The organism is Vibrio sp. YYF0003 (genome assembly GCF_036350715.1).
Lineage (GTDB): Bacteria > Pseudomonadota > Gammaproteobacteria > Enterobacterales > Vibrionaceae > Vibrio > Vibrio natriegens.
Window position 1 is genome coordinate 202,218 of record NZ_JAZDWA010000003.1, and the last position, 115,343, is coordinate 317,560.

116 protein-coding genes (1 of these 116 only partly in view) are annotated in these 115,343 nt (G+C 45.2%); 47 read left to right on the forward strand and 69 right to left on the reverse strand.

Annotation, left to right across the window (positions count from 1 at the left end; translation table 11 throughout):
* Positions 1–152: 152 nt before the first annotated feature.
* A complete protein-coding gene (locus V1U08_RS11185) occupies positions 153–896 on the forward strand; it encodes a hypothetical protein (protein WP_276454302.1) in 744 nt (247 codons plus the stop codon).
* 855 nt (positions 897–1,751) lie between these two features.
* On the opposite strand, the gene V1U08_RS11190 is transcribed toward V1U08_RS11185, so the two are convergent.
* Together V1U08_RS11190 and V1U08_RS11195 are read right to left on the reverse strand one after the other, a co-directional pair.
* Entirely contained in the window at positions 1,752–2,306 is a 555-nt protein-coding gene (locus V1U08_RS11190; RefSeq protein WP_065296320.1) for a porin family protein, read from the reverse strand.
* A 539-nt stretch (positions 2,307–2,845) separates the two neighbouring features.
* The gene (locus tag V1U08_RS11195) at positions 2,846–3,976 is read right to left on the reverse strand and encodes a flagellin (RefSeq protein WP_330470605.1); all 1,131 of its coding nucleotides are present in this window, start codon (positions 3,974–3,976) and stop codon (positions 2,846–2,848) included.
* Positions 3,977–4,291: 315 nt separating this feature from the next.
* On the opposite strand from V1U08_RS11195, the gene V1U08_RS11200 reads away from it, so the two are divergent.
* Entirely contained in the window at positions 4,292–5,095 is an 804-nt protein-coding gene (locus V1U08_RS11200; protein WP_329347082.1) for a MetQ/NlpA family ABC transporter substrate-binding protein, read from the forward strand.
* Between the two features lie 142 nt (positions 5,096–5,237).
* On the opposite strand, the gene V1U08_RS11205 is transcribed toward V1U08_RS11200, so the two are convergent.
* From V1U08_RS11205 to V1U08_RS11215, 3 genes are all read right to left on the reverse strand, one after another.
* Entirely contained in the window at positions 5,238–5,528 is a 291-nt protein-coding gene (locus V1U08_RS11205; RefSeq protein ID WP_014230748.1) for a hypothetical protein, read from the reverse strand.
* Positions 5,529–5,934: 406 nt separating this feature from the next.
* Positions 5,935–6,642 (reverse strand): helix-turn-helix transcriptional regulator, encoded by a 708-nt coding sequence (locus V1U08_RS11210; protein WP_330470606.1) that lies wholly within the window; start codon positions 6,640–6,642, stop codon positions 5,935–5,937.
* A gap of 236 nt (positions 6,643–6,878) precedes the next feature.
* A complete protein-coding gene (locus tag V1U08_RS11215; RefSeq protein ID WP_330470607.1) occupies positions 6,879–7,652 on the reverse strand; it encodes an EAL domain-containing protein in 774 nt (257 codons plus the stop codon).
* Between the two features lie 379 nt (positions 7,653–8,031).
* Between V1U08_RS11215 and V1U08_RS11220 the strand changes: the two genes are divergently transcribed.
* On the forward strand, positions 8,032–9,081 hold the full coding sequence (locus V1U08_RS11220; protein WP_330470608.1) for a DUF4382 domain-containing protein: 1,050 nt from the start codon (positions 8,032–8,034) through the stop codon (positions 9,079–9,081).
* Positions 9,082–9,152: 71 nt separating this feature from the next.
* On the opposite strand, the gene V1U08_RS11225 is transcribed toward V1U08_RS11220, so the two are convergent.
* Complete coding sequence (locus tag V1U08_RS11225; RefSeq protein ID WP_330470609.1) at positions 9,153–10,511, reverse strand: 8-oxoguanine deaminase; 1,359 nt, start codon at positions 10,509–10,511, stop codon at positions 9,153–9,155.
* A gap of 316 nt (positions 10,512–10,827) precedes the next feature.
* Here V1U08_RS11225 and V1U08_RS11230 point away from each other — a divergent pair, with 316 nt between their 5' ends.
* The 7 genes from V1U08_RS11230 (at position 10,828) to V1U08_RS11260 (ending at position 20,448) form a co-directional block, all read left to right on the forward strand.
* Positions 10,828–12,582, forward strand: coding sequence for a lysophospholipid acyltransferase family protein (locus V1U08_RS11230; protein WP_330470610.1), 1,755 nt, complete (start codon positions 10,828–10,830; stop codon positions 12,580–12,582).
* Positions 12,583–13,161: 579 nt separating this feature from the next.
* Positions 13,162–15,111 (forward strand): PTS mannitol transporter subunit IICBA, encoded by a 1,950-nt coding sequence (locus V1U08_RS11235; RefSeq protein ID WP_330470611.1) that lies wholly within the window; start codon positions 13,162–13,164, stop codon positions 15,109–15,111.
* 112 nt (positions 15,112–15,223) lie between these two features.
* Positions 15,224–16,372, forward strand: a complete 1,149-nt coding sequence (locus V1U08_RS11240; protein ID WP_014230741.1) for a mannitol-1-phosphate 5-dehydrogenase — start codon at positions 15,224–15,226, stop codon at positions 16,370–16,372.
* Between the two features lie 58 nt (positions 16,373–16,430).
* Entirely contained in the window at positions 16,431–16,961 is a 531-nt protein-coding gene (locus V1U08_RS11245) for an MltR family transcriptional regulator (RefSeq protein WP_014230740.1), read from the forward strand.
* 305 nt (positions 16,962–17,266) lie between these two features.
* A complete protein-coding gene (gene murQ / locus V1U08_RS11250) occupies positions 17,267–18,169 on the forward strand; it encodes an N-acetylmuramic acid 6-phosphate etherase (protein ID WP_329347088.1) in 903 nt (300 codons plus the stop codon).
* 1 nt (position 18,170) lies between these two features.
* The gene (locus tag V1U08_RS11255) at positions 18,171–19,547 is read left to right on the forward strand and encodes a PTS transporter subunit EIIC (protein WP_014230738.1); all 1,377 of its coding nucleotides are present in this window, start codon (positions 18,171–18,173) and stop codon (positions 19,545–19,547) included.
* Between the two features lie 55 nt (positions 19,548–19,602).
* Positions 19,603–20,448, forward strand: a complete 846-nt coding sequence (locus tag V1U08_RS11260) for a MurR/RpiR family transcriptional regulator (RefSeq protein WP_014230737.1) — start codon at positions 19,603–19,605, stop codon at positions 20,446–20,448.
* A gap of 168 nt (positions 20,449–20,616) precedes the next feature.
* Here V1U08_RS11260 and glmS read toward each other — a convergent pair whose 3' ends face one another.
* Positions 20,617–22,449: a glutamine--fructose-6-phosphate transaminase (isomerizing) gene (gene glmS, locus V1U08_RS11265; RefSeq protein WP_330470612.1), complete on the reverse strand. Its 1,833-nt coding sequence runs from the start codon at positions 22,447–22,449 to the stop codon at positions 20,617–20,619.
* A gap of 118 nt (positions 22,450–22,567) precedes the next feature.
* Positions 22,568–23,329, reverse strand: coding sequence for a DeoR/GlpR family DNA-binding transcription regulator (locus tag V1U08_RS11270; RefSeq protein WP_330470613.1), 762 nt, complete (start codon positions 23,327–23,329; stop codon positions 22,568–22,570).
* Between the two features lie 432 nt (positions 23,330–23,761).
* On the opposite strand from V1U08_RS11270, the gene pykF reads away from it, so the two are divergent.
* Positions 23,762–25,174 carry a pyruvate kinase PykF gene (gene pykF, locus V1U08_RS11275; RefSeq protein WP_014230734.1) on the forward strand — a complete coding sequence of 471 codons (1,413 nt, stop codon included), beginning with the start codon at positions 23,762–23,764 and terminating at the stop codon, positions 25,172–25,174.
* A gap of 154 nt (positions 25,175–25,328) precedes the next feature.
* On the opposite strand, the gene ilvN is transcribed toward pykF, so the two are convergent.
* The 7 genes from ilvN to V1U08_RS11310 form a co-directional block, all read right to left on the reverse strand.
* Positions 25,329–25,823 (reverse strand): acetolactate synthase small subunit, encoded by a 495-nt coding sequence (gene ilvN, locus V1U08_RS11280; RefSeq protein WP_014230733.1) that lies wholly within the window; start codon positions 25,821–25,823, stop codon positions 25,329–25,331.
* 1 nt (position 25,824) lies between these two features.
* Positions 25,825–27,549: an acetolactate synthase 3 large subunit gene (locus V1U08_RS11285; protein ID WP_020335849.1), complete on the reverse strand. Its 1,725-nt coding sequence runs from the start codon at positions 27,547–27,549 to the stop codon at positions 25,825–25,827.
* A 460-nt stretch (positions 27,550–28,009) separates the two neighbouring features.
* Complete coding sequence (locus V1U08_RS11290; RefSeq protein WP_243975883.1) at positions 28,010–29,809, reverse strand: AMP-dependent synthetase/ligase; 1,800 nt, start codon at positions 29,807–29,809, stop codon at positions 28,010–28,012.
* 326 nt (positions 29,810–30,135) lie between these two features.
* Positions 30,136–31,095 carry a LysR family transcriptional regulator CalR gene (gene calR / locus V1U08_RS11295; protein WP_020335847.1) on the reverse strand — a complete coding sequence of 320 codons (960 nt, stop codon included), beginning with the start codon at positions 31,093–31,095 and terminating at the stop codon, positions 30,136–30,138.
* Between the two features lie 527 nt (positions 31,096–31,622).
* Positions 31,623–32,669, reverse strand: coding sequence for an MJ1255/VC2487 family glycosyltransferase (locus V1U08_RS11300; RefSeq protein WP_330470614.1), 1,047 nt, complete (start codon positions 32,667–32,669; stop codon positions 31,623–31,625).
* Between the two features lie 3 nt (positions 32,670–32,672).
* Positions 32,673–33,221 (reverse strand): phosphatase PAP2 family protein, encoded by a 549-nt coding sequence (locus V1U08_RS11305; RefSeq protein ID WP_020335846.1) that lies wholly within the window; start codon positions 33,219–33,221, stop codon positions 32,673–32,675.
* A 185-nt stretch (positions 33,222–33,406) separates the two neighbouring features.
* The gene (locus tag V1U08_RS11310) at positions 33,407–34,183 is read right to left on the reverse strand and encodes an SH3 domain-containing protein (RefSeq protein WP_330470615.1); all 777 of its coding nucleotides are present in this window, start codon (positions 34,181–34,183) and stop codon (positions 33,407–33,409) included.
* A 600-nt stretch (positions 34,184–34,783) separates the two neighbouring features.
* On the opposite strand from V1U08_RS11310, the gene leuA reads away from it, so the two are divergent.
* From leuA to V1U08_RS11335, 5 genes are all read left to right on the forward strand, one after another.
* Positions 34,784–36,331, forward strand: coding sequence for a 2-isopropylmalate synthase (gene leuA / locus V1U08_RS11315; RefSeq protein WP_014230726.1), 1,548 nt, complete (start codon positions 34,784–34,786; stop codon positions 36,329–36,331).
* Between the two features lie 81 nt (positions 36,332–36,412).
* A complete protein-coding gene (leuB, locus tag V1U08_RS11320) occupies positions 36,413–37,504 on the forward strand; it encodes a 3-isopropylmalate dehydrogenase (RefSeq protein ID WP_020335844.1) in 1,092 nt (363 codons plus the stop codon).
* Between the two features lie 73 nt (positions 37,505–37,577).
* Positions 37,578–38,978, forward strand: a complete 1,401-nt coding sequence (leuC, locus tag V1U08_RS11325; RefSeq protein ID WP_014230724.1) for a 3-isopropylmalate dehydratase large subunit — start codon at positions 37,578–37,580, stop codon at positions 38,976–38,978.
* A gap of 11 nt (positions 38,979–38,989) precedes the next feature.
* Positions 38,990–39,592 carry a 3-isopropylmalate dehydratase small subunit gene (gene leuD / locus V1U08_RS11330; RefSeq protein ID WP_065299092.1) on the forward strand — a complete coding sequence of 201 codons (603 nt, stop codon included), beginning with the start codon at positions 38,990–38,992 and terminating at the stop codon, positions 39,590–39,592.
* A gap of 133 nt (positions 39,593–39,725) precedes the next feature.
* Complete coding sequence (locus tag V1U08_RS11335) at positions 39,726–40,508, forward strand: DUF547 domain-containing protein (RefSeq protein ID WP_330470616.1); 783 nt, start codon at positions 39,726–39,728, stop codon at positions 40,506–40,508.
* A gap of 108 nt (positions 40,509–40,616) precedes the next feature.
* On the opposite strand, the gene djlA is transcribed toward V1U08_RS11335, so the two are convergent.
* Positions 40,617–41,477, reverse strand: coding sequence for a co-chaperone DjlA (gene djlA / locus V1U08_RS11340; RefSeq protein ID WP_330470617.1), 861 nt, complete (start codon positions 41,475–41,477; stop codon positions 40,617–40,619).
* A 317-nt stretch (positions 41,478–41,794) separates the two neighbouring features.
* On the opposite strand from djlA, the gene lptD reads away from it, so the two are divergent.
* The 6 genes from lptD to apaH all read left to right on the forward strand — a co-directional run bounded on the left by lptD (position 41,795) and on the right by apaH (position 48,546).
* The gene (gene lptD, locus V1U08_RS11345; protein WP_330470618.1) at positions 41,795–44,140 is read left to right on the forward strand and encodes an LPS assembly protein LptD; all 2,346 of its coding nucleotides are present in this window, start codon (positions 41,795–41,797) and stop codon (positions 44,138–44,140) included.
* Between the two features lie 59 nt (positions 44,141–44,199).
* Positions 44,200–45,483: a peptidylprolyl isomerase SurA gene (surA, locus tag V1U08_RS11350; RefSeq protein WP_014230719.1), complete on the forward strand. Its 1,284-nt coding sequence runs from the start codon at positions 44,200–44,202 to the stop codon at positions 45,481–45,483.
* Positions 45,473–46,471, forward strand: coding sequence for a 4-hydroxythreonine-4-phosphate dehydrogenase PdxA (gene pdxA / locus V1U08_RS11355; protein WP_065299089.1), 999 nt, complete (start codon positions 45,473–45,475; stop codon positions 46,469–46,471). The genes surA and pdxA overlap by 11 nt, the downstream gene beginning before the upstream one ends.
* The gene (gene rsmA / locus V1U08_RS11360; RefSeq protein WP_014230717.1) at positions 46,468–47,277 is read left to right on the forward strand and encodes a 16S rRNA (adenine(1518)-N(6)/adenine(1519)-N(6))-dimethyltransferase RsmA; all 810 of its coding nucleotides are present in this window, start codon (positions 46,468–46,470) and stop codon (positions 47,275–47,277) included. The genes pdxA and rsmA overlap by 4 nt, the downstream gene beginning before the upstream one ends.
* 65 nt (positions 47,278–47,342) lie before the next feature.
* Positions 47,343–47,723 (forward strand): Co2+/Mg2+ efflux protein ApaG, encoded by a 381-nt coding sequence (gene apaG, locus V1U08_RS11365; RefSeq protein ID WP_014230716.1) that lies wholly within the window; start codon positions 47,343–47,345, stop codon positions 47,721–47,723.
* A 16-nt stretch (positions 47,724–47,739) separates the two neighbouring features.
* The gene (gene apaH, locus V1U08_RS11370) at positions 47,740–48,546 is read left to right on the forward strand and encodes a bis(5'-nucleosyl)-tetraphosphatase (symmetrical) ApaH (protein ID WP_014230715.1); all 807 of its coding nucleotides are present in this window, start codon (positions 47,740–47,742) and stop codon (positions 48,544–48,546) included.
* Positions 48,547–48,619: 73 nt separating this feature from the next.
* On the opposite strand, the gene folA is transcribed toward apaH, so the two are convergent.
* The 6 genes from folA to rplU all read right to left on the reverse strand — a co-directional run bounded on the left by folA (position 48,620) and on the right by rplU (position 52,665).
* Entirely contained in the window at positions 48,620–49,099 is a 480-nt protein-coding gene (folA, locus tag V1U08_RS11375) for a type 3 dihydrofolate reductase (RefSeq protein WP_014230714.1), read from the reverse strand.
* Positions 49,100–49,108: 9 nt separating this feature from the next.
* A complete protein-coding gene (locus tag V1U08_RS11380; RefSeq protein WP_014230713.1) occupies positions 49,109–49,582 on the reverse strand; it encodes a threonine/serine exporter family protein in 474 nt (157 codons plus the stop codon).
* Positions 49,579–50,382 carry a threonine/serine exporter family protein gene (locus tag V1U08_RS11385; protein ID WP_065296297.1) on the reverse strand — a complete coding sequence of 268 codons (804 nt, stop codon included), beginning with the start codon at positions 50,380–50,382 and terminating at the stop codon, positions 49,579–49,581. The genes V1U08_RS11380 and V1U08_RS11385 overlap by 4 nt, the downstream gene beginning before the upstream one ends.
* A gap of 307 nt (positions 50,383–50,689) precedes the next feature.
* Positions 50,690–51,865, reverse strand: a complete 1,176-nt coding sequence (gene cgtA, locus V1U08_RS11390) for an Obg family GTPase CgtA (RefSeq protein WP_020335833.1) — start codon at positions 51,863–51,865, stop codon at positions 50,690–50,692.
* Between the two features lie 210 nt (positions 51,866–52,075).
* Complete coding sequence (gene rpmA / locus V1U08_RS11395) at positions 52,076–52,333, reverse strand: 50S ribosomal protein L27 (RefSeq protein WP_005383095.1); 258 nt, start codon at positions 52,331–52,333, stop codon at positions 52,076–52,078.
* Between the two features lie 20 nt (positions 52,334–52,353).
* Positions 52,354–52,665, reverse strand: a complete 312-nt coding sequence (rplU, locus tag V1U08_RS11400) for a 50S ribosomal protein L21 (protein WP_005383096.1) — start codon at positions 52,663–52,665, stop codon at positions 52,354–52,356.
* Between the two features lie 256 nt (positions 52,666–52,921).
* On the opposite strand from rplU, the gene ispB reads away from it, so the two are divergent.
* Positions 52,922–53,893, forward strand: coding sequence for an octaprenyl diphosphate synthase (gene ispB, locus V1U08_RS11405; RefSeq protein WP_014230710.1), 972 nt, complete (start codon positions 52,922–52,924; stop codon positions 53,891–53,893).
* A gap of 123 nt (positions 53,894–54,016) precedes the next feature.
* Here the strand turns inward: ispB and V1U08_RS11410 are convergent, their stop codons facing one another.
* A complete protein-coding gene (locus tag V1U08_RS11410) occupies positions 54,017–54,208 on the reverse strand; it encodes a hypothetical protein (RefSeq protein WP_014230709.1) in 192 nt (63 codons plus the stop codon).
* A 113-nt stretch (positions 54,209–54,321) separates the two neighbouring features.
* Positions 54,322–55,257, reverse strand: a complete 936-nt coding sequence (gene mdh / locus V1U08_RS11415; protein ID WP_014230708.1) for a malate dehydrogenase — start codon at positions 55,255–55,257, stop codon at positions 54,322–54,324.
* Positions 55,258–55,615: 358 nt separating this feature from the next.
* Here mdh and argR point away from each other — a divergent pair, with 358 nt between their 5' ends.
* The 4 genes from argR to V1U08_RS11435 all read left to right on the forward strand — a co-directional run bounded on the left by argR (position 55,616) and on the right by V1U08_RS11435 (position 60,986).
* The gene (argR, locus tag V1U08_RS11420; protein WP_014230707.1) at positions 55,616–56,086 is read left to right on the forward strand and encodes a transcriptional regulator ArgR; all 471 of its coding nucleotides are present in this window, start codon (positions 55,616–55,618) and stop codon (positions 56,084–56,086) included.
* A 402-nt stretch (positions 56,087–56,488) separates the two neighbouring features.
* Entirely contained in the window at positions 56,489–57,457 is a 969-nt protein-coding gene (locus V1U08_RS11425) for a TAXI family TRAP transporter solute-binding subunit (protein WP_014230706.1), read from the forward strand.
* A 468-nt stretch (positions 57,458–57,925) separates the two neighbouring features.
* On the forward strand, positions 57,926–60,505 hold the full coding sequence (locus V1U08_RS11430) for a TRAP transporter permease (RefSeq protein ID WP_020335831.1): 2,580 nt from the start codon (positions 57,926–57,928) through the stop codon (positions 60,503–60,505).
* A gap of 43 nt (positions 60,506–60,548) precedes the next feature.
* The gene (locus V1U08_RS11435; protein ID WP_014230704.1) at positions 60,549–60,986 is read left to right on the forward strand and encodes a universal stress protein; all 438 of its coding nucleotides are present in this window, start codon (positions 60,549–60,551) and stop codon (positions 60,984–60,986) included.
* A 75-nt stretch (positions 60,987–61,061) separates the two neighbouring features.
* Here V1U08_RS11435 and thiQ read toward each other — a convergent pair whose 3' ends face one another.
* The 5 genes from thiQ to mpl form a co-directional block, all read right to left on the reverse strand.
* Complete coding sequence (thiQ, locus tag V1U08_RS11440) at positions 61,062–61,766, reverse strand: thiamine ABC transporter ATP-binding protein (protein ID WP_330470619.1); 705 nt, start codon at positions 61,764–61,766, stop codon at positions 61,062–61,064.
* Entirely contained in the window at positions 61,760–63,352 is a 1,593-nt protein-coding gene (gene thiP, locus V1U08_RS11445) for a thiamine/thiamine pyrophosphate ABC transporter permease ThiP (RefSeq protein ID WP_330470620.1), read from the reverse strand. The genes thiQ and thiP overlap by 7 nt, the downstream gene beginning before the upstream one ends.
* A 9-nt stretch (positions 63,353–63,361) precedes the next feature.
* Positions 63,362–64,354, reverse strand: coding sequence for a thiamine ABC transporter substrate binding subunit (gene thiB, locus V1U08_RS11450; protein WP_330470621.1), 993 nt, complete (start codon positions 64,352–64,354; stop codon positions 63,362–63,364).
* 312 nt (positions 64,355–64,666) lie between these two features.
* A complete protein-coding gene (locus V1U08_RS11455) occupies positions 64,667–65,302 on the reverse strand; it encodes a flavin prenyltransferase UbiX (protein ID WP_330470622.1) in 636 nt (211 codons plus the stop codon).
* 5 nt (positions 65,303–65,307) lie between these two features.
* Complete coding sequence (gene mpl, locus V1U08_RS11460; RefSeq protein ID WP_330470623.1) at positions 65,308–66,666, reverse strand: UDP-N-acetylmuramate:L-alanyl-gamma-D-glutamyl-meso-diaminopimelate ligase; 1,359 nt, start codon at positions 66,664–66,666, stop codon at positions 65,308–65,310.
* 311 nt (positions 66,667–66,977) lie between these two features.
* Here mpl and fbp point away from each other — a divergent pair, with 311 nt between their 5' ends.
* Complete coding sequence (gene fbp, locus V1U08_RS11465) at positions 66,978–67,991, forward strand: class 1 fructose-bisphosphatase (RefSeq protein ID WP_020335825.1); 1,014 nt, start codon at positions 66,978–66,980, stop codon at positions 67,989–67,991.
* 114 nt (positions 67,992–68,105) lie between these two features.
* Entirely contained in the window at positions 68,106–68,636 is a 531-nt protein-coding gene (ppa, locus tag V1U08_RS11470) for an inorganic diphosphatase (RefSeq protein WP_014230697.1), read from the forward strand.
* Positions 68,637–68,782: 146 nt separating this feature from the next.
* On the opposite strand, the gene V1U08_RS11475 is transcribed toward ppa, so the two are convergent.
* The 3 genes from V1U08_RS11475 to tamA are packed head-to-tail and all read right to left on the reverse strand — an operon-like array spanning position 68,783 to position 74,787.
* A complete protein-coding gene (locus tag V1U08_RS11475; RefSeq protein WP_014230696.1) occupies positions 68,783–69,130 on the reverse strand; it encodes a gamma-glutamylcyclotransferase family protein in 348 nt (115 codons plus the stop codon).
* 27 nt (positions 69,131–69,157) lie between these two features.
* Entirely contained in the window at positions 69,158–73,075 is a 3,918-nt protein-coding gene (gene tamB, locus V1U08_RS11480; protein WP_330470624.1) for an autotransporter assembly complex protein TamB, read from the reverse strand.
* Positions 73,072–74,787, reverse strand: coding sequence for an autotransporter assembly complex protein TamA (gene tamA / locus V1U08_RS11485; RefSeq protein ID WP_330470625.1), 1,716 nt, complete (start codon positions 74,785–74,787; stop codon positions 73,072–73,074). Before tamA ends, tamB begins: the two co-directional genes overlap by 4 nt.
* A 175-nt stretch (positions 74,788–74,962) precedes the next feature.
* Between tamA and msrA the strand changes: the two genes are divergently transcribed.
* Entirely contained in the window at positions 74,963–75,601 is a 639-nt protein-coding gene (msrA, locus tag V1U08_RS11490; protein ID WP_065296290.1) for a peptide-methionine (S)-S-oxide reductase MsrA, read from the forward strand.
* Between the two features lie 83 nt (positions 75,602–75,684).
* Here msrA and V1U08_RS11495 read toward each other — a convergent pair whose 3' ends face one another.
* Complete coding sequence (locus tag V1U08_RS11495; protein WP_014230692.1) at positions 75,685–75,888, reverse strand: DUF1107 domain-containing protein; 204 nt, start codon at positions 75,886–75,888, stop codon at positions 75,685–75,687.
* Positions 75,889–76,167: 279 nt separating this feature from the next.
* On the opposite strand from V1U08_RS11495, the gene V1U08_RS11500 reads away from it, so the two are divergent.
* The 7 genes from V1U08_RS11500 (at position 76,168) to V1U08_RS11530 (ending at position 81,904) form a co-directional block, all read left to right on the forward strand.
* Positions 76,168–76,719 (forward strand): YtfJ family protein, encoded by a 552-nt coding sequence (locus V1U08_RS11500; RefSeq protein ID WP_118117623.1) that lies wholly within the window; start codon positions 76,168–76,170, stop codon positions 76,717–76,719.
* Positions 76,720–76,865: 146 nt separating this feature from the next.
* On the forward strand, positions 76,866–77,189 hold the full coding sequence (locus tag V1U08_RS11505; RefSeq protein ID WP_014230690.1) for a DUF2607 family protein: 324 nt from the start codon (positions 76,866–76,868) through the stop codon (positions 77,187–77,189).
* Between the two features lie 107 nt (positions 77,190–77,296).
* Positions 77,297–77,977, forward strand: a complete 681-nt coding sequence (gene zrgA, locus V1U08_RS11510) for a zinc uptake protein ZrgA (RefSeq protein ID WP_330470626.1) — start codon at positions 77,297–77,299, stop codon at positions 77,975–77,977.
* 52 nt (positions 77,978–78,029) lie between these two features.
* Positions 78,030–78,758 carry an ABC transporter ATP-binding protein gene (locus tag V1U08_RS11515; RefSeq protein ID WP_329347131.1) on the forward strand — a complete coding sequence of 243 codons (729 nt, stop codon included), beginning with the start codon at positions 78,030–78,032 and terminating at the stop codon, positions 78,756–78,758.
* A complete protein-coding gene (locus V1U08_RS11520; RefSeq protein WP_330470627.1) occupies positions 78,755–80,014 on the forward strand; it encodes an ABC transporter permease in 1,260 nt (419 codons plus the stop codon). Before V1U08_RS11515 ends, V1U08_RS11520 begins: the two co-directional genes overlap by 4 nt.
* Positions 80,015–80,018: 4 nt before the next feature.
* The gene (locus V1U08_RS11525) at positions 80,019–80,516 is read left to right on the forward strand and encodes a DUF3299 domain-containing protein (protein WP_014230686.1); all 498 of its coding nucleotides are present in this window, start codon (positions 80,019–80,021) and stop codon (positions 80,514–80,516) included.
* A 482-nt stretch (positions 80,517–80,998) separates the two neighbouring features.
* Entirely contained in the window at positions 80,999–81,904 is a 906-nt protein-coding gene (locus V1U08_RS11530) for a TIGR03899 family protein (protein ID WP_330470628.1), read from the forward strand.
* A 90-nt stretch (positions 81,905–81,994) separates the two neighbouring features.
* Here the strand turns inward: V1U08_RS11530 and cysC are convergent, their stop codons facing one another.
* The 5 genes from cysC to cobA all read right to left on the reverse strand — a co-directional run bounded on the left by cysC (position 81,995) and on the right by cobA (position 87,895).
* Positions 81,995–82,612 carry an adenylyl-sulfate kinase gene (cysC, locus tag V1U08_RS11535; RefSeq protein ID WP_014230684.1) on the reverse strand — a complete coding sequence of 206 codons (618 nt, stop codon included), beginning with the start codon at positions 82,610–82,612 and terminating at the stop codon, positions 81,995–81,997.
* 24 nt (positions 82,613–82,636) lie between these two features.
* On the reverse strand, positions 82,637–84,361 hold the full coding sequence (locus V1U08_RS11540; RefSeq protein ID WP_118117613.1) for an SLC13 family permease: 1,725 nt from the start codon (positions 84,359–84,361) through the stop codon (positions 82,637–82,639).
* Between the two features lie 242 nt (positions 84,362–84,603).
* Positions 84,604–86,034, reverse strand: a complete 1,431-nt coding sequence (gene cysN, locus V1U08_RS11545; protein WP_014230682.1) for a sulfate adenylyltransferase subunit CysN — start codon at positions 86,032–86,034, stop codon at positions 84,604–84,606.
* Between the two features lie 18 nt (positions 86,035–86,052).
* Complete coding sequence (cysD, locus tag V1U08_RS11550) at positions 86,053–86,961, reverse strand: sulfate adenylyltransferase subunit CysD (RefSeq protein WP_014230681.1); 909 nt, start codon at positions 86,959–86,961, stop codon at positions 86,053–86,055.
* 58 nt (positions 86,962–87,019) lie between these two features.
* Positions 87,020–87,895: a uroporphyrinogen-III C-methyltransferase gene (cobA, locus tag V1U08_RS11555; protein ID WP_020335811.1), complete on the reverse strand. Its 876-nt coding sequence runs from the start codon at positions 87,893–87,895 to the stop codon at positions 87,020–87,022.
* Positions 87,896–88,158: 263 nt separating this feature from the next.
* On the opposite strand from cobA, the gene V1U08_RS11560 reads away from it, so the two are divergent.
* Positions 88,159–90,120, forward strand: coding sequence for a bifunctional 2',3'-cyclic-nucleotide 2'-phosphodiesterase/3'-nucleotidase (locus V1U08_RS11560; protein WP_243975846.1), 1,962 nt, complete (start codon positions 88,159–88,161; stop codon positions 90,118–90,120).
* Positions 90,121–90,237: 117 nt separating this feature from the next.
* A complete protein-coding gene (locus V1U08_RS11565; RefSeq protein WP_330470629.1) occupies positions 90,238–90,810 on the forward strand; it encodes a Crp/Fnr family transcriptional regulator in 573 nt (190 codons plus the stop codon).
* Positions 90,811–90,864: 54 nt separating this feature from the next.
* On the opposite strand, the gene dbpA is transcribed toward V1U08_RS11565, so the two are convergent.
* Positions 90,865–92,244: an ATP-dependent RNA helicase DbpA gene (gene dbpA, locus V1U08_RS11570; protein WP_014230677.1), complete on the reverse strand. Its 1,380-nt coding sequence runs from the start codon at positions 92,242–92,244 to the stop codon at positions 90,865–90,867.
* Between the two features lie 146 nt (positions 92,245–92,390).
* On the opposite strand from dbpA, the gene V1U08_RS11575 reads away from it, so the two are divergent.
* Positions 92,391–92,852: a GNAT family N-acetyltransferase gene (locus V1U08_RS11575; RefSeq protein ID WP_014230676.1), complete on the forward strand. Its 462-nt coding sequence runs from the start codon at positions 92,391–92,393 to the stop codon at positions 92,850–92,852.
* Positions 92,853–92,941: 89 nt separating this feature from the next.
* Here the strand turns inward: V1U08_RS11575 and V1U08_RS11580 are convergent, their stop codons facing one another.
* Positions 92,942–93,541 carry a LysM-like peptidoglycan-binding domain-containing protein gene (locus tag V1U08_RS11580; RefSeq protein WP_014230675.1) on the reverse strand — a complete coding sequence of 200 codons (600 nt, stop codon included), beginning with the start codon at positions 93,539–93,541 and terminating at the stop codon, positions 92,942–92,944.
* A gap of 230 nt (positions 93,542–93,771) precedes the next feature.
* Between V1U08_RS11580 and V1U08_RS11585 the strand changes: the two genes are divergently transcribed.
* Together V1U08_RS11585 and V1U08_RS11590 are read left to right on the forward strand one after the other, a co-directional pair.
* Positions 93,772–94,392 carry an FKBP-type peptidyl-prolyl cis-trans isomerase gene (locus V1U08_RS11585; RefSeq protein WP_014230674.1) on the forward strand — a complete coding sequence of 207 codons (621 nt, stop codon included), beginning with the start codon at positions 93,772–93,774 and terminating at the stop codon, positions 94,390–94,392.
* A gap of 144 nt (positions 94,393–94,536) precedes the next feature.
* Positions 94,537–95,013 carry a DUF2780 domain-containing protein gene (locus V1U08_RS11590; protein ID WP_014230673.1) on the forward strand — a complete coding sequence of 159 codons (477 nt, stop codon included), beginning with the start codon at positions 94,537–94,539 and terminating at the stop codon, positions 95,011–95,013.
* Positions 95,014–95,182: 169 nt separating this feature from the next.
* On the opposite strand, the gene rplQ is transcribed toward V1U08_RS11590, so the two are convergent.
* From rplQ to rpmE, 29 genes are all read right to left on the reverse strand, one after another.
* Positions 95,183–95,563: a 50S ribosomal protein L17 gene (rplQ, locus tag V1U08_RS11595; RefSeq protein WP_005383141.1), complete on the reverse strand. Its 381-nt coding sequence runs from the start codon at positions 95,561–95,563 to the stop codon at positions 95,183–95,185.
* 26 nt (positions 95,564–95,589) lie between these two features.
* Positions 95,590–96,582, reverse strand: coding sequence for a DNA-directed RNA polymerase subunit alpha (locus V1U08_RS11600; protein WP_014230672.1), 993 nt, complete (start codon positions 96,580–96,582; stop codon positions 95,590–95,592).
* A 24-nt stretch (positions 96,583–96,606) separates the two neighbouring features.
* A complete protein-coding gene (gene rpsD / locus V1U08_RS11605) occupies positions 96,607–97,227 on the reverse strand; it encodes a 30S ribosomal protein S4 (RefSeq protein ID WP_014230671.1) in 621 nt (206 codons plus the stop codon).
* 27 nt (positions 97,228–97,254) lie between these two features.
* Positions 97,255–97,644 carry a 30S ribosomal protein S11 gene (gene rpsK / locus V1U08_RS11610; RefSeq protein ID WP_001118870.1) on the reverse strand — a complete coding sequence of 130 codons (390 nt, stop codon included), beginning with the start codon at positions 97,642–97,644 and terminating at the stop codon, positions 97,255–97,257.
* 18 nt (positions 97,645–97,662) lie between these two features.
* Complete coding sequence (gene rpsM, locus V1U08_RS11615; protein WP_005383154.1) at positions 97,663–98,019, reverse strand: 30S ribosomal protein S13; 357 nt, start codon at positions 98,017–98,019, stop codon at positions 97,663–97,665.
* Between the two features lie 149 nt (positions 98,020–98,168).
* Entirely contained in the window at positions 98,169–98,282 is a 114-nt protein-coding gene (gene rpmJ / locus V1U08_RS11620) for a 50S ribosomal protein L36 (protein WP_000868186.1), read from the reverse strand.
* A 38-nt stretch (positions 98,283–98,320) separates the two neighbouring features.
* Positions 98,321–99,655 (reverse strand): preprotein translocase subunit SecY, encoded by a 1,335-nt coding sequence (secY, locus tag V1U08_RS11625; protein ID WP_014230670.1) that lies wholly within the window; start codon positions 99,653–99,655, stop codon positions 98,321–98,323.
* Positions 99,656–99,675: 20 nt separating this feature from the next.
* Positions 99,676–100,110 carry a 50S ribosomal protein L15 gene (rplO, locus tag V1U08_RS11630; RefSeq protein ID WP_005383155.1) on the reverse strand — a complete coding sequence of 145 codons (435 nt, stop codon included), beginning with the start codon at positions 100,108–100,110 and terminating at the stop codon, positions 99,676–99,678.
* Positions 100,111–100,115: 5 nt separating this feature from the next.
* Positions 100,116–100,292, reverse strand: a complete 177-nt coding sequence (gene rpmD / locus V1U08_RS11635; protein ID WP_000201159.1) for a 50S ribosomal protein L30 — start codon at positions 100,290–100,292, stop codon at positions 100,116–100,118.
* 7 nt (positions 100,293–100,299) lie between these two features.
* Positions 100,300–100,803, reverse strand: coding sequence for a 30S ribosomal protein S5 (rpsE, locus tag V1U08_RS11640; protein WP_004745894.1), 504 nt, complete (start codon positions 100,801–100,803; stop codon positions 100,300–100,302).
* Between the two features lie 14 nt (positions 100,804–100,817).
* Entirely contained in the window at positions 100,818–101,171 is a 354-nt protein-coding gene (gene rplR / locus V1U08_RS11645) for a 50S ribosomal protein L18 (RefSeq protein ID WP_005435088.1), read from the reverse strand.
* 9 nt (positions 101,172–101,180) lie between these two features.
* Positions 101,181–101,714, reverse strand: a complete 534-nt coding sequence (gene rplF / locus V1U08_RS11650) for a 50S ribosomal protein L6 (protein ID WP_014230669.1) — start codon at positions 101,712–101,714, stop codon at positions 101,181–101,183.
* Positions 101,715–101,727: 13 nt separating this feature from the next.
* Positions 101,728–102,120, reverse strand: a complete 393-nt coding sequence (gene rpsH / locus V1U08_RS11655; protein ID WP_005450567.1) for a 30S ribosomal protein S8 — start codon at positions 102,118–102,120, stop codon at positions 101,728–101,730.
* A 29-nt stretch (positions 102,121–102,149) separates the two neighbouring features.
* On the reverse strand, positions 102,150–102,455 hold the full coding sequence (gene rpsN / locus V1U08_RS11660; RefSeq protein WP_004745888.1) for a 30S ribosomal protein S14: 306 nt from the start codon (positions 102,453–102,455) through the stop codon (positions 102,150–102,152).
* Between the two features lie 17 nt (positions 102,456–102,472).
* Positions 102,473–103,012, reverse strand: coding sequence for a 50S ribosomal protein L5 (gene rplE / locus V1U08_RS11665; protein WP_005455660.1), 540 nt, complete (start codon positions 103,010–103,012; stop codon positions 102,473–102,475).
* A gap of 24 nt (positions 103,013–103,036) precedes the next feature.
* Positions 103,037–103,354, reverse strand: coding sequence for a 50S ribosomal protein L24 (gene rplX / locus V1U08_RS11670; RefSeq protein WP_014230668.1), 318 nt, complete (start codon positions 103,352–103,354; stop codon positions 103,037–103,039).
* A 13-nt stretch (positions 103,355–103,367) separates the two neighbouring features.
* Positions 103,368–103,739 (reverse strand): 50S ribosomal protein L14, encoded by a 372-nt coding sequence (gene rplN, locus V1U08_RS11675; RefSeq protein WP_004410450.1) that lies wholly within the window; start codon positions 103,737–103,739, stop codon positions 103,368–103,370.
* Positions 103,740–103,902: 163 nt separating this feature from the next.
* Positions 103,903–104,157, reverse strand: a complete 255-nt coding sequence (gene rpsQ, locus V1U08_RS11680) for a 30S ribosomal protein S17 (RefSeq protein ID WP_005379575.1) — start codon at positions 104,155–104,157, stop codon at positions 103,903–103,905.
* Positions 104,157–104,348 (reverse strand): 50S ribosomal protein L29, encoded by a 192-nt coding sequence (gene rpmC / locus V1U08_RS11685; protein WP_005379576.1) that lies wholly within the window; start codon positions 104,346–104,348, stop codon positions 104,157–104,159. Before rpmC ends, rpsQ begins: the two co-directional genes overlap by 1 nt.
* A complete protein-coding gene (rplP, locus tag V1U08_RS11690) occupies positions 104,348–104,758 on the reverse strand; it encodes a 50S ribosomal protein L16 (RefSeq protein ID WP_005379577.1) in 411 nt (136 codons plus the stop codon). The genes rpmC and rplP overlap by 1 nt, the downstream gene beginning before the upstream one ends.
* 11 nt (positions 104,759–104,769) lie before the next feature.
* On the reverse strand, positions 104,770–105,468 hold the full coding sequence (gene rpsC, locus V1U08_RS11695) for a 30S ribosomal protein S3 (RefSeq protein WP_014230667.1): 699 nt from the start codon (positions 105,466–105,468) through the stop codon (positions 104,770–104,772).
* An 18-nt stretch (positions 105,469–105,486) separates the two neighbouring features.
* Positions 105,487–105,819 (reverse strand): 50S ribosomal protein L22, encoded by a 333-nt coding sequence (gene rplV, locus V1U08_RS11700; protein WP_014230666.1) that lies wholly within the window; start codon positions 105,817–105,819, stop codon positions 105,487–105,489.
* A 10-nt stretch (positions 105,820–105,829) separates the two neighbouring features.
* Complete coding sequence (gene rpsS / locus V1U08_RS11705) at positions 105,830–106,108, reverse strand: 30S ribosomal protein S19 (RefSeq protein WP_004394525.1); 279 nt, start codon at positions 106,106–106,108, stop codon at positions 105,830–105,832.
* A gap of 21 nt (positions 106,109–106,129) precedes the next feature.
* Positions 106,130–106,954, reverse strand: a complete 825-nt coding sequence (gene rplB / locus V1U08_RS11710) for a 50S ribosomal protein L2 (RefSeq protein ID WP_014230665.1) — start codon at positions 106,952–106,954, stop codon at positions 106,130–106,132.
* Positions 106,955–106,969: 15 nt separating this feature from the next.
* Positions 106,970–107,272: a 50S ribosomal protein L23 gene (gene rplW, locus V1U08_RS11715; protein ID WP_004398471.1), complete on the reverse strand. Its 303-nt coding sequence runs from the start codon at positions 107,270–107,272 to the stop codon at positions 106,970–106,972.
* Positions 107,269–107,871: a 50S ribosomal protein L4 gene (rplD, locus tag V1U08_RS11720; protein WP_014230664.1), complete on the reverse strand. Its 603-nt coding sequence runs from the start codon at positions 107,869–107,871 to the stop codon at positions 107,269–107,271. The genes rplW and rplD overlap by 4 nt, the downstream gene beginning before the upstream one ends.
* 17 nt (positions 107,872–107,888) lie before the next feature.
* Complete coding sequence (rplC, locus tag V1U08_RS11725; protein WP_014230663.1) at positions 107,889–108,518, reverse strand: 50S ribosomal protein L3; 630 nt, start codon at positions 108,516–108,518, stop codon at positions 107,889–107,891.
* 14 nt (positions 108,519–108,532) lie between these two features.
* Positions 108,533–108,844, reverse strand: a complete 312-nt coding sequence (rpsJ, locus tag V1U08_RS11730) for a 30S ribosomal protein S10 (protein WP_004410492.1) — start codon at positions 108,842–108,844, stop codon at positions 108,533–108,535.
* A 458-nt stretch (positions 108,845–109,302) separates the two neighbouring features.
* On the reverse strand, positions 109,303–109,524 hold the full coding sequence (gene rpmE, locus V1U08_RS11735) for a 50S ribosomal protein L31 (RefSeq protein ID WP_014230662.1): 222 nt from the start codon (positions 109,522–109,524) through the stop codon (positions 109,303–109,305).
* A gap of 297 nt (positions 109,525–109,821) precedes the next feature.
* Here rpmE and priA point away from each other — a divergent pair, with 297 nt between their 5' ends.
* The 5 genes from priA to hslU all read left to right on the forward strand — a co-directional run.
* On the forward strand, positions 109,822–112,026 hold the full coding sequence (gene priA, locus V1U08_RS11740; RefSeq protein WP_330470630.1) for a primosomal protein N': 2,205 nt from the start codon (positions 109,822–109,824) through the stop codon (positions 112,024–112,026).
* A gap of 335 nt (positions 112,027–112,361) precedes the next feature.
* A complete protein-coding gene (gene cytR, locus V1U08_RS11745) occupies positions 112,362–113,369 on the forward strand; it encodes a DNA-binding transcriptional regulator CytR (protein WP_014230660.1) in 1,008 nt (335 codons plus the stop codon).
* 161 nt (positions 113,370–113,530) lie between these two features.
* On the forward strand, positions 113,531–114,076 hold the full coding sequence (locus V1U08_RS11750) for an SPOR domain-containing protein (protein ID WP_014230659.1): 546 nt from the start codon (positions 113,531–113,533) through the stop codon (positions 114,074–114,076).
* Positions 114,077–114,230: 154 nt separating this feature from the next.
* Positions 114,231–114,782 (forward strand): ATP-dependent protease subunit HslV, encoded by a 552-nt coding sequence (gene hslV, locus V1U08_RS11755; RefSeq protein WP_020335799.1) that lies wholly within the window; start codon positions 114,231–114,233, stop codon positions 114,780–114,782.
* Positions 114,783–114,805: 23 nt separating this feature from the next.
* Positions 114,806–115,343, forward strand: the beginning of a protein-coding gene (hslU, locus tag V1U08_RS11760; RefSeq protein ID WP_014230657.1) for an HslU--HslV peptidase ATPase subunit. It continues 794 nt past the right edge of the window; the window shows 538 of its 1,332 coding nt (coding positions 1–538); the start codon lies at positions 114,806–114,808; the stop codon falls past the right edge of the window.

A 115,343-nucleotide genomic window follows, 5' to 3' on the forward strand; every position in this document is an offset into this window, starting at 1 on the left:
CATTCTAAAGGTACACTACAAAACTAACGTTCGGTAGCTCCTCGAAGCTTTACATTCTAAAGGTACACTACAAAACTAACGTTCGGTAGCTCCTTGATACTGTGTATAATAGACAAAAAAATACTTAACGTAAAGTAGTTATGGAGCTTCGAATGCCTTTAGAGCAGTTGGTTAATGTGATCTCATCCCCTCGTCTATCTTTTTATGAGTCATTCCTGAGCTATACCAAATCGGAATCTAAAGTCGGCGCATATCTGGCTTTTCAATCGATTTCAAGTAGCTTTTTTCCAGTGGTGCAAATGGTTGAAGTTGGGTTGCGAAACTCAATTCATAACATTGCAAAAAAACACTTTAAAGATGATGAGTGGTTTCTAACAAAGCCGATTTCAGAGAAATCCAAAGAGCTAGTTAAATCGGCAGTTAAAAAAGCAAAAAGTGAATGCGGTGATAAATACAGTCCTGATGATGTCGTTTGTCGGCTTACTTTAGGTTTTTGGGTTTATATGTTAGACAGCGAGTACCGTAATACTGCTTCGGATAGTTTCTTATGGTCACCTGATAATAGAAAGGAGGTTTTTTCCAATGCGAAAAACCCTTGGGGTTCTGATTTGACAGTTGCAGCTTTATTTGATGAGTATCATAAGGTACTTCTACTGAGAAATCGATTATTTCACCATGAGCCGATTTGGAAGAAGCATAACTGTAATCATGTAAGTAAAGCTGTCGCCAATGTTAAAAAAGACCATGCATTTTTACTTAAAACACTGAACTATTTATCGCCCGCTAAAGCGGACATTTTGAAGTGTATTGATATTCCAAACAAATTTGACGCTACTTGTACCGTAGAACATGTGAACGGTGTTATAGCTAAAGTTGAAAAAGAACTGACAGCTTAAATGTGAATGAGCGGAAAATAATAGTTTAATGACTTTATTGCTTACAAGGGAACTGCTGAGGATTTAGGATGATATATAGGTTGAGATATTTCGGATAAGTGTTGTGTAAGGTAAATCCACACTAACATATATGGCCGAATGCTTACGCTAGCGCGTTTTGGGGCATAAATGTTTGAGAAATGGCATCGTTCGATTCTACGCTAGTATTTGAAAGAGGTTATTGCACATTTTGATTTAGATGTTCTATATCACTTCGCTTCGGTACAATCCGAAAAAAGGTACAATAGCGGTACAGTCACTAGTTTTGACTAATTTACGCAAACTACGCTAAACTACTGTTTAGTAATTACTTTAACCTATTTTAAATTACGCTAAACTTACCTCGGTTTACCTAGACTTCCTGTATTAGTGGCTAACTCATAATCGATTGGTCCGCAGTTCAAGTCTGCGAGGGGCCACCATATTCCAGAAGGCTCGTAGAGAAATCTACGGGCCTTTGTCTTTTCTGGTCCGGTCTATATCCTGTCCTAAGTCTTGTCCGGTAAGTTCTAACCTTTATAAGAGTCTGCATCAGTAAACACGCCTACTCTACTTTAACCTAAGGACAAAAAATACCAGTACCAAAACAGAATCAGCTTTTGTATGTAAGTTGCGCAAAAAATTGTCCTAGGAGTATTACGGGGACAGTTTCCGGGTTGAATACCATCTCCGTGTTGACGGGCATTTATCGACGTCGATGACGACAACTAGCATGAGAATTTATGTAGTGGGATCTTGGTGGTGTGAGGTCTGGGAAAAGTTTCTGGGCCAACCTAGTGCGGCCAACCCAGCGTTCTAGAGTTGGGGGTAGTTGAGTTAGAAGTAGTAACGAGCACCAGCATAAAAGCCACGTATCGCAATTTCTACGTCATCAATTTCAGTATTTGCGCTTCGATAACCAACATTTAAGCTAACGCTTTCATTGATGTTATATCCACCCTCTACACCAAATTGATAGCCTGTCTCAGATTCTTCAACTGCGTTTGTCTTATCTTTCAGAGTCATTTGACCTAGGCCAACTACACCCGCGATGTAAGTACCATTATTAAAAGTATATTTAGGCTTAAGGTTAGCAAAAATCGCATACCCATCTGCTTTCATCGTTCCTAAAAAATCCACCTCACCAAAATTTTGGTATTCCACTTCGCCAGCAAGTTTAAAAGACTCTTCTAGCTTTGACTCATACCCAACAACGGCATTAAAACCAACGTCATTTGATTCCTCGATTGATACACTACTATTTTCTAGTTCCGTATCATTCGCAAATGCCACGTCAGCTCCTAAGTAAAATCCAGTTTTTGTCCCAGCAACTGCTGCACTACTTATGAAAAAAGACAATACTGCAAAAGAAAATACATTTTTGGTTTTCATTTTTATCTCTAAAATTTGATGATTTTTTATAGCCACATCTAACCATGACATTTTAATTAATAATTACAATGAATTATCGTGCGCCATAATATTCAAAACAGAACTTACAAGCCATGACTCAAATCACACCGACTGAATGATATGCAAAAAGACTCTTAAGCAAATGTTTTTACTAAACGTATTAAACTGGCACAACAAAAAAAGTAACTTAAATCGTACTTATGAAAAAGAAAGTGGGCAAACACACAACCTATGCCTGACCTGAATCTTAAATTCAGTTCGACACATCAGAGAAAAGCGCACCAATAAAAGCTCGTAGAGAAATCTACGGGCCTTTGTCTTTTCTGGTTGTGAACTTTGCCAGGTAAATACCCCGCCCGTCGTATACCAATACCAGCCGTTTAGTAAGCATAAAATCGCACAAGAACAACTAATTCGTTGCTTAGTATTGGTATTCTAAGTTTTCTCATCAATAGATACCCATGTGTATTACAAACACATGAGCAGCCATTGAGATACAGATATCAAGTCACACACTATTAATTCAGCAGGTTCAAAGCTGCATTAGGAATTACTCTGGCTTGAGCTAACATAGATGATGAAGATTGTTGAAGAATTTTAGCTCGAGTCATTTCAGTTGTTTCTTTTGCGAAATCTGTATCAGTACGATTTCCTTTCGAAGCACTAATATTTTCATGCATATTAGTTAAATTAGAGAGCATGCGATCAAATCGATTATGTAGTGCTCCCATATCTGCTTGATGTCCATCCACATAATTCAATGCGGAATCAATGACAGCGACCGCTTCGTGGGCTCCTCCTGTACTGGTTACATCGATGTTCTCAACAATCGACTTGCGGCCATTGTCGAAGTTCAGCTCTTTAGCCAGACATCCAGAAAAACAAACCTCATCTTCTGCAACAGCTGAACCAACAAACATTTGCAGTTCACCACTACCCGATACCGATGCTGTAATAAACTCTTGCTGTCCGTTGATATAAGTTGCAAGCTCTTCAATATCATCTCCAATTTTAGCTTCGATGTTAAGGCTCACATCGTTCCCAGATTTGTCGATGAAATCAATGCTGAGCTTGTGGCCATCTTCCCCGACAACCCAGTCTGCACCTTTGGCTTCTTGTGCAACAAATATCTTTCCACCCATCGATGAAGCGCTAGAGCGCATATCCTTTAGCTCAAGGAGAATCGTTTCATTGTTGGAACCCACTTGAAGTGCTTTCTTACCATATGTGCCATCGAGCAAGTTAATGCCTGCAAAGTTGGCTGAACTCGCGATACTATGAAGCTCATCCTTTAAAGCTTGGACATTTTTTTGAATAGCTTGCCGATCTGCTATTGAGTACGCTCCGTTGGCTGCTTGTAATGATTGGTCTCTCATATCTTGTAGAATATGAGATATTTCTCTCATAGATCCTTCTGCAGTCTGAACTATGGCTACTCCGTCATTAACATTCTTAGCTGCTACATCTAACCCTCGAGTTTGTACATGTAATCGATTCGAAATTTGTAAACCAGCCGCATCATCTTTAGCACTGTTGATCTTTTTTCCCGAAGAAAGTTTAAGTATTGAAGAATTAAAATCTTCAGATGCATCAGCAACGTGACGTCGTGTTGCTAACGCAGCGGTGTTGTTGTGTAGGCTCAATGTCACGCATGGCCCTCCTTTCCATTATTACTGCTTGAAATTATGGAACTAAAGTCTCATTTTAAATATCGACCAAAACCATCTGCACTTTAGTGACTTTATGCATAATTAGTTGAATAATTTAACTTTATTACATTCGTCGCATAAATGATTAACCAACCTTTAAAGACAGATAGCCAACTGGTAGGGGATACGTTAACAGAAGCAAAATTCTCACTGACGGGAGACATTAGTAGGTGACCGAGCGATCAAACGTTGACGGGGTTTATAATTATGATAAATTAGCCGTATAGACGTCCAAAAAATATAAATGGAGTTATTATGGAAAGTTTTAGCCAAATTAAGCAGTTACCTTTTATTCTCATAGCAGCATTGAGCTTAGTGGCATGTGGGCAAAAAGAAGACTCTGTCATTAAGGTTGGAGCAACCGTTGGACCTCATGCACAAGTTGTAGAAGCGGTCGCCAAAGAAGCAGAAAAACAAGGACTTAAAGTAGAGGTGGTTGAGTTTTCCGATTACGTAACACCAAACGCAGCATTGAGTGATGGCAGTATCGACATCAACAGCTATCAGCATCAACCGTTTCTAGATAACTTCAACAACAGCCACAACGCTCACTTAGTCTCTATCGGCCAATCTATTCTGATGCGTATGGGAGTTTACTCAAACAAGTTCCGTTCTCTTGAAGACCTACCTGAGAATGCGCGCATTGCGATCCCGAATGATCCAACCAACGGTGGTCGCGGCCTACTCCTACTTGCTGATGCGGGCTTAATTACATTGAGACCGGGTGTCGGCCATAAAGCGGCGTTGACAGACATTACGGAGAATCCAAAAGCATTTCAGTTCGTTGAAGTTGATGCAGCCCAGTTGCCAAGAACATTAGACGATGTCGATGCGGCAACCATTACGATGAACTATGTGATGTCATCAGGGCTTGATCCTAAAAAACAAGGGATCTATTTAGAATCGAAAGAAGCACCTCTGGCTGTTATGGTTATCGCAACACGCGAAGCAGATAAGAATAAAGAAGAGTACAAGAAGTTTGTATCGATCTATCAGTCTCAGGAGATTCGTGACTTTTTAGATAAAACCTTTAAGGGCACGATTGAGCCTGCATTTTAAGGATTAGAAACAGCATAACGCTTGATAGTACTCTGCCATCACCTTTCGCATAGGTAATGGCAATATTGAAAAAGGCTCGTGGAAACATCCATGAGCCTTTGTGCTTTTTAGATACTGGCCTGAGGTCAATAGCCAACTGCTCTTAAAGATGATCAGCGTATTGACGGCGTTCTGCTTCAAGCTTCATCGCCAAGTAACTTTGCCTAGCGACGACTAGATCTGGGCGATTGATAAGTTTCCAGAGAAAATACGGCGGGATGAAGAAAATAACAAAGTATAAAGACTCATGGAAAAAGACATCAGCAATAGAGTTTTGATGCTCAAAATATGCTGTTAGAGCAAAAACATCCAGCAGTACACCCAATACTCCGAAAACAACACAGACCACAATGGCTAAACCCAATATCTCTCGAAGAAAATATTTGTATATCATGGCACTACTTCCTTTTAGCAGTATGTCTGACCAACATACTCCTCTATCCGAGCCCTTAACTTGATTATAGTCAATTTAGCCTTAATTTAGAGCCACAAGTAATCAACTCATAGCTCACCTTAAATATTAGAAGTGTCAGTAATAATGATGTGGGTGTACGTCAGTATATTGCTTTCCAAACTGATTCTCTGATAGGAACTTGAGCTTTTTTAATTATTGAAAAAAACTTACATTCAAAGTGCCATGATCTTGTTGACTGGTTTTACAATAATCACAAAGTGGTATTTTTGGAGGGTTATGAGGAGATATTTAGGCTAGCGCTCTAATCTAAATAAATCTCCATAAGATTATTAAATAATATGTGCTTTACATTGTTTAGCCAGGAAAAATTAATCACCTACTATTGTTATTTATTCATTGCTAGTATCTTTCGGAATTGCCTGGGACTAAACCCATGAGCTTCTTTAAACTTTTTACAAAAATAAGAAGTGCTATTAAATCCAGATTGCATAGAAATCTCATCGACGCTCAAACTCGTATTCGTTATAAGTACCGTTGCATACTCTAAGCGAGCGTTTGAAATTATCTGACCCATGCTTGTTTGGCTGTTTTTGAGTTTTCTAGTGAGAGTGGATTTAGAGGTGTATGTGAGATTGCAGATATCTTCTAGTGACCATTTCCTTTTTAGATCTTTGTTTATAATTTCATTAATCTTTTTTTCTAAAGGCTCATAGTTACATAGAACTTTATTATTCTTTATTTTATCTAACTTTAGGTTTATTAATTCTATTAGTGTGTTTTTATTCTTTAAATCTAGTATGTTGACCTCAATATAAGCATTGATCAAATTCATAGTCTTTTCTTGCCTACAAGACAAATTCATTCCATCAACATGATAAGTGGTTAAAATTAGATCACTTTTAGATATAGACTTTAATGAAAACCTCACTAAGGCATTAGGTGGAATAAAAATAGCCACATTAGGCTGTACTTTTTTTATCCCTCCATTATAGAAGATTATCCCTTCACCACTGATGCTTATAATATGGCTATTGCGAGTAAATAGAGAACCTTCAATTTTATGACTAAGATTTATTACTCTTTTCCTAATCATTTTTATTCCTGTATATCTTTAATTTATTCTTATTAAAATGATCTGCTGCTAAAGAATAGACTACAAAATGAGATAAAAAGGGTTTTAATTCATTAGCATACAGTAAATTAGAGTCTACAATTATTCGTGCGGTTAAACAATACTAACACACGAACACTCTTAGTTTGGAATCGGTTACACGAGGGGATTACCTAGATGACAAGTGCCAAATCTATCTGATTACACATTCTAAAATGTCAATGATAAGTGTTTGCTTTTGATTTTTTCTTCATTAACTCTGATTCTTGATGATCATCTCGTTCGTTAGTCACCTTTCTTGGTCTAGAGTAAAAATAACCTTGTGCTAAAATATTATATTTTTTAAGATATTCATTCTGGAAGTAAGTCTCGACCCCTTCAATTATTAAACCGTGTTTACAATAAGGCCTTAAAACAAAAATAAGAGACTTTAAACAATCATCATCACCAGAATTGTATAATAAGAATGACCTATCTATTTTAATATAGTCCCATTCAATTAACCCTAAAGATAAGTGAGCCGCTATATTTTCTTCATAATAATCGTCAAGAACGATAAACATACCTAACTTTTGAAGTCGTTTTATATTTTTTAGTATTTTACTATATTTAATAGAAGTGCTTATTTCATTTATTTCTATATGAAATTTATTGTAGATATTTTTATTTATAACTGTCTCTACAAATTCATCATCTTCTAATGCAGATAGATTTAAATTCAAAAAAATACCTTTAGACGTTTTTATATTACTAAAATATTCCATCTGTAGAAGAAAAACAGTTTTAATGAATTCATCGTCAATATTATCGAAGAAGGATTCACTATTTAATGTTTCTCCTGATTCATTAATTACTCTTGAGAGGCATTCGCAATAGATCGTTTCTCCAGATTTAGGGAGGTATATTGGCTGCAATAAAAACTCTAGGGTTACATAGCTATTTTTGTTGCTTATTGTAACGCCACCACACGTTGAATATTCAACAGTAAACATACGCACTCCTACTTTTGCACAGTTTGCAAATATAGTTGAGTTTTTGTTGCAATCCTATAGTTGCGTAATAAATTTAAAAAATATGAGTTTTTTCTTTTATTTAAATTTAATCCGTCAAAAAAATAACATTGTGACGAGAGTAGTAAAGCTATGGATGATTACCTTCAGACTAGTTAATAATGTTCAAAAAAAAAGAAAATTATGACTAAATATTATCGGGCGAGAGAAGATTCAAGACCCAATATAAACCCACCAAATCGCCTTGGTAATGACATTGATTACACTGATAATTTACTCGCTCATCACTCTTTGATGACATTCATTCTCGTTTTTAAGACTACGCTTTGCATTTATCAGCAATGTGAATGAAAGAGGAAATATGAAAAAATACACCTACCCTATCCTCGCGATTTCAGGTGGTCTTTTACTGACTGGCTGTAATGGCGGTGACTCTTCATCCGACACAGAAGCAGCAACTTTTTCTCTTGCGGTTTCAGATGCTCCTGTCGATGATGCAAATAAAGTCGTTTTAGCTTTTGAAGATGTGGTTTTAATCCCGTTTGACCCTGAAACAGGTGATAAGACTGGCGACGCTATCATTATGAACGTCAGCGAAGACGGTGCATTACGTCAAGTAGACCTAATGCAGTATCAAGGTAGTAATGCAGAAACCATCATTAGAGAGCAAACTATCGCACCTGGCGATTATGCGATGTGCTTGTACGCAAAAGATGGCAGACAGCTAAACGACACAACACTTTCTTACGTCGAAAAAACTGACGGCACAGTGAAAGGCCTTGTAGTGAACAGCAAAGGCAGCTGTTATGGAACGAAGCCTGATACCAGCGATCAAGGCCGCCTGAAGTTCTCGCAAAAAGGTCAGTACGTAAAAGTACATACAGGTCATAACAGCTACGTCGTTGAATTTGATCTACGTAAAGGCCTGGCAGATCCAACAGGTCAGGATCATATGAACATGAACTCGAATGCGGTGAGCTTGGTTAACGCATCAGAGGCTGGCCATATTGGCGGTGTAGTTAGCTCCGTACAGTACAACGCGTGTGAAGCAGACAGTGCAAGTTGGAACGCAATTAACGACGTGCCAGCTGTACACTCAGTTTATCTATATGCTGGTGAGATGGATCGCAGCACGATGGGTGACTTAGGTGCGCCAGCAGAATTTAACACACCAGTTGCGATTGCTGATGTAAATGAGACCGAAGATGAACTTGGCAATTTAACGTACGATTACGAGTTTGGTTTTATTGGTCCAGGAACTTACACCATTGGCTACACATGTACTTCATACATTGACAGCCCGGATACCCATGAAACTTCTGAAGACGGTTTCTTAATGTACCAACACTATACGCCTGTAGAAGTGGTTGAGGGTGAACACACAGAACAAGACATCTACCCGATTCTGTAGTTCTCACACTTAGAATAGAGAAAGCCGCTTACTGGTTTGTAAGCGGCTTTTTATTTTTGGTCTGTCAGACATTAACTGGCGGACAGCTCTGCCAGTCGCTTCGCGGCGCGGCTATGACGAACCATCAAGTCCTGTAAATCCACACCGATCACTTCACCATCATGGACCCGCCATTGGCCAGCTACCATCACTCGGTCAGCCTGTTGTGCGCCACATAGCAGTAAAGCCGCCAGCGGATCATGACTCCCTGAGAAGCGAATATCATCCAGCTTAAACATGGCAATGTCAGCCTGATAACCGATGTTTAGTTCTCCAATATCTTGTCGCCCCATCGCAAGAGCAGAACCTTTTGTCGCCCAGCGCAGAGCATCAAAATGCGTTACTTTTGCTGAGCCATACTGAAGGCGTTGCAGGTACATCGCCATGCGGACTTCAGCAATCATATTGGAGCCATCGTTTGAGGCAGAACCATCCACGCCAAGGCCAACTTTCACACCGGCCTGTTCAAGCTCCAAGTTTTTACACATACCAGAGGCCAGCATCATATTGGATGTCGGACAGTGACTGACTCCCACTCCTGCTTTACCTAAGCGCAGAATCTCTTCAGAGTTGAAATGAATACCGTGAGCCAGCCAGGTCCGCTCGTTTAACCAGCCAACATCTTCGAGGTAATCAACCGGACGTAATCCAAATTGCTTGATGCAAAAGTTCTCTTCATCAATGGTTTCACACAAGTGGGTATGCACCATGACATTCTCATCTTGCGCGATTCGTGCTGTCTCTTTCATCAGATCCGTCGTCACCGAAAATGGTGAGCACGGTGCCAGTGCAATTTGGGTCATCGCCCCATCGTGATGATGATGGTACTCGTTAATCAGTCGTTTGCTGTCGTCAATAATCGCTTGCTCGGTTTGAATCGTGTGCCTTGGTGGTAAGCCGCCCTGATCTTCCCCCAGGCTCATGGAGCCACGGGTGAAAATGGCACGCACACCAAGTTGCTGTGCGGCTTCAACCTGCAGATCGATGGCATGTTCCAGACCATTGGGTAATAGATAGTGATGATCCGAAGCGGTCGTGCACCCTGAGCGCATTAGCTCGACTAAAGCCAATTCAGTGGCAACACTCATCATGTCCTGGTCAAGGTTCGCCCACACCGGATAAAGGCTTTTCAGCCAGTGAAACAGCTCTTTATTGAGAGCATCGGGATAAGCGCGAGTCAAAGTTTGATAAAAGTGGTGGTGGGCATTGATTAGCCCTGGAGTGATAACGTGCTGTCTGGCGTTGACTACCGAATCGATTTTGCTGTCAGGCGTGGCATTTAAGGCCACCAGCTCAACAATTTTGTTTCCGCGAATCACCAGACCTCCGCGAGCGTCCTGCTCATTGCCAGTGTAAATCGCGAGTGGATTCTTAATCCAGATTGTTTCCATTCATAAATATCCTTAGCCGTTTCAACCATTGCAGGGGAATCGGACTTGTACCTACACCTTCACGTAGAAGATGTTGAGTGATTTTATTTGATTAATAATACCGATATAACGGCATGTAAATAGCCCAAATAATGAGCCGTAACTACCATAGCATAAGCCCAACTAAATCGGACAAAAATTCCTCACCGACCTCTGAATCTAACCTCAGCGTTCAATAAATCGTCACTCTTTTGTCACCAAAGACTCACTGTTTTGCCGCTGAACTGTCATCTGTAATTCCTACTATCCAGTTAGAAACTTGCACGCTGAGGTAAATATGGATAGCACTACCCCTTTTCGTCTCCCTCGTAAAACGCCATTTGGCATTGGTGAAAATGTCGCTGAGTGGGCAACCGGACTAAGCCGACTCGATAAGTTCTATGCGCAAAGACCCGTTAATGCAGATATTCAAACCTTTTTACGCTTCACGCTGTCGATTTTAGGTATCGATTACCGAATTGCTCATGGCTCACTCGACGCCGTTCCAAAACAAGGCCCTACCGTCATTGTTGCCAACCACCCTCTCGGCTGCGTCGAAGGCGTCATACTGGCAGAGTTACTGCTCATGGTTCGAGATGACATCCAAATCCTGGCGAATCAATACCTTAAAACCGTCCCGGAACTCGACCAGTTATTTATTGGTGTAGATGTGTTTGAAGGTAAGGATGCGGTCAAGTCCAACATGAAAGCACTGCGGGCGGCGAACAGACACCTAGCAAACGGCGGATTGTTGTTAGTTTTCCCTGCGGGTGAAGTATCGCAACTGGTTGACGCTAAGCAGCAGCGTTTAGAAGACAAAGAGTGGAGCCGCAGTGTCAGTAGCCTGATTCGTAAAAATAAGGCGACGACGGTACCCGTATTTATTAACGGACAAAACTCAAAACGCTTCTACATGGCGGGTAAAATTCATCCTTTGCTAAGAACCTTAATGCTGGGAAGAGAGCTGCTCAATAAGAATGCGCAGACGATTGAATTATCGTTTGGACAAGCGATTAAATTTAAAGAGCTGAATAACCTCAGTGATGATCAGGTGGTCAATTATTTGAGGCTCAATACCTACCTGCTTAACCGTGATCCCAGCACTCCTGGGCAAACCACATCGATGAATGCTTTGCTGCCTATTGCGGCAGGGTTACCGATAAGCCAATTACTCGATGAGCTGCACAGCTTACCTCCAGAAGCCAAACTTCTTGAAAGTGGTGAGTTTGAGGTCTACTGCACATCCGCTTATCAGATCCCATCTCTACTGCATGAGATCGGTCGTCTACGTGAATACAACTTTCGTCAGGTGGGCGAAGGCACAGGGCAAGCGATCGATATCGATCATTTCGATCATGATTACCTGCACCTATTTGTCTGGGATCGTGAAAATCAATGTATGGTAGGCGCTTATCGTCTGGGGTTAGTCGATAAATTAATGACAAAACATGGCGTTGAAGGGTTGTACTCCCGCACACTGTTTAACTATGACCAGCGCTTTATCGACAAGATGGGTAAATCGATTGAGATGGGACGCTCGGTGATTGCGGAGCAATACCAAAAGAGCATGAGTGCCCTGCTACTGCTTTGGAAAGGCATTGCAACATTCGTACATAGAAACCCAGAGTATACGCACCTGTTTGGTCCGGTCAGCATAAGTAACGATTACAGCCAAACCGCTCGTCAATTACTGGCTCAGTCCATGACACTGCATCACTACGACAATGCCTGTGCTGAACACGTTACCCCATCCAACCCGCTTCCCGAGACTAACCTGAACTGGAACACCAGCATGCTCACCGCGTTAGGCGATTTGCAGCTGCTGTCTCGTGTGATCGCTCGAATTGATGAAGGCAAAGGGGTTCCTGTTTTACTGCGTCAGTATTTGAGCTTAAACGGCAAACTGGTCTGCTTTAACGTTGATCCTGCCTTTAACAACGCGCTAGACGGATTAATTATGGTGGACTTACGCGACGTGCCAGAAAAGACACTGGCACGATACATGGGGCTGGAAAATACGCGAACATATTTAGCACAACACCTCGATAAATAACTTACCAGAGAAATAGTGCATTGCTGATACAAGTAATGCACTATCCTTTTAATTTGTAAGAAATATAACCGAAATTTTCAGATATTTCTGACATCACACTCATTTGCTCAGTCAATCAGTCACTATGTGCTGATATTGCGCAGCATATCTCGTTACAAAATTTCAAAAAAACCACAACCAGACGCAGGTCACATTTTTACCAACAACCAAACCAAGACAAAATGTGACATTGATCGATCTAAATATTTAATTCGATCCCAGAAATAAATCATAAGTGATTTTGATCACATTATATTTTTAATTCAAATTTGTAATAAGATCGATTTGATCACTAAGATTTTTATTGACAGATTTAAAACCTGCATTTTGTTATTAAGTTACATATCAATAAATTGATCGCCATCACTTAAAAAATGCTTTTTATCTGAAGAAGTGCGGGTGTAGATCACGAAAAGCCCGTTGTCAGTTCTAATTGGAAATTGTGTGATAAATTGATTGGGTACTAAGCAATCAAACAAGCGGTTTTGGCGAACCGTTTACGACAACAATATTCATCAGAACATCGAACGGGGAATTGTTATGATATCACCAGATGCTAAGATCAAGATACAAAATTTTGGTCGCTTTCTGTCTAACATGGTAATGCCTAACATTGGCGCATTTATCGCGTGGGGCTTTATCACTGCACTATTCATCCCAACCGGATGGTTGCCAAATGAGACTTTGGCTTCAATGGTTGGTCCTATGATCACTTACTTGCTGCCACTACTTATCGGTTACACCGGTGGTAAATTAGTCGGCGGCGATCGCGGTGCTGTAGTCGGCGCAATCACCACAATGGGCGTGATTGTCGGTACAGACATCCCTATGTTCATGGGAGCGATGATCGTCGGTCCAATGGGCGGCTTGGCGATTAAAAAATTCGACAACTACATCGATGGCAAAGTGAAAAGTGGCTTTGAGATGTTGGTAAACAACTTCTCTGCAGGCATCATCGGTATGCTGTGTGCCATTCTTGCTTTCTTCCTGATCGGTCCTTTTGTAAAAGTACTTTCTGGTGCTTTAGCAGCAGGCGTAAACTTCCTTGTATCAGCGCACCTTCTACCTCTGACTTCTATTTTTGTTGAGCCAGCGAAGATTCTGTTCCTGAACAACGCAATTAACCACGGCATCTTCTCACCACTGGGCATTCAACAGGCGTCAGAAACAGGTCAATCTATTTTCTTCCTGATTGAAGCAAACCCAGGTCCGGGTCTAGGTATTCTTCTGGCGTACATGGTGTTTGGCAAAGGTACTGCTCGTCAGACTGCTGGTGGTGCTTCTATCATCCACTTCTTTGGTGGTATCCATGAGATTTACTTCCCATACATTCTGATGAACCCACGCCTCATCCTAGCGGCTATCGCAGGTGGTATGACAGGTGTGTTCGTTCTCACTATGTTCAACGCAGGTATCGTTTCTCCAGCGTCTCCAGGTTCTATCTTCGCGGTACTATTGATGACGCAAAAAGGCTCGATCGTTGGTGTTCTAGCCTCTATCGCGGCGGCAGCGGGCGTGTCGTTCACCGTAGCATCTCTGTTAATGAAGACTCAAACATCGACAGAAGAAGACGGCGATAAAGCAGCGCTAGAAAAAGCAACGTCACAAATGAAAGACATGAAATCTGCATCAAAAAACAATGCAGCGGTAAACAGTGAAAGCAAAGGCGACGTAGACCTTGCGACAGTGCAAAGCATTATTGTCGCTTGTGACGCCGGCATGGGCTCCAGCGCGATGGGTGCGAGCATGCTACGCAAGAAAGTTCAGGACGCAGGTCTGAACATCCACGTCACTAACCTTGCTATTAACAATTTATCAGAGAGTGCAGATATCGTGATTACTCATAAAGATTTGACGGATCGTGCACGTAAGCATGCTCCTAACGCACACCACATTTCACTGACTAACTTCCTGGACAGCGAAATGTACAACCAACTCGTCACCAAACTGCTTGCGGCACAAACTTCATCTGCCAATGACGATCAGATGGTAAAAGTATCGGTTCTTGCAGCAAACGACGACAATTTTGAAGAACAGCAACCATCTGTATTCCAGATTCAACGTGAAAACATCCACTTAGGTTTAAGCGCGGCTAACAAAGAAGAAGCGATTCGCTTTGCGGGCAACAAGTTAGTTGAACTTGGCTACGTTGAACCAGAATACGTAGATGCGATGTTTGATCGTGAAGCACTGGTTCCGACTTACCTTGGCGAATCTATCGCGGTGCCACACGGCACGATTGAAGCGAAAGATCGCGTTAAAAAGACTGGCATTGTTATCTGCCAATACCCATCGGGTATCCAATTTACTGAAGACGAAGACGATGTAGCGAAACTGGTTATCGGCATTGCCGCTAAAAATGATGAGCACATCCAAGTTATTACCACCATTACGAACGCACTCGATGAGCCAGAGGCAATTGAGAAGCTAACCAGCACCACGGATGTAGAAGAGATCCTCAACATCCTTGGCCGCGAACAAGCCGCTTAATTACTTCACTTAATTTGCTCCTGAGCAAACAGAGGTCAGCTGTCACCCCCTATGCGGTTGGCCTCCCCCTAGATTCGTTAGTCAATATTTCAGACATTGGTAGGTAACAGTTATGAAAAATGCAGTTCATTTTGGCGCAGGTAACATTGGTCGTGGTTTCATCGGTAAACTTTTAGCAGACGCAGACGTCGAGGTCACTTTCGCTGACGTTGATGCCCCGTTGGTAGACCAACTCAGTCATAAACAAGAATACAAAGTTAAAGTGGTGGGCACGGAGTGCCAAATAGACACAGTCACGCATGTCACCGCAGTTAACTCAGCAAGTGAAGACGTGATTGACCGCATCGTAAAAACCGATTTAGTGACAACCGCCGTTGGTCCCAACGTGCTGGACATCATTGCGAAAACCATTGCAACCGGCATCACCAAACGTTTCGAAGCGGGGAATGAATCACCATTGAACATCATCGCCTGTGAGAACATGGTTCGCGGCACGACCCATTTAAAAGGCGAAGTGTACAAGCATCTTGATGCGTCACTGCACGCAAAAGCCGATGAGCTCGTTGGCTTCGTCGATTCTGCAGTAGACCGTATCGTGCCACCAGCAGAAGCTGCCAACGATGATCCACTGGAAGTAACGGTAGAAAGCTTCAGCGAGTGGATTGTTGACGAGCAACAATTCAAAGGGGAAATCCCGGACATCGCTGGGATGGAAAAGACCAACAACCTGATGGCGTTTGTGGAACGTAAACTGTTCACCCTAAATACCGGCCACTGTATTACGGCTTACTTGGGCTGCTTGAAAGGACACCGCACCATTAGAGAAGCGATTGAAGATCCTGAGATTCAGGCTGAAGTAAAGCAGGCCATGATCGAGAGTGGTGAAGTGCTGATTCGTCGTTATGGCTTCGACCGCGACATGCACAATGCCTACATCGAGAAGATTCTGGGCCGTTTTGCCAATCCATACTTAGTTGATGAAGTTGACCGCGTTGGACGTCAGCCAATTCGCAAATTAGGTGCAAATGATAGATTAGTGAAGCCATTACTCGGTACAATTGAATATGGCACTGAAAATCAAACACTTTTAAAAGGGATAGCGGCGGCGTTGAAGTACACTAACGACACCGATCCTCAAGCGGTTGAATTACAAACTTCATTAAAAGAAGTCGGCGTGAAGCCAACGCTCGCGAAATACACAGGTCTTGCAGAAGACAGCGCTGAGGTGGCTCATATTGAGGCACTCTACAACCAGCTGTAATTAACTCAGAGGGGGGCAATGCTCCCCTTATAATAACGACTTAACAACTACTCAGTATATGGCAGATAACATCAACGAAACCGAGATCATTGAACGACTCAACGGCGCACCCTCAGTGCGGGGCTTCTTTATTGCCACGGTCGACGTCTTTAACGAGTCGATCGACGGTCTGATACAAAGAATTTTCCGTAAAGATAACTTCGCTGTTCAATCGGTTGTCGGCCCGCTACTACAAGACTCAGGCCCACTGGGCGATCTGTCTGTTCGTCTAAAATTACTGTTTGGTTTGGGCGTACTACCTGACGATATTTACCACGATATTGAAGATATCATTAAGCTCAAAAATCAACTCAACAGCGACGCATCCGACTACGAGTTCACTGACCCAAACATTCTCGATCCGATCAAAAAGCTGCATTTGGTGAAGAAAATGGGCATGGTGCAACTGGAAGTCAATGAACCGGATGACGACATCGATCTGGAGTTCTATCAGCTTCAACTTCAGCGCCAACAACAAATCATCAAATCAGGGCTTTCCCTCGCCATTGTCGAAATCTGCAATGAACTTGGCAAGGAAAGTCCTTTTTAATAGTTAAACATTACTAACGCTATCTTTGTGCAGTACTGACTACTGCTTTGAATTATTACTACCTCTACTCACCGATTCCTCGACCTGATGTTTTGTTTAGAGAATGTCACCTCTCGACATTCTCACTCGTTAATACAACCATTCACTCCCCGTCAAGTCTCCTATCAATAAGTAGTCGAACCATAACAAAAATAAATGAAACATCGTTTTACATATGTGACTCCAATCTATAATCCGTACTATTTAAATTGTCGGAACTCGACGTTTAATTATTATCTATCCGTCGATTATCAACGGAGAGAGTTATGAGTGAGTTGTCGTCCACCATTAATAAAGAGCAAAACCCCGAGACAGAACAGCTGTCCGAGTTGCCATTAATGGAAGTGCTGGAATTACTCAATGCGCACGATGCCAGTGTTGCTGTGTCGATTAATAAAGTGCTGCCAGATGTCGCCAAAGCGGTTGAACTGATTGCCTCGCAGATGAGACAAGGCGGCCGTTTATTCTATGTTGGTGCAGGAACCAGCGGCCGACTTGGTGTTTTAGACTCAGCAGAATGCCCCCCTACTTTTGGTACCGATCCTGCTCTGGTCCAGTCTATTATCGCAGGCGGTCTTGACGCTATGCTCGCGGCTGTGGAAGACATTGAAGACTGCAAAGAGTCCGCTCCTGCCGAACTTCGCCAGCGCCAACTGACTTCGCAAGATGTAGTGGTTGGGATTGCCGCAAGTGGAAGAACGCCCTTCGTCATTTCAGCACTGGATTACGCCAGACAGATCGGCGCGAAAACCATTGCACTCAGTACCCGAGGACCTGGGCTTATTTCGCAACACGCGGATGTGTCTATTGCACCGGATGTCGGCGCAGAGGTACTGGCAGGCTCGACACGGATGAAAAGCGGCTCAGCACAAAAGATGTTACTGGGCATGCTGAGTACCTCGGTCATGCTGCAACTGGGTAAAGTGCACGGAAACCTGATGGTAGACGTCAAAGCGAATAACCAGAAGCTGCGCATTCGTGCCCAGCACATGGTGCAGCAAATTTGTGAAGTGGATGAGTTAACCGCCGCCAAGCTATTGGATTCGGTGGAATACAATGTTCGTGCTGCGGTATTGCTGCACACGTTGGACACTTCACCTTCTAAAGCGTTGGCTCTTGCGGCACAACCCTTCCAACCTCTGAAACAGCAGTTACTGCAAGGAAAATAGCATGGCAAATAAGATAGAACATCTGGAACTCATTGCCGATCACATTGAACGGCATATTGGCGGCTTTGATAACGTCGCGACCCTGACCAACTGCATGACACGCGTACGTATCGTGCTTAAAGACCGCTCCCAATTTAATATGGATGCACTACGAGAGGTTGAGGGTATTAAAGGTGTCGTTGATGCCGGAGAACAATATCAAATTATCGTCGGCATGGGCACTGCGGCAAAAGTCGCTGGCGTTCTTAATAAACGAATGAAAGGTGCAGGTATTGAGGAAGGTTCGGCGGAGGCCCCTGTTGCGCAACCATTTTCGATTCGTCGCGCTCTCAACACCTTAGCCGCAATTTTTGTACCTACCATTCCAGCTTTGATCGGATGTGGTTTAGTTCTGGGGATGGTGAACATCTTCAAACTCGTCGCTCCGGAATTTGTCGCAGCCAACCCAGATATCTTCTCGCTATTCACTGTCGTTGGTAAAGCCGTATTCGCCGTGCTTTCTGTCATGATCGGTATGAATACCGCCAAAGAACTTCAGGCGTCTCCTGCGATTGGTGCGGTGATGGCTGCAGTTTTGGCTGCGCCGGGCCTTGCCAATATCGAGTTATTTGGTAACGCATTAGTTCCGGGCGGCGGCGGCATGTTTGCTGTATTGTTGGTCTGTGTCTTTTCTTCTAAGTTTGAGCTTTGGTTCCGTAGCCACTGTAAAGAAAGTCTCGACCTTATCTTTACTCCAACCGTGACGATTTTGGTGTCGTCGGCAGTGGCTTTGTTCATCTTGCAGCCTATCGCCCACTCGGTAAACGTGTGGCTAGGTAACTTGGTTTCGGTTGCACTGCTTAATGAATCCGCAGGTTCCGTAGCGGTTGGCGGTGTCCTGGGTGGTGGCTTCCTGTTCCTACTATTAACAGGCTTACACCAAGGTCTTATCCCTATTCATGCGCAAATTCTTGAGACTTTTGGTCTTAACTACCTGTTCCCGATTTTAGCGATGGGTGGCATGGGGCAAGTCGGCGCTGCGGCGTACGTATACCTTAAGTCGAAGAATGAACGCCTGAAGAAGACCATCACTGGTGCTCTGCCTGTTGGTATTCTGGGTGTTGGCGAACCACTGTTGTTTGGTGTGTCACTACCGCTAGGTAAAACCTTTATTGCAGGCTGTATTGGCGGTTTTGCTGGTGGTGCCATGATGGCCGCGTTCAAGATTGGCATCATCATTCCATTTGGTACTGCTGGGCTTTCTCTGATTCCACTGGTTGGCGAGGGGCAGATTCCATCATTCCTTCTTGCGGTAGTGTGTGCATGGATTGTCGGTTTTATCGCGTCGATGCTCTTAGGGTTTACCGATCCAGTCGAAAAGACAGCGAAAAGTCGCTAATATCATCCCGTCGTACAATTCGTTGCGGCGGGACGAATTCACTGTAGAGGCATCAATGGAAAGCATCATCAATAAAGTCAAAGTACTCGCTCATTCCACTAACCTGAACGAGCAAAGAATTTCGCACTTTATTATTGAGCAACAGTTTGACCTCTCCAAGTTTAGCGCCACCAAAGTCGGCGCTAAACTGGGTATCAGCGACTCCTCGGTGATTCGCTATGCCAAGAGCATCGGCTGTAGCGGCTTTCCCGATTTAAAACTGAAGCTCGCGGCACTTGCTCCACAAACACAGAAGCTGCCCACTCAATCTCTGTATGCAGAAATCGAAAGCAGTGACTCAACCCAAACCATCATTGAGAAATCAAAAAACTTATTTACCAGTAAGATTGAACAATCTCTAAGCCTGATTGATACCGATACCATTGAGCGCAGTGCTGAGTTACTGCTCAAGGCAAACAAGATTCTGCTCTCAGGTATTGGGGCTTCTGCGGTGGTCGCCGCCGACATCAACCACAAGCTGATTCGCTCTGGTTTTAACGTTCAGTTCAACCTGGATTACCACATTCAAATCGTCCAGGCTTCACTGCTGAAAAAAGACGATGTATTGCTGGTGGTATCGGCGCGAGGCAATACACAAGAAGTGTTGGCCACGATTGAAAAAGCACGCGCCAACGGTGCCAAAGTGATCGCACTGACTCGTTACGGAAAAGGCAAAGTGGCTCAGCTATCGGATTTCGTCATTCCTTATAGCTACACCGAAGAGCACAACCAATTAGGTATGGTCACGCCACAACTGCTGCAGATGATTGCTTTCGACATCCTGTTTTTCAAACTCAATACACTGACTGACTCTGTCAGCATGAACACGGCGTTGGACTCACTTCGTCAAATTCAGCCTTAACGCACTCCATCGAACAATGTGAGCCCGCAACCTGGGTTTACCACCGCGGTTACATTCGCAACACTGTGAAGATGCTTCCCCTATTTTGTCTATGAGCATAAAAGAAAAAGCCACCTATCACGCGCGGCGTAATAGGTGGCTTTGTAATTCACTTGGTAATGAGTAGTGTTATTCCACGGTAACTGCTTTTGCCAGGTTACGTGGTTGGTCAACGTCAGTACCTTTGATCAGAGCAATGTAGTAAGACAGCAACTGCATTGGAATGGTGTAGTAAATCGCTGCAGTGATTTCGCTTACGTGTGGCATTGTGATGATCTTCATTGTGTCATCGCCTTCAAAGCCTGCATCAGCGTCAGCAAATACGTACAGTAGACCGCCACGTGCACGAACTTCTTCAACGTTTGATTTCAGCTTCTCAAGCAGGTCATTACTTGGCGCAACCACAACCACTGGCATGTCAGCATCAATAAGTGCTAACGGACCGTGTTTTAGTTCACCTGCTGCGTAAGCTTCAGCATGAATGTAAGAGATCTCTTTTAGTTTCAGAGAGGCTTCCATCGCGATTGGGTAGAACTCACCACGGCCAAGGAACAGAGTATGGTGCTTATCAGCAAAATCCGTTGCCAGTGCTTCGATCTCTTTTTCAAAAGACAACGCCTGATTGATTTGCTCTGGTAGGGCGTGCAGTGCTTCTACGATCTCTTTTTCTTTCTCTTTGCTGATACGGTTTTGTTGCTTACCAAGCGCAGTAACCAGCATCAACAGTGCAGATAGCTGAGTAGTAAATGCTTTGGTAGAAGCCACACCGATTTCAACACCAGCGCGAGTCATAAAGGCAAAATCAGATTCACGAACAAGAGAAGAACCAGCCACGTTACAGATGGTCATTGCCGCCATGTAGCCTTTCTCTTTCGCAAGACGAAGCGCTGCTAGCGTATCGGCCGTTTCACCAGACTGAGATAGCGTGATAAGAAGGCTGTTTGGACGAGTAACAAACTTGCGGTAGCGGAACTCAGATGCGATTTCTACGTCACAGCTTACGCCAGCAATATCTTCAAACCAGTAACGAGCTGTCATACCCGCGTTATAAGAAGTACCACAAGCTACGATTTGTACGTGCTCGACTTTACTTAGAATGTCTGCCGCATGCACACCAATCGCATCCGTCACAACAGAATCGGCAGTAATGCGACCTTCCATTGTGTTGATTAACGCTTTTGGCTGCTCGTAGATTTCTTTCTGCATGAAGTGGCGGTACTGACCTTTATCACCCGCGTCGTGCTCAGCATTAGACTCAGTGATTTCACGCTCTACATGCTCACCCGTTTCATCATAAACGGTCACTTCACGGCGCGTAATTTCAGCTACGTCACCTTCTTCCAGGTACATGAAGCGGCGAGTAACGTTAAGCAATGCCAATTGGTCTGAAGCCAGGAAGTTTTCACCCACACCAAAACCAATAACAATCGGGCTACCAGAGCGAGCCACAACAATGCGAGAAGGATCTTTACGATCCAACGCTACTGTGCCGTAAGCGCCTTCCAGTTGCTTCGCTGTTTTTTGTACCGCTTCAAGCAGCGTTTCTGACGTGCGAAGTTCCCACTCAACAAGGTGTGCAATCACTTCAGTATCAGTTTGAGATTCGAATACGTAGCCACGCTCACGAAGTATTTCACGCAGTTCTTCGTAGTTTTCGATGATGCCGTTATGCACAACAGTGATATCACCTGACATGTGTGGGTGCGCATTGATTTCTGAAGGCTCACCGTGTGTCGCCCAGCGCGTGTGCGCAATACCAGTGCCGCCAATCACTTTCTCTGAATCAACCGCATCAGCCAGCTCTTGCACTTTGCCTAGACGACGAACGCGAGTCAGATTATTTTCAGCATCGACGATCGCTACGCCCGCCGAGTCATAGCCACGGTACTCCAGACGACGTAGACCTTCGACCAAAATTTCTGCAACATCTCGTTGTGCCACTGCACCGACGATTCCACACATGTTTTTTCTCCGATTTTAGTTTTGTTCTTCCCTAGCCATGATTTCATATAGAGGCAGCAAGCAAAGGCCCGTACATGAGGGAAGTAAATTTAAAAATGTTAGTTTGAATATAAGTTTGTTAGGCGCAAATGACTTTCACGCCATGCTGTTCAATCTGTGATTTGTGTCCATCTTGTATATCCGCATCGGTTACCAGCACATCGATCTGTTGCCATGCGAGCTCAAGATTCGGAATACGGCGACCAATTTTTTCAGACTCAATCATTACAATGACTTCGCGGGACACTTCTGCCATCACATTACTTAAGCCAACCAGCTCATTAAATGTGGTCGTTCCGCGCTCTAGGTCGATACCATCAGCACCAATAAAAAGCTGGTCAAAGTCATAAGCTCTTAAAACAGACTCAGCCACTTTGCCTTGAAAGGATTCAGAGTGTGTATCCCAGGTCCCGCCTGTCATTAATAAAGTCGGTTCACTTTCCAGCTCATTAAGGGCATTTGCCACATGCAATGAGTTGGTCATTACGACTAAACCACGCTTGTCGTTTAGTTGCTGTATTAATGCTGCGGTCGTACTGCCACTGTCGATAACAATGCGATTGTGGTCTCGGATCAGCGATGCGGCCGCTTTGGCTAAATTTAACTTTCGAGTCGAAACATTTGGACTCAATTCTTCATGGATAACTTCCGTTGGGATCGCGATCGCTCCACCATAACGACGCAAAAGCTGTCCATTTTTCTCTAAAGAAGCTAAGTCCTTTCTAATCGTGACTTCAGAGGTCTCAAACTGATGAGCCAATTCATCGACACTGACTTCGCCCAGTTCAGAAACTAGGTTAGAAATAGCGTGTCTTCTTAGTTGAGTGTTTCGTTTCGACATTTACGTTTTGATTTTAAGTTTCGTTTCGAAAGTTATTATAGTCAAATCGAAACTTTTAAGTCCATTTATTTCGATCCAAAAAATTAATATTTCTCGATAAAACCTTGTCCTAAGACAATTCTTAAACAGTGATATTGGATTCATTCGGTGGTAGAATTCGCCACCGAAAAGAAAAAAAATTACAGAAATGACGGCTATTTTTTTGCAACTTTCTGCATATAAAGTGGGATTAGTCACAAAAAGGTAACCAAAATCACCGATCTTTAAGTCATAAAATGACTAAACTTGGTGAAAGACTTTCAGAATCTGAAGTTCAATAATGTGGCGGAAAATCGGTGGGTGACAGGCACAAAATGTCATCAAAAACGCCCTGACTTCAGAGTAAATAACCGACTTTCAAATTGTAACTATACTTACCGGAGAGTATCTTCCATGAAAAAGACCAAAATCGTTTGTACGATTGGCCCTAAAACTGAATCTGTAGAGAAGCTAACTGAACTAGTAAACGCAGGCATGAACGTTATGCGTCTTAACTTCTCTCACGGTGACTATGAAGAGCACGGCACTCGTATTGCGAACTTCCGCCAAGTAATGGAAGCAACTGGCAAACAACTGGCAATCCTTCTTGATACTAAAGGTCCAGAAATCCGTACTATCAAACTAGAAGGCGGTAACGACGTTGATCTAGTTGCTGGTCAAGAATTCACTTTCACAACTGACACTTCAGTTGTTGGTAACAAAGACACTGTAGCAGTGACTTACGCTGGTTTCGCAGCAGACCTAAACGTTGGTAACACTATCCTTGTAGACGACGGTCTAATCGAGATGGAAGTTATCGCGACTACTGAAACTGAAGTTAAATGTAAAGTACTTAACAACGGTGCACTAGGCGAAAACAAAGGTGTTAACCTACCTGGCGTTTCTGTAAACCTACCAGCTCTATCTGAAAAAGATAAGAACGACCTTAAGTTTGGTTGTGAGCAAGGCGTTGACTTCGTTGCGGCTTCTTTCATCCGTAAAGCTTCTGACGTTCAAGAAATCCGTGACGTACTTGCTGCAAACGGCGGCGAGAACATCCACATCATCTCTAAGATCGAAAACCAAGAAGGTGTTGATAACTTCGATGAGATCCTAGAGCTTTCTGACGGCATCATGGTTGCACGTGGTGACCTAGGTGTTGAAATCCCAGCAGAAGAAGTAATCTTCGCTCAGAAAATGATGATCGAGAAGTGTAACCGTGCACGTAAGATGGTTATCACTGCAACTCAAATGCTTGATTCTATGATCAACAACCCACGTCCTACTCGTGCGGAAGCAGGCGACGTTGCTAACGCTGTAATGGATGGCACTGACGCAGTAATGCTTTCTGGTGAAACTGCAAAAGGTAAATACCCTGTTGAAGCAGTAACTATCATGGCGCAAATCGCTAAACGTACTGATTCAGTTCTTAAAGCGGAACTAGGTTCTCGTCTAGACAGCCCACGTCTACGTATCACTGAAGCGGTATGTAAAGGCGCTGTAGACACTGCTGAGAAACTGGCTGCTCCACTTATCGTTGTTGCAACTGAAGGCGGTAAGTCTGCACGTTCAGTACGTAAGTACTTCCCAACTGCAAACATCCTAGCACTAACAACTAACACTAAGACAGCTGCACAGCTTGTTCTTACTAAAGGTGTTACGCCAATCGTTGTTGACTCTATCGAAAACACAGACGCATTCTACGTGACTGGTAAAGAGCTTGCTCTAGAGTCTGGCCTAGGTAACAAAGGCGACATCGTTGTGATGGTTTCTGGTGCTCTAGTAGCTTCAGGTACTACAAACACTGCATCTGTACACGTTCTTTAATTCGAAACGTTTACAAGATAAATAAAAAGAGGGCTTCGGCCCTCTTTTTTGTTTTTGCTTATCACGAAACTGATTCACCGGTTGGCTGGTACCAAATTTAAAAAGCCACCGATTTTCACGGTGGCTTTTCTTGGTAGCAAGCTATCGGTTAGCGTTAAGGCTTCAGCGCACGTTCTCCACGCGCAATGCCAACTACCCCACTACGAGCAACTTCCACTACTTCCGTAACTTCCGAAATTGCTTTAATAAACGCATCCAGTTTCTCACTGGTGCCCGCCAATTGAACGGTATATTGAGAAGCAGTAACATCGACAATCTGTCCGCGGAAGATGTCTGCTGTGCGTTTTACTTCAGCACGAGCAAAGCCACTCGCTTTCACCTTCACCATCATCAGTTCACGTTCAAGGTGCTCAAGCTCTGTTACTTCCTGAACTTTTAGCACATCAATTAACTTATGTAGCTGTTTCTGAATCTGCTCAAGTTGCATCTCGTTTGAGGTCGTTGTGATATTCATACGAGAAAGAGTTTCGTCGTCTGTAGGAGAAACCGTCAAAGACTCAATGTTGTAACCACGTTGAGAGAACAAGCCTACAACGCGAGACAACGCACCAGGTTGGTTTTCCAATAGCAATGAAATAATGTGTCTCATATTAAGTTCTCTCCGTTTTGCTTAGCCACATTTTGTCCATACCCTCACCTTTAATCTGCATAGGGTAAACGTGCTCAGTTTCATCGACGTTAATGTCAACGAACACTAAGCGGTCTTTCATATCGAGTGCTTTTTGCAAACCAGCTTCTAGCTGATCTGGCGTTTCGATACGAATACCAACGTGACCATAAGCTTCTGCAATTGCTGCAAAATCAGGAACAGAACTCATGTATGAATTAGAGTGACGACCTTGGTAAATAATGTCTTGCCACTGTTTTACCATGCCTAGGAAACGGTTATTCAGGTTGATGATCTTCACTGGGATGTCGTACTGCATTGCGGTCGACAACTCTTGAATGTTCATTTGAATACTGCCGTCACCGGTAACCACAACCACTTCTTCTTCTGGCATAGCGAATTTAACACCCAAACCAGCAGGAAGACCAAAGCCCATCGTGCCCAAACCGCCTGAGTTGATCCAACGGCGTGGTTTATTAAATGGGTAGTAAAGCGCAGCAAACATTTGGTGCTGACCTACATCTGAAGCAACATAAGCATCGCCATTGGTCAGTTTGTGCAGAGTTTCAATAACTTGCTGAGGCTTAATAATCTCTGATGAGGTTTCATAGGATAAGCACTGACGATCGCGCCAAACTTGAATGTCTTCCCACCACGCTTTGATCGCTTCTTCGTCGTTTGCACCTTCTTGCTCAGCCAGCAAACCTAGCATGGTCGTAAGCACTTTTTCTGCCGAACCAACGATTGGTAAATCTACTTTCACGTTTTTTGAAATCGACGATGGGTCGATATCAATATGCATAACTTTCGCATTCGGACAGTATTTTTCCAAATTGTTCGTCGTACGGTCATCAAAACGAACCCCGATACCAAAAATCAGGTCAGCTTCGTGCATTGCCATGTTGGCTTCGTACGTACCGTGCATACCCAACATACCCAGCGAGTTTTTGTGCATGCCAGGGAATGCACCCAAGCCCATCAAGGTGCTCACTACAGGAAGGTTCAGCTTGTCTGCCAGTTCAAAGATATGCTCGTGTGCGCCGGAAATCACCGCACCACCACCGACATAAAGCACAGGTTTTTTCGCTTCAAGTAGAGACTTGAGTGCTTTCTTGATTTGGCCTTTGTGCCCCGAAGTGGTTGGCTTGTATGAACGCATCGAAATGCTTTCTGGATACTGGTAAGGCAGTTTGATTTGCGGATTCATAACATCTTTTGGCAAATCAATCACAACTGGACCAGGGCGACCTGTCGTCGAAATGTAAAACGCTTTTTTGATGGTTTCAGGAATATCTTCCGCTTTCTTTACTAAAAAGCTGTGTTTTACCACTGGGCGAGAGACACCAACAATGTCACATTCCTGGAATGCATCGTTACCAATCAGGTTGTTCGGTACGTTACCTGAGATAACGATCATTGGGATAGAGTCCATATAAGCGGTCGCAATACCTGTAATTGTATTGGTCGCGCCAGGACCTGAACATACCAGTACGACACCCGGCTTGCCGGTAGCACGAGCATAGCCATCGGCCATATGCGTTGCGGCTTGTTCATGTCTTACTAGTACGTGTTTAATTTGGTCGGTTTTGGCGTGCAGTGCGTCATAGATATCTAGAACGGAACCGCCAGGGTAACCAAAGATCTGCGATACATTCTCTTCGATCAGAGATTGCACAACCATCTCTGCACCTGACAACATTGCTGTCATAATTGCTCTCCTTACCCAGTTTCCACACCGTAAGGTCAACGGATAGGTCTGGTTTTACATAGTTTAGGGCTTATTCGTAGCCTAATCGAAATACTTCCACGTTTTCGGCTATGTCTTGCGTTCGTCATAACATCCCGCAAGGTTACCCAACAAATGTAACGTTTTATTATCAACGGGTCTAATGAGATCCAGATCTCATTTCTTAACAAGATACCAAGAATTGGATTGATAGAAGAAAGAGCAGCCAGAGAAGCGAAAATAGACAGTATGATCAATGAGCGTATTGGTTAAAAAAAGAATATTATTTCATATGCAACTCTATATTTGTCGAAAAATCCCCCTTAACCAGACGAAAATACAGTAGGAACACTGGTAAATAAAAAAGTCCCCAGACATGAACGAGGCATCTCTGGGGACTTTTTAATCAATTTGAAATCTAAGCGAGTTCAAGTTAAGCGAACTAGTGCTTTTCCTTGTACATTTCTTCGATTTCATCTTGGTATTTGTCGTTGATAACTTTACGACGCAATTTTTGTGTCGGTGTCAGCTCACCATCATCCATCGAGAAAGCCTTTGGCAACAGTTTAAACTTTTTAACTTGTTCAAACTTAGCCAGCTCTTTTTGCAGTTCATTAACTCGCTTTTCGAGCATTTCTACGACTTGGTGATGTTTGATCAACTCAACGCGATCGTGATACGCAATGTTCAACTCTTTGGCATACTCTTCCAACGAATCAAAACAAGGCACAATCAACGCTGAGACGAATTTACGTGTATCAGCGATAACCGCAATCTGCTCGATAAAGTGATCTTTACCGATGGCACCCTCAATCATCTGTGGCGCAATGTACTTACCACCCGAGGTTTTCATCAACTCTTTAATACGATCAGTGATAAAGAGATTGCCGTTTTCATCAATATGACCGGCATCGCCAGTTTTCAGGAAACCGTGCTCATCGAACGTTTTTTCAGTCTCTTCTGGCATTTTGTAGTAGCCACGCATGACCATAGGGCCACGAACTAAAATTTCGTTGTTTGCACCGATTTTGACTTGTGCGCCCGGCATCGATGTACCGATAGAGTCAGGATCAAAACAGTAATCATCCCAACAGGATACGGTCGCGGTTGTTTCCGTCATGCCGTAGCCTAACTTAACGTTAATGCCCATCGCATGGAAGAAACGGCCGATGGTTTCATCCAGCTTCGCGCCGCCACAAGGCATGAAGTTAATACGTCCACCTAATAGCGCACGTAGCTTACTCAGTACCAACTTATCAGCCAGAGCATGAGCTTTACGCAGCATGATTGAAGGCTGACGCTTTTCCTGATGGCATAACGCCATTTTAGCGCCCATGTTCACCGCCCAGGTAAACATGATCTTACGGTGGATCGGTGCACGAGACACCTTCTCATGAATCGCAGAAAAAATCTTTTCGTAGAAGCGAGGCACTGCACACATCACAGTTGGACGAACCTGACTGAGCGCGTCTCGCACTTGCGCTGTGTCTTTGAGGTAACAGTTGGTTGCGCCTTTATACAGGACATAGAATGTCCACGCTCGCTCGAACACATGAGACAATGGCAGGAAACACAGCGAGACGTCATCCTGAGATAGGCTCAAGCGTTTATCATGCCCTTCTAGCTGCGCGGCAATATTAGCGTAATCCAGCATTACCCCTTTCGGTTGTCCTGTTGTACCAGAGGTATAAATCAGGGTAAGCAAATCATCTTCACAAGCCTGTGCAACACGAGCGTCCAACTCTTCTTGGTAACGGCTGTTGCCCTTGGCAATAAAATCCTTCCAAGAAGCAACAAATGGATGATCTCCAAGCTCGATATCGTCAGACATCGCCACGATCAGTTCTAACTGACTGCATTGCTCGAAAATACTGACGGCTGCATCAAACTGAGGCTGCTCACCCACAAACAGAACTTTCACGTCTGCATTGTCGAGGATATACGCCGACTGCGCAGCCGTATTAGTCGGATAGATAGGAACCGTCACACTGCGTACTTGCAGTGCGGCGAAATCAGCAATCGTCCATTGCGGCATGTTATTTGAGAAAATGCCGACCTTATCCTGAACTCTCAATCCCTGAGCCAAAAGTGCAAGCGATAGTTCATCCACTTGCTGACCAAATTGCTGCCAAGTAATACCTTGCCATTCATTGCCCACTTTGTGTTTTAGAGCAACGCGAGTATCACCTTTCGCAATTTGTTCACGAATACGTTTAACGATATGAAAATCTAACTTGGCCATTTTTACTTACCTTTGGCTTACAGGTGTAAGCTAATTGAGCGAGCAAGTGTACTCACAGGGCGGCAAAACGCAACTGACGAATATCAAACTTCTCTTTATTAAGAGATCGGCTTCACTAATGAGTGCGAACCACCCCACCGATAGTCGGATAGAAAAGCACTTAACTTTCTGTTTATATTAACCATTGTAAAAAATAAAAAGCCCCGAAAGAGCAAACCTTCCGGGGCTTTGTAATTGTAAAATTTGGTGAGTATTTGAGGAATCTTCCGCATCAAACACTCAGTACTTACTGAGATACCGGACTCAACCGGTAGCTCATACTTCACTTATTTTTGTGCGACAACTTCGCCACAGATAATCATCAACTGATCACGAAGCCAGATGTGGCCTTTGTCTTTCTCACTAGACTCATGCCAGCTCAGATATCCACTGATTTCTTTACTTGCAAATGGCAGTTCCAGAATTTGCAGCTGATCGCTGTTTACCGCATTTTCTGCCATCCAGCGTGGCGCAATCGTCACAAGCTCAGATTGACTTACCACATACAGCAGGTTGCTCAGGCTTGAACCTTCATACGCAGCCAGACAATCAAGCTCGCGGTACGCTTGCTCAGAGAAGCTACGCTGACCATGCACTCGTGAAAGTTTCGCGTGTTTTTCGTTAATCAGCTGTTCTTCAGTGACCATGCCCTGAATACGTGAATGCGTTTTAGAAGCAATCACCACCAGTTCATCTTTAAAAATTTCTGTGCTCGAGAAACCTTGCTCATCAAAGCGAGCGTAGTCGATCACAAAATCAATCTCCTGGTAACGCATGCGTTCAGACAGAAGACGGTCGAATTCAGCGTCTAAATGAAGCTGAACGCTCGGTGCCTGTTGCGCCACTTTAGACATAATCTTTGGTGCAAAACGTAAATCACATGGGCTACAGATCGCCAGTTTAAATAAGCGCGTTGAAGACTCCGGTTGGAATACAGAGCTTGGCAGCTCATTGCGGATCAATTGCAGCGCCTGACGGATGGGACCAAATAGCTGACGAGCGCGTTGGGTTGGCTGAATGCCTCGACCCTGACGCATGAATAGTTCGTCATTAAACATCACTTTTAAACGTGCGACTGCGTTACTTACTGCTGGTTGAGACATACCTAAGTTGTGTGCTGCGCGAGTGATATTTTGCTCCTGCATTACGGCATCAAATACCGTTAACAGGTTTAAATCTACACCACGCAAAGTACTTTCCATACGGTAGCTAGCAATTGCGCTCATCGCGTCTTTTTTATCTAACATTGAGTGCGCCTCTTTTGTAATCGTCAATTTGGTTCAATGAATTCATAGCGAATAGAATCCCATCTCGCACAAAAGACGGCGGCTGGATTCAATTATCTCACGAATAGAAAACCTGATTTTTATTATATTTATCGGCCGCATAATTCCGGCTCGAACCGTACTATCAACGAATTGATTAGGGTTTCGCAACTAGATTGACAATTAATCAGTAAATTTTAGCCCTTAAATTATTTATCCTTTAAAAATCAATATATTGATAAAAACATAAAAAAATATAAAATCGCTAAAATCAGGCAAATCAAGCCCATGGGTCGTGTTTTCAACAGTGAGAAAAATGAGCCCAAAACCCATTCACTGAGAATATGAATAAATTTTTTAAGAGAAACACAGTCAATAACCCTGAGCAATTTTACTTAGAAAAGCACAGTAGCAACGACAGTACGATTGAATCAAAACTAACATGAAGTGAATAAAAATGCAGCAGTAATTATTGCACTGCTGCATTAAAATTACTTGGTTATGGCTTTTTAGATATGAGAGACGTAACTCGGAAAGTCCACTTGCTCCCACAACTGCCTGGACAACTCTTCTTGAGAATCCCATGAGCCTTGCAGCACCCAATGAACGATCGCCTGAGCCACATCCGGATACTTAACGCTCTCCGCTTGTTGCTCTTTCAGCCAATGGCGCACCGCTGAAATGTCTAAGCTGTCCATCGAAGAAGCAAGCCCTAAATCTTCGAGCGTTGCGACATTACTTTGCTGTTCAAATTGACCCGCTAATGGTTTCAACAATAACTTCTTGCCGAGAGAAAGCGCCTCTGACGGCAGCTCAAAACCACCATTGGCGATGACGCCACTACAACGATGTAGGTGATGCTGAAAATTGGTATGGCACAGTGGACGCAGCTCGATATTCTCGATCACTTCACTTTCTATCACATCAGGGTGATAACAAATGAATGACTGCTGATTAAAGTGGAACAATAGATCAGCAATGTCCTCAATAGATTCAAAAGGCAAGTAAACCAACACGAAGTTATCGCAGTGTTCCTGACTGTCCAATGTATGAATGATAGGAGGCAGTATGGGCTGATCGAAATGATACCAGTGCAAACCCAGATGATGTTGTGAGGGAGCAAAGTGTTCAATCATTGACTTATCCAGCCAACTTGCGCCTTTAAGCGGAACGGGATAACGGAAGGCATTCTGATGGCTGATCCCAATACATGGCTTGTTCTGCTTACGGGCAGCCCATGCCGTCACAGGTTCAAAATCATTAATCACCAGATCATAAGTAGAGAGGTCTAACTGATTCACTTCTTTAAAAAACTGAATCAAATTGTTGTTAAGTGCCGTTTTTGCGTAGTTTACCGATCCTTTTTCGGTCACAAAAGTGAGCCCTCGACGCGTTTGATAATCACCAAACGCTTCCATTGAAAAGTACTTGTTTGGGTCACGACCAGAAAACAGAAAATCGACTTGCACATCTCGCATTCCAAATGCTTTGCTCATGGCTCTGGCGCGAGCAATATGACCATTTCCGGTGCCTTGCACACCGTATAGGATTTTCATCAATTAAACTCCGATCATTGAAATAGCGAGCCCACCACACAAACTTCCCAACAGCGCACCGATGATGATGTCCGTGAAAAAGTGCACCCCGAGGAAGATACGTGCAGAGCCGATCAAGCTCGCCCAGAAATAAGCAGCAAATCCCAGTTGTGGGTAAAAGTGATCAATAAGTGTTGCCATGACAAAAGCGGCAGCAGTATGTCCGGACGGTAAACTGTAGCGATCAGAAGGGGTAATAAAAGCAGGTAACAAAGCGCTCAGTTCTTCAGGACGGCGACGCTTAAAACTGTTTTTCAGCGTCCAATAGATTGGCAGTTCGACGGCAAATGCCAGCAGCCCGGCAAGCAGAAACCATAACCCCTGCTCCTTATCCAGGTACCACGCCAGTACTCCAAGAACTAAGTAAAGATGGCCATCACCACTGTGTGAAATCCCTTTGCTAATATTTGCTACTTGCTGATTAAAGCGGTGTTGTAAACAAACGCTAGAAAGTGCTAAGTCGAACTTAGCGATGGCCGTTATTGGCTGAGTAATTGTCTCTATCGTTCTCATATGACCTTCCCTCACTTTGACAACGCCTTTTACGCAAATTAGGTGTTTTTAGTGACAGCCACATGACGGGAAGTTGGACAATTAATGACAGGAATGGCATCGATGTGATTTACCCGGCCTCAAGACAGCCGAACAAATCAATATTTTTACGTGCCATTTATGGACGTATTGGGACATGATGGGGGTTAGGCTTGCGGTGCGTCGATATACCAGACCTTTCTCTTTTTACGACAGGCCCGCAAGGCACCAGTGGTAAACTCACCATTTTTACTCAGCTCATAGCTGAGTACCCGGCAAGTGTAGCTTCCCTGAAGCTCATACCGATATTCAAAGTTATCATCGGTAACCTTAGCGGACGCGAGTAAAGGATTGGGTGGTGTAGAAAGAAGATCACGCTCGCCGACATTACTCCGCGCATAATCTTGATGGACATAGCCTTTGATCACCCCTCGCTGCTCGACCAAATACCATGGCAGGTCGGAGACCTTAGCGACAACATTAAATACTTCCCCTTTACTGACTGAGCTCAGTTCTTCCCCATCCGAACTGGGCTTGGAGCGCAAATGCAATGTCGACTTTGAGCGATAAGGTACATCCATAAACTCTAATCCCTGGTATACCTCAATGCCCTCTTCCATCGGTCTGACGACTTCAGCCTGATGCAATTCGTTAGGCTGAACATGAATCTTCCACCACGCATAGGTTTCAGGGTCTTTCCCCTTAAACCTATCGCGATTGTCAGACTCCAGCGCAACCAACATCTGATTTAAGAAATACTCTCGGCCTTCGTAACTCAAGTACATATCCATTTGATCACGAATTACCGCGACGACCTGAGCCTGATCATTCGCAACGGTAGGTGGAACGATCAGAGTTGTTTGTGATTGAAACAGCTGACAACCTGATAAGCTGATCAATGTTAGTGCTAGTGCTGAACATCCAAATTGTTTTGCTTTAGCCATTAATCCTCTGCCTTTGTAACTTTCACTTAGTTCAAGAACTACCTCAGAAACTGAACACAAAGACGCCTCATTGTCTTGTCGAACCAATCTAAGCAATAGGCTGTGTTATCATCACTTCGAGATAGACTATAAACTCTATCTATCGATTCTCAACCAACAATTCAATGCTTGTCTGGATAGCTTGTAAGCCTGATCCCTCTATTTAATGATCAACCTAATGAACCCGTGATCTTTATCGAGAGTTTGACTGAATCATGGAACCCCCTATCAGCTCACTTTTTACGGGATGAAATACTCCTCTTTGCAATCGACTCATCCGATATGAATAAAAAATCGACTTTAGGGTTGACGTAGTTCATGGAGTGCGGTACTAATTTGTTAACTTAATTTTGTGGAAAGCTTAACAATTATGTCAGCTCATTTTTCTATCCTGCTTAGCCTCCTCCTGATCGTGACCAGTTCGCGCGGGTAGGCTGTGGAAGAAAAATAACCACACCAAGTTCTAAGAACCCGCATGCAAATGCGGGTTTTTTTATACCTAAATACCGGAAGTAAACGATTAACTCACACGAAAGTGCAGAAATCATTAAGGAAGCAAACATGAACGATCAAGTCATTATATTCGACACCACTTTGCGTGATGGCGAGCAAGCGTTATCAGCAAGCTTGACGGTTAAAGAAAAACTGCAAATTGCCTATGCGCTGGAAAGGCTGGGCGTTGATGTCATCGAAGCAGGTTTCCCTATCTCTTCTCCGGGTGATTTCGAGTCAGTACAAACCATTGCTAAAAACATTAAAAACAGCCGAATTTGTGCTCTTTCGCGTGCCGTTGCGAAAGACATCGATGCTGCTGCAGAAGCATTGAAAGTCGCTGACCAGTTCCGTATTCATACATTTTTGGCTACATCGACCATTCACGTCGAAGACAAGCTACGCCGCAGCTATGACGATGTGCTAGAAATGGCGGTGAATGCAGTCAAACATGCACGTAACTACACCGATGATGTTGAGTTTTCTTGTGAAGATGCCGGTCGTACACCAATCGACAACCTATGCCGTATGGTTGAAGCTGCAATCAATGCAGGTGCGACAACCGTTAACATTCCTGATACTGTGGGCTACACGGTACCAAGTGAGTTTGGCGGCATCATTGAAACGCTATTTAACCGCGTACCAAACATCGACAAAGCCATCATTTCGGTTCACTGCCATGATGATTTAGGTATGTCCGTTGCTAACTCTATTGCCGCTGTTCAGGCAGGTGCGCGTCAGGTAGAAGGTACAATTAATGGTATCGGTGAGCGTGCGGGTAACTGCTCTCTTGAAGAAATCGCGATGATCATCAAAACGCGCGAAGAACTAATGGGCGTTCGCACTGGCATCAAACATGATGAAATCCACCGTACCAGTAAGTTAGTCAGCCAACTATGTAATATGCCTATCCAGAGTAACAAAGCGATCGTCGGTGCCAACGCGTTTAGCCACTCTTCAGGCATTCACCAAGATGGCATGCTGAAGAACAAGAATACCTACGAGATCATGACTCCTGAGTCGATTGGTCTTAAGAACCAAGCGCTTAATTTAACCAGCCGCAGCGGTCGTGCAGCAGTGAAGAGCCACATGGAAACCATGGGTTATAAAGAAGATGAGTACAACCTAGATGCGCTGTACGCTGACTTCTTGAAGCTAGCAGACCGTAAAGGACAAGTTTTCGATTACGACTTGGAAGCGCTAATGCACTTCTCTAACCTTCGTGAAGAAGACGACTTCTACAAGTTGAACTACTTGAGCGTGCAATCAGGCAGCGTGATGGCAACCACCAGCATTAAAATGCAATGTGGCGATGAAGAAATGTGTGAAGCGGCAGTCGGTAATGGTCCTGTAGATGCGCTATACCAGTGTATTTACCGCGTAACAGGCTACGAAATCGTGCTAGACAAGTTCGACTTAACAGCAAAAGGTGAAGGTGAAGATGGTTTAGGCCAAGCTGATATCATCGCTAACTACAAAGGTCGTAAGTACCATGGTACTGGTGTTTCAACGGATATCGTAGAAGCGTCAGGTCAGGCTCTACTGCACGTAATCAACAGCATTCACCGTGCCGACAAGATTGCCGAAATCAAGCAAAAGAAAATTGCGACTGTTTAATAGCTAACGTTACTTCCAAGCACACAACAGAATAACTTCGATATAAAATTTAGCTAAAAATTAGAATATTAAAGGATTAACATGACAGACAAATCATACAAAATCGCCGTTCTACCTGGTGACGGTATTGGCCCTGAAGTGATGGCACAAGCGCACAAAGTTCTTGATGCAATCGAGAAAAAGCATGGCCTTTCTTTTGAGCGTGATGAGCACGATGTCGGCGGTATTGCTATTGATAATCATGGCTGCCCACTTCCTGAAACAACGGTAAAAGCGTGTGAAGAGTCTGATGCGGTTCTATTTGGTTCAGTAGGTGGCCCTAAGTGGGAACACCTACCACCAAACGACCAACCAGAGCGCGGCGCTCTGCTTCCACTGCGCAAACACTTCCAACTGTTCTGTAACCTACGTCCAGCTCAGATTCACAGCGGCTTAGAGGCATTTTCTCCTCTTCGTGCTGATATCTCTGAGCGTGGTTTTGACATTGTGGTGGTTCGCGAACTGACTGGCGGTATTTACTTCGGCCAACCAAAAGGTCGTGAAGGCGAAGGCGCAACAGAGAAAGCGTTTGATACCGAGGTTTACCACCGCTTTGAGATCGAGCGTATCGCTAAAATTGCCTTTGAATCTGCACGTCTACGTCGTAAGAAAGTTTGCTCAATCGACAAAGCGAACGTACTACAGAGCTCTATCTTATGGCGTGAAGTAGTAGAAGAGATCGCGAAAGACTACCCAGATGTCGAGCTGTCTCACATGTACATCGACAACGCCACCATGCAGCTAATCAAAGATCCAGCGCAGTTCGATGTAATGCTATGTTCAAACATCTTCGGTGACATCATCTCGGATGAATGTGCAATGATTACTGGCTCGATGGGCATGCTACCTTCTGCAAGCCTTAACGAAAGCAAGTTTGGTCTTTACGAACCAGCTGGCGGTAGTGCACCAGATATCGCAGGTAAAAACATCGCGAACCCAGTAGCACAAATTCTTTCAGCTGCGCTAATGCTACGTTACAGCCTGGGTGAAGAAGCAGCGGCTCAAGACATTGAATCCGCCGTATCGAAAGCACTTTCTGCTGGCGAACTTACCGCTGATTTAGCAAGCGACAAGCCTGCACTGACCACGTCAGAAATGGGTGACAAGATCGCCGAGTACATCTTGAACTCATAAGTTAAACTAGATTGATAATAATTATTCGCCTCTGATAAGCCGTTATCAGGGGCAGCACACAGGATTAGTGATAATGGGCAAAACACTTTACGAGAAGGTCTACGACGCACACGTTGCTGTCGCAGCTGAAGGGGAAAACCCGATTCTTTATATTGATCGTCACTTGGTACACGAAGTTACCTCTCCACAGGCTTTTGATGGCTTGCGTGAAAAGGGCCGTCAAGTGCGTCAGGTAAGCAAAACGTTCGCAACGATGGACCACAACGTTTCGACCACAACCAAAGACATCAACGCTTCTGGTGAGATGGCTCGTATCCAGATGGAAACGCTATCGAAAAACTGTGAAGAATTCGGTGTAACCCTTTACGACCTAAACCACAAATACCAAGGCATTGTCCACGTTATGGGCCCTGAGCTAGGTATTACTCTGCCGGGCATGACCATTGTTTGTGGTGACTCTCACACAGCAACACACGGTGCGTTCGGTTCACTGGCTTTCGGTATCGGTACATCTGAAGTTGAACACGTACTAGCGACTCAAACGCTAAAACAAGCACGTGCGAAAACAATGAAAATCGAAGTGAAAGGTAAAGTCGCTCCGGGCATTACAGCAAAAGATATCGTGCTGGCGATCATCGGTAAAACGACAGCGGCGGGCGGTACTGGCTACGTAGTTGAGTTCTGCGGTGAAGCGATTACGGACCTTTCAATGGAAGGCCGTATGACAGTTTGTAACATGGCTATCGAATTAGGCGCGAAAGCAGGTCTGATTGCACCGGATGAAACCACGTTCGAATACATCAAAGGCCGTAAATTCTCACCACAAGGTGCAGATTTTGACGCGGCGGTTGAATACTGGAAAACACTAAAAACTGACGATGATGCTGAATTTGATGCCGTAGTAACGCTAAACGCGGCGGACATCAAACCGCAAGTAACTTGGGGTACAAACCCAGGTCAGGTTATCGCGGTTGACCAACCGATTCCTTCACCAGAAAGTTTTTCAGACCCTGTGGAAAAAGCATCGGCAGCAAAAGCGCTGGCTTACATGGGACTAGAAGCGGGTAAATCACTGTCAGACTACCCAGTTGATAAAGTGTTTGTTGGTTCTTGTACTAACTCACGTATTGAAGACATGCGCGCAGCGGCAGAAGTGGCTAAAGGCCGCAAAGTCGCGTCACATGTTCAGGCATTGATTGTTCCTGGCTCTGAGCAAGTGAAGGCACAAGCAGAAGCGGAAGGCTTGGATGTTATCTTTAAAGAAGCGGGCTTTGAATGGCGTCTACCGGGCTGTTCAATGTGTCTGGCGATGAACAACGACCGCCTAGGTCCTCAGGAGCGTTGTGCATCGACTTCAAACCGTAACTTTGAAGGTCGTCAAGGCCGTGATGGTCGTACCCACTTGGTTAGTCCTGCAATGGCGGCGGCGGCGGCTATCGCTGGTCACTTTGTTGATATTCGTGAACTAGATTAAGGAAAAAACAGATGTCAGGTTTTAAACAACACAAAGGCTTAGTTGTTCCTCTAGATGCAGCGAACGTTGATACTGATGCCATCATACCAAAGCAGTTCCTACAAAAGGTGTCTCGCCTGGGTTTCGGTAAACACCTATTCCATGACTGGCGCTTCCTTGATGATGCTGGTGAACAACCAAACCCTGAGTTTGTGATGAACGCACCACGTTACCAAGGTGCTTCTATCCTACTTGCGCGTGAAAACTTCGGTTGTGGCTCTTCTCGTGAGCACGCTCCTTGGGCGTTAGCCGATTACGGCATTAAAGCGATGATCGCACCAAGCTTTGCAGATATCTTCTATGGCAACTCAATCAACAACCAAATGGTGCCAGTGCGTCTGACTGATCAAGAGGTTGATGAACTGTTCCAATACGTTGAAGCGAATGAAGGTGCACAGATTGAAGTGGATCTTGAAGCGAACAAAGTGCGTGCCAATGGCAAAGAGTACGATTTCGAAATCGATGAGTTCCGTCGCCACTGTCTACTGAATGGCTTGGACAACATCGGCTTGACGCTTCAGCACGAAGATAAAATTGCGGAATATGAAGCGAATATTCCAAGCTTCCTGCGCTAAGACGCTTTAGGCAATAAACAAGTAAAAGGCTGACCATTGTCAGCCTTTTTTCATTTTTACGTGTCGATAAAAGTAAGAAAACAAACACTAATCCGGTCTACACTAACTACAAACTTTAACCGACGGTATCGCTATGATGCGTTTTTTATTGCTCCTTTGCGCCCTATTTTCTTTTTCCGTTTTCTCCGCTCCCAAAGCTGATCTATGGCCCTACTGGAACCACTCAAATGAGGCCAGCCAAACACAAGTCTCTCACCAAGAGTGGCAACAATTACTCGACAGCTATCTTGTCACTCAGGGGGAAAATACGTTATTTCGCTACCGCGCTGTGTCGGCAGCGGATAAAGCAACACTCAAACAGTACATTCAGCGTCTGGCAAAACTCGATCCTTTGCAGTACCGCAAAGCTGAGCAATATGCTTACTGGGTAAACCTGTACAACGCCATCACTGTGGATCTGATATTGGATAATTACCCGATAAAGTCGATCACTAAGTTAGGAGGGCTGTTTAGTTTTGGGCCCTGGGATGAAGACGTCATTACCATTAATAATCAAAACTTAACTCTGAATGATATTGAGCATCGAATTCTTCGCCCCATCTGGCAAGATCCAAGAACACATTACGCAGTTAACTGTGCAAGCCTGGGCTGTCCGAACTTGCAAGCTCAGGCGTTTACCGCTGACAACACACAGACCTTGTTAGACAGCGCAGCGAAAACATTTATCAACAGTAAGAAAGGCGTTTCTATCGAAGGAGACACGGCGAAAATTTCTTCAATTTATGATTGGTTTGCGGTGGATTTTGGTGGTGAGAACAACGTGTTTAATCATATCAGGCAATACGCACCGCTGTACAACCGCTTTTCCGGTCGAGTTAAATACGACTACGATTGGAATTTGAATCAAGCTAACTGATTTCACTGAATGGATAGCTTGAATAGCTTTGAGTCACCTGTAACCCAAAAACTCAAAAAGGGCACCAAGTGCCCTTTTTACTTTCATCTCTGATAGAACTAAAAAGATTTACTTAAAGCCTTTTACTTTCTTAATCAGATCATAAGCATTTTGAATTTCTTGCGATTTTTCTTTGGCTACATTCATCATTTCTGGAGGCAGACCTTTCGCCATCAGCTTATCTGGGTGGTGCTCGTTCATCAGCTTACGATAAGCACGCTTAACCGTTTTGCTGTCGGCATCCGCCGAAACATCAAGGATTTTATACGCATCCGCTAACTGATCAGCTTGAGATGCTTGCTGCCACCCTGCACCAGACGACTGGTACTGGCCTTGATGCTGACCATGAAAACCGCCCTGATGCTGGAAGCGAAACGCCGCTTCTTGCATGTGTAGTCTTCGCTCTAGCTGCTCAGAAGAAAATCCTAAAGCGCGTGCAATTTTATGCAGCACATTTCGTTCACTTGGATGAATCTCGCCATCGGCAAAGGCGGCTGAAATTTGCAACTCCAAGAAAAATTGCAGTAAATCGAAACGACCCGCCGTCGAGATCTTAACCCTAACCAACACCTCTTCCAGCGGGAAATCACTTTCCTTACCTTCACGAAATGCGTCTTGCGCTGCACGGCGCTGTTCACCATGCAGGTTCATACGGTCCATCATTGCGGACGCAAGCTGAATCTCTTCTTTAGTGACCTGACCTTTCGATTTTGCCACGTGTCCCATGACCGCAAAGGCCGCTTTGAAAAATTCTTCCTGACGTTGCGCCTGACTCGGTCCTTTGCCGAACCCACCAGTAGAGAACCCCGCATGACTCAAACGGCGTGCTTTATCAAACTGATGGCCAACAAATAAGCCAAATAGCAAGCCGAGTGGCCCGCCAAGTAACAAGCCAAAAAAGGCACCTAATATTTTGCCAAAAATATGCATTATGTGTTCTCTATCAATGAATTTTTATCGACGAAAGCGGTCTTATAGTGCCGTATGCAACGATTTCCTTTATGATAATGGAATTAGTTTTATTTCGGCTAGGCCATTCGCCTGCTTATCTTTGCAGCTACTTTATCTCGATTATGCCACAGCGAGTCAATGAGCTGGGACATTTACGACGATAGTAGTTGATTCATTTGGCTATTACGCTAGGGTACAACGAGCCCTATAGCCATCGAGTAATATCAATTACCGTAAGTAAGTGAGTAGTTATTTACTACGATTGGTATAACAGTGACACAGGAAAGTTCGATTCAATGCAACATTTTTCCCGCACATTTTTAGCGGCCTCTATCAGCACCGCCTTGTTTGTACCTACCACTCAAGCTGACGCGAATATCCATGATAGTGTGCAGGAAATGCCCACCACAGATCAATGTTTGGTCGAAACGAGTGGTGAGCAGGACGCTTTAAATGCACCCGTAGTAGTCGAAGCTGACAGACTGCAAGCCATTAGTGGCGATAAAGCACAGTACTCTGGTAACGTCCAAGTCACGCAAGGTCAAAAGAAAATCACCGCAGATAGCGTAACGCTGCACCAACAAGACAACGTCGTGGTTGCTGAAGGTAATGTCACCTTCAATGACGGTCAGGTCGAAGCCCGATCGGATCGCGTCACCAGCGATATTGATCAAGACACTTTCTCTCTCGAGAACACAGACTACCACTTCATTTGCCAACAAGGCCGAGGAACAGCGGCTTATATTGCGCGTACTGGCCAGTCGATTTATGAACTGGAAGACGGTTCTATCACCTCCTGCCCTCAGGGGGATAACTCTTGGCGTCTGGTTGCGTCGGGTATCGATGTCGACCAGGATGAAGAGACGGCAACACTGCACCACCCTCGTTTTGAAGTGTTAGATGTTCCAATCTTCTACGTCCCTTACCTGACAATGCCAATTGGTAATACACGTAAATCGGGTCTGCTATTCCCTTCTCTATCGTACGGTTCTAGCGATGGTATGGAAGTAGAAGTGCCATTCTACTGGAACATTGCACCTCAATACGATATGACCCTGACCACGCTCTACATGCAGCAACGTGGTACCAAATTCGACACTGACTTCCGCTATCTAACCGATGGTTGGGGAGAAGGTGAAATCAAAGGCGAATACCTAAATTCAGACAGAAAGTATGCCGATGAAACGCGCTGGGGCTACCAGTTTAAGCATGAAGGCATTATCGACAAGCATTGGGTTGTCGATATCGATTACTCAGAAGTGAGCGATATCGATTACTTCCTGGATCTCGACTCTGATATCGGTAACCGTGAAGACGGTCAACTGATGCAGGAAGGAGAAGTCCAGTACCGTTCAGATTTCTGGGACGCCTCATTAACGGTTCGTGACTTCCAGGTCTTGTTGCAAGAAGAAAACAAACCTTACCGTTTGATGCCTCAGTTAGCGTTAAACTACTACACGCCAGTGTGGGGAAATTACCTGAACTTTGATGTTAAAAGCCAACTTAGCCGCTTTGACACCAGTGATAACGCAAAACCTGATGCAACTCGCTTTCATATCGAGCCAGGCTTTACTATCCCACTGTCAAACTCTTGGTCGGCCTGGACCACAGAAGCACGCGTACTTGCGACTTACTACTCACAAGACTTAAATGGTCTTACAGACTCTGATCTAGAGCTTCAGCTGGATGAAAAAGTGTCTCGTGTGATTCCAGAGTTCCGTAGTAATGCGCAGATTTACCTTGAACGTGATACCAGCTGGGTCGAAGGTTACACCCAAACTCTGGAACCGCAGGTCCAGTACTTGTACGTACCGAAAGAAGATCAAACCAATATCTACAACTACGATACAACGTTGCTGCAAACCGATTACTACGGTCTATTCCGTAGCCGTAAGTACAGTAGTATTGATAAGATCGCATCCGCAAACCAGCTAAGCTACGGTGCGAGCACACGTTTCTTTGATGACGATTATAAAGAACGTCTCAATATTTCATTTGGTCAAATCTACTACTTTGATAAAAAGACCAAGCTGAGCAACAACCCAACCGATCCAGATGAAACAACAAACTATTCGTCTTGGGCGATTGAAGCTGATTTCAACTACAACGATTCCGTGTTCTATCATGGCGGTATTCAGTACGACATCGACCTAGGCTCAATGCAACTTGCGAACAGCACGTTAGAGTACCAGTTCGACGGTGGCTTTATTCAAAGTAACTACCGTTATGTCACTCGTGAATATATTGAAGATACGATCATTCTCGAAAACCTGGACACCATTACTCGTAAAGGTATTTCTCAGGCAGGTATTGTTGCCGCTTACGAATTCAACCAGAACTGGTCCGCCAGTGGTCAGTACTACTATGACCTAAATGAAAATAACGACTTAGAATGGCTAGCAGGCTTACGCTATCAATCTGATTGTTGGTATATCGGTTTAACCTACTCTAACCAACTGTTAGGCTGGGAAGACCAGATTATCGGCGGCTCAGGGGCATCAGCAGAATACGAAAGCAACTTCAGTGTTAGCGTCGGTATTCAAGGGTTTGCCACCAACCAAACCAACGGCACTGCTGCCAAAGAATTGGAAGGCTCAGATAACACAATCAAATATGGTCGCCCATTCTATCTGAACAATTAATCGAATTAAGCGTCTTAGAGTAAATAAGACACTAATTAAAAATACTGACGGAATTTTAAATGAAAATTTGGAAATCAATCTTATTTACGACCCTACTCTCTTGCGGAGCCGTTGCAGCACCAGTAGAGCTTGATAAGGTTGCTGTTATCGTTAATGACGGTGTCATTCTACAAAGTGATATCGACACAGCACTAAAAACGCTACAAGCCAATGCTCGCCAAAGTGGTAAAAGCCTACCTTCTGCCCAGGTTCTGCATGATCAAGTAGTAGAAAAACTGATTCTTGATACGCTTCAAGGCCAGGAAGCGGATCGTATCGGCGTTCGTATCGACGATAGCCGCCTTAACCAGGCAATTGCAGAAATTGCACGCAACAACAATCAAAGTGTGGAGCAACTAACGGCATCGATTGCAAGCGAAGGGCTAAGTTACACAGAATTCCGCGAGCAAATCCGTAAGGAAATTGCAGCGTCAGAAGCACGTAACGCGCTTGTGCGTCGTCGTGTAAACATTCTGCCTGCGGAAGTAGACAGCCTTTCAGAACAGTTATCACAAGAAACCAACGCCACGGTTCAATACAAAATCAGCCATATCCAGCTGCGCTTCTCTGATGATCAAGAAAAGTCGGCAGTAGAAGCAGAAGCAAAAGCGCTGGCCAAAAAACTCAATGACGGCGCTGATTTCACTGAAATGGCTTACACCTACTCTAAAGGGCCAAAAGCCTTGCAAGGTGGTGACTGGGGCTGGATGCGCAAAGAGGAAATGCCAACCATCTTTGCCGACCAAATCAATATGCAGAACAAAGGCAGCATCATCGGTCCATTCCGTAGTGGTGTTGGTTTCCATATCCTGAAAATTGACGATGTAAAAGGTCTGGAAACTGTTGCAGTAACGGAAGTTAACGCACGCCACATCCTGATCAAACCAACGGTTATCCTGAGTGATGACGGTGCTAAAAAACAATTAAATGAATATGCTCGCCGCATTAAAGCAGGTGAAGCAACGTTTGCTCAGTTAGCGTCTCAATACAGCCAAGACCCAGGCTCTGCTGCTCAGAACGGTGAACTTGGTTACCAAACTCCGGACCTTTACGTACCTGAATTTAAACATCAGGTAGAAACACTACCAGTGGGTTCGATCAGTGAACCATTCAAAACCGTTCACGGCTGGCATATCGTAGAAGTGCTGGATCGCCGTCAGGTTGACCGTACTGACTCTGCATTGAAGAATAAAGCTTACCGCATTCTCTTCAACCGTAAGTTTAATGAAGAAGCAGGCGCATGGATGCAGGAACTGCGTGCAAGTGCGTTTGTTGAAATCGTGGATGACAGCAATGACAACTAATTTAGTCCGCAGAATTGTCGTGACCGCAGGGGAACCTGCGGGTATCGGCCCTGACCTGGTGCTTGCTCTCTCAAAAGAAGACTGGGCACACCAAATCGTCGTCTGCGCAGATAAGAACATGTTAATGGAACGAGCCAAATTACTTGGTATCGATGTCCAACTCTCTGATTATAATCCAGAAGAAGCGCCACAAGCACAGAAAGCCGGCACGCTTATCGTTGATCATGTTGAAATATCAGAAAGCGCGGTTGCTGGCCAGCTCAATGAAGCGAATGGCCACTATGTATTAAAAACGCTAGAAAGAGCCGCTTTAGGCTGTATGAATGACGAATTTGATGCTATTGTCACCGGCCCTGTTCATAAGGGGGTGATCAATCGCTCTGGCGTTGCATTCAGTGGACATACTGAATTCTTTGCCGAGAAGTCTAATACGCCGTTAGTTGTGATGATGCTGGCGACGGAAGGACTGCGTGTTGCGCTGGTAACCACACATATTCCTTTGGCGTATGTGTCAAAAGCCGTCACTGAAGAGCGATTAGAGAAAATCATCGATATTCTTCATAAAGACCTCGTTGAAAAATTTGCCATCAAGCAACCAAACATCTATGTTTGCGGGCTTAACCCACATGCGGGAGAAGATGGTTGTTTAGGTCGTGAAGAGATCGAAACCATCACTCCGACACTGGAAAAGATTCGACAAGAAAAAGGGTTTAATCTGATCGGCCCATTGCCGGCAGATACCATTTTCAATGACAAATATTTAAACGATGCTGATGCTGTTTTAGGCATGTACCACGATCAAGTATTGCCAGTTTTAAAATACAAAGGCTTTGGTCGTTCAGTAAACATTACGCTTGGTCTACCTTTTATTAGAACATCGGTGGATCACGGTACTGCATTAGATCTGGCAGGGACAGGTCAGGCGGATACAGGGAGTTTCCGAACAGCGCTCACGCATGCGATAGAATTGGTAGAGAAGAAACAATGAGAAATGATGTCCATTTAGGACACAAAGCGCGTAAACGTTTTGGTCAAAACTTCCTGAACGATCCATACATTATTGATGGTATCGTATCAGCGATTAACCCAAGACCAGGCCAGAATCTGGTTGAAATCGGTCCAGGTCTGGGCGCTATTACTGAACCAGTAGGTCGCGAAGTCGACAAGTTCACCGTTATCGAACTTGACCGAGATCTGGCAGAGCGTTTACGTAACCACCCAGAGCTGGCGGACAAGTTAACGATTCATGAAGGCGATGCGATGCGTTTCGACTTCACACAGCTCGTAAAACCGAACAACAAGCTACGTATCTTCGGTAACTTGCCGTACAACATCTCTACCCCGTTGATGTTTCATCTTTTTGAATTCCATAAAGACATTCAAGACATGCACTTTATGCTTCAAAAAGAAGTGGTTAACCGTTTGGCAGCAGGTCCAGGCAGCAAAGCTTACGGCCGTCTGACGGTCATGGCTCAGTACTACTGTAAAGTGGTGCCAGTACTGGAAGTGCCACCAACAGCATTCGTACCGCCACCGAAAGTAGACTCAGCCGTCGTTCGTCTGGTTCCTTACGAAGTACTACCATGTCCAGCTAAAGACTTACGTTTACTGGATCGCGTATGTCGTGAAGGCTTTAACCAACGCCGTAAGACCGTGCGTAACTGCTACAAATCACTGTTGAGTACAGAAGTGCTGGAAGAGTTGGGAATCAACCCAAGTATGCGTCCAGAGAACCTGACGCTAGAGCAATTCGTCGCGATGGCGAACTGGCTGGCGGATAACCCACAGCACTAAGTAAACCAAACAATAAGCCAAACCCTGTCGGTTTGGCTTATTGCTAATTTTTCCAAGGAGTGTACATGGACGTCATTCAACCCTGCATTAAAATTCAAGTTCACACCAAATACATCGAAGAACAGTCTAATCCCGAGCTACAACGCTACGTTTTTGCCTACACCATCACGATTAAAAACCTGAGCCAGCAAACTGTGCAATTGATTAGCCGTCGTTGGTTGATCACCGACTCTAATGGCAAACAGATGACCGTTGAAGGCGATGGTGTGGTTGGCCAGCAACCGTTTATTCCAAGTAACGATGAATACACCTACAGCAGTGGGACTGCGCTAGAAACACCCGTCGGTGTTATGCAGGGACACTATAAAATGCTAGATGAACATGGTCAGGAGTTCATCGCTGAAATAGAACCGTTCCGTCTTGCCATTCCGAATGTTTTAAATTAATAAGATTGGAGAGTCAGTGGCTACCTATATTGTTGGTGATATCCAAGGCTGCTTTGAAGAACTGCAGCGTCTATTAGAACAAGTATCTTTCTCTCCCAAGAATGATCAACTCTGGCTAGCGGGTGATCTCGTCGCCAGAGGACCTAAGTCGTTAGAAACCTTACGTTTTGTTAAATCATTGGGTGACAGTGCCAAAGTGGTACTTGGCAATCACGACCTGCATTTACTTGCCGTCGCTCATGGCGTTAAGAAATTGAAAGATAAAGACAGAACCGCCCCAATCTTTTCGGCCCCAGACTGTAAAAAGTTATTGCAATGGCTCTCTAAGCAACCGCTTCTTGCGGAGCATGATGACTTCGTTATGTGCCATGCCGGAATTTCACCACAGTGGAATTTGGCAACAGCCCGCCAATGTGCCCGCGAAGTAGAAAACATCCTGCAAAGCGATCACTTATCGTGGCTACTGCACAATATGTACAGTAACAAACCAGATTACTGGGATGATTCTCTGACAGGGTTAGATCGCTATCGCTATACCATCAATGCATTTACGCGTATGCGCTTTTGCTTTCCAGATGGACGCCTGGACATGGATTGCAAACTTCCGCCACAACAAGTGACAGATGAAGAGTTAATTCCTTGGTTTGATCTTCCACAGAGAGTGGAGCTAGGCAAGACTGTCCTATTCGGACATTGGGCGGCATTACAAGGCCATATCGATGAAGAAGTGATTGGTCTGGATACTGGCTGTGTTTGGGGTGGAGAACTAACGATGATCCGTTGGGAAGATAAACAAATTTTTACCCAACAGGCATTAAGTTAAGCGATTCATTCTCTTAACATAAACCTACACGACAAACAAAAAGCACCGCATTCGCGGTGCTTTTTTATAACCATTATTTTTCCAGAATCGTAAAGCGCATGTTGTAGGCGTTTTTCTCATCCGCTTGATACGCTTCAGAATAAGTTTCTTTAAACTCATTCCCCCAATCAGGGAACTGCGTATCACCTTCGATAGCTGCCTCAATATGTGTCACATACAACTTCGTTGCGAGTGGTAGACAGGCTGAGTAAATAGCTCCACCACCAATGATCATCACTTCTTCCACATCACCCGCAACCTCTAATGCTTGATCAATGGACGTCACTGTCGTCACCCCTTCGATACTTAGAGATTCATCACGACTGATAACGATATTAAGACGACCAGGCAACGGACGTCCGATAGACTCATACGTTTTGCGTCCCATGACGACGGGCTTACCCATGGTGCAACGCTTAAACCATACGAAGTCAGCCGGCAAGTGCCATGGCATTTGATTATCTTTACCAATGATACGATTGTCTGCCATCGCGGCAATCATACTAATGATCATGTCGGGTCCTTATACTATCGGTCTGCGGCGATAGAATAACAGCCCCGGAACAGCAAGGCCAATGGCTAAACCTGCAATAATAAACATGGCCTTAAGAAAATTTTCCATGCACGTCGCAAGTAGCTCAGGTGAGTAACCTAAATGGTTTATCTCTACCATCGCAATCATGGCTTTGTAGGCAAACACGCCGGGAACCATAGGGATCAGAGCAGCAACGGTGAATACTTTCGGGTGGGCCAAAAAGCGACGAGACCAATACACACCAATCATCCCAACTAAGGTCGCAGCGAAGAAGGTTGCCCACTCAATAGGAATCCCGAACTGCATCATTAAATAACGACTACCATGACCAATCGCGCCGCCTACCGCACAATAGATTAATGCTTTATGCGGCACATTGAAGACCAATGCAAAGCCCACTGCCGGAATAGCGGCAAAAAACATGTCGTTTAATAATCCAACCAGCAAATCGACAGTACTCATCTGATGCTCCATCCCCAAATCCCGGTCACACTCATCGCTGCCACTATGCCTAAACAGGTCGCAAGCGTTAATAAACTCGCCATGACAAAGCGGGCAATCCCCATATTGATATGACCTTTGAGCATGTCGGCTACTGAGTTAATCAATGGGAAGCCCGGCACTAGCATCAACACTGACGATGCCATCGCGACCGTAGGCAAGTTACCAATCTGATAAATTTCCGCCTGCGCAGAAATTAAGGTCGTCACAAATGCCGTAGCGGCAAAATTGAGTAAAGGATTGAAATGACGGTGGCCAATTTCCTGACGAACAATCATGCCGACTGCAGAGGCTAAGAAAGTCATGAAAAATATGCTTATATCCCCTCCCGCTAAATGACTGAATGCCGCACATGATAGTCCGATCATAAAGACCACCAGCCATCGGTTATAGCGCTCAGGACTGATATGATTAAGCTTTTTCTGCGCCATGGTTGAATCGAGCAACCCTCGTTCCATCATGATACAAATACGCTGAATTTGCGTGATAACTCGCATATTGATACCACGATCGGCGCAACTTCGTGTTGTGGTAATACAATGCCCATCCATCAGCGTGGTTACGACAAGTGCATTTGCAGAGAGTGCTACCGCGACTTCATGAACACCACAAGCAAGGCCAATGCGGCGCATGATATCGCTCACTAAGGTACTTTCAGCACCATGAGCAAGCAACATCTGTCCGGCTTGAGCAACAAGACGAGAAATCGCCCTTTGATTTGATACCGATACCTTTGTGGTAGGTATAGTTTCTAATGCCATAGATACATCTAAGTCCTTTTAGGGTCTGCATAATTAATGATACTAGTTCCAGAAATTAATAAATCATTCTTGCTGGACCAAATCGCCTATAGTCGCGTGAGAATATTAGAATTAGAACCACTAAATACCGCACATTCTTCCTTGCTTTAAACGATGTTTCCTACGCAATTTTATGATCACACATTACTGGCATGAGTATTATTGTGCCGTAAATCACATCATCTAAATATGATTAGATACAAAAAAAGCCGCAATAGGCATTGCGGCTTGATTAAATTTTCTTGGTAATTATTACCGGATGATAAAATTAGTCACGAACGTAGACAACGTGACCGTCATCTTCTTCATCGTCCCAGTCATCCCAATCGTCGTCGTCATCTTCAGTAACAACGTCTTTACCAGCCATTGCGTCTTTATGGTAGTCATCCCACATGAAATTAACTTTATCTTCTTCAGCAACTTCTTCCTCTTCACGAGGTAGGTTTTCCATAAAGTCTGCCAGCTTGTAACAAAGTTCTTTCGTACCAGAACGGTTGATTGCCGAGATCTTAAAGTACTCGTCTTCCCAACCTAGCGCATCCAAGATCTCTTGGATCTTTTCATTCGCTTCTTCTTCCGGCATTAGATCAACTTTGTTGAACACTAACCAACGAGGCTTATCAGCTAGCTTTTCACTGTACTGTTCCAACTCATCAATGATCGTTAGTGCGTTTTGCACTGGATCAGACTGATCAATCGGCATGATATCGATCATGTGCAGTAAAACGCGGCAACGTTCTAGATGTTTCAGGAATCGAATACCTAAACCTGCACCATCCGCAGCGCCTTCAATCAGACCAGGGATATCCGCAACTACAAAGCTTTTCTCAGGTACAACACTAACCACGCCTAAGCTTGGGATAAGCGTCGTAAATGGGTAATCCGCCACTTTTGGTTTTGCAGCAGATACAGCACGAATAAAGGTTGATTTACCGGCGTTTGGCAAGCCAAGCATACCAACGTCAGCAAGCAGTAATAGCTCTAGACGAATTTCACGAACTTCACCTTTAGTACCCAACGTTCTCTGACGAGGAGCGCGGTTTACAGAAGATTTAAAGCGCGTGTTGCCCAGACCGTGCCAACCACCTTTAGCTACCATTACTTTTTTGCCGTGTTCAGCAACTTCTGCAACGATTTCGTTAGTGTGGATATCAACTGCACGAGTACCAACCGGAACACGCATCACAATATCTTTACCACGCTTACCAGTACAGTTACCACCGCGGCCATTTTCTCCACGCTCTGCTTCGTAAAAGCGTTGGAAACGGTAATCGATTAGGGTGTTTAGGTTTTCGTCAGCTTGGATATATACATCGCCGCCGTCACCACCATCACCGCCATCAGGACCACCTTTAGTGATGAATTTTTCACGCCAGAAACTAACAACGCCGCTACCGCCGTCGCCTGCCTGAACTTTTACTACAGCTTCATCTACGAACTTCATCTTTTACTCCGACTACTTCGTGCGTGGATTAAATCTACTTTGTCATCCGACAATTTTAGCAGATGACAGATCTAAACTCCCAGATTCGAATCGCTTTGGATCTACCGAGAAGTTTCGATATGTCGACTGCCTACAAATAAAAAACCCCGCCGATTCGGCAGGGCTTTTGAATTCAGCTTAAAGCTATTAAGTAATTAAGTTAAAAACTAATTACTCAGCTTCGATGCTAACAAACTTACGGTTCTTAGGACCTTTCACTTCGAACTTCACTTTACCTTCAGTAAGAGCGAATAGAGTGTGGTCTTTACCGATACCTACGTTGTTACCAGCGTGGAACTTAGTACCACGTTGACGAACGATGATGTTACCTGCAAGTACAGATTCACCACCGAAACGCTTAACACCTAGACGTTTGCTTTCTGAATCGCGGCCGTTACGAGTAGAACCACCAGCTTTTTTGTGTGCCATTGTTAAACTCTCCTAATAGATTAAGCGTTGATACCAGTGATCTTCACTTCAGTGAACCACTGACGGTGACCCTGTTGCTTACGAGAGTGCTTACGACGACGGAACTTAACGATTTTAACTTTATCGCCACGACCGTGTTGTACAACTTCAGCAACAATTTTGCCGCCCTCTACAAGAGGAGCACCAACTTTGATGTCTTCGCCGTTAGCAACAAGAAGAACTTTATCAAATTCTACAGTTGCACCAGTTTCAACGTCTAATTTCTCTAAACGAAGAGTTTGACCTTCGCTTACACGGTGTTGTTTACCACCAGATTGGAAAACAGCGTACATATTTTACTCCGCTTTTTCCGCACAGCCTTTCGTGAGGGTGTGCGCTAAACTAATCATCAATAGGGCGCAGATTCTACAGAAGAGATGTCCCTATGACAAGCCATATTTTGAAAAAATTGGCGAAAAGCTAATCGCCAAAGAAAAGTGCGGCAATCATGCCCTTTAGTAATGTATTAATCAACGTTTTTTAGTGTATTATTCGACAATTATATAAATCGAATAAGCCTTGCAGGGTCTAACTTCAGCCGGATATACAATGGATTTTAAAACTATCCAAGCGCTTACTGCCAATGACATGGCAAAAGTGAATGAAACAATTCAAGCCCAACTAAATTCTGATGTCTCTTTAATCAATCAGCTCGGTTTCTATATCGTCAGTGGTGGAGGCAAACGCCTAAGACCGCTATTGGCGATTTTGTCGGCCCGTGCACTTGGTTATCAAGGCAGCGGTCATACCATGGCAGCTGCGTTTATTGAGTTCATCCATACAGCAACGCTGTTGCACGATGATGTGGTAGACGAGTCAGATATGCGCCGTGGTAAAGCGACCGCAAATGCTGCCTTTGGCAACGCAGCAAGCGTGCTAGTTGGGGATTTTATCTATACTCGCTCATTCCAGATGATGACTGAGCTAGGATCCATGAAGATCCTTCAGTTAATGAGTAACGCCGTAAACGTGATCGCCGAAGGTGAAGTTCAGCAATTAATGAACTGTAACGATCCTGACACGACAGAAGAAAGCTACATGCAGGTCATCTACTCTAAGACGGCACGCCTGTTTGAGTCTGCGACACAAATTGGTGCCATCCTGAATGATGCCCCTGAGCACGTTGAAATCGCATTACAGAATTACGGTAAGTACTTAGGTACCGCATTCCAACTGATTGACGATGTCATGGACTACACATCAGATGGCGAAGACATGGGTAAAAATGTTGGCGATGATTTAGCAGAAGGTAAACCTACCCTTCCTCTACTTCATGCGATGAGAAACACGACACCTGAAAATGCTCAGATGATCCGTGAAGCGATCGAGAAAGCAAACGGAATGGATCGTCTTGACGATATCCTCGCTGTCATGAAAGAAGCAGGTTCTTTAGAGTACACGACTCAAAAAGCCCTCGACGAAGCCGACAAGGCAATCGCGGAGCTGTCTGTACTGCCTGAGTCAGAGTATAAAGAAGCACTCGTTACACTGGCTCATGTAGCGGTTAAACGCACTCGATAAGCACTGCTAACTGGACCAGCAAGGCGATCAATTATAACCACCGACCAACGTTGGTGGTTTAAGGCTGAAAATAAAAAGGAAGAGCACGCTCTTCCTTTTCTCGTTCCAGTGTTGTTTGCTCAACTAATAATAACGGTCGCTCCCTCCGTGTAGCTGCGGGTCATCTTCTATCTCGTCAAACGTGACTGCAATTTGCTGGTCAGTTCCCTGTTTAGCCAGTAAAACGGTTTCTGCTTCACGATCAACGACAAGAATCGTACCGACACCTTGTTGGCACTCTACAACCATGCCTTTACGGATTCGACTTGCTTCCATACCCTACTCCTGATTGACATTGTTGGCGTTACACCTTTTACGTCAGACAGAATAAAGGGATCAAAAAAGCCGACCCTAAGATCGGCTTTTTGTAAACGTATAAACGCTTAAAATTATTTCGCGAACTCAACACCGATGTTGATATCACCATTTAGCGTTTCTAGCATGTTGTCTAGAGCAGACTTTTCGTAGTCGCTTAGTGCACCGTAGCTTAGTACTTCCTCAACACCTTCTTTACCTAGCTTCACTGGCTGAGCAAAGTATGGTGCGTGCTCACCGTCACCTTCAACGTAAGCACACTCAACAACGCCTTCTTCACCTTGAAGAGCACGTACTAGAGACAGACCAAAGCGACACGCTGCTTGGCCCATAGATAGAGTTGCACTACCGCCACCCGCTTTCGCTTCAACGACTTCAGTACCCGCGTTTTGGATACGCTTAGTCAGTGCTTCAACTTCTTCAGCAGTAAACTCAACGCCTTCTACTTGAGAAAGCAGAGGAAGAATAGTCACACCTGAATGACCACCGATAACTGGTACACGAACATCACTTGGATCTTTGTCTTTCAGCTCAGCAACGAAGGTTTCTGAACGAATAACGTCAAGTGTAGTTACACCGAATAGTCTGCGCTTGTCATAAACGCCAGCTTTTTTAAGTACTTCTGCAGCGATTGGCACAGTAGTATTCACAGGGTTAGTGATGATACCAACACATGCTTTCGGACAAACTACAGCAATTTTCTCAGCCAATGCCTTAACGATACCAGCATTAACGTTAAATAGATCCGCACGATCCATACCTGGCTTACGTGCAACACCAGCAGAAATTAGAACCACATCTGCGCCTTCCAGTGCAGGTGTTGGATCCTCACCTGCGTATCCTTTGATCGATACTGGTGTTGGGATGTGGCTAAGATCAGCGGCAACACCTGGAGTTACAGGGGCAATATCATATAGGGCTAAATCAGAACCAGCAGGAAGACGGTTCTTTAGTAAAAGGGCAAGGGCTTGACCGATACCGCCAGCGGCACCAATAACGGCTACTTTCATGTAGTTCTCCTTGAGAGTATTTTTTTATAAATGTATTTGTAGGGTAGTTTTTAACCAACCAAGTAAAGCTATAGGAATCACAACTTGATTACAATCAATTAACGCCAGCTTTGCGACCTCGCGCAAATCCGCATTTTCGTGCTACACAAACGGTTGGATTATTCTTTTATTCATTTGAAATGACAATAGATTACGGGAAATAAAACAGATGTATGATTCACCGTTAAATGGAATGTCATTCTGTTTATAATTTACAGTGATGTAACTAGCATTATCTCGGGACTTTTTGGAACTGTCTGAATATATATGCGAGAATATGCAAAATTGCTGATCCGTAATTAAGAGAATCATAATGACTATGCGCAATACTGAAAAACAAGATAACCTAGTTCGAGCTTTTAAAGCCCTGTTAAAGGAAGAAAGCTTTGGCTCACAGGGCGAGATTGTTGATGCTCTAAAACTGCAAGGTTTTGAAAGTATTAACCAATCTAAAGTGTCTCGCATGCTGACTAAGTTTGGTGCTGTTCGTACCCGTAATGCAAAAATGGAAATGGTTTACTGTCTTCCTGCAGAACTGGGTGTCCCAACGACAAGCAGTTCTTTGCGTGAACTCGTGTTGGATATCGACCACAATGCCGCGTTAGTTGTTATCCATACTGGTCCTGGCGCTGCGCAACTTATCGCTCGTATGCTGGACTCTCTTGGCAAATCTGAAGGCATCTTGGGTGTTGTCGCTGGTGATGACACTATCTTTATCACTCCGACGTTGCCAGTATCGACAGAGCAGTTGTTCAAATCCGTGTGTGAACTGTTCGAATACACTGGCTAACAACTGTAGGTTGAAGTCACCTAACTGATTGTGAGCTATAAGATAAATCCTATTCTGTAGCTCACAACTTCCTTCCCCTATCGCGTTTTAAGGTTATTTTTTAATCATTTTTTTGTGATATATATCACGCTATTAATTTTTCCTTCCTTTCCCCTCATTCAATCGTAAACTACTGTTATAAAAGAAATAAAATAACAACTTAATCACTGGCTATTAACGCAATCTTCAGGTTTATTCGCTATAACTTTTAACAGTCGGATAATTTTCTGCCAATTTTTTGTTATGATTTGTTCGCTTTTTCAAACAATTGGATTGGAAAAGATGCCGTTTCCAAACAGGAAACTCCAGAAGTGATTGATGGTTATTTCCGGGTAAATAATGAAATATAAGGAAGGGAATTTCATGGCATTTAACAAACTACTCAAAGTAGGCGCTATCGCTGCAGCCGTTATGGGTGCAGGCGCAGTTAACGCTCAAGAGTTTATTACTATCGGTACGGGCTCGGTGACAGGTGTTTACTATCCTACTGGCGGTGCTATCTGTAAATTGGTCAACAAAGGTCGTAAAGATCACAACATTCGTTGTTCGGTTGAGTCGACTGGTGGTTCTATTTACAACGTTAACACTATCCGTGCTGGCGAATTAGACTTCGGTATCGTTCAGTCGGATTGGCAGTACCATGGCTACAACGGTACGAGTGAGTTTGCTGCACAAGGCCCGTACAATAAGCTACGCGCAATGTTCTCTCTGCATACCGAACCTTTCAACATCATTGCTCGATCAGACTCTGGCATCGAAAACGTTAAAGACCTGAAAGGTAAACGCGTCAACATCGGTAACCCAGGTTCTGGTGACCGTGCAACAATGGGTGTAGTGATGGACGCGATGGGCTGGACCCTAGATAGCTTCCAGTTAGCTTCAGAGCTTAAAGGTTCTGAGCGTTCTCAAGCACTTTGTGACAACAAAATCGACGCATTTATTTACATGGTTGGTCACCCAAATGGCTCAATCAAAGAAGCAACCACGTCATGTGATGCGAAGCTAGTTCCAGCGACTGGTCCTGAGATCGACAAGATCGTTTCAAGTACCCCTTACTACGCGTACAGCACAGTACCTGCCGGCATGTATCGTGGTACGGATCAAGACGTTAAGAGCTTTGGTGTAGCTGCAACAATGGTTACTTCAACAGACGTTTCTGATGAAGTGGCATACAATGTTGCAAAAGCAGTATTTGAAAACTTCGACACATTCAAACGCCTGCACCCAGCTTTCGCGAACCTGAAAAAAGAAGACATGGTGAAAGCAGGTCTTTCAATTCCTCTTCATCCAGGCGCGGCTAAGTACTACAAAGAAGTGGGACTGCTAAAGTAAGCACCACGGACTCAAAAGCAAGGCAGGAACAAGTAGTTTCTGCCTGATTTAGTATGCTGGTTGTCGCAGGATCGCCAGCATACTTTGTTTATTACCTTAGGTGCTTCTGGATGCCAAACTTAATGTGACTGACTTGTTCTGGTTTTTGAGAGCCTGCAACATTCCAAAGTCATGGTAAGTCACCCGACATTTGTCAGTTTTGCCGCTGATTCATTTCTCCATGAAGACAGCGATAAACCCCGCATCTAGAAATCATCTGGGTAAATTCGTCGGTTTTTCTAAAACCTCACACTCATGCCAAGAAAACACTTTAACGCCGCCAATTCAGAGCTTCTAACGAGCCTCATTTAAATTTCAGGCAGCGGAATACTCGACTGCAAACTTCGCTCAGTTCACTACACTGATAGAGGCGAAGTGAGTTTTCGACATATAAAACAGGCAGAACCATCAATAATAAGGAAAAAGTACATGGCGACGAACAAAGCCCCGTCACAAGATGTGCAAGATATGGTGGCTCAGGCAGACACAGGGGCACGTAGCCCATCTGGCATACAAGGACGAATCCTCTGGTTTGTCCCACTGTGTTGGTCACTATTTCAGTTATGGTATGCATCACCATTACCATTTATTTTTAATTTTGGCGTACTTAATGACACTGAAGCTCGTGCGATTCACTTAACATTTGCGATCTTTCTGGCTTTCACTGCTTATCCTGCAATGAAAAATTCCCCACGCGATCATATTCCGGCTGTAGACTGGATTCTTGCGCTTGCTGGTAGCTTTTCAGCGTCTTATATCTATCTCTTTTATACGGAACTCGCCGGACGTTCAGGCGCGCCAACCACGCCCGATATTGTTGTCGCCGTGATTGGTATGGTGCTTCTTCTGGAAGCAACACGACGTGCACTTGGTCCACCACTGATGCTTGTCGCTGCGGTATTCCTTACCTACACCTTCGCCGGCCCATACATGCCAGACGTCATTGCCCATAAAGGCGCGAGCTTGAATAAAGCGATGTCTCATTTATGGTTAACAACTGAAGGTGTATTTGGTGTTGCTCTGGGCGTTTCGACTTCCTTCGTATTCTTGTTCGTACTCTTTGGTGCGATGTTAGAACGAGCTGGCGCTGGTGCTTACTTCATTAAAGTGGCCTTCTCACTATTAGGGCATATGAGAGGTGGTCCGGCAAAAGCAGCCGTTGTGGCTTCAGGTCTTTCAGGCCTTGTATCAGGCTCTTCGATTGCGAACGTAGTAACGACCGGTACCTTTACGATTCCTTTGATGAAGCGCGTTGGTTTCCCGGGAACCAAAGCAGGTGCGGTAGAAGTAGCAGCATCTACTAACGGTCAGTTGACGCCTCCTATCATGGGTGCCGCTGCATTTTTGATGGTGGAATACGTTGGGATCTCGTACGTTGAAGTTATCAAAGCGGCAATCCTGCCAGCGCTTATCTCGTATATCGCATTGATTTACATCGTTCACCTTGAAGCATGTAAAGCAGGAATGACAGGTTTACCTCGTCGTCATAACCCAACCATGCTGCAAAGCATGTTGTCGTTCACCGGAACCATTTTAGGGCTTTGTGTCATCAGTGCGCTGGTTTACTACGGCGTCGGCTGGACGAAAGATGTCTTTGGTGAGGCTGCAACACCTATCGTGATGGTTGCTCTCCTTATTGCTTATGTTGCTTTAGTTAAAGTATCGGCGAATCACACCAAAGATGGCGCGATCAATATCGATGAAGAGCTGACTGAAGTACCTGAACCGGGACCAACAGTAAAATCGGGGCTTCATTTCTTACTGCCAATTGTGGTTCTGGTTTGGTGTTTAACCGTCGAGCGATTCTCTCCAGGTTTATCTGCATTCTGGGCGACCGTGTTCATGATTTTCATCCTGTTAACGCAACGCCCGCTAATTGCCTTGCTATCTAAACAAGGCGGTATTGGAGAACAGACGAAAGAAGGCTTTATTGATCTTCTGGAAAGTTTGGTTTCTGGTGCGCGTAACATGATTGGTATCGGTGTGGCGACAGCCGCTGCTGGTACGGTGGTAGGTGTGGTAACACTGACTGGTATCGGTCTGGTCATGACTGACTTTGTTGAGTTCATCTCTGGTGGTAGTGTGTTCTTAATGCTGCTGTTCACCGCAGTGATCAGCTTGGTATTAGGTATGGGCCTTCCTACCACGGCAAACTACATCGTCGTATCGACGCTGATGGCTCCAGTAATTGTCACGCTTGGCGCGGCACATGGGCTTATCATCCCACTGATTGCCGTTCACCTGTTCGTGTTCTATTTCGGTATTTTGGCCGACGATACGCCGCCAGTGGGTTTAGCCGCCTTTGCTGCTGCAGCCATTGCGAAATCAGATCCGATCCGTACCGGTATTCAGGGCTTCACCTATGATATCCGTACCGCCATTTTACCATTCATGTTCGTCTTCAATACCCAACTGCTATTGATGGGTATCGACACATGGTGGCATTTAGCCCTGACCATCATCTCCTCCATTATTGCGATGCTGATATTTTCCGCCGCTACTCAAGGTTGGTGGTTTACTCGCAATAAATGGTGGGAAACCGTCCTATTATTGGTACTGACATTTTCCTTCTTCCGTCCGGGATTCTGGTGGGACATGATGTTCCCTGCCAAAGTGCTTTCCCCAGGGGTTGAAGTGGCTCAAATTGTCGAGGGACTAAGTGTGGGACAATCAATCGAGCTGCGTGTCGCCGGACAAAACCTAGAAGGTGAGAACGTTGAAAAAACTGTACTGCTGCCGTTTGACGACAATGCAACAACCGCAGAAGAACGTATCTCATCAATGGGTCTGATGCTGGTCGAAAATGACGGCAAAATGATCGTTGATATGGTGGAATTTGGTAGCCCTGCTGAATCCTCTGGTATCGATTTTGACTGGGAGATCAAATCGGTCGTTCAAGACGCTGATCGCCCAATGAAAGAGTGGGTGTTTGTGCCTTGCTTATTGATTCTGCTGGCACTAGCGATGAACCAGAAACGTCGTATGCGCAAAGAACAACTGAGCGCCTAAACGATTCCCCCCGGGAGACCGGGGGCTGAGTGAGAGAAATTGAATGTATAAACAAATTCTTGTTCCGGTAGACCTTAATGATCAAGGCTTCTCAGACCGAGCGGTTGAACTGGCTGTTTGGCATGCGAAGCAAGCGAATGCGGTCATCCATTTGCTGACGGTTGTACCTGGTATCCATATGTCGATGGTCGCGACTTACTTTCCAAAAGATGCTGCCCTAAAGATGAAGCAAGATGTCGAAAAGCAGTTAACGACGTTTGCGGAAGACAACATCAAGGAAGACGTCACCTATAGTATCCACGTGGCAGAAGGTAAGCCGTACACGACCATTATTGAACACGCTAAGCGTTTAGGGATTGACCTGATCATCATGCCAAGCCACAAGCGTTCGAAAATCAATAAAGTGATGCTCGGCTCAGTAGCCAGCAAGGTGGTGGAATATTCTCCCGTCAACGTGATGGTAGTGAAGCCACAAAGCTAAAGTCACTAAACGATCGAGACAAAAGAAAAAGGTTGATATTTACATCAACCTTTTGTTTTTCTAACCCAATAGAGCTTATCCAGCTGCCCGAACGAAGGCTTGTAAAGCCTCACTTGAATGTGTCACGCAGAGCTGACCTATCTCACCTGTCGCCTCAATTTTTCCACCCGCAACAAACGCAAAGTGACTTGCTATGGCTTTTGCATCATTGAGATGATGGGTCACCATGAGTACGGTAATTCTCCGCTCTGCAGCCAACCTTTTCACTAAGCTAAGCATCTCTTCACGCAGCACAGGATCGAGCGCAGAGAAAGGTTCATCCAACAGCCACACCGGATGAGGCTGGACAAAACAACGTGCTAACGCAACACGTTGGCGTTGACCACCAGAGAGATGCTCTGGCAAGCGGTCGAGGTACTCTGCAACACCAACCTGCTGCGCGGCTTGCTCAACCTGAAGCTTTTGGTCTGCGGTGAGCTTTAAGCCCGGATGCAATCCTAAACTGATGTTGTCGCGCACCGACAAATGAGCAAACAAGTTATGCTCCTGAAACAACATTGAGAATGGACGCAGATAAGGTTCTTTACCGACAATGGATTCGCCATCAACTTGGATATCCCCTTGGTCAGGATGGATAAAGCCAGCGACCAGTGCCAACAATGTCGATTTACCCGCCCCACTCGGCCCCATCAACGAGACAATCTGACCGCGCTCAATGGTTAAATCAAAACGAAACAGTTCACTTTGATAGGTGTATTGCACATCATCCAACACTAACATTGTGCGCTCTCCTTCGTTTTTAATACTTTTTCAATCAGAGTAAAGCAGCCAACACTAAGCAAGAGTAAGGTGACCGAAACCACCGCTGCCGCTTCCATCTGATAACTGCCGAGCAGTTGGAATAAATACAACGGCAAAGTTCTGAATTCTTGTCCGCCAAATAACGCAATCGCACTTAAGTCCCCTATCGCAAACATAAAGCTGATTGCGAAAGCGTGAGCAAAAGGTTTACGTAGTGCTCGCCATTCCACAACTTTAAATCGCTGCCAGCCTCGCATTCCTAAGCTGGCACAAACGTATTGATATTGCTGTTCAATGTGTAACATCGGCTGTGCTAACGTCTTAATCACATACGGCAGCGCCATCAAACCGTTGACAAGTATGACGACAAAAAATGCCAGACTGAAAACATCGGTAAAGGAACGGAGCAACAAAAACAAACCAGTGCTGATCACCAGACCCGGCGTTACCAAAATAATGGTACCAACCAACTCAATGTGATCCGCCCGTGAGTTTTTATACTCCAGACGCCAACGCCGACTGGTGAGCAAAATGGAAACGCCAGCAGCCACTGCAAGAGTGCTCGCCATAGCTGCAACTTTTAAAGAGTTGAATAGCGCAGACCAAAAACGTTCGTCATTTAATACCGAGCCAACCTGTTGATTTATGCCGCTCAGAATCACCATCGCAAGTGGTGGGATAACCAGTAAAAAGGCACCCATGATCCAAAAGCTATCCCAAGCTTTTGACCACCCATGATCCTTCGTTAAGTATTGCTGTACCGATGTGCTGCCAGAGCTTATAGAAACTGGCTTTGTCAGCTTCTGAACGCCTATCGCGATCACTCCGCACAACAACATTTGCCACAGTGCTAATAGCGCGCCGGCCTGCAGGTCAAAGTCAAATTTTATCGCTTGGTAAATAGCCAACTCAATGGTGGTTGATTTAGGCCCGCCTCCCAGTGCCATCACCGTGGCAAAACTGGTAAAGCACAGCATAAAAACGAGGCCGCTTACATGTGGCAATTGTTGTCTTAATCGAGGCCACTCAACCCAACGAAACTTATCCCAATGGCTCATGCCGAGATGAGCACATAGCTTATGTTGCTCAGCAGGAATCGACTCCAGTGTTTGCAACAATAACCGCGCAGCGTAAGGCAGATTAAAGAACACATGCGCAAGTAAAATACCGTTCAAGCCATAGATAGAAAATGGCAGCTTGGCATCAAAGGTTTGTAACCATTGGGCAATCAAACCGCTGTTGCCATATATCGCCAACAATCCAAAAACCCCGACTAAAACAGGCAGAACTAAGGTGGAAGCGAACAGTTTGAGCAGTAATGACTTACCGAAAAATTCACGGCGGGAAAGCGAATGGGCGACGGGAATCGCCAAACCCACACTAATCAACGTGGATAGAAAAGCCTGATAGAAGCTGAACTTAGTAACGTGCTGATAATAGGGATCATGCCAAATCAGCAGCACATCCAGAGACGGAGCCTGAAAAGCCAAAGCACTCAGCGCAGAAAGAACAAAGGCCGCGATGACTATCGCGACCCCTATGCCTAATTTGGGTACAGTATTCAAAGGTAACTCTTAGAAAGTCAGGGCGCTTTGCCATTCACGAATCCAAGTCTTACGCATTTTCGCCACTTCATCGGCGCTAAAGCTCAGTGGCTTACTTGGTACGTTCAAGGTTTCAAAGCCTTTTGGAAGGGCAACGTCAGTGACTGGGTACATCCAGTTACCCGTTGGCATTGCTGACTGGAATTCATCACTCAAAATGAAATTCATGAATTCGTCAGCCAACTCGGCATTCTTCGAGTCTTTCACTTTGGCCGCAACTTCCACTTGCATGTAATGCCCTTCAGCAAAATCAGCAGTAGCAAACTTAGCGTCTTGCTCTGCAATCAGGTGGTAAGCTGGTGATGTCGTGTAAGAAAGCACTAAGTCAGACTCACCATTAAGGAACATGGAATAAGCTTCAGACCAACCTTTGGTCACGGTAACGGTTTTGCCAGCCAACTGCTGCCAAGCTTGGGTAGCATTGTCGCCATAGATTGACTTCATCCACAGCATCAAACCCTGCCCCGGAGTTGAAGTACGAGGGTCCTGATAAATCACTTTAAGATCATCACGCTCTTCCACCAGCTCTTTCATGCTTTTTGGCGGGTTAGCCAATTTTTCTTTGTTGTAAACGAACGCGAAATAACCATAGTCGTAAGGCACGAATGTTTTATCGTCCCAGCCCGTTGGTAAAATGGTTTTAGAGGTATCGACCTTGTGCTCTGTAAGCAGACCCGTTTTCTGTGCCTCGACCATCAGATTGTTGTCCAGACCCAGAACAATATCGGCTTTGCTATTACTGCCTTCTAAGCGAAGACGGTTCAAAATCGATACGCCATCATCAAGAGCAACGAAATTTACGTCACAACCACATTTCGCTTCAAAAGCTTGTTCGAGTTTAGGACCCGGTCCCCAATCCGCAGCGAATGAGTCGTAGGTGTAGATGGTTAATGTGTTTTCAGCAGCAAACGCTGAAGTTGTTGTCATTGCAGCAAGGGCAATTAGGCTTAGAGTGGTTTTCACTGCTCGCTCTCCACGTGTATTTCAGAGAAATTAGTTGAGCGGCACAGGTATGAGGTGGCTATTTGGGATTGCTAATATCCAGACTCAATTCCTACGCCAGCATTATCTGGTTCAGGTATTACGGGTCCCCGTAGCCTAACTAGGTTAAGCCATTAGGTCTCAGCGCCCTTATGTATTGATGAACACAATACAAAATGGGGTTGCTCCCCGATGAGTTGGATGGATTGTATACCCAAACCCCCTCGCGATGCTAGGTTACGCGAGGGGGTTTGGGACTTAGATGAAGATCAGGCTACGTAGCAAGATAACTATTTATGAACGTTGGTCGTATCCCCAGCGCGGGACCAATCCTTGCTCAATCCCCAGATGGTCAAGAATTCGCGCCACCATAAAGTCGATTAAGTCTTCGATAGTCTTTGGCTGATGATAAAAGCCCGGCGCTGCTGGCATGATGGTTACGCCCATTTGCGACAGCTTGTGCATATTTTCCAGATGCAGGGTCGAAAATGGCGTTTCACGCACTACCAGAAGCAACTGGCCACGCTCTTTCATCACAACATCGGCGGCACGCTCAATCAGGTTATCCGACATACCGTGTGCAATCGCCGCGACGCTGCCTGCCGAACACGGACAAACCACCATTTGTTTTGGAGCCGCAGAGCCTGAAGCCACAGGCGAGAACCAATCATCTTTACCACAGACAATAATGTTGTCAGGGTTACACTTCAGGTGCTCCACCAGCGCTTTTTGCGCCGCTTCAGGACCACTTGGCAGCTTCAGGTCATGCTCGGTTGCCATCACAACCCTCGCCGCGGAAGATATCAACACATAGACGTGATAATCCGCAGCGACCAAACATTCCAGAAGTCTCAAGCCATAAGGCGCACCAGAAGCACCAGTAAGTGCTAGGGTAATGGCTTTTTTTTGTTGATGTTTTTTGTGAGACATAAGGATTAAGCTTTTTGTTTTAATTGTTCGAGAAGTTTACCGTGAATACCGCCAAAGCCACCATTGCTCATAACCAGAATTTGATCATCAGGCTTTGCACGTTCAACGATTTTCGCAACAAAACGGTCCAAATCAGCGTCAACAAAAGCCGGTTGCTGGCATTGGTCTGCAATTTCCTGTACCGACCATTCAATATTGTCTGGCTGGAACAAGAACACTTCATCGGCACTGTGCAATGAGTCCGCCAGCGTATTCTTGTGCACACCACGCTTCATGGTGGCAGAGCGAGGTTCCAGTACTGCTAAGATACGTTTGTCACCCACTTTGTTACGCAGGCCACCAACCGTTAGTTCAATAGCGGTAGGATGATGAGCAAAATCGTCGTAAACCGTCACACCTTGCTCTTCACCTTTAAGCTCTAAGCGGCGTTTGGTATTGATAAAACGGCCCAATGCCTGACAGGCTAACTCTGGAGTCACCCCGACGTGCCTTGCAGCGGCGATGGCCATCAGTGCATTATCCACGTTGTGGTCGCCCACTAAGTCCCACTCAACAACACCGACTTTCTCACCTTGCAGCGATACTTCGAACTTCGAGCCATCGACGACCAGTTTATGCGCTTGCCAGTCGCCATATTCACCAGAAAACTGCTTTTCTGTCCAACAACCGCGCTCAAGTACATCAGCAAGTGCCTGATCTTGTTTAGGAGACAAAATAAGACCATTGCCCGGAACAGTACGTACCAAATGGTGGAATTGACGCTTAATCGCTTCAAGATCGTCGAAGATGTCTGCATGATCAAATTCAAGATTGTTCATGATTAACGTGCGTGGGTGGTAATGGACAAACTTAGAACGCTTGTCGAAAAAAGCACTGTCGTATTCATCCGCTTCAACAACGAAAAACATGCTTTCTCCCAGTCGAGCAGAAACACCAAAGTTACCCAGTACGCCCCCGACCAGGAAACCAGGTTGGTAACCACAGTCTTCCAGTATCCAAGCCAGCATGCTTGAGGTGGTTGTTTTGCCATGCGTTCCAGACACCGCTAATACCCAGCGATCGTGAAGTAAAAACTCATTCAACCACTGCGGTCCGGAGGTATAACGCATGTTGCTGTTGAGTACATGCTCTACGCATGGGTTGCCACGACTCATGGCATTGCCAATCACGACTAGGTCAGGTTCAGGATCAAGCTGAGAAGGGTCGAAGCCTTCAATAATTTCAATACCTTGAGACTCCAGTAATGTGCTCATCGGAGGGTAAACATTCGCATCAGAGCCCGTTACTTTGTGGCCGAGCTGGCGAGCTAAAATTGCCGCGCCACCCATAAACGTGCCGCAGATACCCAAGATATGGATGTGCATAAACTTAACCTTGTAATGCCGTGTTTGATGCTTTCATTATCGCGATAACCACCAGAAAAGCGAGAGACTTTCACCTTGTTCTTACTGTCACTTTCAAAAAAATGACAAGCCTGAACACGGACTGTACAGTCACTGAACTAAATGATGAACTCGTCAGTGACAAGACAAATAAATTGAGATCTCAGACGGTTACTTCATTACCATTAAAAAGATCTTCGACATAAAATTACGTTTAGCGCAAACGTTTAACATCCATAAAGAGATGCCCCGTTGCGCAACACCCCCAATAAATGAAAATGTAAGGATTGACCATGTCTGGATTGCGCACCCTAGGCGAATTCATTGTCGAGAAACAAGCGGATTTCCCCCACGCTAGCGGTGATCTATCATCTCTTTTAGCATCCATTCGTTTAGCTGCGAAAATCGTTAACCGCGAAATTAATGCAGCTGGCCTTGGCGATATTACTGGTGCTGTTGGCACAGAGAATGTCCAAGGTGAAGCTCAGCAAAAGCTAGACGTTTATGCAAACGACAAGTTTAAAGCGGCACTTGAAGCTCGTGACCAAGTTTGTGGCGTAGCCAGCGAAGAAGAAGATGAGGCGGTTGCATTCAATAAAGAACTCAACCAAAACGCCAAGTACGTTGTATTAATGGATCCACTTGATGGTTCATCTAATATCGACGTGAACGTTTCTGTAGGTACTATTTTTTCAATTTACCGCCGTGTATCACCAATTGGTACGCCAGCAACAGAAGAAGATTTCCTTCAGCCAGGTCACAAACAAGTTGCGGCTGGTTACGTGATTTACGGCTCTTCAACCATGTTGGTTTACACAACAGGTAACGGCGTGAATGGCTTCACGTACGATCCTTCTATCGGCAGCTTCTGTCTTTCTCATGAAAACATGATGATCCCTGAAGAAGGCAAAATCTATTCTATCAACGAAGGTAACTACATCCGCTTCCCACTTGGTGTGAAGAAGTACATCAAGTACTGTCAGGAAAATGTACCTGAAGATGGTCGTCCATACACGTCTCGCTACATCGGCTCTTTAGTAGCAGACTTCCACCGCAACTTGCTAAAAGGTGGTATCTACCTATACCCAAGCACGCAAAGCCACCCGCAAGGTAAACTGCGTCTGCTTTACGAGTGCAACCCAATGGCATTCCTAATCGAGCAAGCAGGTGGTATCGCTTCTGACGGCGTGAATCGCATCATGGACATCAAGCCAACAGAATTACACCAACGTGTGCCGTTCTTTGTCGGTTCAAAAAACATGGTACGTAAGGTCGAAGAATTCCTTGAGAAGAATCGCGACGAATAGACCTTTGTCCAACGCGGCAGGTGTTTACCTGCCGTGTTTTTGTCGCTAAAGTGAGTTGCGAATAAATCGTAATAAGATGAGGTTCCCTCATCCTCAATGAAAAGGAAGTTTCAAATGAGCCTAAACCATGTACCAGCAGGTAAATCTCTGCCTGAAGATATCTATGTCGTTATCGAAATTCCTGCCAACGCAGACCCAATTAAATACGAAGTAGATAAAGACTCTGGTGCTGTATTTGTTGACCGTTTTATGTCTGCACCAATGTTCTACCCATGTAACTACGGTTACGTGAACAATACACTGTCTCTTGATGGTGACCCTGTAGACGTACTTGTTCCGACTCCATACCCATTGATGCCAGGTTCAGTGATTCGTTGCCGCCCTGTTGGTGTGCTTAAAATGACTGATGAATCTGGTGAAGATGCTAAAGTTGTCGCGGTTCCTCACTCTAAAATCTCTAAAGAGTACGAGCACATTCAAGACGTCGGTGACATCCCAGAGCTACTGAAAGCGCAAATTACGCATTTCTTTGAGCGTTACAAAGAACTGGAATCCGGTAAATGGGTGAAGGTTGATGGCTGGGCAGACGTGGAAGCCGCAAAAGCTGAAATCCTAGAATCTTACGATCGCGCACAAAACAAATAAATGCGACCAGAATGAAAAAAGAGCTGCAAATACGCAGCTCTTTTTTATGCCTGAACGTCACATAAGCTTCAGTCGATTTGTACGCCAACATAGTATGCGACTAACGTCGTAGCCATGATAAGACTCAGCAGTGACACTCGGCCGACCTATACTCTTTGGCACCAATCTCCGGATGCGATCTCTTCCGTCAGCTGCTCGGTATCCTGATAAATGTAAATCCAAGCCTGACCAAACGGTGTGCTAATGCTCTCACGTCGGTACTCTACCGGAACATCCTCCAGTTTATCCAGCGCCGTTAGCGTATCGTCATCAATCAGATAGACTTCACCTTGTATGGTTTGGTGACCTTTCGACACCCCAGGGTATGGACCTAAATCATACAGAGTATATTGAGCATCACTTTCATGTAGCCCCAGAAATTGCCCCGAGCTCAAGTAGTGATGGTTGTACTCTCCTTTGCGTAACGTTCCGTATACAAAGACTAAATGCTGCATAACCACTCCTTAGTTATGAGTTACGCTTTAATCAAACTCGAATTGATAGAGTAGATCAACTGCACTGTCTACACCAGAAACCGCTTCTAAATACAGATCCTGCATTAATCGGTAACGAACAGTAAATTCACCCAGAGAGTTAAAGATACCGACACCATATTTCACCTGAAGACCCGGGAATATATAACCACTCACCGTCACCTGAGAGTCATCACCCGATCCCGCAGTATCGAGCTGCAAGTCTTGAACACCAAAGGCTTCACCTATCTGTCCGACAACACGACCACTTTTCGCCAGACTCAAGCCAATCAAGGTAGTGGTCATGGCATTACCACCAGATTCTGCATCGATGTCTTGACCTCGTAATAGGTAGGACAGCGCGTTTGCCTGAGGCATAGCAGGATCTGAAAAGATCTCCAAACTTGGGTCAGATGCAGGGCCAGTAACACGAACACCTGCGGTCACATCATCTTGCGTGTTATCAGGGTTACGGATGGCAGAAATCGACAGATAAGGCTCATCGGCTGGGCCATTCATCATGATTTTACCTTCATCAATCACCAAATCTTGGCCAAATGAGCGGTAGGAACCATCGACAATGTTAACTTCACCAACAATAAATGGACCTTTGTCTTTTTGAGTCACATTGAGGTTACCCCTCAGACCACCTTTCAGACCAAATGCCGACAGCTGAAAATCGTCGCCAATCTTAATATTAATATCGGTCTCGACATTAAACGGTACTGCCACAGTGTCATCAACTGGCTGTAAGTTTTCATCCAAAATGACTACGTCACTCGAAACGCCAACCGCGCTTGGTGGTAACTCTTCAACGACAATACGTCCCCAAGGCAGATTAATATTACCTTGTACTTTGGCTAAATTTGGCGTCACCTCAAGCGTCATATCTGGCTCGACTTTGATTTTCACCATCGGAGGCATATCTACTTTCAGCTCTTTAGCGAACACTCGAGCTTTGGTATGCCAGTCCTGTAGGTCTTGCCAGTCCGCATCACCGGTAATTTCCAATTTGCCATCTGGGGTGTTGATGCCAGCGTTGAGGTCAGCTTGATGGCCTTTAAAGTTGATTTCTACCTGACCTGAGTCGATATCAATTGGCGTCACTTCACCGTTCAGTTTAATTTGGTCAATCAGGAACTGGCCGTTCACCCTAGGGTGCATGACATCACCAGATAACGCCAAATCGGTATTCATATTGGCTTTAAACAAGCTGTACTCGCCAATCAATGGCGCTAAGAAATCCAGATGGAGCGTCGAAAGTGACACGTTACCCGCGATCTCAGGAGACTCAGCAGAGACATTAATCAGTGACACATTACCGGAGAGATCACCGTTATCCGCCACATCGACGAGCCACTGAGCATCGAGCTTGTCTTTTGCTAACGCCGCTTTAAAGCTAACACTTTCCCAACCAACCGTAATTGGTTGTTCCAGCGCTTGTTCCACCTGGCCTTGTGGCATATCGACATTCAACGTCACTTCAGGCTTCATGTTTGGAGCCCATTTAGCAAAGGCTTGTGCGTTCACTTCACCTTGCAGTTTCGTTTCGGCCGGCAGTAGTGTCTTGATTTGGCTAAAGTCAAAGTTATTCACCGCTAACTTCGCCTCACCACTTTTGCCTACACTAATGTTTTCAGATAAACACACACTTGAATCAGCTTGTAACCAACAGTGCGCCTGAACATCCGCGATCTGCTTGTCGATATTGACCTTCACTGCCGTCGATTTTTCCAGTGCCCAAGGCCCTTGAATGGTATCAAGCGACAAACGAGTTAGCGCACCGTCCCAGATCATTTCAGGCTTCTGAGTAAATGCGCCCTGAATCTCCAGGCTGGTTGAGACGATATCCGAGGCCACATCTAAGGTAAGTTGATGCTGCTTTTCATCACCTGAGACATCGAGGTCAGCGCTATCAATCTTGATGCCGTCATAGTTAATGTTATTTGCTACTAAGCTCACGTTAGCTTTTGGTACGGGTAACGGTGAAACATCCCCTTTCAGCGTGACCGTTTCTACTTTGGCTAACTGCTGCCAGTTCGCTTTATTGACGGCAAGATCCAGGTTGATGTTCGGCTCTTTTAAGCTACCTCGTACCGCAATTTTACCGTTCATATTGCCGCTAAGATCAGGCACACTTTTCGCAAAATCAGGGAAGTTAACCTCAACGTCCATCAAGATTTGTTTATCGATCTTACCCTTGGCACTCAACTGGTTAGGACCATGAGCCAATACTAAACCTTGAGTGGTAAGCTGGATATCTTCGGCTTTGCCATTTTTATCAGAGGCTTCTAACTGCCCCTTCACTTTTAGTGGGTAACCACGTAAAACACCATCAATATCCAGGGTAGGAAGGCTAACCTGCCAGCCGCCTTGCTCCGTCAGCGACCCAGAGGTTGATAAGCTACCGCTGATGTCCCCTTCCGCTTCCTGCCACTGAAGGCCCGGCTGGATGTGTTGTAAGTTGAGATCGGCTTGCCAGTTGATTGGCGCCGCCCAGTTAGCCATAACCTTGCCCGACAGTTCGCCGCCTAAGGTTTTCACCACAATACTTTCCAGATCAATTTGCTCTAGGGTGCCCTTTCCGTTTAGCGCCACATCTACCGCAGGAATATCCTTACCAGATGCTTTAGTTTCCAGCGCCACCTCGTAGCCCTCTAACGAACCTTTAGCGGTAAGACTCGGTACAGCAACCTGATAGTCACTTTCTCCCAACAAAGGCCACTGCGCTTCGACATTGTTGAGGGTTACATCAAACGGTAACTGCACTTTCAGTGGCTGAATTTTGGCTTGGATTTCGGCTTTAGTCAGTTCAGACAATGTTGCCTGCAGCGATAAGTCGCCTGCTGAGCCAGATGCTGACAGCGACAACTTCTGTCCTTTCGCTTCCGCATGTTTCACTAGCGCATCCAGCTGGGCACTAAGAGGATAGTCTGCGGAAAGTGTCACTTGCGTACTCAGCGTAGCCTCAACTTCAGGCATGTCGAGCTCAAGTGTTTGCAAATCAACACGATCACGGCCCGCCTTCGCCACCAAACCGAGATGATGAACAATAACCGGCGTTTCACCAGCTAACTTGAAGTTATGAATATCGAGACGTCGGACATCGACGGTCAACGGAATCCAGACTTCAGGTAAAACAATATCTTGCGGCTCTGCATCGGCTGTTTTTACTATTTCCGAATCCGTTGCGTTAGTTGCATCGGTCTGGGAATCAGCGACTTCAGTATCAGTGCCCGCGACTGGAGCACTCTGGGACTCATCCCCCTCGCTGTCAGCCCCTTCGGCTGTGGCTGTCTGGGCTTCTGCGACATCAGCATCAGCATCAGCATCATTAGGAGCTTGTTCGGTGTCCGTTGGTGCCAATGCAACATTGATCTCTTTTAATGCTGTTGGCGCAATGACTAAGCGGTCGCCCTGCATCGATAACGCGGTCGTGAAATCCTGCCAGTCAACTTGATTACCCAAAACATTCAGGTTGATATCATTGAGGCTAACTTTGTTGACGAAAATTGGCACTGGCGTACTGATTGAACGCAGCGGAGGCGTCTCTTCTTCTGGCTCGTCACTCGCAGGTGGCAGCTCCGGCATCTGGAAGTTGACGCCTTGCAATGAAAGCTCATCGACACACACTCTAGGATCGAAAAAACAACGAAAGTTAACCGCTAAGGTCAGGCGTTCAACTTTCGCATCGACATTCAGTGTTTCATCAACAAAGCTGACGTTTTCCAATGCAAAACGTGGAAATAACGAGCCCTGGACGTTCTCCACTTTCAATTGTGGCACGGCTGTTTCTGCCCCCCATATGGCGAGCTTTAATCCAGGGTGAGTAAAGAGAACTGTTGAGACTAAAATGATGATCAACAACAGAAGACCAATCAAACCTAGCGATAGCCATTTGGTCCACTTAAACATCTTTTGCATCATAGTTCAGGCCCCAATGAGAAATGGATACGAAATTCGTTCTTCTGTGGGTCATCCAATCCCCATGCAAAATCAAAGCTGACCGGACCAACTGGAGAGGCCCAGCGGATACCTACCCCGGCACCCGCTTTCCATACGGGGGTATCATCAAATGCATCACCAATATCGTAGAAAGTCGCCCCCCACCAGTTACCAGTAAGACGGTATTGATACTCAAGCGTGCTACTCAGGATATATTTTGCCCCCGTTAACGCTCCACTTTCATCGACAGGCGAGATGGATTCATAACCATAACCACGGATGTTATTGTCACCACCAGCAAAGAAACGCAACGATGGAGGCAACTTATCAAACTCGTCCATAAAGTTAGCGCCGCCTTCTAAGCGGAAAAGTCCACGATGGTTTTCACCAATCCCACGGATCCAAGAGGTTCGGCCCAAAAAGCGAAAGACTCGGGTCGCAGATAAAACGGCCGGGTCGCCATATTCAAACGTGATGGTTTGCTTGTCGCCCCACATTGGCATGCTGCCGCCACGACTTCTCGTACGTGAGAACGTAGCGCCAGGAAGCAAGAACTGCACACCGTCTTCCTGTAGACCCTGAGAGAAGTTTTCGTACAAGTGACGTATATACAAAGTCTTACGCCAGCCACCATCGACGATCCAGTGGCGTTCTACCGCTAAATTCGTTTCTAAACTTTCGGTATCACGGTTGTCCAAATGCTTTAAGCCAAACTGGAGCTGGTAGTATTCATGCAAAACGTCATCAAGCGGTATTTTGTAGCCTGCTGTGATGGTTTGTTCCGGTTGGGACAGGGAAAGTGCGGTATCTAGACTGTGGCCACGGGAACTGATCCAGGGCTTTTTCCATTTCAACGTGCCACGTACGCCAGTATCAGTGGAGTAACCAAGACCGGTTTCTATCTGGTTTTTGGCCGCCGGAGCAAGAGAAACCTTAACTGGTAACTCACGTCCTTCCTCCAGCATTGCCAGATCAGGCTCAACAAATACAGACGAAAACCAGTCAGTATTAGACAAGTTCTGGTTGTACTCACCAACACTCGAAACTAAGTAAGGTTCTCCCTCCTCAAAAGGACTTAACGAAGCGACGCGCTCATCCCAAATCTGGCTGCCGATGATATTGATGGAACCAAAGTGATAGCGGATACCACTGTCATAATGCAAACGAATGTTCGCTTCATTGAATGCAGGTACCACCTCTAAACGACTGAGTAGATAATCCCCTTTGAAGTAACCGCGCTGCAACGCTAAATTACGTATTCCTGACTTGAGGCTATCGTATTCGCTTTGATTCAGAACCCGGCCAACTTTTAAAGGAGACGCCGCGAGAAGCGCTTCAAATGCTTCATCGTCTTGCGCTTCACCAGTGATCACGACATCCATAACTTTGATCTTGACTGGTAAGCCTTTTGCAATATCGATGATCAGTTCATCATTATTTTCAGTAACAGAATATGAGATATCTGCGTGATAATACCCAAGCGCGTTGAGTGCTTCAGTGATGCTTTCATCTAATCGCGCTTGAAAACGCAACGAAGTCGAGTAATCTTCTTCAGGAATCGAAGTCAGATAAGCGTTGACATTTTCTTCTAACGCGCCGTCTATACCTTGTAGCTTAATAGATACTTTGGCAGAGGCGTTATGGGAAAAGGCAAACAAGCCAACAACAATGATCGGGAGAGCTTTTTTTATCATGCGTTTTAGATGCGTGAGATTCGTGAGATTAAAGAAACTTGTGTCATAATAGCGCCAATTAAAGGCTAAGTCTGTAATATTCATAACTTTACCGCAGCCTTTGTAAATCCGTATTCACATAAAGACGAACTGGGAAAAGTTCGCAAATTTAAGACAAATTTAAAGGACAGATAGCATGCTCAACAAACAGACACTAATCAGTATAGAAGATGCTCTACCAGGTCGAGAGCAGCCAATGCAAATTGAAGATACGCATTTTGTTAATCAATCCAGTTTAACGGCACCATTGCAGTCTAACCAACAGCAAATTCTATTAGGTATGGGTTGTTTTTGGGGAGCGGAGCGCCTGTTCTGGCAACTGGATGGCGTCATCTCAACATCAGTAGGTTACTCTGGTGGGTACACGAAAAACCCGACTTATGAAGAAGTATGTACAGGACAAACCGGCCATGCTGAAGTCGTTAGAGTGGTATTTGATGAGCAAGTTATCTCTCTGGAGCAACTTCTGGCTGCATTTTGGGAAAAGCACGATCCTACACAAGGGATGCGTCAGGGGAACGACCTCGGCACGCAATATCGTTCCGCTATTTATACTTTTTCGCAAGAACAACAAGACATTGCAGAGCATTCAAAGCATCAGTACCAGCAAGCACTGCAAGAGGAACAAAGAGCTTCCATCACCACAGAAATCCAACCGGCAGGGACGTACTACTTTGCTGAAACATACCACCAGCAATATCTGGCGAAGAACCCTGAAGGCTACTGCGGCCTTGGTGGTACAGGTGTGTGCTTTCCACCAAGTTTACAAAGCTGATTGAGAAACAACTTAAAATCAACAGCCATTAACGAAAAAGAGCGACTTTAGTCGCTCTTATCATAACTTTGCTTTTAACCTGCTCATCGTAGTTTCAACGATGCGATCTCCTGGTTCACTTCTTTGAACACAGAGAGTCTTTTCTGATCTTTCACGTCTGGTAGAAGAACCTTGCCATTATCAAAATCAAAGTTCCCGACGCCTGCGATGAAAAACTGACCTTTAAATAGCGTCTTTACAAAACGAGCCACCTGGAGTGGTCGGTATACCGCGAATTCACGTAGCATAATTCACCTCAATTCCTTTGAGAAAGTACAGATTGTCTATCCTTAACAATCTTGTAGCGCAATTTGCGAACGACTTCATTCTAGCAAATCCTAAAAACAACGCAATATTACATCACCTCAAACGTTAAATAAATGTTAACAAGCTCGCTGTAATTTTACTTGTTCTACTTATATACTGGCGACATCCAGATGGTTCCTATCAACCAAGCTCGTCTGATTGTATCCATCATCCAGAGGTGACTTGGTTATAAAGCTCTCACATATATGGAATATAACAATATGAAAATTAAGACTCTCCTACCACTTCTGCTGGCTATGACGCCAAGCCTTTCATTCGCAAATAATTTAACCATCGGCGAAAATGTTCCAGACGTTCGAGTTGGTGCTTATGGTGAAATTGTCATGCAGGGCGAAGGCGTTGCGTATCAACCATGGGCTGCGCAAAACATGCTGGGCAAAGTACGAGTTATTCAGGCGATAGCAGGACGTAGCAGTGCGAAAGAGATGAACGCCCCCCTAATGTCTGCCATTACTGCCGCAAAGTTTCCTCAAGAAAGTTACCAAACCACAACGATCATCAATCAGGATGATGCGATTTGGGGTACAGGCTCCTTCGTCAAGTCTTCAGCACAAGACAGCAAGAAGGAATTTCCTTGGTCATCAATGGTATTGGATGAAAATGGCTTAGTCGCAAAAGCTTGGGGATTAGAGCAAGAGAGTTCAGCGATCATCGTTCAGGATAAGCAAGGAAAAGTGCTTTTCAGCAAAGAAGGACCTTTAGAACAAAACGAGATCACGCAAGTAATTGAGTTAATCAAGCAAAATATTTAACGGCTACCAATAGGCTCCTTGTTTCGGCAAGTACAAGGAGTCAGCTCTTAAGCATTGTCTGAATTTTCTCTTAACTGACAAAAGAGTGAACTTTTACCAAAAATGAGTGTTATATTATAACACTCAATTGGGTCTCAGGCGCTATGATGGTTCTCTCCAGGCAAACAACAATTCAACATTGCTATCGTACTGTTGTACTTTTCAGTACTGCTTTGCTGATCGTATGGAATTTTGCCAGCCTATTTCATCAAATGGATGTAACGCCTGAGCATCACACGCACCATCACTGTCAAATGTTTGCCGGGACTCACCATGGTCTGGCAAAAGCTCAACCCACCATACCAGCCCAGACTTACACTCGGCTCAAGTTTCATGATGTAGTTGAAAACTCACTCCACCTAGAAGAAATACGCAGTTCTGCCCGCGCACCGCCTAATTTTGCTCAAGTTTCATTAACCCAAACCATTTAGTGTTATTAACTCGCACATTCGCGATTTTTAATAATGTATTAAAAGACTTAGTATCAATTGGGATGCATAATCATTCAAATTGATAGACGCAAAATTAGGAAAATAAAATGCCATCTAAACACACTTTGGCTCTTGTTATCGGCTTGTCTCTGTCTACTACAGCAATGGCAGAAGAATATCGCCAACACGATGCGCACGAGCATGGCCATGTAGAGTTTAACATCGCACAAGACGGCAAAGATTTGTTAGTTGAAATCACCGCTCCGGGTGCCGATGTGGTTGGTTTCGAACACGCTCCAGAGAACGCAGAGCAAGAGCAGCAATTAAAACAAGCGGTCGCAAAGCTGGAAGACACCAGCAGCCTTTTTACTATCAATTCACAAGCGGAATGTGACATCGCAGATGTACATGTAGAGCATACCCTTGGTGGCGCGCATGACGAACATGAAGGTCACGACCATGATGAACATAAAGACCATGATCACAGTGACCATGACGAACATGAACACCACGATGATCATGCAGACCATGCGAACCACGATGACCATGATGATCACGAAGGTCACGAAGGTCACGAAGGTCACGACCATGATGCGCACAGCAGCCATGGCGAGTTCTCAGCACAGTACCGCTTCAACTGTGAAAAGGTCAGCGAGCTGAGCACAATCAAAACGGCTTGGTTCAATCAATTCCCGAATACAGAATCAGTCAGCGTTAACCTGTTCACGGATACCACGCAATCAGCGACCAGTTTGAACAAAGACAACGCCGAAATCGTAATCAAATAAACCACATAGCGTGTAAGTACCCACTTACACGCTATTACTTTGGTAACTTTCTATGACTGATTCAATATCAAGCGTTGTTGAACTCAATAACGCCCAGTTTATTTGGCCGAGTTCAGACATCGCTACCATCGATATACCTCACTTACGCATCACGCCCGGTGAACATGTATTCATCAAAGGACCGAGCGGGTGTGGTAAGTCGACGCTTCTCGCGCTGCTGACCGGTATTAATACATTGAGTGCGGGTTCTCTATCGGTACTCGACACCGACTTATCGACTCTGACTGCCAGCCAAAGAGACAAATTTCGAGCAGATCATATTGGCTATATTTTTCAGCAATTCAATCTGTTGCCCTACCTCAACGTAATCGAAAATGTCTTGCTTCCATGCCAATTTAGCAAAGTCAGACGTAATCGTATTGCAGCGAATGCCAGCAATCAGGCGTTAGCTGAACAGGCTTCGGCATTATTAGAAAGGCTGCATTTGCCACAAAGCCTGCATTCGCGTCCGGTATCCGAATTAAGTATCGGCCAGCAGCAGCGAGTTGCAGCAGCCAGAGCTCTGATGGGGCATCCTGCGTTAGTCATTGCTGACGAACCAACCTCTGCTTTGGATCATGACAATAGAATGGCTTTTATTGAGCTGCTTATGGAGCAAGCCAATCAAGTCAACGCGACCTTGGTATTTGTCAGCCATGATCCAACTCTGGAGCCTCTATTTAACCGGACCATTAACCTTCCTGATATTAACCAATGTAGTAGCGCTGGAGGTTTGTCATGACAGCGGTAGTGACACTCGCCTGGAAGAGCCTGATGAACCGTAAGGCGACGGCATTGCTTACCGTGATGACCGTTGCAATTTCTGTGGTTTTGCTACTTGGCGTTGAGCGAATTCGAACACAGGCCAAAGACAGTTTTGCCAATACGATTTCTGGTACCGACCTAATTATTGGTGGCCGTTCAGGTCAGGTAAACCTATTACTTTATTCAGTATTTCGAATTGGTAATGCCACCAACAACATCGACTGGAAGAGCTATCAAGAATTCAGCCAGCACCGCTCCGTTGATTGGGCTATCCCAATTTCGCTGGGTGACTCCCACAAAGGCTTTCGTGTCATGGGCACCAACCACAGCTACTTCGAGCATTTCAAGTATGGAAGTAAGCAACTACTTACTTTCGAAAAAGGTCGAGAGTTCAAGGGATTATTTGAAACCGTTATTGGGGCAGATGTTGCTAAAGCACTGGGTTACCAAATAGGTAGCGAGATTATCATTGCTCATGGCATCAGTGATGTGGGCTTTAGCCGCCATGACAATCTGCCTTTTAAAGTCGTGGGCATTTTAGCCCCAACGGGGACACCAGTAGATAAAACCGTTCACGTATCTTTAGAAGCGATCGAAGCCATTCACGTAGGTTGGGAAAGTGGTGCGAATCTAGGGGCAGCACCAAAAGCCGAAGTTTTAAAAACCGTCGACTTTCAACCAAAGCAGATCACGGCGATGCTCGTCGGTTTAAAATCACGCATCCAAACGTTCGCCTTGCAACGACAAATCAATACCTACCCGCAAGAGCCGCTCAGTGCCATCATGCCGGGCGTTGCACTGCATGAATTGTGGGGAATGATGTCCGTCGCAGAGCAAGCGTTGATGGCAGTATCCGGTTTTGTCGTCGTAGCCGGGTTACTTGGCATGCTAAGCAGCCTACTGACAAGCTTGCAGGAGAGACGCCGGGAAATGGCTATTCTGCGTGCCATGGGCGCAAGACCACGCCATGTGTTTTCACTATTGATAAGCGAAGCCAGTTTACTGACCGCTGCGGGTATTATCTCTGGAGTTGCGGGGCTTTATTCCATTCTGGCTCTATTGCAACCGATCATGCAGCAACATTATGGTATACATCTGACACTAAGCTTTCTTTCTTCATATGAATGGATGCTACTCGGTTTTGTCCAATGCGCTGGTATTATGATTGGTTTCATCCCAGCACTACGCTCTTATCGACAATCTCTGAGTGATGGAATGACAATAAGGATATAAACAAATGTGGAAAAAAATACTCGCTAGCTGCTTGCTGGTGATTTCTTTTACAGCACCGGTAATGGCAAGTGACGAGCCTTTGAAGATCGACTGGCTTGATCTGGTTCCAGAATCAGAACGGAAACTGTTTGATAGTGTCGGCATGCCATCGGCGTCAGAGCATAGTGGTGGCGCAGCACAACAATCTAAGATTGGCAGTGTGAGAACGGAGTTGAATGGCAGTCTGGTAAAAATACCAGGATTTGTCATTCCGCTAGAAGGTGACGCCAACACAGTGACTGAGTTTCTGTTGGTACCCTACTTCGGGGCATGTATTCACGTTCCACCGCCACCACCAAATCAAATCATTTACGTGAAGTTCCCAGAAGGAGCGCCAGTTCAGGAGCTTTGGGATGTGGTTTACGTGGTCGGAACGCTTAAAACCGAAGTCATTAGCCATGAGCTAGCTCAAACAGCGTATTTGATCGAAGGGACAAAAATAGAAAGTTACGACGATATGTAATATCGCGAATTTTTAGGTAAACCCATGGCGTCGCTTAGGCGCCATTTTCATATGTGAAGAGATACCAGTCCGGATAAATAAGTAGTCAGGCTCTGTGCAGGAAAAATCGCTTAGGTCAAAGTACAACTTGCGGTAACTGGTTATTCTAATGACAAAACATATAACGCAGCTATCAGTGATCTCCACCCGAATGAACAAGCAAATGCTTATTTAGATTGGTGTTACATAATATAGCGAGACAGGTACGCTAGAACGCCCACATAGAGAATCAAAAGAAACGCTATCGACAGGTGCTTTTTCAGTTTGCTTGCTTCCGAGAACTTCATTGCCCCTCCAAAATAACGATAACAATTTTAACAATTTGTTATCATCTTGGATAGCCTTAATTTGATCAAATTTTGATAGTCACTTTCTGGTCGTTAAGCGGATTAAGATGTAAATTGAGGCAAGCGTGACTCGTCGCTACCTGAGTAGGAACATAAATGGCAGAATCAGCAAAGCAACCTAGCGTAATGGTACAACAGCCCAACTCCCAGCAACGTCCTAAAAACGACACGAAAAGCAGCTATATCAAAGACAGCGCCAGTCGAATTCAAAACATTGCACAAAGTTATGGACTCGATGCCTTGCTTCACGCCGATACTCCGAAGCAATCGACGTTTGAGAGAGCTCAGCTGCGCGAGCAACGACGTCAGGAGCAACGGCAACAGAACCTTGAACAGGTGTTAAAATTGGCCCACGGTGCTTGCCGAGACGAAACTGCGGGCGAGCCGGAACAGGATTGGTTGTATCGCTTTTTCGACATGGCTCAGGATATTCACAACAGTTCGATGCAAAAGCTATGGGCTCAGGTACTCAAACGTGAAGTCACGAACCCCGGCTCAACATCGATGAAGGCGCTTAAAGCCCTCAAAGATATGTCACCTAAAGAAGCACAAACACTACAAAGAGCGGCCTCTTTAGCTTGCAGCTTTGGTGGTGATGGCAGCCGTAAGTTGTTGATTGGTTATAAAGCTCATAACGGTATTTTCAGCTTTGGCAAGCGGGATACCACCAGCAACCTGAACATGGGGACGTTCCAGCTCCCCTACTCAAGTTTATTGATGTTAATTGAGTTGGGGCTGCTGCACAGTGTCGAGCTCGAGTCTGGAGAAATCAGTGTTGAAACACCCTTAATTCTCACTTACCAAGGTAAAAACCTATCACTCCACGCCAACACCAAAGGAGTAAGGTTGCTTTATTATCGATTTACCTTAACGGGCAACGAACTGTGTAAGCTACTTGGCAACAAACCCAACACAGATTACTACGACCAATTAATAGCACTTATAAATCATAAATTTACTGTAAATACAGAATCACACAGTCGTGTAGACCACACCGTTTAGTTATGCAGTAAGAGCTTTTGGTCACCTATGTTCCAAAAGCTCTTTAAACACTTTCACGACTTTTTAGTCACCCATGATCTAAATGCTTATTTAGCGGATCACACCACGCTGTTTTAAGTCATTGATACACAGTTCTACCAACTCATCGACACTCTTTTCTCCCGCTGGTAAATCTATTTCTGGGTTTTCAGGTGCTTGATATTCCGAATCAATACCCGTGAAGTTTGGGATTTCTCCGGCGCGAGCTTTACGGTACAACCCTTTAGGATCACGTCCTTCACACACCTCCAGAGAAGCATTGACAAACACTTCGATAAACTCACCTTCCGGTAATAGATCGCGTACCAGTTGGCGCTCAGCTCGATGAGGAGAAATAAAAGCAGACAGCACAATCAAACCTGCGTCGGCCATCAACTTAGCCAACTCCCCGATACGGCGAATATTCTCGCGACGATCCTGCTCAGAAAAGCCTAAATCACTGCACAACCCGTGACGAACATTATCACCATCAAGTAAATAGGTATGGTAACCAAGCTCAGCAAGACGATTTTCCAATGCGCCCGCTACGGTTGATTTACCCGCACCAGATAAGCCCGTAAACCAGAGTACTGCTGGTTTTTGTTGCTTTAAGTCAGCTCGAAACTTTTTATCAACCGAGTGCTGATGCCAAACAATGTTTTCATCTTTTACCGTGGTGTCGGCTGTCATAACGTATCCTTGTAAATATCGGAATTAAAACGGAAAGAAGACCGGAATCAGTGTCAGTACTAATACGGAATACACAATAGAAATCGGCACACCAATTCGCACATAATCGGTCAATTTGTAATTACCTACGCTGTAAACCAACAAGTTAGTTTGATAACCGTAGGGAGAAATAAAGCTCGCACTTGCGCCAAACAGTACCGCCATAATAAATGGCATTGGATCGACGCCATACCCTATCGCCATACTGTAGCCGATAGGAAAAGAGAGCGCTGCAGCGGCGTTATTGGTGACTAATTCAGTTAACACCAGCGTCATGATATACGTCGCAACCAACGCGCCGAAAACGCCCCAGCCATTAAAGGCCTGGATAAACATCTCACCCATCCTGACGGATAACCCAGAAGAGATCATTAGCTGAGCTATCGAAAGCGCAGAGCCAACAATCACAACAATGTCGATCGGAAAACGTCGGCGAAGTTCAGAAACTTGCACAATGCCAAATGCCAGCAGGGATAAAATGTAAACCGCCAGCCCTTTTATGATTGGCACCAGATCCAGTAACGCACAGCCAATAACCGCCGCGAAACCGAGTAATACGATAGAAGATTTGTTTGCATCCAGACGTGCGCTCGAGTCCAAATCATGCACCAATACAAACTCTTTACGATGCGCACGACGCTCAGATTCAAATCGCTTACCCGGAACCAACACTAAGGTGTCACCCGGGGCGAGTTTAATACTGCCCAACCCGCCTTCTAGTCGCTCATGGCCACGGCGGATAGCGACAACAACCGCATCAAAACGGTCACGAAATCGGCTCTCTTTCAGCGTTTTATGACAAAAAGTAGCCGAAGAACTGACGACAACTTCTCGGAAGTTTTGTCCATTCAAGTGCTGATGACCAAACAGCGTCAGGCCAGGGATTTCCTGCAGCGTCGCGACACTTTCTACATCGCCACAAAACAGTAAGCGGTCTTTTGCATTAAGCACAAACTCAGGCCCGACTGACGAGACAGTAACGCCATCGCGTATGACTTCTGCCAAAAACAGTTTACGTAACGCTCGTAAATTATTTTCGCTAACCGTGCGCCCAACCAATGGCGAGCCAGGCTCAACGCGTGATTCAAGGAAATAAGGCAGATCTTCCTGAGTTTGATCATCATAATTCGGCAGCAGGTAGCTCAGTGGAATCAAAATCAGTAAACCACCAGCCAGAACCGCCAAACCAATCAGCGTCGGGGTAAAAAATCCTAAGCTAGGTAAGCCTGCATCTTCCACGAAGCTATTGATAATGAGATTGGTTGACGTACCGATCAAGGTCAATGTACCGCCCAAAATAGCCGCGTATGAAAGTGGGATTAATAGCTTTGACGGCGCATGCTGCTGGTTTCGCTTGATAGCGCCAATCAGAGATACGACAACAGCCGTATTATTGGTGAACGATGATAGCAACGCCGTAGAGAGCCCCAACTTAGCGATAACACTACCTAAATGTCCTTCAGAGATACTGCGACTGACCCAGCTGATAAGAAGCGTTTTTTCTAAGGCACACGACGCAAGTATTAGTAACACTAAGGTTAGTAATGACGAGTTGGTAAAGTTAGAGGCAATGGATGTCAAATCCATCATACCAGCTAGAAACGAAATAAAGGCTGCACCAGCAAAAACATAACTAGGCTTAATTTTCGTGACAAGCAAACAAGTGATAATGCCAAGCAAAATCGCTAATACAAATCCTTGTTCCCACATAGCCTTTCCTTACCAAATAGCCCGAACAGGGCGAAAACAGCGACTGCACATCAAATGTTGCAGAGCGAGAAAATAAGTAACCAGAGCAAAGCAAGCGAAAAAGAAAGCCAGAATGACTCACACTTCATCGTGCATTCTGGTTTCTGGGGGAAAGAGCCTGACTGCATTTCGCAACTCAGTCGGGCTAATAACCTGAGCAGAAAAGAGGTAACATTGGCTCCTTCACTGCTCAGGAACACCAATTACTTTTTAAGTAATTGGCTTAGGTCTTTAGCTTCCCAATGCGGGAAGTGTTTGCGAACCAGTGCATTAAGCTCCAGTTCAAATGCAGAGATATCGGTCAGATCACGCTCTACCAATGCCAGACTTTCTTTCACCATACCTGCACCAACAGTAACGTTAGTCAGACGGTCGATGATGATGAAACCACCCGTGTCTGCACAATCTTGGTAATTATCAAGTGCAACAGACTCGTTCAATGACCACTCACACAAACCAATACCATTCAGTGGCAACTCAGCCGCACTATGGCTAGAAAGGTTGTTGATGTCGTATTGATGGCGAATCGTCTCAACGTGACCAACAGTTTTCTTGCCCGCGATCTTAATATCGTAATCACGACCTGGTTGAAGTGGCTGTTCAGTCATCCACACAACGTCTGCAAGAAGATGGTTTGTGGTTTCTACCTGAGCATTTTCTAAAACAATCAAATCACCACGGCTAATATCGATTTCGTCGTTCAAAGTCAGCGTTACTGCAAGACCTGCGCGTGCTTCTTCGATATCGCCATCGAAAGTTACGATTCGTGCAACTGTCGACGTTTTACCTGATGGAAGCGCTTTGATCTTGTCTCCCACTTTCACTGAACCTGAAGAAATCGTGCCAGCGAAACCACGGAAATCTAGGTTAGGACGGTTAACGTACTGAACCGGGAAGCGGAATTCACCGCTGCCTTTCTCGTGGTCAATATCAACGTTTTCCAGTAGCTCAAGCAGTGACGGACCTTCAAACCAATCCAGGTTTTCACCTTTGTCGACCACGTTATCGCCTTCAAGCGCTGAAATCGGAATGATTTGAATATCAATATCACCGGTCAGCTTTTCAGAGAACTCAAGGTACTCATCACGAATCTCTTCAAAACGTGCTTGCGAGTAGTCAACCAAGTCCATTTTGTTGATTGCAACAACGAAATGCTTCAAGCCCAATAGGTTTGAAATGAATGAGTGACGACGAGTCTGATCAAGAATGCCTTTACGTGCATCAACCAGAATCACGGCTAAATCACACGTCGAAGCACCTGTTGCCATGTTACGAGTGTATTGCTCATGCCCTGGAGTATCAGCAATGATGAACTTACGCTTCTGTGTAGAGAAGTAACGGTAAGCTACATCGATAGTGATACCCTGTTCGCGCTCTGCCTGCAGACCATCAACCAGTAGGGCTAAATCAGGCTTTTCACCTGTTGTACCTACGCGTTGGCTGTCTGAGTGCACTGCCGCTAGTTGATCTTCATAAATTTGTTTTGAGTCATGGAGTAAGCGACCAATAAGGGTACTCTTACCGTCATCAACAGAACCACAAGTCAGAAATCGAAGTAAAGACTTGTACTGGTGTTGTGTTAAATAGCCTTCGATACCAAGCTCGGCTAATTGAGCTTCAACTGCACTGTTCATTATCTTTCCTTAGATCCTTTAGAAGTAACCTTGACGTTTTTTAAGTTCCATCGATCCTGATTGATCATGGTCGATCGCTCGCCCTTGACGCTCACTCGATGTCGCCACCAGCATCTCTTCAATGATGCCCGTCAGCGTATTGGCTTCGGATTCGATCGCGCCGGTTAACGGGTAGCAACCTAAAGTACGGAAACGAACACTCTTCTCTTCTACTACTTCACCTGGCTGAATTTCCATGCGGTCATCATCAACCATGATCAACATGCCATCGCGCTCGACAACCGGACGCTTGTCAGCAAGGTAAAGCGGTACGATCTCAATATTTTCTAGATAGATGTATTGCCAAATATCCAGTTCTGTCCAGTTTGATAGAGGGAACACACGAATGCTCTCGCCTTTGTTCACCTGACCGTTGTAGGTTTTCCAAAGCTCTGGACGTTGGTTTTTCGGATCCCACGTATGGTTCTTATCGCGGAATGAATACACACGCTCTTTCGCACGTGATTTTTCTTCATCACGACGCGCACCACCGAAAGCCGCATCAAAACCGTATTTGTTTAGTGCTTGCTTAAGACCTTGAGTCTTCATGATGTCAGTGTGCTTTGAAGAACCGTGAACAAATGGGCTACAACCCATAGCAAGACCTTCTGGGTTCTTGTGAACCAAAAGCTCAAAACCGTATTTTTCTGCAGTACGGTCACGGAACTCAATCATCTCGCGGAATTTCCAGTCCGTATCGACATGCAAAAGTGGGAACGGGATTTTGCCCGGGTAAAACGCTTTACGCGCTAGGTGCAACATCACTGATGAGTCTTTACCAATCGAATACATCATGACTGGGTTACCAAACTCAGCCGCAACTTCACGGATAATATGAATACTCTCCGCTTCGAGTTGTTTAAGGTGAGTTAAACGTTGTTGGTCCATGTTTTGTATTTCCTTTTAAGCTTGAAGGCGCATTACGTCTCTAATCTTTGGACTGAAATTATATGGAGTTGGCAATAGCACTTTTGTTGATTTCAGTACTAGACAAAAACCAGTCTAATTTTTGAGACAATCGCACCACTTCACCTACCACGATTAAAGAAGGAGATTGAGCGTCCTTCGATAAATCAGATAGTTGGGACAATTCTCCCGTAAATACTTTCTGTTCTATTTGCGTACCACGTTCGATAATAGCTATCGGTGTTGAGGCTGAGCGACCATGTTTAATAAGCTGACTCTGAATATAGTGTGATTTCATCAGCCCCATGTAGATCACTAAAGTCTGATTGCCGCGAGCCAGTGTCGACCAATCCATCTCATCACTTTCTTCTTTCAAGTGGCCAGTGACAAAAATGGCTGATTGAGCGTAATCACGGTGAGTCAGAGGAATCCCAGCATAAGCTGTTGCTCCAGCCGCCGCGGTAATGCCAGGCACAACCTGAAAGCGCACACCTGCATCAGCCAGAACTTCGAGCTCTTCACCACCACGACCAAACACAAATGGATCGCCACCTTTTACTCGTACAACTCGGTATCCTTGTTGAGCGAAATCTACCAGCAGTTGATTGGTTTTCTCTTGCGGTACGCTATGGTGTCCAGCGCGCTTGCCAACACAAACCAAGATAGTATCGCTTGGGATCAACGCCATGATCTCTTCAGAAACAAGGTAGTCATACAAAACTACATCGGCTTGCTGTAAGCAGTTCAGTGCTTTGACAGTCAAAAGTTCAGGGTCACCCGGACCCGCACCAACGAGTGCAACTTCACCAGGCTGCAGTGAGCGCTTTGCAAATCGCGTTGTCACTGCCGTTGGGTTATCAGAAACCAAACGAGGCTTTGATGTGGGAAAAGTGGTGACTGTATCTTTCGCTGCCATGTGTTTGCTCATCGTCCATAGATTTTGGTATGCGTGCATTATGGCGGGGCGTTTATATTACCTGAAATTCTAAAATTTCATTTTTTATTCAAAAATCTGCTAAGAAGTTTTTGTTTGGTCTCATTCAAAAGCGTGAAAAAGGGGGCGTTTTATATGAAAAGGGTTCAGTAAAATGCGTTTGTTCACAATTTTCTGCACTTAAATCATCATGTTGCAAAGAATTTCGTTACATTTATCTTTTACCCCTTGAATTGGAGCACCTAATGAAATTGGCTGTTAATCCTATTTCCGTCGCGGTTTTGAGCGGAATGTTAACGCTTGCCGGACCAGCAATGGCTGACACGATCAAGCTACGCATCATCGAAACGACTGACATTCACACCAACGTAATGGACTACGACTACTACAAAGACCAGCCGTCTCAGCAAATTGGTCTAAGCCGAGCCGCTACTCTGGTTAAACAAGCTCAATCAGAATCCGTAAACAACGTGTTAGTGGATAATGGTGACCTCATTCAGGGCAGCCCTATGGGTGACTATATGGCGGCAAAAGGGATTGAAGATGGCGAAATCCATCCCGTCTACAAAGCCATGAACCAACTTCATTACGAGGTCGGCAATATCGGTAACCATGAATTCAACTACGGTTTGGACTTTTTGCAAAAAGCGCTCGCAGGTGCCAACTTCCCCTACATCAACGCCAACGTCTTTGATAAAGAAACCGGTGAGCACTTGTTCAAACCTTATCTAATCAAAACCTACACCATGAAAGACACAGATGGTGAAACGCACCAAATCAAGGTCGGGTACATCGGTTTTGTGCCGCCGCAAATCATGGTCTGGGATAAAAAGAACCTGGAAGGAAAAGTCTTCGCCAAAGACATAAAAGAAACCGCTCAGAAGCTTGTCCCTCAAATGAAAGCGGAAGGCGCAGACGTGATTGTGGCCATCCCCCACTCTGGCGTTTCGACAGATCCATATAAGCTCGGGGCAGAAAACTCGGTTTACTACTTAACCCAGGTTGAAGGGATTGATGCGATTGCTTTTGGACACTCTCATGCGGTCTTCCCAGGAAAAGGATTTGAAAACCTACAAGGTGTAGACAATAAGAATGGCACTATTAATGGTGTAACTGCGGTGATGCCAGGCCGCTGGGGAAGTCATGTCGGCGTCATGGACTTGGTCCTAAAACAAAAAGATGACAAATGGCACGTGGTTGACGGGCAATCTGAAGCACGTCCAATCTTTGATAAGGCCAACAAGGCATCTTTGGCAGAAGCTGACCCGGATATCGTAAAGGCATTAGAAGGTGACCATAAAGGAACTCGCGAATTCGTTAATCAACCGATTGGTAAAGCGAATGACGTGATGTACAGCTTCCTGTCTTTGGTTCAGGACGACCCGACGATCCAAATCGTGAATTTAGCGCAAAAAGATTACGTTGAACGATTTATTCAGGGCGACCCGGATTTAGAAGGCATTCCTGTACTCAGTGCAGCTGCACCATTTAAAGCCGGCGGCCGTAAAAACGATCCCAATAACTTTACGGAAGTGGAATCAGGTCAGCTGACTTTCCGTAACGCTGCCGATCTGTATTTGTACCCAAATACGCTCGTCGCGCTAAAAGTGAAGGGCAAACAAGTTCAGGAATGGTTAGAGTGCAGCGCTGGTCAGTTTAAGCAGATTGATGTTGCTAACACCCAACCTCAGTCTCTGATTGACTGGGATAATTTCCGTACCTACAACTTCGACGTGATTGATGGGGTTAATTATCAAATCGATGTAACCAAAGCACCTAAGTATGATGCAAGCTGTAAAGAGATAAACCCAGAGTCGCAGCGTATTGTGAATCTGACTTTCAACGGCAAACCGATCGATCCTAAACAAGACTTCCTTATCGCCACCAACAACTATCGAGCATACAGCAACACCTTCCCAGGTACAGGGCCAGACTTTATCGCGTTTGACTCACCAGATGAAAACCGCTCGGTCGTGGCGGCTTATATTTCACGAGTCAGTGAAGAACACGGCGAAGTCACACCAAGTGCCGACAACAACTGGTCATTCGCGCCAGTTAAATCCGACAAACCACTGGATATTCGCTTTGAGACTTCACCAAGTGATAAAGCAGCGAAGTTCATCAAAGACAAAGCGCAATACCCGATGAAGCAAGTGGCGACCGATGAAATAGGCTTTGCAATCTATCAAATTAATCTGAACCAGTAATCAATGTTCTATCGCTATTAGCGGCTCTTCAGGGCCGCTTTTTTTATTAAGCGACTTTCTGTTGTTGAGCAAGAAACGTTAGAATGTATCAACGACTTTTAGACTTTTCTCCCCTTGATGCCAAACGACGTATTTTCTGACCTGACTAAAAATGGCTTTTCCGAACAAGAAGCCGCACAACTGATAGAGCATGGGCAAGAACTCGAATTGCCGACCAGACATATTCTCTGCAATCAGGGAGAATTTGGCTCGCATATCTATTTCATTCTCGAGGGACTATGCCATGCTAGCTACCTCACTGAACAAGGTAAGGAATTCAGTAAAGAATTCTATTGGGAAAAAGACTGGGTAATTGGTTTCGAAAGCGTCATCAACAACCAGCCTTCTCTCTATTTATTGGAAACACTCACTGCCTGTCGTTTATTTTGCTTACCTATCGAGACACTTCACCGTTGGCGTTCAGACAAGCATTCTATTTATCTCAAACTGCTGGAAACACAGTTGCTAAATAAAGAGCACAAAGAACGCTTTATGCTGCTTTACTCGCCGGAAGAACGTTATCAGTTGTTCTGCCAGCACTACCCCGATTTAGAACAACGAATTACCGATAGCCAAATTGCCGCCTATCTTGGGATTACAGCCATCAGTTTGAGCCGAATTAAAGCGCGGTTAGCAAAAGACCACCAGTAAGCCAAAAACAAAAAAGGCTCTTCAAGAGAAGAGCCTTTACTTAAAATTAAATACTTATTTAAGAAGACGAGCTCGGAACTGACGTCCTTTCATCTTACCCGTGCTGATGGTTTGCAGAGCTTTCTTCGCCGCAGACTTCTCTACCGCCACATAAGCACGCATTGGGAACAAATGAATTTTGCCCACTTGAGCTCCCGGAATACCATTTTTCCCGGTTAAACAGCCTAGGATATCGCCCGGACGCACTTTTTGTTTTTTGCCACCGTCGATATTGATCGTCACCATTTTTGCTTGGTAAGGCTGTTGTTTTGATTTCTCTGGCAACGTCGCAGGAAGGATATCCATATCTAAATATTCTTCGATACGTGCAACACGTAAACCATCTTTCTCACCAAAGAAGCTGAACGCCAAACCTTTACTTCCCGCTCGGCCTGTACGACCAATGCGGTGCACGTGTACTTCTGGGTCGCGAGACAGTTCAAAGTTAAATACTGCATCCAGGTTATCAACATCCAAGCCGCGCGCCGCAACGTCTGTTGCCACCAAAATAGAAACGCTCTTATTCGCGAACTGAACCAAGGCCTGATCGCGCTCACGCTGTTCTAAGTCACCATGAAGATCAATCACACTGAAGCCACGGTGATGCAGCTCATCCGCCACACTTTGTACTTCTTTTTTGGTGTTACAGAATACAACCGCAGATTCAGGTTGATGAGTAAGAAGAAGGTTTGCCAATGCTTCATCACGCGCTTCCGAACCTTCAACTTTATAGAAATACTGGGCGATGCTCGAGGTATCGTGTGTCGATTCCACTTTGATCATTTCAGGTGACTGCATGATACGTTGGGCAATTTGCTCGATCTTTTCAGGGAAAGTGGCACTGAAAAGCAACGTTTGACGTTTTTTCGGCGCTGCATCAATGATAGCGTCCAGCGCATCCTGGAAGCCCATGTCTAGCATGCGGTCAGCCTCATCCAGTACCAGCGTATTGAGCTCAGAAAGATCAATTCGGCCTTTCTCAAGGTGATCAAGAATACGCCCTGGAGTGCCAACCAGAATATGAGCGCCATGCTCCAGTGAACCAATTTGTGGTCCCATTGGCATACCGCCACACAATGTCAGAACTTTAATGTTGTGGATACCACGCCCTAAAGTGCGGATTTCTTTCGCCACCTGATCGGCCAGTTCACGTGTGGGACATAACACCAAAGACTGCACACGGAATCGCTTCACATTTAGGTTAGATAAAACCCCAAGACCAAACGCAGCGGTTTTGCCCGAGCCAGTTTTACCCTGACCAATCACATCACGCTGGTTCAGGATCGCCGGCAAGCTCAATGCCTGAATTGGCGTCATGTGGGTGTAATTCATTGAATCAAGCGTCGCGAGTAACGCCGGGCTTAGCCCTACGTGGTCAAAAGTTTGTTTGCTCACAGGGGAATATCCTCAGGTGGGATGAAAAAGAGGGCACATTATCGCCAGATTTGTCAGGAAGACCAGTTAAAATTAACCATTGTTAATGAGTATTAGCAGAAAACCGAGTAAAGTCAGTAACACAAAATAAATAACGGAATAGAGAAATGCTTACCTGGATGACTTTGCCTTTCGCTCAACTGACCACACTACAACTCTACGAGCTAATGAGATTACGTGTCGATGTGTTTGTTGTAGAGCAAACCTGCCCATATCCGGAGCTAGATGGCAAAGACACACTGGACGGAGTCTATCACCTGCTCGGCTATCACGATGATGAATTAGTTGCTTGCGCTCGCTTATTACCGGCTGGAACAACCTACGACAACGTCAGTATTGGTCGCGTCGTTACTAAAAAGACGGCTCGCGGCGGAGGATTAGGTCATAAACTGCTCGAAGAAGCACTAACACAGTGTGAAGCACTTTGGCCTGAACAAACCATCGATATTGGCGCTCAGGAACACCTCATTGAGTACTACTCACGCCACGGGTTTAATGTCATTTCAGACAGCTACCTTGAAGATGGTATTCCACATGTCGACATGCGTAGAGAAGCAGCGACGAAGTAACCCGAGACAATGACCTTCTAGCTATCTTCCAACAAAAAAGACGCGACTTGAGCGCGTCTTTTTTACAACATGTCTTTTAGCCGATATCGCTATTTATTGCGTCCGAAGGTTCCATCAGATAAGCGGAAGAACATAACCGAATGGTCGCCCTTTTCGAGCTGTAACATATCAAGCTGACCATCATCAGAGAACTTAAAGCGAATCAACTGTCCCTGCCTGATATGACTCAGTGGCTTGTCGCTACCCTCAATTTTGACCAGCGAGCTGAGATCAGCCATAGACAACTGGTTATTGCGGAAGACCTGAGCAAGCGTGTCGCCATTCTTCACTTGATACTCTTTCCAATTTTCAGACTTTGGACCTGAGTTCTGGGACGTACGTTGCTGACTCAAACTTTGGGTGTTCAAATTAATCGCAACACGTTGATGATCAACAGGCTGAGTTTGCTCAACTAACTCTTCGGTTTTCTTTGGCATCGGGACAATAAGAATCAAAAGCAGCAGTGGCACCAACACCATCAATGCTCGTTGATGGAATTTAGGTAGACGTTGCCAAAACGCAGTAACTGGCTGTACGCGTTCTAACCACTTAGTTTTGTCGAACGGCTGCTTCCAGTCGATAGCAGCGTATTTTTGTTTGATCAACTCGACGTAGTCGACTTGCTGCTTTTTCTTTCTGCGACGATTCATTGCGATAGACCCCTTAATGCTTACTGCCAGTATAAAAATACCAGCGCGGAGAGTATATGTTTTTCACTCAAGTAAAATGGAATTTGGATTAAATTAGCAGAAAATTCACTTGGAGTAAGAGATAAGTCACACCCTCAATGGTCAGACGAGACAATCTGAGCCAATCATTTAAACCTTAGCTCGAAACTGATATCCTGTGACCTTTAACACTCCTAATAAGAGCGACATTTATGTCTGAAATTAAATTTGAAACTGCAGAACAAAAAGCAAGCTACGGCATTGGTCTGCAAATGGGTCAGCAACTAGCAGGTTCTGGTCTAGAAGGTCTTAGCGTTGATGCAATCGCAGCAGGTATTGCTACTGCACTAGTTGGTGACATGCCAGCAATTGAAATCGACGAAATCAACAAAGCGCTACAAGAGCTACACACTCGCGCTGAAGCAGTTCGTCAAGAAGCAGCTAAAGCTGCAGCAGCTGACGGCGAAGCATTCCTAAAAGACAACGCTCTACGCCCAGAAGTTAAAGTTCTAGAATCTGGCCTACAGTACGAAGTTATCTCTGAAGGTACTGGCGAAATCCCAACAGCAGACAAATCTGTACGTGTTCACTACCACGGTGAGCTAACAGACGGCACTGTATTTGACAGCTCTGTTTCTCGCGGTCAACCAGCTGAGTTCCCAGTAACGGGCGTAATTAAAGGTTGGGTTGAAGCACTACAACTAATGCCAGTTGGTTCTAAGTGGAAACTTTACGTACCACAAGATCTTGCGTACGGTGAGCGTGGCGCAGGTGCTGCAATCCCTCCATTCGCAGCACTAGTATTCGAAGTAGAACTACTAGACATCCTATAATTGAAATTCCTTTCAGTTACGGTTTCTAAAGCGGCGCTCTTGCGCCGCTTTTTTTGTTTAAGTTAAAAGTCGTTGTTCTCTTAAACATAAACTGTCACTCTAACGACCTAATAATTAAAAACACGCTCAACCGTTGGAGGTACTATGCGTAAAACACTCCTAACTCTAGCACTGCTATCGATGAATATCGGCAGTGCACATGCTTTCCTTGATTCAGTAGTAGAAAAAAGTAACGAGAGCGGACTGATGGACATGGTCGGTAAAAGTTTAAGTACCGAGTCTTCACCACTAACTGAATTGCTGACAAGTCAATTACCAGTATCCACTGAACAAGCTGCAGGTGGCAGCAGTGCATTACTAGCGCTAGCACAAAGCCAACTGTCTGGTGAAAATAGCAGTGAGTTAGAGTCCCTTATTCCTGGACTGTCTAGCCTGAGTGGAGCACAAAGCTTGTTAGGTAATGTCGAAAGCCTAAGCGCGGTACAAAGTGCATTTGATACGCTAGGGCTTGATGCTTCGATGATTAGCCAGTTTGCGCCAGTTATTCTGCAATACCTAAGCGAACAGGGCGCAAGCACAGGCTTGCTCGACTCTTTAACTGGTTTATGGTCTGGTGAATAAGTAAGAGTTACGAAGTAATAAGAGCTAAGCGTTGTTATTCTACATTCAGACTAGAGTGAATTTCTTAACGTCACAAAAGTTATAACGCGCTTAGATTTTTACTTATTTGAAAAGTTACAGATACAAAAAAGCCGAGCTAACGCTCGGCTTTTTCGTTCTTACGAACTGATTACTCAGCAGCTTCTTCAGCAGCTGGGCGATCTACAAGCTCAATGTAAGCCATTGGAGCTTTGTCACCAGCACGGAAGCCAGCTTTTAGGATACGAGTGTAACCGCCCTGACGAGCAGCAAAACGTGGACCTAGTTCGTTAAATAGTTTTGCAACTACTTCGTTGTCACGAGTACGTGCAAATGCTAGACGACGGTTAGCAACACTGTCAGTCTTAGCTAGTGTAATCAAAGGCTCAACTACGCGACGTAGCTCTTTTGCTTTTGGCAAAGTAGTCTTGATAACTTCATGACGTACTAGAGAGCTAGCCATGTTGCTGAACATCGCTTTGCGATGTGAGCTGTTGCGGTTGAGTTGACGACCACTCTTACGATGGCGCATGACCTAATCCTTCTAACTAGTATCGATTAATCTTCAGCGATTGATGCAGGTGGCCAGTTTTCTAGGCGCATGCCCAGAGACAGACCACGTGACGCAAGTACGTCTTTAATCTCAGTAAGAGATTTTTTACCAAGGTTAGGCGTTTTAAGTAGCTCTACCTCAGTACGTTGTACTAGATCACCGATGTAGTGAATCGCTTCTGCTTTCAGACAGTTAGCAGAGCGAACTGTTAGTTCAAGATCGTCTACAGGACGCAGTAGGATCGGATCGAATTCTGGCTTCTCTTCCTTCTCCTCAGGAACACGTACATCACGAAGATCTACGAACGCATCCAATTGTTCAGCTAGGATAGTAGCTGCACGACGGATTGCTTCCTCAGGTTCTAGAGTACCGTTTGTTTCCATATCGATAACAAGCTTGTCTAGATCAGTACGCTGTTCTACACGAGCTGCTTCTACAGCGTAGGCAATTTTGTCTACTGGGCTGTAAGTAGCATCTACTAGTAGGCGACCGATTGGACGCTCGTCTTCTTCAGTATGGATACGCGCAGAAGCTGGAATGTAACCACGACCACGTTCTACTTTAATACGCATAGCGATTTCAGCATTGTCATCAGTTAGGTGACAAATAACGTGTTCAGGGTTAGCGATCTCTACATCACCATCATGGGTGATGTCACCTGCAACCACAGGGCCCGAGCCTGATTTGTTCAAAGTAATGAACACTTCATCTTTGCCTTCAGCCACACGCACTGCCAAACCTTTAAGGTTTAGAAGGATTTCAAGAATATCTTCTTGTACGCCTTCTTTAGTGCTGTATTCGTGAAGTACGCCCTCAATCTCTACTTCTGTCACTGCACAACCAGGCATAGAAGATAGAAGAATGCGGCGAAGTGCATTACCCAGAGTATGACCAAAGCCACGCTCTAATGGCTCAAGAGTTACTTTTGCGTGAGTCGAGCTGATTTGTTCGATGTCAACTAGACGTGGCTTAAGAAATTCTGTTACAGAACCCTGCATTGTGTCCTCTCTTTAGTTTAAACCTTACTTAGAGTAAAGCTCGACGATCAATTGTTCGTTGATGTCAGCTGATAGATCAGAACGCTCAGGCATACGCTTGAATGTACCTTCCATCTTGCCACCATCTACTTCAATCCAAGTTGGTTTTTCACGTTGTTCAGCAACTTCTAGAGCAGCTTTAATACGAGATTGCTGTTTAGCTTTCTCGCGGATAGAAACAACGTCATTAGCCGCTACTTTGAAAGAAGGAACGTTTACAACTTTACCGTTTACTAGGATAGCTTTGTGGCTAACTAGCTGACGTGCTTCTGCGCGAGTTGCACCAAAGCCCATGCGGTAAACTACGTTATCAAGACGACCTTCAAGAAGCTGAAGTAGGTTTTCACCAGTGTTGCCTTTTAGGCGAGCAGCTTCTTTGTAGTAGTTACGGAATTGTTTTTCTAGAACGCCGTACATACGACGAACTTTTTGCTTCTCACGAAGCTGAACGCCATACTCAGATAGACGACCGCGACGAGCGCCGTGTACACCTGGTGCGTTATCAATTTTACACTTGGTATCGATCGCGCGAACACCAGACTTAAGGAATAAGTCAGTGCCTTCACGACGGCTAAGCTTCAGCTTAGGACCCAAATATCTTGCCATGATTCTTCTCCAATTGTCCTAGAAACGTTATACGCGACGTTTCTTAGGTGGACGACAACCGTTATGAGGGATTGGTGTAGCATCAACGATGTTTGTGATGCGGAAACCAGCAGCGTTCAGTGCACGAACAGTTGATTCGCGACCTGGACCTGGACCCTTAACCATAACTTCCAAGTTCTTTAGGCCGTATTCTTTAGCCATTTCAGCACAACGCTCAGCAGCAACCTGTGCAGCGAACGGAGTAGACTTACGAGAACCACGGAAACCAGAACCACCTGCAGTAGCCCATGCAAGAGCGTTACCTTGACGGTCAGTAATGGTTACGATTGTGTTATTGAAAGAAGCATGGATGTGCGCAACGCCATCTGCAACTTGCTTGCGTACGCGCTTACGAGCGCGAGTTGGTTGTTTAGCCATTGTACTCTACCTTCCCGATTATTTCTTGATCGGCTTACGCGGACCCTTACGGGTGCGAGCGTTGGTTTTAGTACGCTGTCCACGTAGTGGTAGACTGCGACGATGACGAAGACCACGGTAACAGCCAAGGTCCATAAGACGCTTGATGTTCATAGATACTTCACGACGTAGATCACCTTCTACAGTGTACTTAGCTACACCATCACGCAGTTGATCGATCTGCTCTTCAGTTAGTTCACTGATCTTAACATTTTCAGCAATACCCACTTCAGCTAGGATAGCTTGAGAGCGAGTTTTACCGATGCCGTAGATCGCAGTTAGTGCGATTACAGCATGCTTCTGATCAGGAATGTTAATGCCTGCTATACGGGCCATTATTCACTCCTAAGTGTTTCTATAAAAGAATTAGCCGCAGCAAAGCCCGTTATGGATACGCTGCGGAGTACTACTTCTTTTGCACGCAAAAGGTAGGCCGAGGAATATACTCGACCTAACCTTCGTTTTCAAGTAAAAATTTCTGCTAATTAGCCTTGGCGCTGTTTGTGCTTTGGCTCACTGCAAATCACGCGAACGACACCGTTACGCTTGATTACTTTACAGTTACGGCAGATTTTTTTAACGGAAGCACGAACTTTCATTGCTAAACTCCGTAAATGAAACTGAGTCTACCGCCGGATTAACGGCCGTAGCCTTTCAGATTCGCTTTCTTCAACACAGAATCATACTGTTGAGACATCATATGAGTCTGTACCTGTGCCATAAAGTCCATAATTACAACCACTACGATTAGTAGTGATGTACCGCCGAAGTAGAAACGTACGTTCCACGCGACCATCATGAACTCGGGAATCAGACAGATAAAGGTAATGTACAGTGCACCTGCGAGGGTAAGACGTGTCATCACTTTATCAATGTATTTCGCTGTCTGCTCACCTGGGCGGATGCCGGGTACGAATGCACCTGACTTCTTCAAGTTATCTGCTGTTTCGCGAGGGTTGAAAACCAACGCTGTGTAGAAGAAACAGAAGAAGATAATTGCTGCTGCATAAAGCATTACATACAGCGGTTGACCTGGGCTAAGAGCCAAAGACACGTCAGTTAACCAACCGAACGCGCTGCTCTCACCGTTCTGACCAAACCACTGAGCCAGTGTTCCTGGGAACAGGATAATACTTGATGCGAAAATCGCTGGAATAACACCTGCCATATTAATTTTAAGTGGCAGATGCGAGCTTTGTGCAGCAAATACTTTACGACCTTGTTGACGCTTCGCGTAGTTAACAACGATTCGACGTTGACCACGCTCCATGAAAACAACGAAGTAAATGACTGCAAAAGACAATACCGCGATTAGCAACAGAAGAAGTACATGCAATTCACCTTGACGCGCTTGCTCGATTGTTTGACCGATTGCAGAAGGCAATCCAGCAACAATACCTGCAAAAATTAGTAACGAAATACCGTTACCAATTCCACGCTCTGTAATTTGTTCACCTAACCACATTAGGAACATGGTGCCGGTTACTAAACTTACGGTAGCAATAAGCGTAAACATGGTTTGGTTGATAACAACCAGATTATCGACCATGTTTGGTAAGCCCGTTGCAATACCTATAGCCTGGAAGGTTGCAAGTACAAGCGTGCCGTAGCGTGTGTATTGGCTTATCTTACGACGGCCTGCTTCACCCTCTTTTTTGAGTTCAGCTAACGCTGGATGAACTACAGTTAGCAATTGGACAACAATAGATGCCGAAATATACGGCATGATGCCCAATGCTAATATAGATGCACGCTCAAGAGCACCACCGGAGAACATGTTAAACATTTCTACGATGGTACCTTTTTGCTGGTCGAACAATTCGGCAAGTACAGCAGCGTCAATACCAGGGATCGGCACAAAAGAGCCTGCTCGGAATACTAAAAGTGCACCAATTACGAATAATAAGCGCGACTTCAGCTCACTTAAGCCGCTCTGAGCACTACGAAAATCTTGTCCTGGTTTCTTAGCCATCTGTACCTCGTTCCTCGAGATTATTCCTCGATTTTACCGCCTGCAGCTTCGATTGCAGCTTTAGCGCCTTTAGTCACACGTAGACCTTTTACAGTCACTGCTTTGTTGATTTCACCAGAAAGAACAACTTTTACGAATTCGATGTTCTTAGTGATGATGTTAGCAGCTTTAAGACTGTTAAGATCAACTACGTCACCAGAAACTTTCGCTAGCTCAGCTAGACGAACTTCAGCAGACACTAGGCTCTTACGAGAAGTGAAACCGAATTTTGGTAGACGTTGTTTCAGAGGCATCTGACCGCCTTCGAAACCTGGACGAACACTGCCGCCAGAACGTGATTTTTGACCTTTGTGACCACGGCCACCAGTTTTACCTAGGCCTGAACCGATACCACGACCTACTCGCTTCGCAGAAGTTTTCGCGCCAGCAGCCGGTGCTAGAGTATTCAAACGCATTCTGATTACTCCTCAACTTTAACCATGTAGTAAACCTTGTTGATCATACCGCGTACGCACGGAGTATCTTCAAGTTCTACTGTGTGGTTGATTTTACGAAGACCTAGACCGCGCAAAGTAGCTTTGTGCTTAGGTAGACGACCAATTGAGCTTTTAGTTTGAGTTACTTTAATAGTTGCCATGGTGTTCTTACTCCGAAATAGATTCAACAGTTAGACCACGTTTAGCAGCAACCATTTCTGGTGACTTCATGCTACCTAGTGCATCGATCGTAGCACGAACGATGTTGATAGGGTTCGTAGAACCGTATGCTTTAGATAGTACGTTGTGTACACCAGCAACTTCTAGTACTGCACGCATCGCACCACCTGCGATAACACCAGTACCTTCTGCAGCAGGCTGCATGTAAACTTTAGAGCCCGAGTGGCGACCTTTCACTGGGTGGTGAAGAGTGCCTTCGTTTAGAGCGATCGTAGTCATGTTACGACGCGCTTTTTCCATTGCTTTTTGAATCGCTGCAGGTACTTCACGAGCTTTGCCGTAACCGAAACCTACACGACCATTACCGTCACCAACTACTGTTAGTGCAGTGAAGCTCATGATTCGACCACCTTTAACCGTTTTAGAAACACGGTTAACTGCGATTAATTTTTCTTGCAAATCATTCGCTTGAACTTGTTGTTCTTTAGCCATCTTCCAACCCTACCTTAGAATTTCAGACCAGCTTCGCGAGCAGATTCTGCTAGCGCCGCTACTCGACCGTGGTATTGGAAACCAGAACGATCAAATGCAACTGCAGTTACGCCTTTTTCAAGAGCGCGCTCTGCAACAGCTTTACCTACTGCTTTAGCTGCATCAACGTTACCAGTGTATTTCACTTGCTCACGGATCGCTTTTTCTACAGTAGAAGCTGCTGCGATAACCTCAGAGCCATTAGCCGCGATAACCTGTGCGTACACGTGACGAGGAGTACGGTGTACAACTAGGCGAGTCGCACCCAGTTCTGCAATCTTACGACGTGCACGTGTAGCACGACGGATGCGAGATGCTTTCTTATCCATAGTGTTACCTTACTTCTTCTTAGCTTCTTTAGTACGCACATTTTCATCTGCGTAACGAACACCTTTACCTTTGTAAGGCTCAGGTTGACGGTAAGAACGAATGTCAGCCGCAACTTGACCAACTAGTTGCTTGTCAGCACCAGTGATCACAATTTCAGTTTGGCTTGGACATTCAGCTTTAATACCCGCTGGCAACTCGTGCTCAACTGGGTGTGAGAAGCCTAGTGTTAGACCTACAGCGTTGCCTTTGATAGCAGCACGGTAACCAACACCTTTAAGAGTTAGCTTCTTAGTAAAGCCTTCAGTAACACCAACAACCATGTTGTTTACTAGTGCACGAGCAGTACCTGCTTGTGCCCAAGCGTTAACAACACCTTCTTTAGGACCGAAAGTTAGGTTGTTTTCTTCCTGAGCGATAACAACTGCATCGTTAAGAACGCGAGTTAGTTCGCCTTTAGCACCTTTTACAGTGATTTCTTGGCCGTTTAGTTTCACCTCTACGCCAGCTGGAATAGCGACAGGTGCTTTTGCAACACGAGACATAGTCTACTCCTTATTAAGCTACGTAGCAGATGATTTCACCACCAAGACCTGCTTTACGTGCAGCGCGGTCTGACATAAGACCCTTGGAAGTAGAAACGATAGCAATACCAAGACCACCCATTACAGAAGGAAGTTGATCTTTCTTCTTGTAAACACGTAGACCTGGACGAGAAACACGTTTAAGTTGCTCGATTACTGGTTTAGCTTGGAAGTACTTAAGTGTAACTTCTAGCTCAGGTTTTGCTTCGCCTTCAACAGCGAAGTCAACGATGTAACCTTCAGCTTTTAGTAGTGCAGCAATTGCAACTTTAAGCTTTGAAGAAGGCATTTTTACAGCAACTTTGTTTGCTGCCTGACCGTTACGAACGCGGGTCAGCATATCCGAAATCGGATCTTGCATGCTCATATGATTTACTCCAAATGATTAAGTGGCAATTACCAGCTAGCCTTACGAAGACCCGGAATCTCGCCTTTCATGCAAGCTTCACGAACCTTAATACGGCTTAGACCGAACTTACGTAGGTAACCGTGTGGACGACCAGTTTGGTTGCAACGGTTGCGCTGACGTGATGCACTTGAATCACGTGGAAGAGATTGCAATTTAAGAACTGCATTCCAACGATCTTCTTCAGATGCGTTTACATCGCTAATGATAGCTTTTAGCGCTGAACGCTTTTCAGCGAACTTAGCTACTAGCTTTGCACGTTTTGCTTCACGTGCTTTCATTGAATTTTTAGCCATAACAGTAACCCTTCACCTTACTTACGGAATGGGAAGTTAAAGGCAGCCAGCAGAGCACGGCCTTCCTCATCAGTACCAGCAGACGTCGTAATAGTGATGTCTAGACCGCGTACTCGATCAACTTTATCAAAGTCGATTTCCGGGAAGATGATTTGCTCGCGAACGCCCATGCTGTAGTTACCGCGTCCGTCAAAAGACTTAGCGCTAACGCCACGGAAGTCACGTACACGTGGAAGAGCGATGTTAATTAAACGCTCAAGAAAATCCCACATACGTTCGCCACGCAAGGTTACTTTACAACCGATAGGGTAGCCTTCACGGATTTTGAAACCTGCAACAGATTTGCGCGCTTTTGTGATAAGTGGCTTTTGACCAGAGATCGTTGCCATATCAGACGCTGCATTTTCTAGCAGTTTCTTATCGTTGATTGCTTCACCAACACCCATGTTTAGGGTGATTTTCTCGATTCTAGGGACTTGCATGACGCTTGTGTAGCTAAACTGTTTGGTCAGTTCAGCGACTACAGACGACTTGTAGTAATCATGCAGTTTCGCCATAGTAGAACTCCAAATTACTTCTAATTAGTTAGAAACGGTTTCGCCGTTAGACTTAAAGAAACGAACTTTCTTACCATCTTCAAAACGGAAACCGATACGGTCAGCTTTACCAGTAGCTGCGTTAAAGATTGCAACGTTAGAAGCATCAATTGCTGCTTCTTGTTCAACGATGCCACCTTGTTGACCTAGAGCCGGAACCGGCTTTTGGTGCTTCTTAACAAGGTTGATACCTTCAACGATAACTTTACCGGTTGCTAGAACCTTAGTTACTTTACCTTTCTTGCCTTTGTCTTTACCAGCAAGAACGATTACTTCGTCGTTACGACGGATTTTAGCTGCCATTTCTACGTGCTCCTTACAGAACTTCTGGAGCCAGTGAAACGATCTTCATGAACTTATCGCCACGAAGTTCGCGTGTCACAGGACCAAAGATACGTGTACCGATTGGTTGCTCTGTATTGTCGTTCAACAATACGCAAGCATTTCGGTCGAAGCGAATGACAGAACCGTCAGGACGACGTACGCCTTTACGGGTGCGCACTACCACCGCCTTCAGAACATCACCTTTTTTTACTTTACCGCGAGGAATTGCTTCCTTCACAGTAACTTTGATGACGTCACCGATATGTGCATAACGGCGGTGAGAGCCACCCAGAACCTTAATACACATTACGCTGCGTGCGCCTGAGTTATCAGCTGCGTCCAGCATACTTTGCATTTGGATCATGTTAGTGCTCCGCTAAATATTAATAACTAGACCCATCACGGGTCGGGCTGCCTCTTTAAAAGGGACGCGAATTGTACCACCCTTTTTTGTGATTGGGTAGTCAAAAAATAAACGGCTCCAAAAAATATTTTGGAGCCGCTTTAGTTTCATAGAATTAACGAGATTAAATCTTCGCCTTTTCTAGAACTTTTACCAAAGTCCAAGACTTAGTCTTAGACAGTGGACGACACTCTGCGATTTCAACTGTGTCGCCTAGGCCACACTCGTTGTTCTCGTCATGTGCGTGTACTTTAGTCGTACGTTTAACGTATTTACCGTAGATAGGGTGTTTTACGAAACGCTCGATAGCAACAGTGATAGACTTGTCCATCTTATCGCTAACAACACGACCTTGTTGAGTACGTTTTACTTCGCTCATTATGCGCCTGCCTTCTCAGTCAAAACAGTTTTCACACGTGCGATATCACGGCGTACAGCTTTCAGAGTATGAGTTTGCTGTAGTTGACCAGTTGCAGCTTGCATGCGCAAGTTGAACTGTTCACGTAGCAAATTCATTAGCTCAGCGTTAAGCTCTTCAACGCTTTTCTCGCGTAGATCTTGTGCTTTCATCACATCACCTGCTTAGTTACAAATGTAGTTTTGAAAGGCAGTTTACGTGCCGCAAGACGGAACGCTTCACGTGCCAATTCTTCAGGTACACCACCCATTTCGTACATAACCTTACCAGGTTGGATTTGGGCTACCCAGTACTCAACGTTACCTTTACCCTTACCTTGACGAACTTCAAGTGGTTTTTCTGTGATTGGTTTGTCTGGGAACACACGGATCCAGATTTTACCTTGACGCTTAACGTGACGTGTCATTGCACGACGTGCCGCTTCGATTTGACGAGCAGTTAGACGACCACGGCCAACAGCTTTAAGACCGAATTCGCCGAAGCTTACATCAGTACCTTTAGCTAGACCACGGTTACGACCAGTCTGAACCTTACGGAACTTAGTACGTTTAGGTTGTAGCATCTGTCGACTCCTTACTTACGGCCTTTACGCTGCTTCTTAGGCTTGTCGCCTTTAGGCTCTACAGCGTTAGCTGCTGGCATACCACCTAGGATCTCACCTTTGAAGATCCAAGTTTTAATGCCGATCACACCGTATTGAGTGTGAGCCGAAGAAGTTGCGTAATCAATGTCAGCACGTAGAGTGTGTAGAGGCACACGGCCTTCACGGTACCACTCAGAACGTGCGATTTCAGCGCCGCCTAGACGACCACTTACTTCCACTTTGATACCTTTAGCGCCTAGACGCATTGCGTTTTGTACCGCGCGCTTCATAGCACGACGGAACATAACACGACGCTCTAGCTGAGACGCGATGCTGTCACCAACAAGTTGCGCATCTAGTTCAGGCTTACGTACTTCAGCGATGTTAATTTGCGCTGGTACACCTGCAATTTTAGCTACAGCTGCGCGTAGCTTCTCTACGTCTTCACCTTTCTTACCGATAACAACACCTGGACGAGCAGTGTGAATAGTCACACGGATGCTCTTAGCAGGACGCTCGATAACGATACGTGATAGAGACGCTTTTTTCAGTTCACCTGTAAGGAACTGACGTACCTTGAAGTCGCCGTCTAGGTTGTCAGCGAAATCTTTGGTGTTAGCAAACCATGTAGCATTCCAAGGCTTAACGATGCCTAGACGAATACCATTAGGATGTACTTTTTGACCCATTGCTTACTCTCCTAGTCTCTAGCGATCTGCTACAACAACAGTGATGTGGCTTGAACGCTTCAAGATACGATCCGCACGACCTTTAGCACGAGGCATAATACGCTTCATGGTTGGGCCTTCATCTACAAAGATTTTTGCGACATTCAGATCGTCAATATCTGCACCTTCGTTGTGCTCCGCGTTAGCGATAGCAGACTCAAGAACTTTCTTAACTAGTTCAGCAGCTTTTTTGTTGCTGAAAGTTAGGATTTCTAGAGCTTGGTCAACAGATTTACCACGGATTTGATCCGCAACTAAGCGAGCTTTCTGAGGCGAAATGCGAGCAAAGTTATGTTTAGCAATTGCTTCCATTATCTACTCCTTAGCGCTTCTTAGCTTTCTTATCCGCAGCGTGACCGCGGTAAGTACGTGTAGGTGCGAATTCACCCAGTTTGTGACCGATCATTTCATCAGTTACAAATACTGGTACGTGCTGACGACCATTATGGACAGCGATGGTCAAACCGATCATCGTAGGGATGATCATTGAACGACGGGACCAAGTCTTAATAGGCTTTTTGTCTCCGCTTTCCACCGCTTTCTCTACCTTCTTCAGCAAGTGTAGGTCAATAAAAGGACCTTTCTTGAGAGAACGTGGCATGGCGATTCCTCTTTATATAGATTACTTGTTACGACGACGTACGATGTACTTGTCAGTGCGTTTGTTCTTACGAGTCTTGTAGCCTTTAGTTGGCATACCCCAAGGAGATACTGGATGACGGCCACCAGAAGTACGACCTTCACCACCACCGTGTGGGTGATCAACCGGGTTCATTACCACACCGCGAACGGTTGGACGAACACCGCGCCAGCGAGTAGCACCAGCTTTACCAAGTTCACGTAGCATGTGCTCAGAGTTACCAACTTCACCGATTGTTGCACGGCCTTCAGAAAGAACTTTGCGCATTTCGCCAGAACGTAGACGGATAGTTACGTACGTACCGTCGCGAGCAACGATTTGAGCGTAAGCACCAGCTGAACGAGCTAGCTGACCACCTTTACCAGGCTTAAGTTCAACGTTATGTACTGTTGAACCTACTGGGATGTTACGCATTGGTAGAGTGTTACCAGCTTTGATAGGTGCATCAACACCAGACTGAACAACATCACCAGCTACAACACCTTTAGGTGCTAGGATGTAGCGACGCTCACCGTCTTTGTAAAGAACTAGAGCAATGTTTGCGCTACGGTTTGGATCGTATTCAAGACGCTCAACTGTCGCTGGGATACCGTCTTTAGTACGTTTGAAGTCAATTACACGGTAGTGATGCTTGTGACCACCGCCGATATGACGTACTGTGATACGACCGTTGTTGTTACGACCACCATTCTTAGAGTTTTTCTCTAGAAGAGGTGCGTATGGCTTGCCCTTGTGTAGGTCAGCGTTAACAACTTTAACAACGTGACGACGACCAGGGGAAGTCGGCTTACATTTAACAATAGCCATTTTTAACTACTCCTGTTATTCCGCGCCGCCAACGAAGTCAAGATCTTGACCTTCTTTCAAAGTAACGTACGCTTTCTTAACGTCGCTGCGGCGACCTTGGCGTAGACCTTGACGTTTGGTCTTACCCTTAGTGATAAGAGTATTTACAGACTTAACTTCAACTTCAAATAGCTTTTCTACAGCTGCTTTGATCTCTTTTTTAGTTGCATCTTTAGCTACTTTGAAAACGATAGTGTTCGCTTTCTCAGCTGCCATAGTTGCTTTTTCAGAGATGTGCGGTGCACGTAGAACTTTTAGGATACGCTCTTCAGTGATCATGCTAGCATCTCCTCAACTTGTTTAACTGCTTCAGCAGTCATTACAACTTTGTCGAACGCGATTAGTGAAACTGGATCAATACCAGCAACGTCACGTGCGTCAACTTTGTATAGGTTACGAGCCGCTAGGAATAGATTCTCATCTACTTCGCTAGTCACGATTAGAGCGTCAGTTAGCTCAAGCTCTTTAAGCTTAGCAACTAGCTCTTTAGTCTTTGGTGCTTCAACTGAGAAGTTATCAACAACGATTAGACGCTCTTGACGAACAAGCTCAGAAAGAATGCTCTTCATAGCACCGCGGTACATTTTCTTGTTTACTTTTTGGCTGTGATCTTGTGGTTTCGCAGCAAAAGTAACACCACCCGAGCGCCAGATTGGGCTACGGATTGTACCAGCACGCGCACGGCCAGTACCTTTTTGACGCCATGGCTTAGCGCCACCGCCAGAAACTTCTGAACGTGTTTTTTGAGCACGAGTACCTTGACGAGCACCTGCTGCGTACGCAACAACTACTTGGTGTACAAGAGCTTCGTTAAACTCACGTCCGAAAGTAGTTTCGGAAACAGTTAGTGCATCAGCACCTTTAACCATTAGTTCCATTACTTACTCCTGAGACGTTATGCTTTAACAGCTGGTTTAACGATCACGTTGCCGCCAGTTGCGCCTGGGACTGCACCTTTAATAAGAAGCAGGTTGCGCTCAGCGTCAACACGTACGATCTCTAGGTTTTGAGTCGTTACACGCTCTGCACCCATGTGACCTGCCATTTTCTTGCCTTTAAATACGCGACCTGGAGTCTGACATTGACCGATAGAACCAGGAGCACGGTGAGACAATGAGTTACCGTGAGTCATATCTTGAGTACGGAAGTTCCAACGCTTAACAGCGCCTTGGAAGCCTTTACCCTTAGATGTACCAGTAACGTCTACTTTCTTAGTTTCGTTGAATAGTTCAACAGTTAGTTCAGAACCAACTTCAAACTCTTCGCCGTTTTCTAAACGGAATTCCCAAAGACCGCGACCAGCTTCAACGCCAGCTTTAGCAAAGTGACCTGCTTCAGCTTTGTTTACGCGGTTAGCTTTCTTTGCACCAGCAGTAACCTGGATTGCAGCGTAGCCGTCAGTTTCTAGAGTTTTCACTTGAGAAACGCGGTTAGCTTCAACTTCAACAACAGTTACTGGGATAGAAACGCCGTCTTCAGTAAATACGCGGGTCATGCCCACTTTACGACCGATTAGACCAATCATTCTTCTAATCTCCCTTAACCTAGGCTAATTTGAACGTCAACGCCCGCAGCAAGGTCTAGACGCATTAGAGCATCAACAGTTTTGTCTGTTGGCTCAACGATGTCGATTAGACGCTTGTGAGTACGGATTTCGTACTGGTCACGTGCTTTCTTGTTAACGTGTGGAGAGATAAGAACTGTGAAACGCTCTTTACGAGTTGGTAGTGGGATTGGACCACGAACCTGTGCGCCAGTGCGCTTAGCTGTTTCAACGATTTCCGCTGTAGAAGCGTCGATTAGTTTGTAATCGAAAGCTTTTAGGCGGATACGGATACGTTGGTTCTGCATGAGACAGAGCTCCAAATTAAATAAATTACACAAACAATATCGCCACTCAAACTCGTCAAGACGAGAGAATGCCGATTGATTTATGTGAAACCGTAGCATCCAAGATTAGGACGCATTGTCAGTTAATTTTCGATTAACTATCCCTACATACCAAAGTCACCTTTGGGGATAGTTTTTCCGAAGAAAAGATAGCTAATTGTATTAACCGCGAACATAAGCTGAGTCTACATTACCTAATAAATCCTTGGATTTATTAGCTCCTCACTGCTCATTGGTTCACAACTGGCTTAACCAGTGCGCTGCATTATACAGATCACATTTTAGGTTGCAAGCATTGAGTGAAAAATAATCGAGACAATTTTTAACTCACTGATTTACTACCACCAGCCAGTGTTACTATAAACAAAAAGGACGCCGAAGCGTCCTTTTCTAAACTGTAATCGTAATAGCAGTCGCTATTATTTCTTACCGCTTGATAGTGCACCGAAACGCTTGTTGAAGCGATCAACACGGCCGCCTGTATCAACGATACGTTGCTTACCAGTGTAGAATGGGTGGCACTTGTCACATACGTCTAGGTGGATAGACTCTTTACCTAGAGTAGAGTTGAACTCGAAAGAGTTGCCGCAAGAACAAGTAGCTTGTACTGCTTTGTATTCTGGGTGGATACCAGCTTTCATGGGATAACCTCAATAGTAGGCCGTGTCGCTATACGAGTCTAAGCCGCACACCACACGTAATTAATATCAAAAGTGCGATACCGCATCAGCATAATGCTGAAGCCATATCTCAAGGCGCAATATACTAATGAATCGCACTGATGGGATCAACACATTTGGCAATTTTTTCGCCACTTTTTTAGCCAGTCTACTGCTCATCGCCTGTTTGAACGGAGATCAGTGAGCTTTACTCGAATTTTCATTCCAACTTTAATAGACTCTAAGCTCCTTTCCCTCTTTATATTACAGCTGAACTTTATGCGTCCATCCATTGCCAGAGTGGCATTACCCGTTCCACTCGACAAACAGTTTGATTATGCCATCCCGGGCCACCTGTTCCCGATCATTGGTGGGCGCGTTTCCGTACCTTTTGGACGCCAGACCTTAGTAGGCATCGTTACTGCGATGGTGAATCACTCTGATTTTCCTAAAGAGCAGCTTAAACCAATTAAAGCCGTATTGGACTCACAACCTATCTGGTCAGAAAAGCTGTATTCATTGCTCACATGGTGTAGCTATTTTTATCAGTATCCATTGGGCGATACGCTTCACAATGCGATGCCAGCCGCGCTGAGAAAAGGAAAACCAGCCGATTTTGCCACCTTACAGGAATGGCAGATCACCGAAGCGGGTAAAGACAAACTGATGCAAGGGCTTGATCGTCGAGCCGTGAAGCAACAAAAAGTTCTGCAAATTCTGGTAAACGGAGCCGTGCCTCACCAAGAGTTTGTAGAGCAAGAGATCGCCTCAACAGTGTTGAAATCGGTCGAAGAGAAAGGTTGGATTGAGCGAATTGAGAAGATGCCAACGATTTCAAACTGGCCTCAGCAAGTCGAAAACGACGTCGACAAACCCAAACTTAACCATGAGCAGGCGTTAGCCATCGCCAGCGTCAATAGCCAAAGTGGTTTTGCCTGCTATTTATTAGAGGGCGTAACAGGCTCTGGTAAGACCGAGGTTTACCTCAATCTGATCAAGCCGGTGTTGGAAAAAGGACGACAAGCGTTAGTTCTGGTGCCAGAAATTGGCCTGACACCACAAACTATCAACCGCTTTAAGCACCGCTTTAACGTGCCAGTTGATGTTATCCACTCAGGATTGAATGATACCGAACGCTTAAACGCTTGGTTATCGGCTCGTGATAAAGCGGCGGGGATTATCATCGGGACACGCTCCGCCCTACTGACGCCATTTGCCGATCTCGGCATTATTATTGTCGACGAAGAACACGACTCTTCATATAAACAACAAGACAGTTTGCGCTACCACGCTCGTGATGTTGCTGTAATGCGTGCGCACAAAGAACAAGTGCCTATTGTGTTGGGCTCTGCGACTCCGGCTCTTGAAACGCTGCACAATGCGTTGACGGGTAAATATCATCACCTGACACTAACTCAGCGTGCAGGCTCTGCGGTACCGACCACCAATAAAGTGCTCGACGTTAAAGGTCAGTATTTAGAAAGCGGATTGTCTGCGCCGCTGATTGCTGAAATGCGTAAACACCTAAAAGCAGGCAATCAGGTGATGCTGTTTCTTAACCGCCGAGGTTTCTCCCCAGCCCTAATGTGTCATGAATGTGGCTGGATAGCCGAGTGTAAGCGCTGTGATGCCTACTACACCTTTCATCAATACAGTAACGAAATACGCTGCCATCATTGCGGCTCACAGCAGCCTGTAATTCATCAGTGTCAGGGATGTGGCTCCACTCAGTTAGTAACGGTCGGTGTCGGTACAGAGCAGTTAGAGCATCAATTGATGCAACTCTTCCCAGAATACAAAGCCATTCGTATCGACAGAGACAGCACCCGCCGTAAAGGCAGCTTAGAGGACGCCCTTGAATCGATTCGGAAAGGCGACTACCAAATTCTGATTGGTACGCAAATGCTTGCCAAGGGGCATCACTTCCCCAACGTAACACTCGTTGCCTTGTTAGATGTGGATGGCTCTTTATACAGTAGTGACTTCCGGGCTTCTGAACGCCTCGCGCAGCTTTTTATTCAGGTTGCAGGCAGGGCTGGTCGTGCGAGTAAGCCTGGTGAAGTGATTTTGCAGACTCACCATCCCGAGCACAGTTTGTTACAAGCTCTCTTGCAAAAAGATTACCGCCACTTTGCCATGACCGCATTAGAGGAGCGGAAGTTAGCGCAACTGCCTCCCTACAGTTACCTGACTCTATTTAAAGCAGAGGCAAACCAAAGTGAGGTAGTCGAAGACTTCCTGCGCCAAGTTCGTTTTACGCTGGAGTCTCACCCACTGTTTGACGACACTTGTATGGTACTTGGCCCGACCCCCTCACCTTTGGCTAAACGGGCGGGCAAATATCGCTGGCAACTCTTGCTGCAAACTCAACACCGGTCATTAATGCAAAAGTTATTAACCAGTGCCAAACCTGCTATTGAGTTGTTACCTAATGCCAAGAAAGTACGTTGGAATTTAGACATAGAACCACAGGATCTCAGCTAGCAAACGATTAGCTATGTAATGAATTACCTTTTAATGTGATACAAATCACGTTGTCATTGTGGATTTTGTTAAACAGACCGTAACTTTCGCTATAGAAATGAATAGACTATCCCAATTAGTAAAGTCTTAGGTGCTTTGCAGAAAAAGACTTTAAATGAACACCATAGCGATTCCCCAAATTTGAAGTGTTGTTCTGGCAATAAAGACGTACTTTACTCGGCAAATAAACACCAGAAATGTGATGGTAAAGTGCGAATTTATCTGTACTCAATGACAGTAATTTCACTACAGGGAATAACGTCACCTTGGCGAACAATTTGAGAGGTTAAAAAACTATGGCGACAATGAAGGATGTTGCCCAGCTTGCGGGAGTATCTACCGCGACGGTATCTCGAGCATTAATGAATCCGGAGAAAGTCTCCTCTTCAACCAGAAAAAGAGTTGAAGACGCGGTACTCGAAGCAGGTTACTCACCAAATTCATTAGCGCGTAATTTACGACGAAACGAATCGAAAACCATTGTTACGATCGTTCCTGACATCTGCGATCCTTACTTTTCCGAAATCATCCGTGGTATCGAAGATGCGGCGATGGAGCACGGCTACCTGGTTTTACTGGGAGACAGTGGCCAGCAGAAGAAACGCGAAAGCTCATTCGTAAACCTGGTATTTACAAAGCAAGCAGACGGGATGCTGCTACTTGGTACTGACTTACCGTTTGATGTGAGTAAGCCAGAGCAGAAAAACCTGCCACCAATGGTCATGGCGTGTGAATTTGCGCCTGAGCTGGAACTGCCAACCGTTCATATCGATAACCTGACATCTGCCTTTGAAGCGGTCAATTATCTGACTCAGCTTGGCCACAAACGTATTGCGCAAATTTCAGGTCCTGATACCGCGGTATTGTGCCAATTCCGTCAACAAGGCTACCAGCAAGCGCTGCGTCGTGCAGGGATCAATAAAGACCCGCAATACAGTATTGTCACCGAGTTCTCTTTTGACGGCGGTGCAAAAGCAGTGCGTAAGCTGCTGGAACTAGCGGAACCACCAACCGCAATTTTCTGCCACTGTGACACGATGGCAATCGGCGCCATTCAAGAAGCGAAAAAACTCGGCTTCCGTGTACCACAAGATCTATCGGTCGTAGGTTTTGATGACATCAATTTCGCGCAGTACTGTGATCCACCGTTAACAACTATCTCTCAGCCTCGCTACGAGATTGGCCGACAAGCGATGCTAATGATGTTAGAGCTTTTAAAAGGCCACGATGTGCATTCTGGATCTCGTCTCCTGGAGACTAACCTGATTGTGCGCGGAAGTGCGGCGCCTCCTCAACGAGCGTAAACTTTTCTCGCTAAGAGCAGTTAAGTTTCTGTCCATTAAAAGCAGCACTCATTTGGTGCTGCTTTTTTATATGTACCTATCAAGATTAGAGAAACAGGGTGTTTTCTCAACTCGTTCTGGATTAACATATTTGGAAGAATTCTTGATGACCAGAAATGACCGTGGCAAACAAAGATTATGTAAGAAGGGGGCGTGGTACCCCAAAAAAGTCGACAAAAAAACAGCCTTCAAGAAAGAAACCTTGGCGTAGTGGTCTACTGGCAATCGTGCTAGTGGGTGGTTTTGGCTATGGGCTATATTTGCTAAACAATGATCCAGAGCCCCAGCCACAAGTTGTGCAGCAATCAACGGCTCCAGTCAGCAAGCCTAAGGCAAAGACAGATTTACCTCCCCCACCCGAAGAGAAATGGGAATACGTAGAATCTCTCCCAAATCGCGAAGTGGAAGTGGTCGCCAAAGAGATTCAAGTATCGAAGATCCCTTACATCATGCAGTGTGGCGCTTATAAAACTCAAGCTCAAGCGGAAGAGCGTAAGCTCGCCATCGCTTTCCAGGGCTTAACCAGCAAAATTGTTAAGAAAGAAGGCAGCTCTTGGTACCGAATTATTCTAGGCCCATACAAATTTAAGCGCGATGCAGAGAAAGATCGCCATAAATTGCAACGAGCTAAAATCGAACCGTGTGCGATTTGGAAAGAGAATTTCTAGCGATAAAGTACAACCTAGGGCCCAGTTTAATCGGCCCTAGGTCACTAGAAACCTACTCCACCGAAACCCCATCCTTTAATTTCCCCTTGAATCCCCTTTTCCTCTCCCCCATATACAATATTACTTCCAAAGAGAAATAATTAAGAGGTCGACTGTGACTACCATTGTATCTGTACGTCGAAATAATAAAGTCGTCATCGCGGGTGATGGCCAGGTATCTCTAGGCAATACCGTAATGAAAGGTAACGCGCGTAAAGTTCGCCGCCTTTACAACAATAAAGTACTGGCTGGTTTTGCCGGCGGTACTGCGGACGCCTTCACCCTTTTCGAGCGCTTCGAAAGCAAACTGCAAATGCACCAAGGCCATTTGACCAAAGCCGCTGTAGAGCTGGCGAAAGACTGGCGTAGTGATCGCGCGCTTCGTAAGCTAGAAGCACTACTTGCTGTTGCAGACGAAACCGCGTCTTTAATCATCACCGGTAATGGTGATGTGGTTCAGCCAGAAAATGACTTGATTGCGATCGGTTCTGGTGGTGCGTACGCACAAGCGGCAGCAACGGCACTGTTAGAGAACACAGATCTGGATGCTCGTGAAATCGCAGAAAAAGCATTAAACATTGCTGGCGATATTTGTGTATTCACCAACCACAATCACACTGTAGAAGAGCTAGAATCAACTGCAGAGCTAACCGCTCCAGCCGAGTAATCGTAACGAAGTAAGGAAAGAATATGTCTGAAATGACCCCTCGCGAAATCGTTCATGAACTGAACCGCCATATTATTGGTCAAGACAAAGCAAAACGTTCGGTTGCGATTGCTCTTCGTAACCGCTGGCGTCGTATGCAACTTGAAGAAAGCCTACGTGTCGAAGTTACACCTAAAAACATCCTGATGATCGGCCCAACTGGTGTTGGTAAAACTGAAATTGCACGCCGCCTCGCTAAGCTTGCAAATGCGCCGTTCATTAAAGTAGAAGCGACTAAGTTCACTGAAGTAGGTTACGTTGGTAAAGAAGTAGAAACCATCATTCGTGATCTTACCGATGTTGCAGTGAAGCTCACTCATCAACAAGCGATGGAAAAAGTAAAATTCCGAGCTGAAGAGCAAGCTGAAGAGCGTATTCTTGATGCACTACTGCCACCAGCTCGTGACAGCTGGGGACAAGCAGAACAGAGCGATGATAGCTCTCACACTCGCCAGATTTTCCGTAAAAAATTACGTGAAGGTCAGCTGGACGATAAAGAGATTGAAATCGATGTCGCCGCGC

What these genes read in the sequence shown, in the direction of transcription:
- V1U08_RS11185 (WP_276454302.1), top strand. Translation starts at nt 153, where the DNA reads ATGCCTTTAGAGCAGTTGGTTAATGTGATCTCATCCCCTCGTCTATCT.
- V1U08_RS11190 (WP_065296320.1), bottom strand. Translation starts at nt 2,306, where the DNA reads ATGAAAACCAAAAATGTATTTTCTTTTGCAGTATTGTCTTTTTTCATA.
- V1U08_RS11200 (WP_329347082.1), top strand. Translation starts at nt 4,292, where the DNA reads ATGGAAAGTTTTAGCCAAATTAAGCAGTTACCTTTTATTCTCATAGCA.
- V1U08_RS11205 (WP_014230748.1), bottom strand. Translation starts at nt 5,528, where the DNA reads ATGATATACAAATATTTTCTTCGAGAGATATTGGGTTTAGCCATTGTG.
- V1U08_RS11210 (WP_330470606.1), bottom strand. Translation starts at nt 6,642, where the DNA reads ATGATTAGGAAAAGAGTAATAAATCTTAGTCATAAAATTGAAGGTTCT.
- V1U08_RS11215 (WP_330470607.1), bottom strand. Translation starts at nt 7,652, where the DNA reads ATGTTTACTGTTGAATATTCAACGTGTGGTGGCGTTACAATAAGCAAC.
- V1U08_RS11220 (WP_330470608.1), top strand. Translation starts at nt 8,032, where the DNA reads ATGAAAAAATACACCTACCCTATCCTCGCGATTTCAGGTGGTCTTTTA.
- V1U08_RS11225 (WP_330470609.1), bottom strand. Translation starts at nt 10,511, where the DNA reads ATGGAAACAATCTGGATTAAGAATCCACTCGCGATTTACACTGGCAAT.
- V1U08_RS11230 (WP_330470610.1), top strand. Translation starts at nt 10,828, where the DNA reads ATGGATAGCACTACCCCTTTTCGTCTCCCTCGTAAAACGCCATTTGGC.
- V1U08_RS11235 (WP_330470611.1), top strand. Translation starts at nt 13,162, where the DNA reads ATGATATCACCAGATGCTAAGATCAAGATACAAAATTTTGGTCGCTTT.
- V1U08_RS11240 (WP_014230741.1), top strand. Translation starts at nt 15,224, where the DNA reads ATGAAAAATGCAGTTCATTTTGGCGCAGGTAACATTGGTCGTGGTTTC.
- V1U08_RS11245 (WP_014230740.1), top strand. Translation starts at nt 16,431, where the DNA reads ATGGCAGATAACATCAACGAAACCGAGATCATTGAACGACTCAACGGC.
- murQ (WP_329347088.1), top strand. Translation starts at nt 17,267, where the DNA reads ATGAGTGAGTTGTCGTCCACCATTAATAAAGAGCAAAACCCCGAGACA.
- V1U08_RS11255 (WP_014230738.1), top strand. Translation starts at nt 18,171, where the DNA reads ATGGCAAATAAGATAGAACATCTGGAACTCATTGCCGATCACATTGAA.
- V1U08_RS11260 (WP_014230737.1), top strand. Translation starts at nt 19,603, where the DNA reads ATGGAAAGCATCATCAATAAAGTCAAAGTACTCGCTCATTCCACTAAC.
- glmS (WP_330470612.1), bottom strand. Translation starts at nt 22,449, where the DNA reads ATGTGTGGAATCGTCGGTGCAGTGGCACAACGAGATGTTGCAGAAATT.
- V1U08_RS11270 (WP_330470613.1), bottom strand. Translation starts at nt 23,329, where the DNA reads ATGTCGAAACGAAACACTCAACTAAGAAGACACGCTATTTCTAACCTA.
- pykF (WP_014230734.1), top strand. Translation starts at nt 23,762, where the DNA reads ATGAAAAAGACCAAAATCGTTTGTACGATTGGCCCTAAAACTGAATCT.
- ilvN (WP_014230733.1), bottom strand. Translation starts at nt 25,823, where the DNA reads ATGAGACACATTATTTCATTGCTATTGGAAAACCAACCTGGTGCGTTG.
- V1U08_RS11285 (WP_020335849.1), bottom strand. Translation starts at nt 27,549, where the DNA reads ATGACAGCAATGTTGTCAGGTGCAGAGATGGTTGTGCAATCTCTGATC.
- V1U08_RS11290 (WP_243975883.1), bottom strand. Translation starts at nt 29,809, where the DNA reads ATGGCCAAGTTAGATTTTCATATCGTTAAACGTATTCGTGAACAAATT.
- calR (WP_020335847.1), bottom strand. Translation starts at nt 31,095, where the DNA reads ATGTTAGATAAAAAAGACGCGATGAGCGCAATTGCTAGCTACCGTATG.
- V1U08_RS11300 (WP_330470614.1), bottom strand. Translation starts at nt 32,669, where the DNA reads ATGAAAATCCTATACGGTGTGCAAGGCACCGGAAATGGTCATATTGCT.
- V1U08_RS11305 (WP_020335846.1), bottom strand. Translation starts at nt 33,221, where the DNA reads ATGAGAACGATAGAGACAATTACTCAGCCAATAACGGCCATCGCTAAG.
- V1U08_RS11310 (WP_330470615.1), bottom strand. Translation starts at nt 34,183, where the DNA reads ATGGCTAAAGCAAAACAATTTGGATGTTCAGCACTAGCACTAACATTG.
- leuA (WP_014230726.1), top strand. Translation starts at nt 34,784, where the DNA reads ATGAACGATCAAGTCATTATATTCGACACCACTTTGCGTGATGGCGAG.
- leuB (WP_020335844.1), top strand. Translation starts at nt 36,413, where the DNA reads ATGACAGACAAATCATACAAAATCGCCGTTCTACCTGGTGACGGTATT.
- leuC (WP_014230724.1), top strand. Translation starts at nt 37,578, where the DNA reads ATGGGCAAAACACTTTACGAGAAGGTCTACGACGCACACGTTGCTGTC.
- leuD (WP_065299092.1), top strand. Translation starts at nt 38,990, where the DNA reads ATGTCAGGTTTTAAACAACACAAAGGCTTAGTTGTTCCTCTAGATGCA.
- V1U08_RS11335 (WP_330470616.1), top strand. Translation starts at nt 39,726, where the DNA reads ATGATGCGTTTTTTATTGCTCCTTTGCGCCCTATTTTCTTTTTCCGTT.
- djlA (WP_330470617.1), bottom strand. Translation starts at nt 41,477, where the DNA reads ATGCATATTTTTGGCAAAATATTAGGTGCCTTTTTTGGCTTGTTACTT.
- lptD (WP_330470618.1), top strand. Translation starts at nt 41,795, where the DNA reads ATGCAACATTTTTCCCGCACATTTTTAGCGGCCTCTATCAGCACCGCC.
- surA (WP_014230719.1), top strand. Translation starts at nt 44,200, where the DNA reads ATGAAAATTTGGAAATCAATCTTATTTACGACCCTACTCTCTTGCGGA.
- pdxA (WP_065299089.1), top strand. Translation starts at nt 45,473, where the DNA reads ATGACAACTAATTTAGTCCGCAGAATTGTCGTGACCGCAGGGGAACCT.
- rsmA (WP_014230717.1), top strand. Translation starts at nt 46,468, where the DNA reads ATGAGAAATGATGTCCATTTAGGACACAAAGCGCGTAAACGTTTTGGT.
- apaG (WP_014230716.1), top strand. Translation starts at nt 47,343, where the DNA reads ATGGACGTCATTCAACCCTGCATTAAAATTCAAGTTCACACCAAATAC.
- folA (WP_014230714.1), bottom strand. Translation starts at nt 49,099, where the DNA reads ATGATCATTAGTATGATTGCCGCGATGGCAGACAATCGTATCATTGGT.
- V1U08_RS11380 (WP_014230713.1), bottom strand. Translation starts at nt 49,582, where the DNA reads ATGAGTACTGTCGATTTGCTGGTTGGATTATTAAACGACATGTTTTTT.
- V1U08_RS11385 (WP_065296297.1), bottom strand. Translation starts at nt 50,382, where the DNA reads ATGGCATTAGAAACTATACCTACCACAAAGGTATCGGTATCAAATCAA.
- cgtA (WP_020335833.1), bottom strand. Translation starts at nt 51,865, where the DNA reads ATGAAGTTCGTAGATGAAGCTGTAGTAAAAGTTCAGGCAGGCGACGGC.
- rpmA (WP_005383095.1), bottom strand. Translation starts at nt 52,333, where the DNA reads ATGGCACACAAAAAAGCTGGTGGTTCTACTCGTAACGGCCGCGATTCA.
- rplU (WP_005383096.1), bottom strand. Translation starts at nt 52,665, where the DNA reads ATGTACGCTGTTTTCCAATCTGGTGGTAAACAACACCGTGTAAGCGAA.
- ispB (WP_014230710.1), top strand. Translation starts at nt 52,922, where the DNA reads ATGGATTTTAAAACTATCCAAGCGCTTACTGCCAATGACATGGCAAAA.
- V1U08_RS11410 (WP_014230709.1), bottom strand. Translation starts at nt 54,208, where the DNA reads ATGGAAGCAAGTCGAATCCGTAAAGGCATGGTTGTAGAGTGCCAACAA.
- mdh (WP_014230708.1), bottom strand. Translation starts at nt 55,257, where the DNA reads ATGAAAGTAGCCGTTATTGGTGCCGCTGGCGGTATCGGTCAAGCCCTT.
- argR (WP_014230707.1), top strand. Translation starts at nt 55,616, where the DNA reads ATGCGCAATACTGAAAAACAAGATAACCTAGTTCGAGCTTTTAAAGCC.
- V1U08_RS11425 (WP_014230706.1), top strand. Translation starts at nt 56,489, where the DNA reads ATGGCATTTAACAAACTACTCAAAGTAGGCGCTATCGCTGCAGCCGTT.
- V1U08_RS11430 (WP_020335831.1), top strand. Translation starts at nt 57,926, where the DNA reads ATGGCGACGAACAAAGCCCCGTCACAAGATGTGCAAGATATGGTGGCT.
- V1U08_RS11435 (WP_014230704.1), top strand. Translation starts at nt 60,549, where the DNA reads ATGTATAAACAAATTCTTGTTCCGGTAGACCTTAATGATCAAGGCTTC.
- thiQ (WP_330470619.1), bottom strand. Translation starts at nt 61,766, where the DNA reads ATGTTAGTGTTGGATGATGTGCAATACACCTATCAAAGTGAACTGTTT.
- V1U08_RS11455 (WP_330470622.1), bottom strand. Translation starts at nt 65,302, where the DNA reads ATGTCTCACAAAAAACATCAACAAAAAAAAGCCATTACCCTAGCACTT.
- mpl (WP_330470623.1), bottom strand. Translation starts at nt 66,666, where the DNA reads ATGCACATCCATATCTTGGGTATCTGCGGCACGTTTATGGGTGGCGCG.
- fbp (WP_020335825.1), top strand. Translation starts at nt 66,978, where the DNA reads ATGTCTGGATTGCGCACCCTAGGCGAATTCATTGTCGAGAAACAAGCG.
- ppa (WP_014230697.1), top strand. Translation starts at nt 68,106, where the DNA reads ATGAGCCTAAACCATGTACCAGCAGGTAAATCTCTGCCTGAAGATATC.
- V1U08_RS11475 (WP_014230696.1), bottom strand. Translation starts at nt 69,130, where the DNA reads ATGCAGCATTTAGTCTTTGTATACGGAACGTTACGCAAAGGAGAGTAC.
- tamB (WP_330470624.1), bottom strand. Translation starts at nt 73,075, where the DNA reads ATGATGCAAAAGATGTTTAAGTGGACCAAATGGCTATCGCTAGGTTTG.
- tamA (WP_330470625.1), bottom strand. Translation starts at nt 74,787, where the DNA reads ATGATAAAAAAAGCTCTCCCGATCATTGTTGTTGGCTTGTTTGCCTTT.
- msrA (WP_065296290.1), top strand. Translation starts at nt 74,963, where the DNA reads ATGCTCAACAAACAGACACTAATCAGTATAGAAGATGCTCTACCAGGT.
- V1U08_RS11495 (WP_014230692.1), bottom strand. Translation starts at nt 75,888, where the DNA reads ATGCTACGTGAATTCGCGGTATACCGACCACTCCAGGTGGCTCGTTTT.
- V1U08_RS11500 (WP_118117623.1), top strand. Translation starts at nt 76,168, where the DNA reads ATGAAAATTAAGACTCTCCTACCACTTCTGCTGGCTATGACGCCAAGC.
- V1U08_RS11505 (WP_014230690.1), top strand. Translation starts at nt 76,866, where the DNA reads ATGGTTCTCTCCAGGCAAACAACAATTCAACATTGCTATCGTACTGTT.
- zrgA (WP_330470626.1), top strand. Translation starts at nt 77,297, where the DNA reads ATGCCATCTAAACACACTTTGGCTCTTGTTATCGGCTTGTCTCTGTCT.
- V1U08_RS11515 (WP_329347131.1), top strand. Translation starts at nt 78,030, where the DNA reads ATGACTGATTCAATATCAAGCGTTGTTGAACTCAATAACGCCCAGTTT.
- V1U08_RS11520 (WP_330470627.1), top strand. Translation starts at nt 78,755, where the DNA reads ATGACAGCGGTAGTGACACTCGCCTGGAAGAGCCTGATGAACCGTAAG.
- V1U08_RS11525 (WP_014230686.1), top strand. Translation starts at nt 80,019, where the DNA reads ATGTGGAAAAAAATACTCGCTAGCTGCTTGCTGGTGATTTCTTTTACA.
- V1U08_RS11530 (WP_330470628.1), top strand. Translation starts at nt 80,999, where the DNA reads ATGGCAGAATCAGCAAAGCAACCTAGCGTAATGGTACAACAGCCCAAC.
- cysC (WP_014230684.1), bottom strand. Translation starts at nt 82,612, where the DNA reads ATGACAGCCGACACCACGGTAAAAGATGAAAACATTGTTTGGCATCAG.
- V1U08_RS11540 (WP_118117613.1), bottom strand. Translation starts at nt 84,361, where the DNA reads ATGTGGGAACAAGGATTTGTATTAGCGATTTTGCTTGGCATTATCACT.
- cysN (WP_014230682.1), bottom strand. Translation starts at nt 86,034, where the DNA reads ATGAACAGTGCAGTTGAAGCTCAATTAGCCGAGCTTGGTATCGAAGGC.
- cysD (WP_014230681.1), bottom strand. Translation starts at nt 86,961, where the DNA reads ATGGACCAACAACGTTTAACTCACCTTAAACAACTCGAAGCGGAGAGT.
- cobA (WP_020335811.1), bottom strand. Translation starts at nt 87,895, where the DNA reads ATGGCAGCGAAAGATACAGTCACCACTTTTCCCACATCAAAGCCTCGT.
- V1U08_RS11560 (WP_243975846.1), top strand. Translation starts at nt 88,159, where the DNA reads ATGAAATTGGCTGTTAATCCTATTTCCGTCGCGGTTTTGAGCGGAATG.
- V1U08_RS11565 (WP_330470629.1), top strand. Translation starts at nt 90,238, where the DNA reads ATGCCAAACGACGTATTTTCTGACCTGACTAAAAATGGCTTTTCCGAA.
- V1U08_RS11575 (WP_014230676.1), top strand. Translation starts at nt 92,391, where the DNA reads ATGCTTACCTGGATGACTTTGCCTTTCGCTCAACTGACCACACTACAA.
- V1U08_RS11580 (WP_014230675.1), bottom strand. Translation starts at nt 93,541, where the DNA reads ATGAATCGTCGCAGAAAGAAAAAGCAGCAAGTCGACTACGTCGAGTTG.
- V1U08_RS11585 (WP_014230674.1), top strand. Translation starts at nt 93,772, where the DNA reads ATGTCTGAAATTAAATTTGAAACTGCAGAACAAAAAGCAAGCTACGGC.
- V1U08_RS11590 (WP_014230673.1), top strand. Translation starts at nt 94,537, where the DNA reads ATGCGTAAAACACTCCTAACTCTAGCACTGCTATCGATGAATATCGGC.
- rplQ (WP_005383141.1), bottom strand. Translation starts at nt 95,563, where the DNA reads ATGCGCCATCGTAAGAGTGGTCGTCAACTCAACCGCAACAGCTCACAT.
- V1U08_RS11600 (WP_014230672.1), bottom strand. Translation starts at nt 96,582, where the DNA reads ATGCAGGGTTCTGTAACAGAATTTCTTAAGCCACGTCTAGTTGACATC.
- rpsD (WP_014230671.1), bottom strand. Translation starts at nt 97,227, where the DNA reads ATGGCAAGATATTTGGGTCCTAAGCTGAAGCTTAGCCGTCGTGAAGGC.
- rpsK (WP_001118870.1), bottom strand. Translation starts at nt 97,644, where the DNA reads ATGGCTAAACAACCAACTCGCGCTCGTAAGCGCGTACGCAAGCAAGTT.
- rpsM (WP_005383154.1), bottom strand. Translation starts at nt 98,019, where the DNA reads ATGGCCCGTATAGCAGGCATTAACATTCCTGATCAGAAGCATGCTGTA.
- rpmJ (WP_000868186.1), bottom strand. Translation starts at nt 98,282, where the DNA reads ATGAAAGTTCGTGCTTCCGTTAAAAAAATCTGCCGTAACTGTAAAGTA.
- secY (WP_014230670.1), bottom strand. Translation starts at nt 99,655, where the DNA reads ATGGCTAAGAAACCAGGACAAGATTTTCGTAGTGCTCAGAGCGGCTTA.
- rplO (WP_005383155.1), bottom strand. Translation starts at nt 100,110, where the DNA reads ATGCGTTTGAATACTCTAGCACCGGCTGCTGGCGCGAAAACTTCTGCG.
- rpmD (WP_000201159.1), bottom strand. Translation starts at nt 100,292, where the DNA reads ATGGCAACTATTAAAGTAACTCAAACTAAAAGCTCAATTGGTCGTCTA.
- rpsE (WP_004745894.1), bottom strand. Translation starts at nt 100,803, where the DNA reads ATGGCTAAAGAACAACAAGTTCAAGCGAATGATTTGCAAGAAAAATTA.
- rplR (WP_005435088.1), bottom strand. Translation starts at nt 101,171, where the DNA reads ATGGATAAGAAAGCATCTCGCATCCGTCGTGCTACACGTGCACGTCGT.
- rplF (WP_014230669.1), bottom strand. Translation starts at nt 101,714, where the DNA reads ATGTCTCGTGTTGCAAAAGCACCTGTCGCTATTCCAGCTGGCGTAGAG.
- rpsH (WP_005450567.1), bottom strand. Translation starts at nt 102,120, where the DNA reads ATGAGCATGCAAGATCCGATTTCGGATATGCTGACCCGCGTTCGTAAC.
- rpsN (WP_004745888.1), bottom strand. Translation starts at nt 102,455, where the DNA reads ATGGCTAAAAATTCAATGAAAGCACGTGAAGCAAAACGTGCAAAGCTA.
- rplE (WP_005455660.1), bottom strand. Translation starts at nt 103,012, where the DNA reads ATGGCGAAACTGCATGATTACTACAAGTCGTCTGTAGTCGCTGAACTG.
- rplX (WP_014230668.1), bottom strand. Translation starts at nt 103,354, where the DNA reads ATGGCAGCTAAAATCCGTCGTAACGACGAAGTAATCGTTCTTGCTGGT.
- rplN (WP_004410450.1), bottom strand. Translation starts at nt 103,739, where the DNA reads ATGATCCAAATGCAAAGTATGCTGGACGCAGCTGATAACTCAGGCGCA.
- rpsQ (WP_005379575.1), bottom strand. Translation starts at nt 104,157, where the DNA reads ATGAGCGAAGTAAAACGTACTCAACAAGGTCGTGTTGTTAGCGATAAG.
- rpmC (WP_005379576.1), bottom strand. Translation starts at nt 104,348, where the DNA reads ATGAAAGCACAAGATCTACGCGAGAAAAGCGTTGAAGAGCTTAACGCT.
- rplP (WP_005379577.1), bottom strand. Translation starts at nt 104,758, where the DNA reads ATGCTACAACCTAAACGTACTAAGTTCCGTAAGGTTCAGACTGGTCGT.
- rpsC (WP_014230667.1), bottom strand. Translation starts at nt 105,468, where the DNA reads ATGGGTCAAAAAGTACATCCTAATGGTATTCGTCTAGGCATCGTTAAG.
- rplV (WP_014230666.1), bottom strand. Translation starts at nt 105,819, where the DNA reads ATGGAAGCAATTGCTAAACATAACTTTGCTCGCATTTCGCCTCAGAAA.
- rpsS (WP_004394525.1), bottom strand. Translation starts at nt 106,108, where the DNA reads ATGCCACGTTCTCTCAAGAAAGGTCCTTTTATTGACCTACACTTGCTG.
- rplB (WP_014230665.1), bottom strand. Translation starts at nt 106,954, where the DNA reads ATGGCTATTGTTAAATGTAAGCCGACTTCCCCTGGTCGTCGTCACGTT.
- rplW (WP_004398471.1), bottom strand. Translation starts at nt 107,272, where the DNA reads ATGATCACTGAAGAGCGTATCCTAAAAGTTCTACGTGCACCGCACATC.
- rplD (WP_014230664.1), bottom strand. Translation starts at nt 107,871, where the DNA reads ATGGAACTAATGGTTAAAGGTGCTGATGCACTAACTGTTTCCGAAACT.
- rplC (WP_014230663.1), bottom strand. Translation starts at nt 108,518, where the DNA reads ATGATTGGTCTAATCGGTCGTAAAGTGGGCATGACCCGCGTATTTACT.
- rpsJ (WP_004410492.1), bottom strand. Translation starts at nt 108,844, where the DNA reads ATGCAGAACCAACGTATCCGTATCCGCCTAAAAGCTTTCGATTACAAA.
- rpmE (WP_014230662.1), bottom strand. Translation starts at nt 109,524, where the DNA reads ATGAAAGCTGGTATCCACCCAGAATACAAAGCAGTACAAGCTACTTGT.
- priA (WP_330470630.1), top strand. Translation starts at nt 109,822, where the DNA reads ATGCGTCCATCCATTGCCAGAGTGGCATTACCCGTTCCACTCGACAAA.
- cytR (WP_014230660.1), top strand. Translation starts at nt 112,362, where the DNA reads ATGGCGACAATGAAGGATGTTGCCCAGCTTGCGGGAGTATCTACCGCG.